103 protein-coding genes, 1 tRNA gene and 3 pseudogenes (2 of these 107 only partly in view) are annotated in these 112,564 nt (G+C 71.6%); 61 read left to right on the top strand and 46 right to left on the bottom strand.

Translation table 11 applies throughout. The features are described 5' to 3' along the window. Positions 1 to 232, top strand: partial view of a sensor histidine kinase gene (locus DEW08_RS17230; protein ID WP_245986373.1) — the end only. The gene continues 2,315 nt to the left of window position 1, outside the view; only the last 232 of its 2,547 coding nucleotides appear in the window; its start codon lies beyond the left edge, outside the window; its stop codon occupies positions 230 to 232. Continuing rightward, entirely contained in the window at positions 229 to 927 is a 699-nt protein-coding gene (locus tag DEW08_RS17235; protein WP_109329162.1) for a response regulator, read from the top strand. The genes DEW08_RS17230 and DEW08_RS17235 overlap by 4 nt, the downstream gene beginning before the upstream one ends. 97 nt (positions 928 to 1,024) lie before the next feature. On the opposite strand, the gene DEW08_RS17240 is transcribed toward DEW08_RS17235, so the two are convergent. Beyond that, positions 1,025 to 1,100 (bottom strand) — tRNA-Ala (locus tag DEW08_RS17240). 127 nt (positions 1,101 to 1,227) lie between these two features. Beyond that, complete coding sequence (locus tag DEW08_RS17245) at positions 1,228 to 1,620, bottom strand: TIGR02300 family protein (RefSeq protein ID WP_109329164.1); 393 nt, start codon at positions 1,618 to 1,620, stop codon at positions 1,228 to 1,230. 440 nt (positions 1,621 to 2,060) lie between these two features. Here DEW08_RS17245 and aroA point away from each other — a divergent pair, with 440 nt between their 5' ends. From aroA to DEW08_RS17290, 10 genes are all read left to right on the top strand, one after another. Then, on the top strand, positions 2,061 to 3,401 hold the full coding sequence (aroA, locus tag DEW08_RS17250) for a 3-phosphoshikimate 1-carboxyvinyltransferase (RefSeq protein WP_109329166.1): 1,341 nt from the start codon (positions 2,061 to 2,063) through the stop codon (positions 3,399 to 3,401). A 10-nt stretch (positions 3,402 to 3,411) separates the two neighbouring features. Continuing rightward, positions 3,412 to 4,275, top strand: coding sequence for a class I SAM-dependent methyltransferase (locus DEW08_RS17255; protein WP_109329168.1), 864 nt, complete (start codon positions 3,412 to 3,414; stop codon positions 4,273 to 4,275). Between the two features lie 63 nt (positions 4,276 to 4,338). Next, positions 4,339 to 5,265 carry a hydroxymethylbilane synthase gene (gene hemC / locus DEW08_RS17260; RefSeq protein WP_109329170.1) on the top strand — a complete coding sequence of 309 codons (927 nt, stop codon included), beginning with the start codon at positions 4,339 to 4,341 and terminating at the stop codon, positions 5,263 to 5,265. A 666-nt stretch (positions 5,266 to 5,931) separates the two neighbouring features. Continuing rightward, complete coding sequence (locus DEW08_RS17265) at positions 5,932 to 7,638, top strand: COG4223 family protein (RefSeq protein WP_146214711.1); 1,707 nt, start codon at positions 5,932 to 5,934, stop codon at positions 7,636 to 7,638. Beyond that, on the top strand, positions 7,635 to 8,984 hold the full coding sequence (locus tag DEW08_RS17270; RefSeq protein ID WP_109329174.1) for a heme biosynthesis protein HemY: 1,350 nt from the start codon (positions 7,635 to 7,637) through the stop codon (positions 8,982 to 8,984). The genes DEW08_RS17265 and DEW08_RS17270 overlap by 4 nt, the downstream gene beginning before the upstream one ends. Before the next feature lie 311 nt (positions 8,985 to 9,295). Further along, entirely contained in the window at positions 9,296 to 10,594 is a 1,299-nt protein-coding gene (locus tag DEW08_RS17275; protein ID WP_211107145.1) for a dicarboxylate/amino acid:cation symporter, read from the top strand. A 142-nt stretch (positions 10,595 to 10,736) separates the two neighbouring features. Then, on the top strand, positions 10,737 to 12,110 hold the full coding sequence (locus DEW08_RS17280) for a sensor histidine kinase (RefSeq protein WP_211107146.1): 1,374 nt from the start codon (positions 10,737 to 10,739) through the stop codon (positions 12,108 to 12,110). Further along, positions 12,107 to 12,688 (top strand): sensor histidine kinase, encoded by a 582-nt coding sequence (locus DEW08_RS31725; protein ID WP_211107147.1) that lies wholly within the window; start codon positions 12,107 to 12,109, stop codon positions 12,686 to 12,688. The genes DEW08_RS17280 and DEW08_RS31725 overlap by 4 nt, the downstream gene beginning before the upstream one ends. Beyond that, complete coding sequence (locus DEW08_RS17285) at positions 12,661 to 14,007, top strand: sigma-54-dependent transcriptional regulator (protein WP_109329178.1); 1,347 nt, start codon at positions 12,661 to 12,663, stop codon at positions 14,005 to 14,007. The genes DEW08_RS31725 and DEW08_RS17285 overlap by 28 nt, the downstream gene beginning before the upstream one ends. A 183-nt stretch (positions 14,008 to 14,190) precedes the next feature. Then, positions 14,191 to 14,460: a hypothetical protein gene (locus tag DEW08_RS17290; RefSeq protein ID WP_146214712.1), complete on the top strand. Its 270-nt coding sequence runs from the start codon at positions 14,191 to 14,193 to the stop codon at positions 14,458 to 14,460. A 28-nt stretch (positions 14,461 to 14,488) separates the two neighbouring features. On the opposite strand, the gene DEW08_RS33230 is transcribed toward DEW08_RS17290, so the two are convergent. The 6 genes from DEW08_RS33230 to DEW08_RS17315 form a co-directional block, all read right to left on the bottom strand. Beyond that, entirely contained in the window at positions 14,489 to 14,815 is a 327-nt protein-coding gene (locus DEW08_RS33230) for a substrate-binding domain-containing protein (RefSeq protein WP_281262058.1), read from the bottom strand. Beyond that, complete coding sequence (locus DEW08_RS17295; RefSeq protein WP_281262043.1) at positions 14,809 to 16,467, bottom strand: molybdopterin biosynthesis protein; 1,659 nt, start codon at positions 16,465 to 16,467, stop codon at positions 14,809 to 14,811. The genes DEW08_RS33230 and DEW08_RS17295 overlap by 7 nt, the downstream gene beginning before the upstream one ends. Positions 16,468 to 16,509: 42 nt before the next feature. Beyond that, complete coding sequence (locus DEW08_RS17300; RefSeq protein ID WP_109329182.1) at positions 16,510 to 17,781, bottom strand: molybdopterin-binding protein; 1,272 nt, start codon at positions 17,779 to 17,781, stop codon at positions 16,510 to 16,512. A 31-nt stretch (positions 17,782 to 17,812) separates the two neighbouring features. Further along, positions 17,813 to 18,730, bottom strand: a complete 918-nt coding sequence (locus tag DEW08_RS17305; protein ID WP_109329935.1) for a diguanylate cyclase — start codon at positions 18,728 to 18,730, stop codon at positions 17,813 to 17,815. 10 nt (positions 18,731 to 18,740) lie between these two features. Beyond that, the gene (locus DEW08_RS17310) at positions 18,741 to 22,526 is read right to left on the bottom strand and encodes a response regulator (protein WP_109329184.1); all 3,786 of its coding nucleotides are present in this window, start codon (positions 22,524 to 22,526) and stop codon (positions 18,741 to 18,743) included. Positions 22,527 to 22,631: 105 nt separating this feature from the next. Next, positions 22,632 to 23,690 (bottom strand): DMT family transporter, encoded by a 1,059-nt coding sequence (locus DEW08_RS17315; protein ID WP_109329186.1) that lies wholly within the window; start codon positions 23,688 to 23,690, stop codon positions 22,632 to 22,634. Between the two features lie 152 nt (positions 23,691 to 23,842). Between DEW08_RS17315 and DEW08_RS17320 the strand changes: the two genes are divergently transcribed. The 6 genes from DEW08_RS17320 to DEW08_RS17340 all read left to right on the top strand — a co-directional run bounded on the left by DEW08_RS17320 (position 23,843) and on the right by DEW08_RS17340 (position 27,736). Continuing rightward, positions 23,843 to 24,988, top strand: coding sequence for an NAD(P)/FAD-dependent oxidoreductase (locus DEW08_RS17320; RefSeq protein ID WP_109329937.1), 1,146 nt, complete (start codon positions 23,843 to 23,845; stop codon positions 24,986 to 24,988). 158 nt (positions 24,989 to 25,146) lie between these two features. Further along, a complete protein-coding gene (locus DEW08_RS17325) occupies positions 25,147 to 25,617 on the top strand; it encodes an Hsp20 family protein (protein WP_109329188.1) in 471 nt (156 codons plus the stop codon). 43 nt (positions 25,618 to 25,660) lie between these two features. Beyond that, complete coding sequence (locus DEW08_RS17330; RefSeq protein WP_109329190.1) at positions 25,661 to 25,882, top strand: DUF1150 family protein; 222 nt, start codon at positions 25,661 to 25,663, stop codon at positions 25,880 to 25,882. 173 nt (positions 25,883 to 26,055) lie between these two features. Next, the gene (locus DEW08_RS32550) at positions 26,056 to 26,391 is read left to right on the top strand and encodes a hypothetical protein (RefSeq protein ID WP_245986375.1); all 336 of its coding nucleotides are present in this window, start codon (positions 26,056 to 26,058) and stop codon (positions 26,389 to 26,391) included. Further along, positions 26,373 to 27,179 (top strand): hypothetical protein, encoded by an 807-nt coding sequence (locus DEW08_RS17335; RefSeq protein WP_245986376.1) that lies wholly within the window; start codon positions 26,373 to 26,375, stop codon positions 27,177 to 27,179. Before DEW08_RS32550 ends, DEW08_RS17335 begins: the two co-directional genes overlap by 19 nt. Positions 27,180 to 27,310: 131 nt before the next feature. Beyond that, a complete protein-coding gene (locus DEW08_RS17340) occupies positions 27,311 to 27,736 on the top strand; it encodes a tellurite resistance TerB family protein (RefSeq protein WP_181449428.1) in 426 nt (141 codons plus the stop codon). 117 nt (positions 27,737 to 27,853) lie between these two features. Here the strand turns inward: DEW08_RS17340 and DEW08_RS31260 are convergent, their stop codons facing one another. The 3 genes from DEW08_RS31260 to DEW08_RS17355 all read right to left on the bottom strand — a co-directional run bounded on the left by DEW08_RS31260 (position 27,854) and on the right by DEW08_RS17355 (position 31,141). Continuing rightward, a complete protein-coding gene (locus tag DEW08_RS31260; protein WP_168220383.1) occupies positions 27,854 to 29,179 on the bottom strand; it encodes a hypothetical protein in 1,326 nt (441 codons plus the stop codon). 185 nt (positions 29,180 to 29,364) lie between these two features. Further along, entirely contained in the window at positions 29,365 to 30,012 is a 648-nt protein-coding gene (locus tag DEW08_RS17350; RefSeq protein WP_109329192.1) for a ParA family protein, read from the bottom strand. A 277-nt stretch (positions 30,013 to 30,289) separates the two neighbouring features. Beyond that, on the bottom strand, positions 30,290 to 31,141 hold the full coding sequence (locus tag DEW08_RS17355) for a DUF1003 domain-containing protein (RefSeq protein WP_245986378.1): 852 nt from the start codon (positions 31,139 to 31,141) through the stop codon (positions 30,290 to 30,292). A 211-nt stretch (positions 31,142 to 31,352) separates the two neighbouring features. Between DEW08_RS17355 and DEW08_RS17360 the strand changes: the two genes are divergently transcribed. Both DEW08_RS17360 and DEW08_RS17365 read left to right on the top strand, forming a co-directional pair. After that, positions 31,353 to 31,895 carry a DUF4398 domain-containing protein gene (locus DEW08_RS17360; RefSeq protein WP_168220384.1) on the top strand — a complete coding sequence of 181 codons (543 nt, stop codon included), beginning with the start codon at positions 31,353 to 31,355 and terminating at the stop codon, positions 31,893 to 31,895. Continuing rightward, positions 31,892 to 32,677 (top strand): OmpA family protein, encoded by a 786-nt coding sequence (locus DEW08_RS17365; RefSeq protein ID WP_109329194.1) that lies wholly within the window; start codon positions 31,892 to 31,894, stop codon positions 32,675 to 32,677. The genes DEW08_RS17360 and DEW08_RS17365 overlap by 4 nt, the downstream gene beginning before the upstream one ends. A 36-nt stretch (positions 32,678 to 32,713) precedes the next feature. On the opposite strand, the gene DEW08_RS17370 is transcribed toward DEW08_RS17365, so the two are convergent. Further along, the gene (locus DEW08_RS17370; protein ID WP_109329196.1) at positions 32,714 to 33,241 is read right to left on the bottom strand and encodes a pyrimidine dimer DNA glycosylase/endonuclease V; all 528 of its coding nucleotides are present in this window, start codon (positions 33,239 to 33,241) and stop codon (positions 32,714 to 32,716) included. 289 nt (positions 33,242 to 33,530) lie between these two features. Between DEW08_RS17370 and DEW08_RS17375 the strand changes: the two genes are divergently transcribed. After that, positions 33,531 to 33,905: a hypothetical protein gene (locus tag DEW08_RS17375; protein ID WP_146214713.1), complete on the top strand. Its 375-nt coding sequence runs from the start codon at positions 33,531 to 33,533 to the stop codon at positions 33,903 to 33,905. A 135-nt stretch (positions 33,906 to 34,040) separates the two neighbouring features. On the opposite strand, the gene DEW08_RS33235 is transcribed toward DEW08_RS17375, so the two are convergent. Genes DEW08_RS33235 through DEW08_RS17385 form a run of 3 tightly spaced genes read right to left on the bottom strand, consistent with a single transcriptional unit; the run spans position 34,041 to position 35,775 of the window. Further along, positions 34,041 to 34,283 carry a gamma-glutamyl-gamma-aminobutyrate hydrolase family protein gene (locus tag DEW08_RS33235; RefSeq protein WP_281262044.1) on the bottom strand — a complete coding sequence of 81 codons (243 nt, stop codon included), beginning with the start codon at positions 34,281 to 34,283 and terminating at the stop codon, positions 34,041 to 34,043. Beyond that, a complete protein-coding gene (locus DEW08_RS17380) occupies positions 34,280 to 34,762 on the bottom strand; it encodes a gamma-glutamyl-gamma-aminobutyrate hydrolase family protein (protein ID WP_281262045.1) in 483 nt (160 codons plus the stop codon). The genes DEW08_RS33235 and DEW08_RS17380 overlap by 4 nt, the downstream gene beginning before the upstream one ends. 14 nt (positions 34,763 to 34,776) lie before the next feature. Further along, complete coding sequence (locus tag DEW08_RS17385) at positions 34,777 to 35,775, bottom strand: amidoligase family protein (RefSeq protein ID WP_109329201.1); 999 nt, start codon at positions 35,773 to 35,775, stop codon at positions 34,777 to 34,779. Positions 35,776 to 36,110: 335 nt separating this feature from the next. Between DEW08_RS17385 and DEW08_RS33240 the strand changes: the two genes are divergently transcribed. The 4 genes from DEW08_RS33240 (at position 36,111) to DEW08_RS17400 (ending at position 40,272) form a co-directional block, all read left to right on the top strand. Then, positions 36,111 to 37,475, top strand: a complete 1,365-nt coding sequence (locus tag DEW08_RS33240) for a HAMP domain-containing protein (RefSeq protein ID WP_211107148.1) — start codon at positions 36,111 to 36,113, stop codon at positions 37,473 to 37,475. After that, positions 37,421 to 39,235 carry a PAS domain-containing hybrid sensor histidine kinase/response regulator gene (locus DEW08_RS31735; RefSeq protein ID WP_281262059.1) on the top strand — a complete coding sequence of 605 codons (1,815 nt, stop codon included), beginning with the start codon at positions 37,421 to 37,423 and terminating at the stop codon, positions 39,233 to 39,235. The genes DEW08_RS33240 and DEW08_RS31735 overlap by 55 nt, the downstream gene beginning before the upstream one ends. Before the next feature lie 174 nt (positions 39,236 to 39,409). Continuing rightward, a complete protein-coding gene (locus DEW08_RS17395) occupies positions 39,410 to 39,661 on the top strand; it encodes a hypothetical protein (protein WP_109329203.1) in 252 nt (83 codons plus the stop codon). 77 nt (positions 39,662 to 39,738) lie between these two features. After that, on the top strand, positions 39,739 to 40,272 hold the full coding sequence (locus tag DEW08_RS17400; RefSeq protein WP_109329205.1) for a hypothetical protein: 534 nt from the start codon (positions 39,739 to 39,741) through the stop codon (positions 40,270 to 40,272). Positions 40,273 to 40,276: 4 nt separating this feature from the next. Here DEW08_RS17400 and DEW08_RS17405 read toward each other — a convergent pair whose 3' ends face one another. Together DEW08_RS17405 and DEW08_RS17410 are read right to left on the bottom strand one after the other, a co-directional pair. Continuing rightward, positions 40,277 to 40,894 carry a 3'-5' exonuclease gene (locus DEW08_RS17405; RefSeq protein WP_109329207.1) on the bottom strand — a complete coding sequence of 206 codons (618 nt, stop codon included), beginning with the start codon at positions 40,892 to 40,894 and terminating at the stop codon, positions 40,277 to 40,279. A 5-nt stretch (positions 40,895 to 40,899) separates the two neighbouring features. Further along, positions 40,900 to 41,493 (bottom strand): NUDIX domain-containing protein, encoded by a 594-nt coding sequence (locus tag DEW08_RS17410; RefSeq protein WP_245986379.1) that lies wholly within the window; start codon positions 41,491 to 41,493, stop codon positions 40,900 to 40,902. Between the two features lie 284 nt (positions 41,494 to 41,777). Here DEW08_RS17410 and DEW08_RS17415 point away from each other — a divergent pair, with 284 nt between their 5' ends. The 5 genes from DEW08_RS17415 to DEW08_RS17435 all read left to right on the top strand — a co-directional run bounded on the left by DEW08_RS17415 (position 41,778) and on the right by DEW08_RS17435 (position 47,497). Further along, a complete protein-coding gene (locus DEW08_RS17415; protein WP_109329209.1) occupies positions 41,778 to 42,794 on the top strand; it encodes an SAM-dependent methyltransferase in 1,017 nt (338 codons plus the stop codon). A 317-nt stretch (positions 42,795 to 43,111) separates the two neighbouring features. Further along, entirely contained in the window at positions 43,112 to 45,802 is a 2,691-nt protein-coding gene (gene acnA / locus DEW08_RS17420) for an aconitate hydratase AcnA (RefSeq protein ID WP_109329211.1), read from the top strand. A gap of 141 nt (positions 45,803 to 45,943) precedes the next feature. Then, positions 45,944 to 46,612, top strand: a complete 669-nt coding sequence (locus DEW08_RS17425) for an NnrU family protein (RefSeq protein WP_109329213.1) — start codon at positions 45,944 to 45,946, stop codon at positions 46,610 to 46,612. Between the two features lie 97 nt (positions 46,613 to 46,709). Next, entirely contained in the window at positions 46,710 to 47,144 is a 435-nt protein-coding gene (locus DEW08_RS17430; RefSeq protein WP_109329215.1) for a CBS domain-containing protein, read from the top strand. 11 nt (positions 47,145 to 47,155) lie between these two features. After that, a complete protein-coding gene (locus DEW08_RS17435; protein ID WP_109329217.1) occupies positions 47,156 to 47,497 on the top strand; it encodes a DUF2934 domain-containing protein in 342 nt (113 codons plus the stop codon). A 254-nt stretch (positions 47,498 to 47,751) separates the two neighbouring features. Here the strand turns inward: DEW08_RS17435 and ltrA are convergent, their stop codons facing one another. From ltrA to groES, 3 genes are all read right to left on the bottom strand, one after another. Beyond that, positions 47,752 to 48,765, bottom strand: coding sequence for a group II intron reverse transcriptase/maturase (ltrA, locus tag DEW08_RS17440; RefSeq protein WP_245986382.1), 1,014 nt, complete (start codon positions 48,763 to 48,765; stop codon positions 47,752 to 47,754). Between the two features lie 667 nt (positions 48,766 to 49,432). Next, complete coding sequence (gene groL, locus DEW08_RS17450; RefSeq protein WP_109329219.1) at positions 49,433 to 51,076, bottom strand: chaperonin GroEL; 1,644 nt, start codon at positions 51,074 to 51,076, stop codon at positions 49,433 to 49,435. Between the two features lie 49 nt (positions 51,077 to 51,125). Continuing rightward, positions 51,126 to 51,416, bottom strand: a complete 291-nt coding sequence (gene groES, locus DEW08_RS17455; RefSeq protein ID WP_109329221.1) for a co-chaperone GroES — start codon at positions 51,414 to 51,416, stop codon at positions 51,126 to 51,128. A gap of 317 nt (positions 51,417 to 51,733) precedes the next feature. Here groES and DEW08_RS17460 point away from each other — a divergent pair, with 317 nt between their 5' ends. From DEW08_RS17460 to DEW08_RS17465, 3 genes are all read left to right on the top strand, one after another. After that, positions 51,734 to 51,997, top strand: a complete 264-nt coding sequence (locus DEW08_RS17460; protein ID WP_109329223.1) for an usg protein — start codon at positions 51,734 to 51,736, stop codon at positions 51,995 to 51,997. A gap of 83 nt (positions 51,998 to 52,080) precedes the next feature. After that, positions 52,081 to 52,230, top strand: coding sequence for a hypothetical protein (locus DEW08_RS31265; protein ID WP_168220385.1), 150 nt, complete (start codon positions 52,081 to 52,083; stop codon positions 52,228 to 52,230). Between the two features lie 140 nt (positions 52,231 to 52,370). Further along, positions 52,371 to 53,444: a COX15/CtaA family protein gene (locus DEW08_RS17465; protein WP_109329225.1), complete on the top strand. Its 1,074-nt coding sequence runs from the start codon at positions 52,371 to 52,373 to the stop codon at positions 53,442 to 53,444. A gap of 90 nt (positions 53,445 to 53,534) precedes the next feature. Here the strand turns inward: DEW08_RS17465 and DEW08_RS17470 are convergent, their stop codons facing one another. The 3 genes from DEW08_RS17470 to DEW08_RS17480 form a co-directional block, all read right to left on the bottom strand. Then, positions 53,535 to 54,761 (bottom strand): polyhydroxyalkanoate depolymerase, encoded by a 1,227-nt coding sequence (locus DEW08_RS17470; RefSeq protein ID WP_109329227.1) that lies wholly within the window; start codon positions 54,759 to 54,761, stop codon positions 53,535 to 53,537. A 315-nt stretch (positions 54,762 to 55,076) separates the two neighbouring features. After that, positions 55,077 to 55,889, bottom strand: coding sequence for an endonuclease/exonuclease/phosphatase family protein (locus tag DEW08_RS17475; protein ID WP_109329229.1), 813 nt, complete (start codon positions 55,887 to 55,889; stop codon positions 55,077 to 55,079). Then, positions 55,886 to 58,087 (bottom strand): VTT domain-containing protein, encoded by a 2,202-nt coding sequence (locus tag DEW08_RS17480; protein WP_109329231.1) that lies wholly within the window; start codon positions 58,085 to 58,087, stop codon positions 55,886 to 55,888. The genes DEW08_RS17475 and DEW08_RS17480 overlap by 4 nt, the downstream gene beginning before the upstream one ends. 234 nt (positions 58,088 to 58,321) lie before the next feature. On the opposite strand from DEW08_RS17480, the gene DEW08_RS17485 reads away from it, so the two are divergent. From DEW08_RS17485 to DEW08_RS17495, 3 genes are read left to right on the top strand one after another with little or no spacing between them, the layout of a single operon-like run. After that, positions 58,322 to 59,131, top strand: a complete 810-nt coding sequence (locus DEW08_RS17485) for an ABC transporter permease subunit (RefSeq protein ID WP_168220386.1) — start codon at positions 58,322 to 58,324, stop codon at positions 59,129 to 59,131. Between the two features lie 8 nt (positions 59,132 to 59,139). Next, positions 59,140 to 59,934, top strand: coding sequence for an ABC transporter permease subunit (locus tag DEW08_RS17490; RefSeq protein WP_109329235.1), 795 nt, complete (start codon positions 59,140 to 59,142; stop codon positions 59,932 to 59,934). Continuing rightward, on the top strand, positions 59,931 to 61,595 hold the full coding sequence (locus tag DEW08_RS17495) for an ABC transporter ATP-binding protein (RefSeq protein ID WP_245986383.1): 1,665 nt from the start codon (positions 59,931 to 59,933) through the stop codon (positions 61,593 to 61,595). Before DEW08_RS17490 ends, DEW08_RS17495 begins: the two co-directional genes overlap by 4 nt. Positions 61,596 to 61,758: 163 nt before the next feature. On the opposite strand, the gene DEW08_RS17500 is transcribed toward DEW08_RS17495, so the two are convergent. Beyond that, positions 61,759 to 62,322, bottom strand: coding sequence for a DJ-1/PfpI family protein (locus DEW08_RS17500; RefSeq protein WP_109329237.1), 564 nt, complete (start codon positions 62,320 to 62,322; stop codon positions 61,759 to 61,761). Between the two features lie 563 nt (positions 62,323 to 62,885). Then, complete coding sequence (gene aceA, locus DEW08_RS17505; RefSeq protein ID WP_109329239.1) at positions 62,886 to 64,163, bottom strand: isocitrate lyase; 1,278 nt, start codon at positions 64,161 to 64,163, stop codon at positions 62,886 to 62,888. Positions 64,164 to 64,436: 273 nt separating this feature from the next. On the opposite strand from aceA, the gene DEW08_RS17510 reads away from it, so the two are divergent. The 5 genes from DEW08_RS17510 to DEW08_RS33250 all read left to right on the top strand — a co-directional run bounded on the left by DEW08_RS17510 (position 64,437) and on the right by DEW08_RS33250 (position 69,572). Beyond that, a complete protein-coding gene (locus tag DEW08_RS17510; RefSeq protein WP_109329948.1) occupies positions 64,437 to 65,879 on the top strand; it encodes a helix-turn-helix domain-containing protein in 1,443 nt (480 codons plus the stop codon). A 179-nt stretch (positions 65,880 to 66,058) separates the two neighbouring features. Next, positions 66,059 to 66,832, top strand: a complete 774-nt coding sequence (locus DEW08_RS17515; RefSeq protein ID WP_109329241.1) for a ferredoxin--NADP reductase — start codon at positions 66,059 to 66,061, stop codon at positions 66,830 to 66,832. Between the two features lie 174 nt (positions 66,833 to 67,006). Then, positions 67,007 to 68,824, top strand: a complete 1,818-nt coding sequence (locus DEW08_RS17520; RefSeq protein ID WP_109329243.1) for a glycoside hydrolase family 17 protein — start codon at positions 67,007 to 67,009, stop codon at positions 68,822 to 68,824. A 113-nt stretch (positions 68,825 to 68,937) separates the two neighbouring features. Continuing rightward, positions 68,938 to 69,279, top strand: a complete 342-nt coding sequence (locus DEW08_RS33245) for a LysE family translocator (protein WP_281262046.1) — start codon at positions 68,938 to 68,940, stop codon at positions 69,277 to 69,279. Further along, positions 69,261 to 69,572 (top strand): LysE family translocator, encoded by a 312-nt coding sequence (locus tag DEW08_RS33250; RefSeq protein WP_281262047.1) that lies wholly within the window; start codon positions 69,261 to 69,263, stop codon positions 69,570 to 69,572. The genes DEW08_RS33245 and DEW08_RS33250 overlap by 19 nt, the downstream gene beginning before the upstream one ends. On the opposite strand, the gene DEW08_RS17530 is transcribed toward DEW08_RS33250, so the two are convergent. Continuing rightward, positions 69,541 to 70,266 (bottom strand): orotate phosphoribosyltransferase, encoded by a 726-nt coding sequence (locus DEW08_RS17530; RefSeq protein WP_109329245.1) that lies wholly within the window; start codon positions 70,264 to 70,266, stop codon positions 69,541 to 69,543. The genes DEW08_RS33250 and DEW08_RS17530 overlap by 32 nt on opposite strands. 384 nt (positions 70,267 to 70,650) lie before the next feature. Here DEW08_RS17530 and DEW08_RS17535 point away from each other — a divergent pair, with 384 nt between their 5' ends. Next, entirely contained in the window at positions 70,651 to 72,237 is a 1,587-nt protein-coding gene (locus DEW08_RS17535) for a DUF3369 domain-containing protein (protein WP_109329247.1), read from the top strand. Positions 72,238 to 72,252: 15 nt separating this feature from the next. Here DEW08_RS17535 and DEW08_RS17540 read toward each other — a convergent pair whose 3' ends face one another. The 3 genes from DEW08_RS17540 to DEW08_RS17550 all read right to left on the bottom strand — a co-directional run bounded on the left by DEW08_RS17540 (position 72,253) and on the right by DEW08_RS17550 (position 76,626). Further along, positions 72,253 to 72,696: a low affinity iron permease family protein gene (locus DEW08_RS17540; RefSeq protein WP_109329249.1), complete on the bottom strand. Its 444-nt coding sequence runs from the start codon at positions 72,694 to 72,696 to the stop codon at positions 72,253 to 72,255. 86 nt (positions 72,697 to 72,782) lie between these two features. After that, the gene (locus DEW08_RS17545; protein WP_109329251.1) at positions 72,783 to 75,143 is read right to left on the bottom strand and encodes a mechanosensitive ion channel domain-containing protein; all 2,361 of its coding nucleotides are present in this window, start codon (positions 75,141 to 75,143) and stop codon (positions 72,783 to 72,785) included. Positions 75,144 to 75,279: 136 nt separating this feature from the next. Then, positions 75,280 to 76,626, bottom strand: coding sequence for a hypothetical protein (locus DEW08_RS17550; RefSeq protein WP_109329253.1), 1,347 nt, complete (start codon positions 76,624 to 76,626; stop codon positions 75,280 to 75,282). Between the two features lie 222 nt (positions 76,627 to 76,848). Here DEW08_RS17550 and DEW08_RS17555 point away from each other — a divergent pair, with 222 nt between their 5' ends. The 4 genes from DEW08_RS17555 to DEW08_RS17570 all read left to right on the top strand — a co-directional run bounded on the left by DEW08_RS17555 (position 76,849) and on the right by DEW08_RS17570 (position 80,811). Further along, the gene (locus DEW08_RS17555; RefSeq protein WP_109329950.1) at positions 76,849 to 77,565 is read left to right on the top strand and encodes a sulfite oxidase-like oxidoreductase; all 717 of its coding nucleotides are present in this window, start codon (positions 76,849 to 76,851) and stop codon (positions 77,563 to 77,565) included. Between the two features lie 120 nt (positions 77,566 to 77,685). Beyond that, positions 77,686 to 79,407 carry a 2-oxoacid:acceptor oxidoreductase subunit alpha gene (locus DEW08_RS17560; protein ID WP_109329255.1) on the top strand — a complete coding sequence of 574 codons (1,722 nt, stop codon included), beginning with the start codon at positions 77,686 to 77,688 and terminating at the stop codon, positions 79,405 to 79,407. A gap of 34 nt (positions 79,408 to 79,441) precedes the next feature. Beyond that, the gene (locus tag DEW08_RS17565; RefSeq protein ID WP_109329257.1) at positions 79,442 to 80,281 is read left to right on the top strand and encodes a 2-oxoacid:ferredoxin oxidoreductase subunit beta; all 840 of its coding nucleotides are present in this window, start codon (positions 79,442 to 79,444) and stop codon (positions 80,279 to 80,281) included. Continuing rightward, positions 80,278 to 80,811 (top strand): ferritin-like domain-containing protein, encoded by a 534-nt coding sequence (locus tag DEW08_RS17570; RefSeq protein WP_109329259.1) that lies wholly within the window; start codon positions 80,278 to 80,280, stop codon positions 80,809 to 80,811. Before DEW08_RS17565 ends, DEW08_RS17570 begins: the two co-directional genes overlap by 4 nt. A 67-nt stretch (positions 80,812 to 80,878) precedes the next feature. Here the strand turns inward: DEW08_RS17570 and DEW08_RS17575 are convergent, their stop codons facing one another. Then, positions 80,879 to 82,012, bottom strand: a complete 1,134-nt coding sequence (locus tag DEW08_RS17575; protein WP_109329261.1) for an amino acid ABC transporter substrate-binding protein — start codon at positions 82,010 to 82,012, stop codon at positions 80,879 to 80,881. Positions 82,013 to 82,227: 215 nt separating this feature from the next. On the opposite strand from DEW08_RS17575, the gene DEW08_RS17580 reads away from it, so the two are divergent. Next, positions 82,228 to 85,764 carry an ATP-binding protein gene (locus DEW08_RS17580; protein ID WP_109329952.1) on the top strand — a complete coding sequence of 1,179 codons (3,537 nt, stop codon included), beginning with the start codon at positions 82,228 to 82,230 and terminating at the stop codon, positions 85,762 to 85,764. 90 nt (positions 85,765 to 85,854) lie between these two features. After that, positions 85,855 to 88,182 carry a PAS domain-containing sensor histidine kinase gene (locus tag DEW08_RS17585; RefSeq protein WP_109329263.1) on the top strand — a complete coding sequence of 776 codons (2,328 nt, stop codon included), beginning with the start codon at positions 85,855 to 85,857 and terminating at the stop codon, positions 88,180 to 88,182. A 24-nt stretch (positions 88,183 to 88,206) separates the two neighbouring features. On the opposite strand, the gene DEW08_RS32555 is transcribed toward DEW08_RS17585, so the two are convergent. The 3 genes and pseudogenes from DEW08_RS32555 to DEW08_RS33875 form a co-directional block, all read right to left on the bottom strand. Further along, on the bottom strand, positions 88,207 to 88,491 hold the full coding sequence (locus DEW08_RS32555; RefSeq protein WP_245986665.1) for an ATP-binding protein: 285 nt from the start codon (positions 88,489 to 88,491) through the stop codon (positions 88,207 to 88,209). Beyond that, a pseudogene (locus DEW08_RS33870) lies at positions 88,413 to 89,645 on the bottom strand (histidine kinase dimerization/phospho-acceptor domain-containing protein); the annotation flags it as partial. The pseudogene DEW08_RS33870 and the gene DEW08_RS32555, both read right to left, overlap by 79 nt. A gap of 4 nt (positions 89,646 to 89,649) precedes the next feature. Further along, a pseudogene (locus DEW08_RS33875) lies at positions 89,650 to 90,380 on the bottom strand (response regulator). A 225-nt stretch (positions 90,381 to 90,605) separates the two neighbouring features. Here DEW08_RS33875 and DEW08_RS17600 point away from each other — a divergent pair. Then, a complete protein-coding gene (locus DEW08_RS17600) occupies positions 90,606 to 91,037 on the top strand; it encodes a Spy/CpxP family protein refolding chaperone (RefSeq protein ID WP_245986386.1) in 432 nt (143 codons plus the stop codon). Positions 91,038 to 91,331: 294 nt separating this feature from the next. Here DEW08_RS17600 and DEW08_RS17610 read toward each other — a convergent pair. Further along, positions 91,332 to 92,473, bottom strand: a pseudogene (locus DEW08_RS17610) (NAD(P)/FAD-dependent oxidoreductase); the annotation flags it as partial. A gap of 279 nt (positions 92,474 to 92,752) precedes the next feature. Here DEW08_RS17610 and DEW08_RS17615 point away from each other — a divergent pair. The 11 genes from DEW08_RS17615 to trxA all read left to right on the top strand — a co-directional run bounded on the left by DEW08_RS17615 (position 92,753) and on the right by trxA (position 103,499). Continuing rightward, the gene (locus DEW08_RS17615; protein WP_245986388.1) at positions 92,753 to 93,148 is read left to right on the top strand and encodes a hypothetical protein; all 396 of its coding nucleotides are present in this window, start codon (positions 92,753 to 92,755) and stop codon (positions 93,146 to 93,148) included. 68 nt (positions 93,149 to 93,216) lie between these two features. Next, entirely contained in the window at positions 93,217 to 93,708 is a 492-nt protein-coding gene (gene tsaE, locus DEW08_RS17620) for a tRNA (adenosine(37)-N6)-threonylcarbamoyltransferase complex ATPase subunit type 1 TsaE (protein ID WP_109329265.1), read from the top strand. Next, positions 93,705 to 94,718 (top strand): aminoglycoside phosphotransferase family protein, encoded by a 1,014-nt coding sequence (locus DEW08_RS17625; protein WP_109329267.1) that lies wholly within the window; start codon positions 93,705 to 93,707, stop codon positions 94,716 to 94,718. The genes tsaE and DEW08_RS17625 overlap by 4 nt, the downstream gene beginning before the upstream one ends. A 1-nt stretch (position 94,719) precedes the next feature. Continuing rightward, positions 94,720 to 95,475, top strand: a complete 756-nt coding sequence (locus DEW08_RS17630) for a nucleotidyltransferase family protein (protein ID WP_109329269.1) — start codon at positions 94,720 to 94,722, stop codon at positions 95,473 to 95,475. Position 95,476: 1 nt separating this feature from the next. Further along, positions 95,477 to 95,881, top strand: coding sequence for a hypothetical protein (locus tag DEW08_RS32565; protein ID WP_245986389.1), 405 nt, complete (start codon positions 95,477 to 95,479; stop codon positions 95,879 to 95,881). Continuing rightward, positions 95,851 to 98,460, top strand: coding sequence for a double-strand break repair protein AddB (gene addB, locus DEW08_RS17635; RefSeq protein ID WP_245986390.1), 2,610 nt, complete (start codon positions 95,851 to 95,853; stop codon positions 98,458 to 98,460). Before DEW08_RS32565 ends, addB begins: the two co-directional genes overlap by 31 nt. Positions 98,461 to 98,609: 149 nt before the next feature. Further along, positions 98,610 to 98,816, top strand: a complete 207-nt coding sequence (locus DEW08_RS17640; protein WP_109329271.1) for a hypothetical protein — start codon at positions 98,610 to 98,612, stop codon at positions 98,814 to 98,816. A 48-nt stretch (positions 98,817 to 98,864) separates the two neighbouring features. After that, positions 98,865 to 99,398, top strand: a complete 534-nt coding sequence (locus tag DEW08_RS17645; RefSeq protein ID WP_109329273.1) for a hypothetical protein — start codon at positions 98,865 to 98,867, stop codon at positions 99,396 to 99,398. A gap of 45 nt (positions 99,399 to 99,443) precedes the next feature. Then, positions 99,444 to 100,679 carry a UvrD-helicase domain-containing protein gene (locus DEW08_RS33540; RefSeq protein ID WP_342760754.1) on the top strand — a complete coding sequence of 412 codons (1,236 nt, stop codon included), beginning with the start codon at positions 99,444 to 99,446 and terminating at the stop codon, positions 100,677 to 100,679. Further along, positions 100,631 to 102,967 carry a double-strand break repair helicase AddA gene (addA, locus tag DEW08_RS17650; RefSeq protein WP_342760755.1) on the top strand — a complete coding sequence of 779 codons (2,337 nt, stop codon included), beginning with the start codon at positions 100,631 to 100,633 and terminating at the stop codon, positions 102,965 to 102,967. The genes DEW08_RS33540 and addA overlap by 49 nt, the downstream gene beginning before the upstream one ends. A gap of 205 nt (positions 102,968 to 103,172) precedes the next feature. Beyond that, positions 103,173 to 103,499: a thioredoxin TrxA gene (gene trxA / locus DEW08_RS17655; protein ID WP_109329275.1), complete on the top strand. Its 327-nt coding sequence runs from the start codon at positions 103,173 to 103,175 to the stop codon at positions 103,497 to 103,499. A 111-nt stretch (positions 103,500 to 103,610) separates the two neighbouring features. On the opposite strand, the gene ccmI is transcribed toward trxA, so the two are convergent. The 8 genes from ccmI to DEW08_RS17695 form a co-directional block, all read right to left on the bottom strand. Continuing rightward, positions 103,611 to 105,023, bottom strand: coding sequence for a c-type cytochrome biogenesis protein CcmI (ccmI, locus tag DEW08_RS17660; RefSeq protein WP_109329277.1), 1,413 nt, complete (start codon positions 105,021 to 105,023; stop codon positions 103,611 to 103,613). Next, on the bottom strand, positions 105,023 to 105,520 hold the full coding sequence (locus DEW08_RS17665) for a cytochrome c-type biogenesis protein (protein WP_109329279.1): 498 nt from the start codon (positions 105,518 to 105,520) through the stop codon (positions 105,023 to 105,025). The genes ccmI and DEW08_RS17665 overlap by 1 nt, the downstream gene beginning before the upstream one ends. Beyond that, on the bottom strand, positions 105,517 to 106,053 hold the full coding sequence (locus tag DEW08_RS17670) for a DsbE family thiol:disulfide interchange protein (protein WP_425429106.1): 537 nt from the start codon (positions 106,051 to 106,053) through the stop codon (positions 105,517 to 105,519). The genes DEW08_RS17665 and DEW08_RS17670 overlap by 4 nt, the downstream gene beginning before the upstream one ends. A gap of 10 nt (positions 106,054 to 106,063) precedes the next feature. Beyond that, positions 106,064 to 108,067 (bottom strand): heme lyase CcmF/NrfE family subunit, encoded by a 2,004-nt coding sequence (locus DEW08_RS17675; RefSeq protein ID WP_109329281.1) that lies wholly within the window; start codon positions 108,065 to 108,067, stop codon positions 106,064 to 106,066. Between the two features lie 40 nt (positions 108,068 to 108,107). Continuing rightward, positions 108,108 to 108,626, bottom strand: a complete 519-nt coding sequence (gene ccmE, locus DEW08_RS17680) for a cytochrome c maturation protein CcmE (RefSeq protein ID WP_109329283.1) — start codon at positions 108,624 to 108,626, stop codon at positions 108,108 to 108,110. After that, a complete protein-coding gene (gene ccmD / locus DEW08_RS17685; protein WP_109329285.1) occupies positions 108,623 to 108,877 on the bottom strand; it encodes a heme exporter protein CcmD in 255 nt (84 codons plus the stop codon). Before ccmD ends, ccmE begins: the two co-directional genes overlap by 4 nt. A gap of 13 nt (positions 108,878 to 108,890) precedes the next feature. Beyond that, a complete protein-coding gene (locus DEW08_RS17690) occupies positions 108,891 to 109,610 on the bottom strand; it encodes a heme ABC transporter permease (protein ID WP_109329287.1) in 720 nt (239 codons plus the stop codon). Positions 109,611 to 109,779: 169 nt separating this feature from the next. Further along, positions 109,780 to 110,190 carry a metallopeptidase family protein gene (locus tag DEW08_RS17695; RefSeq protein ID WP_168220387.1) on the bottom strand — a complete coding sequence of 137 codons (411 nt, stop codon included), beginning with the start codon at positions 110,188 to 110,190 and terminating at the stop codon, positions 109,780 to 109,782. A 17-nt stretch (positions 110,191 to 110,207) separates the two neighbouring features. Between DEW08_RS17695 and DEW08_RS17700 the strand changes: the two genes are divergently transcribed. Then, complete coding sequence (locus DEW08_RS17700) at positions 110,208 to 110,579, top strand: 4a-hydroxytetrahydrobiopterin dehydratase (RefSeq protein ID WP_281262048.1); 372 nt, start codon at positions 110,208 to 110,210, stop codon at positions 110,577 to 110,579. Between the two features lie 93 nt (positions 110,580 to 110,672). Here DEW08_RS17700 and modD read toward each other — a convergent pair whose 3' ends face one another. The 4 genes in view from modD to folD are tightly spaced (at most 23 nt apart) and all read right to left on the bottom strand, a layout consistent with a single transcriptional unit that may run on beyond the window. Beyond that, entirely contained in the window at positions 110,673 to 111,500 is an 828-nt protein-coding gene (modD, locus tag DEW08_RS17705) for a ModD protein (RefSeq protein WP_109329291.1), read from the bottom strand. A gap of 23 nt (positions 111,501 to 111,523) precedes the next feature. After that, complete coding sequence (locus DEW08_RS33255) at positions 111,524 to 112,096, bottom strand: CorA family divalent cation transporter (RefSeq protein ID WP_281262049.1); 573 nt, start codon at positions 112,094 to 112,096, stop codon at positions 111,524 to 111,526. Next, entirely contained in the window at positions 112,093 to 112,515 is a 423-nt protein-coding gene (locus DEW08_RS33260; protein WP_281262050.1) for a magnesium transporter CorA family protein, read from the bottom strand. Before DEW08_RS33260 ends, DEW08_RS33255 begins: the two co-directional genes overlap by 4 nt. Further along, on the bottom strand, positions 112,512 to 112,564 hold the final stretch of the coding sequence (gene folD, locus DEW08_RS17715; protein WP_109329293.1) for a bifunctional methylenetetrahydrofolate dehydrogenase/methenyltetrahydrofolate cyclohydrolase FolD. The gene runs 853 nt beyond the window's last position; 53 of the gene's 906 nt are visible here — the last part of the coding sequence; the start codon falls outside the window, past its right edge; it ends in the stop codon at positions 112,512 to 112,514. The genes DEW08_RS33260 and folD overlap by 4 nt, the downstream gene beginning before the upstream one ends.

Genomic DNA, 112,564 nt, shown 5'->3' on the forward strand with positions numbered 1-112,564 from the left:
CGCCGATGTGGACCGCATCTTCGACAAGTTCTACCGTGTGAACGCCCGGGACCGGCAGCGCGCCGGCACCGGGCTCGGCCTTGCCATCTGCCGCGGCTTCGTCGAGGCGATGGGCGGCACCATCACCGCCGGCAACCGCGGCGACCGCAGCGGCGCCGTCTTCACCGTGATCCTTCCGGCGGCACCCGACCCGCCGGAGATGGAGGAGGAGAAAGAGGGCCACCCGCGATGAAGTCCGACACCGTTGCGCGCCGCGTCCTGGTGGTCGACGACGAGCCGCCGATCCGCCGCTTCCTGCGGGCGACGCTGGCCTCCCAGGGCTACGAGGTGGCGGAGGCCGCGGACGGCGCCGCCGCGCTGGAGGAGGTGCGCCGCCGCCCGCCGGACCTGCTGATCCTCGACCTCGGCCTGCCGGACATGGACGGGCTGGAGGTCATCCGCCGGCTGCGCGGGTCGGGCGTCGTGCTGCCCATCATCGTGCTGTCGAGCCGGCTGGACGAGGCCGGCAAGGTGGAGGCGCTCGACCTCGGCGCCGACGACTACGTCACCAAGCCCTTCGGGATGGAGGAGCTGCTGGCCCGCCTGCGCGCCGCCCTGCGCCACCGGCTGCAGCGCCAGGGGGAGGCGCCGGTCTTCCGCAGCGGCGACCTGTCGGTGGACCTCGTCCGCCGCCTCGTCACCCTGGCGGGCGAGGAGGTGAAGCTGTCGCCGCGCGAGTACGACCTGCTGCGCCTGCTGGTCGCCCATGCCGGCAAGGTCCTGACCCACCGCTTCATCCTGAAGGAGGTTTGGGGGGCGGAGACGGACATCCAGTATCTGCGGATCTACATCCGCCAGCTCCGCCAGAAGATCGAGCCCGACCCGGAGCGCCCGCGCCACATCCTGACCGAGACCGGCGTCGGCTACCGCCTGCGCGCCCCGGACTGAGGGGGCGCTTCGCATGGCGAAGACCCTGCCCGCCTGCCGGCGGCGGACCGGAACGCAGCAAGGGCCCGGCGATCGCTCGCCGAGCCCTTGCTTGATTTGGTGGAGCCAAGGAGGATCGAACTCCTGACCTCTACAATGCCATTGTAGCGCTCTCCCAGCTGAGCTATGGCCCCGAAACCCTGGGATGCTGGCCGTTTCGGCCGGCGTCGGTGGAGCGGGATATTAGCCAGGAGAGGAGGCGATGCAAGAGAAAAATTCAGCCCCTCTCCACTTTTTTCCCGGACCGCCGGAGAGGGCGCCTCAGCGCTCCTCCTCGTCCTCGCCCTCGACGTCGACGACCTCGTCCATGTCGTCCTCGCCCAGCTCCGAGGTGTCCTCGATCAGGACGTCGTCCTCGTCCTCGGCCGTCTCGTCCGCGTCGTCGATGTCCTCCACCGCGACCTCGTCCTCGACATCCTCCAGCTCGGCAGCCTCCTCGTCCTCGGCGCCGGTCTCCGCCTCCTCGTCATCGACCAGCGGAGCCTTCTTCACGTCGTCGACCGGCACCGGGCGGGCCTTGCGCGACTTCAGCAGCGCCTCGGGGTCGAACTGCGCGCCGCAGCTCGGGCACACAGGCGGGTCCTTGCGCATGTCGTAGTAGCGGGCGCCGCAGCTCGGGCAGATGCGCTTGACGCCCCATTCGGGTTTGGCCACGACACGTCCTCCGTCAGAATCCTTGGAATTCAAGAGGCGCCCTTTGCCATGGCGGCGGGCGCTTGTCAAAAAAAAGATGTGATCCGGCTACAGCCGTGCCCTTACGACGCACGCCGCCATCGGCCGGGCGAAGGCTTATGCCATCGGGGCAGGAGTTTCTTCACCTGCTATTAACCATAATTGGTTGATGATGCTCCTGCACATCGTGCAACTCCTCCATTTGGTTTCCTCCCTCGACCTCAAGGCCGCGTCCCGCGCGGCCTTTTTTGTGCGCCCCGTCTCCGCGCTCCCCGTTTCCATGACCCCGGCCGCGCATCCCGTCCCGTGGCGAAACGGTGCATCGGCGGGGCGGGAACGGTTCGATGCAGTGGGCAAGAACGGGTCGGCTGTGCTAGGTAAACCGGCCATATTCTTTCGCTGACCATCAAGGACCTTTCCCCATGTCGCAGGCGAAGCCGCTGCGCTCTTCCTCCACCGGCGCGCTCACGGGCACCTTGCGGGTGCCGGGCGACAAGTCGATCTCGCACCGCTCCCTGATGTTCGGCGCCATCGCGGTCGGCGAGACCGTGATCCATGGCCTGCTGGAGGGCGAGGACGTCCTTCACACCGCGGCGGCCATGCGGCTGCTGGGAGCCACGGCCGAGCGCGACGCGGCCGGCGTGTGGCGCGTGCGCGGCGTCGGGCTCGGCGGGCTGGCGGAGCCGGCGCAGGTGCTCGACATGGGCAACAGCGGCACGGCGGCGCGGCTGCTGATCGGTCTGGTCGCCTCCCATCCCATCACCTGCGTGTTCACCGGCGACGCGTCGCTGAACAAGCGGCCGATGGCGCGCGTCACCACGCCGCTGGAGCAGATGGGCGCCCGCTTCGTCTCCCGCTCCGGCGGGCGGCTGCCGCTGACCGTGATCGGCAGCGACCGCACCGTGCCGGTCACCTACCGGCTGCCGGTCGCCTCGGCCCAGGTGAAGTCGGCGATCCTGCTCTGCGGCCTCAACACCGCCGGCACCACCACGGTGATCGAGGCGGAGCCGACCCGCGACCACACCGAGCTGATGCTGCGCCATTTCGGCGCCACCGTGACGACCGAGCGGCTGGAGGACGGGGCGCTCGCCGTGTCCGTCACCGGCCAGCCGGAACTGACCGGGCGGACCATCCAGGTGCCGGCCGACCCCAGCTCCGCCGCCTTCCCGGCGGTCGCCGCCCTGCTGCGGCCGGGGTCGGAACTCGTGCTGCTGGAGGTCGGGATGAACCCGCGCCGCACCGGCCTCTACGACACGCTGGTGGAGATGGGGGCCGACATCGCCTTCGAGAACCGCCGCGATCTGGCCGGCGAGCCGGTGGCCGACCTGCGGGTGAAGCACGGGCCGCTGAAGGGCGTCGTGGTCCCGGCCGACCGCGCCCCCAGCATGATCGACGAGTATCCCATCCTCGCCGCCGCCGCCGCCTGTGCCGAGGGCACCACCGTGATGCTGGGCCTCAAGGAGCTGCGGGTGAAGGAGAGCGACCGCCTCGCCATGGTGGCCGAGGGCCTGACCCGCTGCGGCGTCCGGGTCGAGGTGGGGGCCGACGACAGCCTGACCGTCCACGGCACCGGCCGGCCGCCGCAGGGCGGGGCGACGGTCGCCACCGCCATGGATCACCGCATCGCCATGAGCTTCCTGGTGCTTGGCATGGCTTCGGCCGAGCCGGTCCAGGTGGACGACGGCGCCTTCATCGACACCAGCTTCCCCGGCTTCGTGTCGCTGATGAACGGGCTGGGCGCCAAGATCGCCGACGCGGCCTGAGGCGGAGCGCGTGAACCCCGGCACGCCGGCCGGCGACGGCAGCATCCTCTACTACGACGCCGATTACCCCTCGCTGGAGCTGGGGCCGGCGCGGGCGGAGGATGTGGCGGCGCTGGCGCGCGTCGGGATGCTGGGCGACGTCGCCTTCTACCTGGAGGCGGCGGCCGGCCTGGACAGGGTGCTGGAGGTCGGCTGCGGCACCGGCCGGCTGGCCATCCCGCTGGCCCGCCAGGGGGCGGAGCTGCTGGGGGTCGACGTGTCGGGCCCCATGCTGGACCGGCTGCGCGCCCGGCTGGCGGCCGAGCCGCCGGAGGTCGTGCGGCGGGTGCGGCTGATCGAGGGCGATGCCGCCGACCTCGACCTGTCCGCCCCGGATCCGGCGTATCCGGACCTTGCCGGCTGGCGCGCCGACCTCGTCCTGCTGCCCTTCAACCTGCTGATGCTGGCGCCCGATGCCGGCCATCAGCGGCGGGTTCTCGCGGCGGCGGCACGCCATCTGCGGCCGGGCGGCCGGCTGGTGCTGGACGTGATGAACCCGCTCGCCCTGCCGCTGGAGGCCGAGCGGCGCCCATCCCCCTCGCAGCCGCGCGTGAACCCCGAGACCGGCAACCGCTATGTCCGCCATGCCCAGGCCGCCGCGATGGACGAGACGCAGGTGCAGCGGCTGAGCGGCTGGTACGACGAGCTGCTGCCCGACGGCGGCATCCGCAGCACCTCCTTCGCCTTCGCCTGGCGGATGGTCTACCGGGAGGAGCTGGAGCGGATGCTGGCCGAGACCGGCTTCGCGGTCGAGGCGGTGTCCGGCGGCTTCGACGGCACCCCATGGACGGAGCGGAGCAGCCGGATCATCGTCCGGGCCAATACAATCGTCTGAATTCCCGGCCGGAGGGCGGGCCGAGGCTTGCAAACCGCGCGGGATCCCCTAGAACACGGAACCATGACCCATCCGCTCCGCATCGGCACCCGCGGCAGTCCCCTCGCGCTGGCGCAGGCCCACGAAACCCGCGACCGGCTCATCGCCGCCCACCCGCATCTGGCTGCTCCCGGCGCCATCGAGATCGTCGTCTTCAAGACGACGGGCGACCGCATCCTGGACCGCACCCTGGCGGAGGCCGGCGGCAAGGGCCTCTTCACCAAGGAGCTGGAGGAGGCGCTGTACGACGGCCGCGCCGACCTCGCCGTCCACTCGATGAAGGACGTGCCGACCGTCCTGCCGCCGGGGCTGGAGATCGCCGCCCTGCTGCCGCGCGAGGACGTGCGCGACGCGCTGTTCACCCGCGGCGGCCATGGCCTGGACGACCTGCCGGCCGGGTCGCTGGTCGGCACCGCCGGGCTGCGCCGCCAGGCCCAGATCCTGGAGCGGCGGCCCGACCTGCGGGTGGTGCCGCTGCGCGGCAACGTCCAGACGCGGCTGTCCAAGCTCGACGCCGGGGAGGTGGACGCGACCCTGCTGGCGCTGGCCGGCCTGCGCCGGCTCGGCCTGACCGAGCGGATCACCGCGGTGCTGGAGCCGGAGGTCATGCTGCCGGCGGTGGCGCAGGGCGCCATCGGGATCGAGATCCGCAGCGACGACGCCACCACCCGCGCCCTGCTGGCGCCGCTGCACTGCGCCGGCACGGCCAGCCGCGTGATCGCGGAGCGTGCCTTCCTCGGCGCGCTGGACGGTTCCTGCCGGACGCCGATCGCCGCCATGGCGGTGCTGGACGGCGGCCGGCTGCACATGCGCGGCAAGGTGCTGTCGACGGACGGACGGCAGGTCTTCCGCATCGAGCGCAGCGGTCCCGCCGCCGACGGGCCGGCGATGGGCGCCGATGCCGGGGCGGAGATCAAGGCGGCGCTTCCGCCCGACTTCTTCCTGCCGTAACAGACCCGTACCGCCGGCCGGCCGCACCCCTGGCGTACAGGAGGTACGCCGGACGTACAGGCGCCGCCTCCCCTTCCGGCGTAGCCCATCGGCGGCCCGCATCCGGAGTCGCGGCGCCGGCCGCGCCCCGTACAGGCCCGTACGTCCTTCCAGGCGCCGGTACGCCGCCCCACCCCCGTCGCACAGGCGGGGTGCTTCGCCATGTCGCAGGGGAGTGGAGAGCTGCCGGCGCGGCGATCGTTCCGGGTCCGGCAGTCCGGACGAACCCGCAGCGGGGCTGCCGTACGACTCGCCCGGGGCAGGCCCGTGCCCCTCCGGTTCTCCGACGGGACGGGCGCCGCGATCCGTACGCATGACCTCCACGGGGTGCTGTTTTTCTCTCCCCGGACACCCCCCGGCTTTGTTAGGTTGGTGGCCCAGGCGGGGCCGGTCGATCCGTGCCGTACGATCGATGCGCTCTGCCTCAGCCCCGCGGTTGCGGATGCTGCCCGCACGTACGGCGCCCCGGGAGGCACGCCGCAACGGAACGTACGGGCCGCCGCCCGACCGGCGCAGGAGGCTCCGACCGCCCCGCTGCCGGACGACGTGCCGGCGATCGGCGCGGCCCGGGGGAGCCGCCGGGGCTGCGGCGTCAGACGAACAACAGCGACCAAGAAGGCACCCCCGATGACCTCTCGTTCAGGCTCCGACCGACCGACACCAGACCAGGAGAGCGAGCCGGGCGGCTCCGCCCAGGGTGGGGGTGCCGTTGACCGCATCGTCGAGCGTTTCGGCGGCATCCGGCCGATGGCCCACAAGCTCGACATTCCGGTGACGACGGTGCAGGGCTGGAAGAAGCGCGGCGCCATTCCGCTGGCGCGCCATGCCGACCTGCGCGCCGCCGCCGCCAGGCACAAGATCACGCTGGACGAGGCCGATCTCGAGGCCGCGACCCCGAGCGAGGACAAGCCCGCCGCCGACACCACCCCGGCCGGCGTCACGGTGGTGGACGCCCCGGTGGTCGAGTCGATCGATCCGGTGACCTCCGCCCCCGTCCCCGCCGACCCGGCTGCGGGCGAGCCCGTGGCGGCCGCCCCGGCGGAACCGCCGGCCGCCGAGGCCAAGCCGGAAGACGCAAAGCCGGAAGACGCAAAGCCGGACGCCGGGAAACCGGCGGAGACGGTCGAGACCACCGCCGGACCCGAGCCCTATGCCGCCGCCACCGCGGCGCCGGAGCCGGCCGAGCCGCGGCGCGCCGAGACCATCCGCGACGTGCCGCCGCCCTATGTCGACGAGCCGCGCTCCGGCAGCGGCTTCGCCACCGCCCTGTCGCTGGTCGCCCTGCTGGTCGGCGCCGCGGCGCTGTCCGAGCCCTGGTGGGGCCCGAAGGTTCCCGGCTGGCCGGGCCGCGACGCGGCGGTCTCCGTCCCCGCGGCGGCTCCTGCCGCCGACCCGGCCCTGCGCAGCCAGCTCCAGCAGCTCGCCGACCGCGTCGGCAAGCTGGAGCAGCGGCCCGCCGCCAATGGCGCGGCCGGCGGCGCGGCCGGCGGCGCGGCCCCGGTGGACACGGCGGCCATCGACGGCGCCCTGCGCCAGCTCGCCGGCCGGATCGACGCGCTGGAGAAGCGCCCGGCCCCCGCGGCGGCGGGCAATGCCACGGCCGCGGCGCAGCCCGACCCGCGCGTGGACGAGCTGAACACCCGCCTCGCCGGGCTGGAGCAGCGGCTGGGCGCCGTCGCCAGCACCAGCCAGGCCGCGCAGGATCTGCGCAAGGACCTGGACGCGGTGCGCCAGCAGCTCACCGGCGTGTCGAGCGCCGTCGAATCGCAGCGCAACGCCGCCACCTCGGCCCAGGCGCTGGTGCTCGCGGCCGGCCAGCTCCGCTCGGCGCTGGCCGCCGGCCAGCCCTTCCAGCAGGAGCTGCAGGCGGTGCGCGGTCTCGGCGTCGCCGACCCGTCCATCACGCAGCCGCTCGACGCGCTGGCTCCCTACGCCGCCAAGGGCGTGCCGACCCAGCCGCAGCTCACGGACCGCTTCAAGCCGCTGGCCTCCGAGATCGTGCGCGCCGCCAACCGCGGCGAGGGCAACGACTGGGTGGAGCAGGTGACCGGCAAGCTGGCGACGCTGATCACCGTCCGCCGCCAGGGCGGCGGCGTGGTCGGCAACGGGCCCGAGGCCATCGTGGCGCGGGCCGAGGCCGCGGTGGACGAGAACAACCTGCCCCGCGCGGTGGAGGAACTGTCGGCCCTGCAGGGTCCGGCCGCCGAGACCGCCGCCCCGTGGGTCGCCGACGCCAAGGCGCGGCTGGCCGCCAACCAGGCCGGGCAGCAGTTGACCACCAAGGCCATCGCGCTGCTGTCCGCCGCCTCGGGCGCGAAGGGAGCCGGCCAATGATCCGCGCGATCTGGTTCCTCATCAAGGTCGCGGTCGTCATCGCGATCGCGGTCTGGCTGGCCGACCGGCCGGGCACGGTGACCGTCACCTGGCTCGGCTACGTCATCGAGATGTCCTTCGCGGTGGCGGTGCTGATCGGTCTGGCCGCCCTGGCGCTGGCGGCGCTCGGCTACCGCTTCGTCCGCGGGCTGCTGCGCTCGCCGGGCAAGCTGCGGCGCTACGGCCGCTCGCGCCGGCGGGAGCGCGGCTACCGCGCCCTGACCCAGGGGCTGGTGGCCGTCGCCGCGGGCGATGCCCACACCGCCCGCAAGATGGCGCGCAAGGCCGACGGGCTGCTGAACGAGCCGCCGCTGACCATGCTGCTGTCGGCCCAGGCGGCCCAGCTCCAGGGCGACGACCGCGCCGCCCGGGAGTATTTCACCGCCATGCTCGACCGGCCGGAGACGGCCTTCCTCGGGCTGCGCGGCCTGCTGACCCAGTCGCTGAAGGCCGGCGACCGGGTGGAGGCCCTGCAGCTCGCCCGCCGCGCGCGGTCGCTGCAGCCGAACACGCCCTGGCTGCTCGGCACGCTCTACGACCTGGAGGCGCGGGCCGGCGACTGGGCGTCCGCCGAGGGCACCCTGCAGCAGGCCATCCAGGCCGGCGCCATCCCGGCCGAGGACGGGCGCCGGCACCGCACCGTCCTGCTGCTGGAGCGCAGCTTCGAGGCGGAGCGGCGCGGACGCGGCGACGCCGCCCTGTCGCATGCCCAGCAGGCGCACGACCTGATGCCGGGCTTCGTGCCCGCCGCGGTCCGGCTCGCCCGGCTGCAGCTCGCCGCCGGCCGCCACAAGCAGGCCTCCAAGGTGATCGAGCGGGCCTGGCGCCAGGGGCCGCATCCGGAGCTGGCCGACGTCTACCGCGAGGTGACCGACGGCTATGACCCGGTGGCGCGGGTGAAGCTGTTCGAGAAGCTGCTGACCCAGGCGCCGAACAGCGTCGAGTCGCAGATCGCCGTCGCCCGCGTGGCGATGGAGGCCAAGCTGTGGGGCGAGGCGCGCAACCGCCTGACCCGCGCGCTGGAGATCGAGCCGTCGCGCCGCCTCTACCGCCTGCTGGCCGAGCTGGAGCGCAACGAGCGCCAGGACGAGGAGGCCGCCCGCGGCTGGCTCGCCAAGGCCGCCGCCGCCCCGGCCGATCCCGCCTGGACCTGCACCGAGTGCAGCGCCGTCAGCCATGCCTGGGGCGGCCTGTGCGGCCATTGCGGCGCCTTCGACAGCCTGCAGTGGAAGGCCCCGACCCTCGCCGTGTCGCTGATGGAGCCGACCGAGGCCGCGCCGGCGCTGGCCAAGCCGTCGGCGGCGTAACGGACCGCTTCCGGTTTCCCCGCAAGCCCCCTTCCCGGCCGCCGGGAAGGGGGTTTTTCTTTGTCCCGGGCCATTCGGAAATCCGAACGGTGCTGCGGCCACTCCATCCGGAAATCCGGACGGAACCGTTGGGTCATAGAACAGGTCCTATCCGAATCAAAGGGTTATACCCCCTCGATCCCCGTCGCGATCTGGCATGGCGGTTGCTGGTCTTCGGGATCGGCCGGTGACGGCCACGGCATTCCGACCCGACCTGCCGTGGACGCCCCGGCCGGCCGTGTCCGCCCTGGGGAGGAAATCCTTCTATGAAAATGAACAAGCAGACGACCCTGATCGTCATCGCCATGATGCTGGGCATCCTGGTCGGCTATGCCTGCAACAGCCTGAGCGAAAGCCCGGCGGCGGCGAAGGAGATCGCCAGCTATTTCGCGATGGTCACGGACATCTTCCTGCGCCTGATCAAGATGATCATCGCGCCCCTGATCTTCTCGACCCTGGTGGCCGGCATGGCCGGCATGGGCGACGCCGGCACGGTCGGCCGCATCGGCGGCAAGGCGGTGGGCTGGTTCCTCATGGCCTCGCTCGGCTCGCTGTCCATCGGCCTGGTCTTCGCCAACCTCCTGCAGCCCGGCGCGCATCTGAACGTGCCGCTGCCCGATGCCGCCGCCTCGGCGGGGCTGAAGACCAGCGCGCTGAACCTGAAGGACTTCCTGACCCACGTCTTCCCGCGCAACTTCTTCGAGGCGATGGCGAACAACGAGATCCTCCAGATCCTGGTGTTCTCGGTGTTCTTCGGCCTCGCGCTGGGCAGCCTGCGCGACACCAAGGCCCGCTCGCTGGCCCACTCCATCGAGGAAGTGGTTCCGGTGATGCTGAAGGTCACCGACTATGTCATGCGCTTCGCCCCGATCGGCGTCTTCGCCGCCGTCGCCAACGTGATCACCACCCAGGGCCTGGGCGTGCTGGTGGTCTACGGCAAGTTCATGGGCAGCTTCTACATCACGCTGGCGGTGCTGTGGGCGGCGCTGATCGGCGCCGGCTTCCTGGTGCTGAAGAAGGACGTCTTCCGCTTGGTCAAGACCGTCCGCGACCCGATGCTGCTCGGCTTCTCCACCGCCTCGAGCGAGTCGGCCTATCCGCGGGTGATGGAGCAGCTCGAGAAGTTCGGCGTCAAGGACCGGGTCATCGGCTTCGTCCTGCCGCTCGGCTATTCCTTCAACCTCGACGGCTCGATGATCTACACGACCTTCGCGTCGCTGTTCATCGCCCAGGCCTACAATGTGCCGCTGAGCATCGAGCAGCAGATCATCATGCTGCTGGTTCTGATGGTCTCCAGCAAGGGCATCGCCGGCGTGCCGCGCTCCTCGCTGGTGGTGGTCGCCGCCGTGCTGCCGATGTTCAACCTGCCCGAGGCCGGCGTCCTGCTGATCATGGGCATCGACCACTTCCTCGACATGGGCCGCACCGCCACCAACGTGCTGGGCAACGCCATCGCCACCGCCGTGGTCGCCAAGTCGGAAGGCGCCATCGGTCCGGCCACCGAGGAGGAGGAGGAGGAGGACGCCCTGCCGGAGGGCGCCGTCGCCGTCTCCCCCGTCTCCGCCGAATAGCGTCCGCCTCCCCGCAAGGCCCCGCCCGCCGCAAGCCGGCAGGCGGGGCTTTTTTTGCGCCTGGGCATTCGCATCCGGGCCTTTGCATGCGGGGCCGCCGTCTCTGTTATGATGGCGTCGCGATGTTCCGGCCGCCCCGACGATGCCAGCCCCGACCACCCCGATCCTCCGCTTCATCCGCCGCTACGGGCTGCTCCTGCCGGGAGTGGCCGTGCTGGCCCTGCTGGCGGGCACCGCCGGCTTCCGCATCAGCGAGGCGATGGGGCTGACCGAGCTGCGGCAGACCGGCCACCACCGGCTCGACCTCTATGCCGCCAGCCTGGAACGCCAGATCGACAAGTACGCCTATTTCCCGGCGACGCTGGCGCTGGAGCGCGACGTGCTCGATCTGGTGACGCGCGGGCTGCCGCCGGCCCCGGCGGTCAACCGCTATCTGGAGCAGCTCAACGAGCGGGCGGGCACGCTGTCCATCTATGTGCTCGACCGGCGGGGACGGGTGGTCGCCACCAGCAACTGGAACCGGCCGGACAGCTTCCTCGGCGAGGATCTGTCCTACCGCCCCTACTTCATCGAGGCGGCGGCCGGCCGGCCCGGCCGCTTCTTCGGCGTCGGCACGACGCGGGGCGAGCCCGGCTACTACCTCTCCTCGCCGCTGACGGTGGAGGGGCAGCTCGCCGGCGTCGCCGTCGTCAAGGTCAGCCTGGAGCAGCTCGAGCTGTCCTGGTCGACGGTGGAGGTGCCGGCGCTGGTGAGCGACGAGAACGGGGTGGTCATCCTCGCCTCCGTCCCGTCCTGGAAATTCACCACCGTCCGCCCGCTCGACGCGGCGGCCCAGGAACGCTTCGACCGCAGCCTGCAATACAACGCCCGGCCGCTGCCGCCGCTCGGCCTCACGCCGCTGCGCGCGCTGGGCGGCCGGGCGGAGCTGGTGCGGCTGGCCCGGCCGAAGGACGAGGCGGCCCCCGTCTTCCCCGTCTCCGGCCGCTTCCTGGCGCAGTCGGCGCCGCTGGCCGGCACGCCCTGGCGGCTGACCGTGCTGTCGCCGGTCGAGCAGGTGACCAGCATGGCCTGGACGCGGGCGGCGCTGGCCGCGATCGGCAGCGCCTTCCTCTGCATCCTGCTGGTGATGTGGAACCAGCGCCGGCTGCATCTGCGCGACCGGCTGCGCGCCCGCGAGGCGCTGCAGCGCGCCCATGACGAGCTGGAACGCAAGGTGGAGGACCGCACCCGCACGCTGCGCGAGGCGCAGGAGGAGCTGGTGCAGGCCGGCAAGCTGGCAGTCATCGGCCAGCTCTCCGCCGGCCTCGCCCACGAGCTGAACCAGCCGCTCGCCGCCCTGCGCACCCTGTCCGGCAACGCGGTGAAGTTCATGCAGCGCGGCGACCTGGAGGCGGCCCAGGGCAACCTGGAGCGCATCGCCCGGCTGGTGGACGGCATGGGCACGCTGACCAGCCAGCTCAAGTCCTTCGCCGCAAATCCTCCGGCGATCCGCAGCCGGTCGGGGTGCGGCGGGTGATCGACAACGCGCTGTTCCTGCTCGACCCGCGGCTGCGCCGGGCCGGCGTGAGGGTCGAGCTGGAGCTGCCGCCCGACGGGACGCCCGGGGAACCGGTGGCGCTGTGCGATGCCAACCGGCTGGAGCAGGTGCTGGTCAACCTGCTGGCCAACGGACTCGATTCCGTGGAGGGGCGGGCGGAGCCCCGGCTGCGCGTCGCCGCCCGCCGGACCGGCGGCGGAAACGGCGGCGGCGCCGGGGGAGAGCGGGTGGTCGTCAGCGTCGCCGACAGCGGGCCGGGCCTGCCCGCCGACGTGCTGCCCCGGCTGTTCGAGCCCTTCTTCACCACCAAGGCGGCGGGCGGCGGGCTCGGCTTGGGGCTTGCCATTTCCGCGGGGATCGTGCGTGACTTCGGCGGGACGCTGACCGGAAGCAACGGGCCCGACGGCGGGGCCGTCTTCACGGTCGAGCTGCCTGCGGCCCCACCCCCGCCGTCATCCCCGCTTCCGCCCCCACCTTCGGCCCACCCCACGACCGCCGCCCTCGCCGATGCCGCGGCCGGAGACACCCAATGCCCGACACCGGGTCCGCAGTCCTGAAGGTCCTGATCGTCGAGGATGACGAGGATGTCGCGCTGGGCTGCCGGCAGGCCCTGCAGCTCGAAGGCATCGCGGCCGAGACGGTCGGCACGGCGGAGAAGGCCCGCCGGCTGGTCGGCGCCGGCTTCCCCGGCATCGTGGTGACCGACATCCGGCTGCCCGGCATGGACGGCATGGAGCTGCTGCGCCAGTTGCTGGCCGCCGACCCCGACCTGCCGGTGGTGCTGATGACCGGCCATGGCGACGTGTCGATGGCGGTGCAGGCGATGAAGATCGGCGCCCACGACTTCATCGAGAAGCCCTTCTCGCCGGATTACCTGGTGGAGGTGGTGCGCCGCGCGCTCGACAAGCGCCGCCTGACGCTGGAGGTGCGCGAGCTGCGCGAGCGGCTGCAGAACCGCGAGAGCATCGAGGCGCGGATCATCGGCGCCTCGCCGCAGATGGAGCGGGTGCGCCGGCTGGTCGCCGACCTCGGCGGCACTGCGGCCGACGTGCTGATCCATGGCGAGACCGGCACGGGCAAGGAGCTGGTGGCGCGCTGCCTGCACGACGCCAGCCCGCGCCGCAGCGGCAACTTCGTCGCCATCAACTGCGGCGGCCTGCCGGAAAGCCTGTTCGACAGCGAGATCTTCGGCCACGAGGCGGGGGCCTTCACCGGGGCCGGCAAGCGGCGCATCGGCAAGGTCGAGCATGCCAGCGGCGGCACGCTGTTCCTCGACGAGATCGAGAGCATGCCGATGGCGATGCAGATCAAGTTCCTGCGCGTCCTGCAGGAGCGCACGCTGGAGCGGCTGGGCTCCAACACGCCGGTCCCGGTGGATTGCCGGGTGATCGCCGCCACCAAGGTGGATCTCGGCGAGCTGGCGGAGCAGGGCCGCTTCCGCGCCGACCTCTACTACCGGCTGAACGTGGTGACCCTGCCGCTGCCGCCGCTGCGCGACCGGCGCGAGGACATCGGCCTGCTGTTCGAGCAGTTCGCGCTGCAGGCCGCCGCCCGCCACGGCCGCCCGGTGCCGGCGCCCGATCCCGAGCGGATGCGCCGCATGATGGCCTACCACTGGCCGGGCAACGTGCGCGAACTGCGCAACGTTGCCGACCGCTGCGTCCTGGGGATCGAGGGCGGCTTCCCGCCCTTCGGCACCACGGCCGTCACCGGCCCCCGCCCGCTGGCCGAGACGGTGGAGGCCTTCGAGCGCTCGCTGATCGCCGAGGCGCTGCGCCGCAACGCCCACAGCCTCGCCCGCACGGCGGAGGACCTGCAGATCCCCAAGACCACCCTGCACGACAAGATCCGCAAATACGGGCTGGGGGAGGGGTAAGGACCGGATCGCGGCCCCGGGCGCGGCCGTCAGGATGCGGCCCCGGGACGCAACCGCCGGAATGCCGCCGAGATGCCGCCGGAGACCGCGGCCGGCATCGCCATCGGGCTTGACAGCGGTCAAGGCGGCGGCTTTCCCTGCCGGACCATATCCGCCGTCCGCCCGTCCCTTCAGGAGCCCGTCATGAGCAGCCCGGCCGCCATCACCGCCGACACCGACCTCGCCACGCTGGATGCCCTCGACCCGCTGGCGCGCGGCCGGATGGCCATGCTGCATCCGGTGTTCGGGCCGGGCGTCGGGCTGCCGGACAGCGCGCGGCTGGGGGAACTCGCCAAGGCGACCGGCCTGCCGCTGGACGCCCTGCTGGCCACCGCCGCCGGGACCATCCGCGTCGTCGCCCCGGAAGGCGGCTGCGGCTGCGGCTCCTCCTGCGGCGGCGGATCGGTCCACTGAGCCGCCGGCGCGCGGCGCCGGCCGGGGTTCAGCGCTCGAAGCCCAGCCCGGCCAGCGCCTCCGCCACCTCCGGGCTGTCCAGCGCGGCCAGGAAGCGCCGGACCGCCGGACGGTCGCGGCGGGCGCGCGGGATCACGAAGTCGTAGTGCTCCTCCTGCAGCGGCAGGAACCCGAGCCCGTAGAGCCGGGCGACGCTGGCGATCGCCACCCCCCAGTCGGCCCGGTGCTGCGCCACCGCGACGGCCACCGCGTTGTGCGACTTGGCCTGGGTCCAGTAGCCGGTCGGGCGCGCCGCCCCCAGCAGCCGGTCGGTCAGGATGCGGGTGCCGCTGCCGGCGTTGCGGTTGATCAGGATGCAGTCCGGGTCGCCGGCGACCGCCGCCGCGGCCTCCTCGGCACCCCTGCCCTCGAAACGCGGATCGCCGGGCGGAAGACGATGCCCTGCAGGCGGCGGTACCCCTTCACCAGATCGAGCTCCGGCGTCAGGAAGGCCTCGTTGTAGACGCCGGTCGCGGGGTCGAGCAGGTGGATGGGCGCCACGTCGCATTCCCCGCGCCTGGCGGCGGCGAGCCCGCCCATCGAGCCGACGTTCAGCGCCTTGACCGTCACCCCCTCCCCCATCAGGCGGCCGATCAGGCTGTCGAGCCCGACGCAGTGGCTGCCGACGATGATGAGGTCGGCAGGTTCCAGGCTGCGGCCGAGGAGCTGGACGGAGACGGCGGTGCCGGCCTCCATCCCCTCGGCCTGGGCGTCGATGGCGAGAAAGCCGTCCGCCGCGCTGAAGGCGGTGACGGAGCCCGAGCCGCGCGACAGCGGATAGGCCGCCAGCCCGTCCTGCCCGCGCATCAGCGAGACCATGACGTATTCGGTGCGCCCGCGCTCCGACGCCAGCCGGACCGGCAGCGTGGCCGACACCGTCCAGGCTTCGGCCGGCGGCATCCCCGCCATGGCGCGGATGACCGGCGCCACGAAGCTGTGGAAGGTGAACATGGCGGAGGTCGGGAAGCCCGGCAGCACCACCACCGGCTTGCCACCGGTGACGGCGAGGCAGAGCGGCTTGCCCGGCTTCAGCGCCACGCCGTGCACGACGATGCCGGGATCGGTCAGCCGCGAGACGATGCGGTAGGAGACGTCGCCCGCCCCCTTCGAGGTGCCGCCCGACAGCAGCAGCCCGTCGCAGGCGAGGCCCTGCTGCACCAGCGCCTCCAGCGCCGCCTCCTCGTCCGGGGCGATGCCGAGCGGCACCGGCTCGCCGCCCAGCTCGGCCACCGCGGCGGCCAGCACGGCGCCGTTGGAATCGTAGACGGCGCCGGGCCGGATCGGGTCGCCGGGGGCGACGATCTCGTCGCCGGTGGACAGGATGGCGATGCGCGGCCGGCGCAGCACCGCGACCTCCGCCCGGCCGACGGCGGCCAGAACGCCGATCTCGCGCGAGGTCAGGCGCTGGCCCCGCCGCAGCACCGTCTCGCCCCGCCCGATGTCGGAGCCGGCGGCGGCGACGAAGCCGCCGGGCACCGCGGGCCGGGCGATGGCGACCGACAGCACGCCGTCCTGCTCGACGGCCTCCGTCTGCTCGACCATGACGACGGCGTCGGCGCCGCGCGGCAGCATGCCGCCGGTGGCGATCACCGTGGCGGTTCCCGGCTCCACCGTCAGGGCCGGTACGCGGCCGGCCGACAGCACCTCGGCGTTCAGGCGCAGCAGGACCGGGCTGTCCTCCTGCGCGCCGGTGGTGTCGGCGGCGCGCACCGCGAAGCCGTCGACGGAGGAGCGGTCGAAGCCGGGCACGTCCACCCCGGCCACCACGTCGCACGCCAGCACCCGGCCGAGGGCGGCGGAGAGCGGAACCACTTCCTCCCCCCGCGGGGCGAGGTCGAGATGGCGGCGGAACCGGGCCTCCGCCTCCTCGCGGCTGACCACCTCCAGGAACTGCTCCTGGCGGGCGGCGCGGGCGACGAAGCGGCGGATCTCCTCCGGGCTGACGGGGTGCTGGGGCTGGGCGGACACGGGCGGAGGCTCCTCAGGGTCAGGCTTCGACGGACTGTGGCACTAGACGCCGTCGAAAAGGAAGATGGTGACCGTGCTGCCGGCGGGAACGCCCTCGCTCTCCGCGGGGATCAGCACGAAGCCGTCGGCGCGCACGGCGGCGGCGAGGCCGGGCACGGCGGGCGAGGCGACCGGCTCGGCCAGCCCGTCCCCGGTCAGACGCACCCGGTAGAGGTCGGCACAGCCGATCTCCGACACCAGCTTGCGCGCCGTCACCGCCTGGACGGTGGCGTGCGGCAGGCCCGGTGCACGGCCGGCGCGGCGGCGGACCGCCCGGCCGCCCAGCAGCTCGTAGGCGGCGAGCGCCGCCATCGGTTCGCCGGGCAGCAGGACCACCGGCACCTCCCCCACCCGGCCGAGCGCGGCGCTGTCGCCCGGCCGCAGCGCCACGCCATGGAACTCCAGGCTTCCGGCTTCGGCCAGGGCGGGCGGAGCGGCGTCGTCCATGCCGACGCCGGTGCGGCCGGCGCACAGGATCAGGTCGGCCCCGGGCGCCGCCAGCGCCGCGGCGAGCGCCCCGGTCTCCGCCGGAAGCGGCTCCGCCGCCTCCACCTCGCCGCCGTCGCGGCGGACCAGCGCGGCGAGCAGGGGCGTCAGCGCGTCACCGCCCTCGCGCGGGCCGCCGGCGATCAGCAGCCTCACCCGCGGGCGCGGCACCACGCAAACCGCCGCGAGGCCGAGGCCGCCGAGCAGCCCGACATCGGCGGCGCACAGGCGGCGGCCGGGCTGCAGCACCGTCGCGCCGGTCCGCAGCGCCGCCCCCCGCCGTTCCACCCCGGCGCCCGGCGCCACGGCGTCCAGCGCCTCCACCAGCCCGGCGGCGTGCGAGACGGCCTCCACCGGCAGCACGGCGTCGCAGCCCGGCGGCAGCGGCTGGCCGGCCGACACCGGCAGGGCGGACGGCAGCGGAACGGGATTGTAGGAGCCGGCGCCCAGCGTGTCGGCCGCGGCCACCGCGAAGCCGTCGCGGGCGGCGCGGTCGCGGTCCGGCAGGTCGTCCGCCGCGGTCACCGGCGCGGCCAGCACCAGACCGGCCGCCTGTGCGGGCGGCACGAGGCAGGCGGGCAGCGCGGCGGCGGCGGCATCGATGCGGGCCTGCGCCTCGGCCAGCGGGGTCCGGCCGGAAAAGCCCCGGCCACGGACGTCCCGGTCACAGGAAGCCCGGTCATAGGAAGCTTGGCCATGGGAAGCTTGGCCATGGGAGGCTTGGTCATGAGCGCCGCCGGGCGGCGTCCGGTCCGGACGGGGGACGGCATCGCTGGACGCGGCACTCATGGGCGGGTTCCCTCTGCTGTGCCCGGAATGGTCAGAGCGCCGGCACGACCGCGCCCTCGGCCCGGTTCCGGCCGGACCGCTTGGCCTGGTAGAGAAGCTGGTCGGCAAGCTGCGACAGCGACTCCGGCGAGGTGTCGGAGGTCGGAAGGGCGGTCGCGACGCCGAGGCTGATGGTGACGTGCGGCGCCACCGGCGAGGAGGCGTGCGGGATGCCCAGGCGGGCCACCGCGTCGCGCAGCCGCTCGGCCACCAGGATGGCGCCCTCGTTCTCCGTCTCCGGCAGCAGGCAGACGAACTCCTCCCCGCCGTAGCGGGCGACGAGGTCGCTCGGCCGCTTCACCTGCTCGGCCAGCACCTCGGCGACCGCGCGCAGGCATTCGTCGCCGGCCTGATGGCCGTAATGGTCGTTGAAGGCCTTGAAATGATCGACATCCAGCATGATCAGCGACAGCGGCGCGTGCATGCGGGCGCAGCGGCGCCATTCGCGCTGCATCGTCTCGTCGAACTGGCGGCGGTTGGCGATGCCGGTCAGCCCGTCGAGGAAGGACAGGCTGCGCAGCAGGTCGGCCTGACGCTTCAGCAGCAGGTGGTTGCGCACCCGCGCCTTCACGATGGGCGGGCTGATCGGCTTGGTGATGAAGTCGATCGCGCCGACCTCCAGCCCGCGGGTCTCGTCCTCCACCTCGCTCTTGGCCGAAATGAAGATCACCGGAATGTCGCGGGTGGTGGTGTCGGCCTTGATGCGGGTGCACACCTCGAACCCGTCCATCCCCGGCATCATGATGTCGAGCAGCACGAGGTCGGGCATGCGCGACTGGACCAGCTCCAGCGCCCGCTCCCCGTCGGTGGCGAAATAGATGTCGTAGTCGTCCTTCAGGATCCGGCTGAGGACGTGGACGTTGGAGGGGATGTCGTCCACGACCAGGATCTTGGGACGCTTTTCGGCCATGGTCACCGGTTCAGACCGTCTGAAGTGAGAGGCCAAGGTCCCGCGCGATCCGTTGGACGATGCCGAGCGCCTTGACGAAGTCGAGCCCGTCGATGGCGGCGGTCAGGCTCTTCACGGTGGAAGGGTCGACGCAACCGGCCAGGGACGGTGCCAGCATAGCGAACTCTTCCGCCGCCGCGAAGTTGCTGTCTCGTAACAATATGGCGAATTGCGAAAGCCGGGACGCCAGCCGGTCGCCGGCCACCAGCGGGTCCGGCGGCGGGGGAGCGGCGGGGTCGGACCCGCCTCTTTCCAGCATTCCCGCGCCTTCCAGCACTTTCGCCAGCTCGGCGCGCAGCTCGCCGAGCTGGGTGGCGGCCGCCTCCGCCTCGCCGCGGCCCGCGGCAATCTGAAGCGCGTCGGCGGCGGCCGACAGGCGCCGGGCGCCGATGTTGCCGGCGACGCTCTTCAGCTCGTGCCCCAGCCCCTTGGCCCGCGGCAGGTCGCCGGCCGCCAGCGCCGCGGCCACCGCGTCGGCGACGCCGGCATAGCTGCGGGCGAACTCGGCGACGAATCGGCGGAACAGCGCGACGTCGCCGTCCAGCCGGCCGAGCGCGTCGTTCAGGTCGATTCCCGGAAGGGAGGCCGGCAGCCCGGCAGGACCGCCGGCGGCGGCACCGGCCGGCTGGCCGGCGGCCGCCAGCTCCGCCACGGCGGCACCGGCGGCACCGGCGGCCGGCGCACCGGCCCAGCGGCCGAGCACGGTGAAGAGCTGGGCGAGGTCGAGGGGCTTGGCGATGTGGTCGTCCATGCCGCCCTCCAGGCAGCGGCGGCGGTCGGACGGCAGGGCGCTGGCCGTCATGGCGATGATCGGCAGGCCGTCGCCGCCGGGCAGGCGGCGGATGGCGCGGGTCGCCTCGAACCCGTCCATCTGCGGCATCTGCACGTCCATCAGGACGGCGTGGAAGCCCTCCGACTGCTCGACCAGGGCGACCGCCTCGCGGCCGTTGCCGGCCAGGGCGACCTCGGCGCCCGCCCGCTCCAGGATCTCGCGCGCCACCTCCTGGCTCAGCGCATTGTCCTCGACCAGCAGGATCCGCCGGCCGGCGAGCGGGCCGGCCTCCCTCGTGCGCGGACTGTTCATGGCGCCTCCCAAGGCGGGGGCTGCGGCGGGCTGGGCCTGCCGGGGGCCGGAGGCCGCCGGCGCCGTCTCCGGCGGCTCCGCCGGGCCATGCGAATAGGCGAGCGTGACCGCGTCGAGCAGGGAGGAGGCGGTGACCGGCTTCACCAGGAAACCGCTGACCCCCGCCTCGGTCCCGGTGGAGGCGATCTTCTCCCGCCCGAAGGCGCTGACGACGATGATGATCGGCGCGCCGGCGCGGCTTCCGGCCCGGATGCGGCGGGTGGTCTCCAGCCCGTCCATGCCGGGCATCTTCCAGTCCATCAGCACGATGTCGTAGGGATGGCCGGCCGCCGCCGCCCGCTCCAGCTCGGCGATGCCCTCGGCCCCGGAGGCGCTGGCGGTGACGGTCCAGCCGAAGCCGTGGGCCATCTCGCCCAGCACCTCGCGGGCGGTCTCGTTGTCGTCCACCACCAGGACCGACAGGTCGCGCGGCACCGGCCGGGCGGCGCGCGGCCGCTCCGCCGCGGCGGCGTGGCACTGGAAGACGGCGTCGAAGTGGAAGTCGCTGCCTTTGCCCGGCTCGCTCTCCACATCCATCGAGCCGCCCATCAGCGAGACCAGCCGGGAGCAGATGGCCAGCCCCAGCCCGGTTCCGCCGTAGCGGCGGGTGGTGGAGCTGTCGCCCTGGCTGAAGGCCTGGAACAGCCGCTGCTTCTGCTCCGCCGAGATGCCGATGCCGGTGTCGCGGACCGAGAAGGTCAGCACGGCGCGGTCGTCCTCCACCGTCCGGGCGGCGACGGAGACGACCACCTCCCCCGCCTCGGTGAACTTGATGGCGTTGCCGGCGAGGTTGATCAGCACCTGCTGCAGGCGCAGCGGGTCGCCGATCAGGTCCAGCGGCACGCCGGGCGCCACGTGGAACAGCACCTCGATGTCCTTCTCCTCCGCCGAGGTGCCGACGATGACCGCGAGGTTCTGCAGAAGCTCGTCCAGGCGGAACTCCACATGCTCCAGCTCCAGCTTGCCGGCCTCCACCTTGGAGAAGTCGAGGATGTCGTTGAGGATGCCGAGCAGCGACTGCGCCGACATCCGGATCTTCTGCAGATAGTCGCGCTGGCGCGGCGAGAGCTGGGTCTGCTGGATCAGGTGGATCAGGCCGAGGATCGCGTTCATCGGCGTGCGGATCTCGTGGCTCATGTTGGCCAGGAATTCCGACTTGGCCCGGCTCGCCGCCTCGGCCGCGCGCATGGCGCGCTCCATCGCCTCCTGCGCGCGCTTGCGCTCGGCGATCTCGTGGAACACCACGACCGCGCCCTCGACCCGCCCGTCCTCCAGCATGGGGGAGGCGGTGAACTCCACCGGGATGCTGGTTCCGTCGCGCCGCCAGAAGGTGTCCTCCAGCCCGCGGTGGGTCCGGCCGGTGTGCAGCACGCGCGTGACCGCGCATTCCGCCTCCGGATAGGGGCTGCCGTCGGCGCGGGTATGGTGGATCAGCGCATGCAGGTTGCGGCCCAGCAGCTCCTCGTTGGCGAAGCCGGTCATCACCGAGGCCGCCGGGTTGGCGAAGGTGATGCGGCCGTTGCGGTCGACGCCGCAGATGCTGTCGGAGGCCGACTGCAGGATCAGGTTCATCCGCCGGTTGGCGGCGGCATAGGCGCGGTTGGCGTCCTCCAGGTGGCGGGCCGCGGCGTCGAGCTCGCCATTCGCCTCGGCGAGGCGGCGCCGGCTCACCTGCTCGCGCGACAGGCTGCGCACCGCGGCGAAGGCGAGCCCGGCGCAGGCGAACAGGGCCACCGCCACGACGATGGCGCCGCGCACCAGCCGCTCGCGCCAGGAGGCCAGCTCGTCGTCCCTGGACAGCCCGACCAGAACCACTAGCGGCAGCCCGGGAACGCGCTGGTAGGCGACGATGCGCCCGTCGTCGCCCGACGGGGCCGGCACCTCGAACACGCCGTTCGTCCCGGCGGGCAGGCGGTGCAGCATCTCCGCCGAATCCGCGCCCTCCAGCAGTTCGCTCGCGGGAAAGCGGAAGACCGGCTGCCCGTTGTCGCGGAACAGCGCGATGGTGGCCCCGGGGCCGAGGTCGAGGCTCTCGAACACCTCCTTGTAGTAGTCGAGCGCCACATTGACGTGGCCGACGCCGAGGAAGACCCCGTCCTTCTCGATCCGCCGGCTGATGGTGAAGGAGGGCTCGCCGCTCATCCGGCCGACGATCCGTTCGCCGACGTGGAAGTCCACGCCGGAGGCATGGACCTGGAAATAGGCGCGGTCGCCGACGTTTCCCTGGGGGGCGGGGTAGCGGCGGCTGGTCAGCCGGCTGACGCCGGCCGCGTCGTGGATCCAGATGGCGCTGATCTCCGGCAGGGCCTCCGCCATGGACCGCAGGAACTGCCAGAAGGCGCGGTCGCCGGCGATGCCCTCCATCCCGCGCTGATGGACCCGGTCGAGCGTGCGGGCGAGCGCCAGATCGCCGGTCGCCACGGTGCGGCGCACATGCTCCTGCAGGATGCGGGCGGCGGACTGGGCGCGGTCCTCGCCATGGCGCAGGGTTCCGGCGCGGTCGACCAGCGCCGTCATCACCCAGAATCCGACGCTGAACAGGGCGATCAGAGCCACGGTCGCCAGGATCAGGCCCTGCAGCCCGGACGGTGCGAACGCCGCCGGCTTCGCCGCGTTCGGGGATGAATGGTGCATCGGCGCGATCCGTCGGCCCTGGCTTCCGCGAGAAGGTCTTATGCCCTTTTGCCGCGAGTATGGGCTTGGCTCCGGCGGGACCGCAAGAACTTGATTGTCACGCCTTCAATGCTCGTGACGGTGGTGGAGATCGGGGTAGTGCGGATGCCGGTGGACCAGCCGCGGATGGGCGTGGCGGTGGACGTGGGGCTCCCCCGGCGGATCGTCCGGCCCATGGTCGTGCCGGTGGTGGGCATCATGGACGTGGCGGTGCGCGTGCTCCATCGGCTCATGCTCGTGCGGGTGCTCGTGACGCTCCATCAGGTGCAGCGCAAGCCCGGCGGCCATGAGGAGGGCGGCCAGGACGAAGCGCAGCGACAGCGGCTCCCCCAGGGCCGCGACGGCGAGCAGCGCCCCCACGAAGGGCGCCAGGGAGAAGTAGGCCCCGGTCCGCGCCGTCCCCAGATGGCGCAGGGCCAGCACGAAGAGGACCAGGCTGACGCCGTAGCCGAGGAACCCGACCAGACCGGCGGCCAGCATCGTCCCGGCGTCCGGCAGTTCCGCCCCCGCGGCGACGGCCAGCGCGATGTTGACCGTCCCGGCCACCGCCCCCTTCAGCATGGCGATCTGCACCGGGTCGGCGGCGGAAAGCCGGCGCGTCAGGTTGTTGTCCACCGCCCAGGCGAGGCAGGCGCCGGCCACCAGCAGCGACCCGCCGCCCAGCGAGAGGGATCCTCCCTCCCAGGACAGAAGCACCGCCCCGAGCAGGATGGCCGCCGCCCCCAGCCCGACCCGGAGGTCGACGTTCTCGCGGAAGACGACCCAGGCGATGGCCAGGGTGAAGACGCCCTCCAGGTTCAGCAGCAGCGAGGCGGCCGAGGCCGTCCCCGCCTCCAGCCCGCTCATCAGGAGCAGCGGCCCCACCACCCCGCCGCAGAGGATGGCGGCGGCGAGCCAGGGATAGTCGCCCCGCGCCAGGGGGGCCTCCGCGGCCGGCCGCAGGCGGCGCACCAGGGCGAGGCCGAGCCCGGAGCCGAGATACAGCAGCCCGGCCAGCAGCCAGGGCGACAGCCCGCCGACCAGCAGCTTCGCCAGCGGCGTGCTGGCGCCGAACAGCAGCGCCGAGCCGAGCGCCATCGCGATGCCGGCCCGTCTTTCCCGTCCATGGTCACCGTGATCGCGCATACCGGCCCCTCCGCCCACCGTCCGCGGACAGTCGGCGACGGACCGCCCGGCGTCAAGCCGGCGGCGACGCCTTCCCCTTGCCCTTCCCCTTGCGCGGGGCGCCGCTTTCCGGTCCTCTGGCGACGGTTCGCATGGACGGGGATGGCATGACGATGGACCGGGTCGAATGCGTGGTGGTCGGGGCCGGGGTGGTCGGGCTGGCGGTGGCGCGCCGGCTGGCGCAGGCCGGCCGGGAGGTGGTGATCCTGGAGGCGGCCGACGCCATCGGCACCGGCACCAGCTCGCGCAACTCCGAAGTCGTCCATGCCGGCATCTACTACCCGACCGGCAGCATCCGCGCCCGGCTGTGCGTGGCGGGGCGCGAGGCGCTCTACGCCTATTGCCGCGACCATGGGGTGGAGCATCGCCGGCTGGGCAAGCTGATCGTCGCCACCGACGAGGCGCAGTTGCCCAGGCTGGAGGCGATCCGCCGCCAGGCCGCCGCCAACGGGGTGGACGACCTCTACCGGATCGACGGGGCCGAGGCGCGGGCGCTGGAACCGAACCTCCGCTGCGTCGCGGCGCTGGTCTCCCCCTCCACCGGGATCATCGACAGCCACGGGCTGATGCTGGCCCTGCTGGGCGACGCGGAGGCGGCCGGCGCGGCGCTCGCCCTGCTGAGCCCGCTGCTGCGCGCCGAGGCGACGGAGGACGGCTTCCTGCTGGAGGTCGGCGGGGCGGAGCCGATGCGGCTCGGCTGCCGCACCCTGGTCAACGCCGCCGGGCTCGGCTCCTGGGCGGTCGCCCGCGCCATCGCCGGCTTCCCGGCGGAGCAGGTGCCGCCGCGCGTGCTGGCCAAGGGCAACTACTACGCCCTGGCGCAGGGACGCTCGCCCTTCTCCCGCCTCGTCTACCCGGTGCCGGAGGACGGCGGCCTCGGCGTCCACCTGACGCTGGATCTGGCCGGGCAGGCGCGCTTCGGTCCGGACGTCGAGTGGCTGGACGACTCCGCCCTTCCCGCGGACACCCCGGCCGACCATGCCCGGATCGACTATGCGGTGGATCCGCGGCGCGCCGACTCCTTCTACGGGTCGGTACGCGCCTACTGGCCCGGCCTGCCGGACGGGGCGCTGGTGCCCGCCTATGCCGGCGTGCGGCCCAAGCTGAGCGGGCGCGGCCAGCCGCAGGCCGATTTCCTGCTGCAGGGACGGCAAGCCCACGGCATCGCCGGGCTGGTCAACCTGTTCGGCATCGAATCGCCGGGGCTGACCTCCTGCCTCGCCATCGCCGGGGAGGTCGCCGGGCTGCTGGAGCGGTAAACGCGGCCGCGGGCGGGCCGCTTCTTCCTTGACCCGCGGTGCGGCATTGCCAATCTAATGGTCGTGGCAGCGCCGCCCCCTGGCGGGCTGCCGCTTCGCCGGGCGCCGGAAACGGGCCCACTTCGTGCAACTCGCTCGCGTCTTGAGGAGGATGCGCCGTGACGACCCGACTCTCTCTCTTCAACAGCCCGCTTCTCCTGGGCTTCGACCAGTTCGAGCGCACGCTCGACCGGATCGCCAAGAATTCGGCGGAAGGCTACCCGCCCTACAACATCGAGCAGACCAGCGAGGACGGGCTGCGGATCACGCTGGCCGTCGCGGGCTTCACCTCCGAGGACCTGTCGGTCCAGATCGAGGACAACCAGCTCGTCATCCGGGGACGCCAGACCGACGACAAGTCGCGGATCTACCTGCATCGCGGCATCGCGGCGCGGCAGTTCCAGCGCAGCTTCGTCCTGGCCGAAGGGATCGAGGTGGTCGGCGCCTCGCTCGACAACGGGCTGCTGAACATCGACCTGAAGCGCCCGATGCCGGAACCGAAGATCCGCACGATCAAGATCGAGCAGACCGCACCGTCGGCCAACCAGCCGCGCACCATCGACGTGGCGCCCGACCGCACCGAAGGGTGAATCGGACGCGCCCGCGTGTCGCCTACCGGAAAGGGACACCATCATGGACAACACGACCGTCACGACCCTCCGCCAGCTTTCCCCGCAGGACTTCGCCGCCTTCGGCGTCGACCACGTCGCCTATGTGCGCCCGGTGACGGTGAACGGCGTCACCGCCTTCTCCATCCATGCCGCCGACGGCACGCCGCTGACCGTCCTGCCGAAGCAGGACGTCGCCTTCGCCGCCGTCCGCCAGAACGACATGGAGCCGCTGAGCGTCCATTGACCGGTGCATCGGCGGGCGGTGCATCGGCGGTCCTTCGTCCGGCGGCGGCCGGCGATCGGGGTCAGCCGTCCTTGTCAGCGCCCGCAGGTGCTGTATGGTGCTGACGAGGGCCGGCGCCGCGACGGCGCGGGCGACGGCGACGATTTCCTGACAGGCTCCAGACGCTGGAAAGAATGACGGTGGACGGCGAGGCCGGCGGCGGCGAAGAGAACCCGGAAGAGGGCAAGACCCCCGCGGAGGAGGGCAAGGCGCGCGCTCCTTCCGGGCCCGATGCGGCCAAGCGCAAGGCCTGGGAGGACGAGGCCCGCGACGCCCTGCACATCCTTCCCCTGTCGGCGATCCCGCTGGAGACGCCCGGCCTGCAGCATGCCCGGCTGATCAAGAACGTCCGCCTGCAGACGGTGGTCGAGATGTTCCGCGACGCCCAGGCCGGCAGCGGGCAGGTCTCCCCCAGCACATCCCCGCCTATTTCGAATCCTACAAGGAGGAGGTGGAGCGGGATCTGGTGAAGATCGAGAAGATCGGCCGCGCCTCCAGCTTCGACGTCTATTCCTCGCGCATCGAGCTGAGGCGGCTGAACATCGACGTCAACAACGTCGAGTCACTGACCCTGTCGGACAAGAAGAAGGCCGAGCTGACGAGCTACATGCGCGTCTTCACCCGGCCGCTGATGGAATATGTCTACGGGTCGCAGGACATGCAGGTGTCCGACGTCAGCGACATCATCCAGCTTTTCGCCAACCCCAACCGGGAGGAGGCGCTGCGCAACCTGCGCACCATGGCCGACCGGCTGGACATCGGGCTGACCGAGATCCCGCAGTTCCTGGAGGAGTACGGCGACATCTTCCTGTCGCTCGCCTATTTCAAGAAGTGCCTGGACGAGATCGTTCCGGAGGTCGAGAAGTTCCTGAACTGGATGTCGGAGATCCGCGCCTCTGCCGAGATCAAGCGCGATCCGCGGCAGATCAAGACGCTGGACGAGATCAGCCGCGACCTGACCGACATCTCCACCTCGATCACCGGCCGGTTCGAAAGCTTCGACAACCGCTCCAAGGACTTCTGGAGCGACATCAACGCCGAGACCTTCCGGTCGATCCGCGAACTGATCGCCTCGCACCACATCACCATCGGCGGCGTGCTCTGCGGTCTGGCGGTGAAGATGAACCTGTGGAAGAGCCGCTTCGCCCGCGGCGGCGGAGGCCCCAACCGCCGGCTGGAGTTCGTGAAGTCGGAGATCCTGCCGGGCCTGTCGCACATCAAGGCGCTGGAGCAGTCGGCCCGCACCAGCGGCGTGTGAAACCTCCCGGCGAGCGGGCGCGGATGACGCCCGTTTCATGAAGCATTTGTCATCTGCGCGCGTCTTGAGGCGCGCAAGCCGGCACCCCCATATCCGCTGCGGTTCAACCGCACAGCATAGGGAGTGCTTCCATGGGTCTGTTCGACATGTTCAAGGGCAACGCGCCGATGGACCTGACCCCACGCCGCGTCCTGGTGATCTCGCTGATCCACTGCATGGGATCGGACGGGGAGATCGACCCGGAGGAGGTCGGCCACCTCGTGTCCGTGCTCGGCCGTTCGGCCACGCGCGAGGAGCTGGACCGCTGCCTGAAATATGCCCGCGGCACCCCGGTGGACGCCTTCCTGCAGGAGGCGGCGCCCAGGCTGTCCGAGGACCAGCGCCGCTGCATCCTGCTGAACATGATCGACAGCGCCATGGCCGACGGCGAGGCGGAGTCGGGCGAGCGTGACCTGATCGCCCGCTTCCAGCAGGCCTTCGGCTTCAGCGACGAGGCGCTGGAGCCCTTCGTCCGCGGCCTCGTCGCCAAGAACGACCGCCGCATCCTCGACGCCTGATCCACCGTCCGGCCACATCGCATCCGGCCACATCGGCGGCAAACGGATCGGCGGCAAACGGATCGCAGAAAAAAGCCCGGCCGGAGCGAGCGCCCCGGCCGGGCTTTCCCGTCGGCGTCAGGAGCGGGCGGGCAGCAGGGCGGCGCTGCGCGCGGTCATCAGCGAGACGGCCTCGTCCGCGGCCAGCCGCGCCCGCGCGTCGGCCAGCCAGGGGCCGGCAGCCTGCGCGGCCTCGCCCTCCAGCGCGATCATCAGCTCGACCGCGGCGGCCAGCTCGCCCCCGGCGACCAGCACCCCAGCCTTCTGCACGGTCCCGGCGGCGCCGCGCCCCTCGACCGCGTTGACCGCGGTGAAGCTCAGCAGGCCGGCAGCCCCGGAGACGAGGCCCCAGACCCGCTCGCCCAGCCCGGGCCCCTCGGCGACCGCGGCGCTGCCGTCGGCCGGCTGGCCCGCCGCATCGGCGGCCGGCGGCTGCGGGGTGGCCTGGGGAGCCTGGGACGCCTGACCGGCGGCTGCGGCGGCAGCGGCAGCCTCGGCGGCCTTCGCCTTGGCGGCTTCGGCGGCGCGGGCGTCGGCGGCCAGCACCTCCGGCACCGCCAGCAGGAAGCGGGCGGCAAGCTGCTCGCGGGTCGGGACGCCGGTGGTCGCGTAGGGGGTGAGCTTGTCGAGCGCCTTGGTCAGCGCCGCGTCGGCGATGCCGGAGGCGCGCACCGCCACCAGTTCCGCCGCGAAGGGGTCGGACTCCTCCAGCGCGCCGCGCAGTTCCGCCATCGCCAGCGCACCGACCGCCTTGCCGTCGGGCAGCGCCGCCACCTTGCGGTCGAGCGCGGCGAGGCTGGTCTCCAGCGCCGCGATGCGGTCGCTGAGCGAGGCGCCGGCCGCCGCGGTGCCCAGCCGGGTCTCCAGCGACGAGACGCGGTCGGTCAGGGCGAGGGTGGCGACCTTCTGGCGCTTGGCTTCCGGCAGCCAGAGCGGCTGGGTGACGAGGGCGCCGACGCCGGCGATCGACACGACCAGGGCGATCGAGGCCAGGGCGACGGCGCCCGAGGAGCGCGGTGCCGCCGGGGCGGGCGGAGGGGGCACAACCGGTTCCGAAAGCGATGAGGACACGACCGTCTCCGTGGTTGAAGGGGGTTCGACCGGCGCGGCGGCCAGGGGGACAGGATCCGGCGCGGGCTGCGGCGCGGCCGGCTCGGTGGAAGGGGTGGACGCAAGGGCGGCGGCCGGCGCCCCGGCCACGGCAGGCGCAGGGGCGGGCGGCTCGGAAGCGGGCGGCTCGGGGGCGGGCGGCTCGGGCGCCGCGGGCTGGACAGGCGCGGCCGGAGCCGGCGTATCCGTCGCCGCGGCGGCCGGTTCGGCCATGGCGGGGACCGGGTCGGGCTCGGCGCTGCCGGTCAGCGGCGTGGCCGGCGCCACCGGATCGGCCGCCACGTCGACCGTCACGTCCCCGGCCTGGGGCTCAGGGGCCGGGGACTCATGAGCCTGGGAAACCGGGGCCTGGGAAACCGGGGCCTGGAAGACGGGCTCCGGAGCGGTGTCCGGGGCCGGCGGCGCGGCAGGTTCCGCGGCGGGCGCTGCCGCGGCAGGCGCGATGTTCTCGCGCAGCGAGGGACGCTTCCTGGGGGCCATCACTTCACCCTTCTGACGATCGCCGCGAGAACCTCGATCTCCTCATGCGCCACCGAGCGCGGGGCATAGGAGCCCACCCATTCGCCGACCGTGAAGGCGTCGACATGGGCGGTGCGCTGGCCGATGGCGGGCGCCACCGGCTCGCCGAACTCGTGCAGGACCGCCTCGATCTCCTTGCCGGCGGCGGTGCGGCGGTCGACGCGCGACGGCACCAGCAGGCAGCCGGGCCGGCGGTCGCCCCGCTCCGCCCGGACGCGGGCCAGCAGGTCGATGGCCTTGGCCGTCGCCTTCAGGTCGGCGCCGCTGGCGGTCACCGGCACCACGAACAGGCTGGCCGCATGCAGGGCGTTCAGGATGGCGTCGCCGAGCTGCGGCGGCAGGTCCAACACCACGAAGTCGTGCGAGGCGGCGAGGCCGTCCACCCGGTCGCGCCAGCCGGCGCCGGCCTCCTCGAAGGGCAGCGCGGTGACCGCGACGGGAAGCCGTCCCTTCGCCCCCCAGTCGCCGGCGGTTCCCTGCCCGTCGGCATCGACGAGCGCGACCCTGGCCTTGCCGCCGTTCGCCAGCGCACACGCCACGTTGACGGCCACCGTGCTCTTGCCGGTGCCGCCCTTCAGGTTTCCGACTGCGATGATCTTCCCGGGCATGGGAAAACGGTATCGCAGATATTCTGCGAAAGAAAAGAGCGCATCCGACCGAAAGGGGTAGTCCGGGGGTTGAATTTGCTGCGAGGCAGCAAAATGCTGGTGTCTCCCCCGGTCTGGCGGCCTCCCGACCCGACGGCGTGCGTCTGCACGGAGCGGAGCCGGGGGCAAAATGGCAGGATCGGCGACGGGTGGTCCGCGGAACGGTCGGCGCGGCCGAGCGAATCGACCAGGTCACGCCGGACGGAGTCGGCGACGCGGCGTCCGCGGCCGCCTCCCTTCATTTGCGCAGCCGCTTCTCCTGCATGATTTCGAGCTGGAGCTGCTGGATCTCGGTCAGGCGCTGCCACTGGCGCTGGAGGAGATAGTCCATCTTCTCGTGCAGGTGACGGATCTCCAGCTCGGCCTTCAGGTTGACGCGGTAGTCGTTCTCCGACCGCAGCCGGTCCTTCGCCTCCTGCCGCTTCTGGCTCATCATGATGATCGGCGCCTGGATGGCGGCGAGGCAGGACAGCACCAGGTTCAGCAGGATGAAGGGATAGGGGTCGAAGGTCTCGTCGCCGCGGGCGAGGTTGAAGACCATCCACAGGCCGAGGAAGAGGGCGAAGGAGATCAGGAAGGCCCAGCTTCCGCCGAAGGTGGCGAGATGGTCGGACAGCCGCTCGCCCAGCGTCCGGCGGTCCTCGTACTGCTCGTCGACGTTCTCGGCCAGCGTGTCGTGGTTGGCGATGCTCTCGGCGACGCGGCGGTCGAGCTCCGTCAGCTCGCCATGCTCGGCCTGCAGCAGGTCGGCGACGTGGAGCGCCCGGTAGCGCGCCACCTCCGACCGGCTGACCAGCGCGTCGGGCGGCAGGTCGGGATAGTCCTGGCGGATGCGGTCGGCGAGGCTGGGACGCAGCGTGTCGAGCCCGACGAGGTCGCGCTTGGGCCGGCGCTTGCCGCTGAGCGCGCAGGGGATGCGCTTGGACCGCTGGGCGGTGCCGAGCCCGCCCTCCCCCTCGTCGTCGCCGGGGTCCAGCATGTCCCCGCCGTCGGCCTCCTCCTCCTCCCGGTCGTCGCGAGCCTGCCGGCCGGGATCGGGCGTGACGGCGTCGGACGGCGCCTGCTGGTCGCGTTCGGGATGGTCGGTCATGGTCTCGGCCGCTCCGCACCGGTTGGTCGAGCGAGGGCATAATCCAGCGGCCGGCCTTTGTGAAATGATAGTTCCATAACAAGCCCCGCCGGGGGCGGCGGCATCGGGGCCCGCCGGGGGCGACGGAACCTCCCCCGCCCGTCGCGCGTTGCAGAGGACGAACCAACCCGAAGGGTCATGTCCCTTCGGCAGAGCAGGGAACCCCGTTGCCATGAACAGCAACCGACTCAACAGGCTGGGATGGCGCGCCGGCGCCGTCCTGACGGTGTCGCTCGGCCTTGCCGCCTGCGCCGGCGACGTGCCGCCGCCCACCGCCGAACTCGGGGCCGCCTCGCAGGCCGTGCTCGCCGCCGAGCAGGCCGGCGCCCCGCGCTTCGCCCCCGTCGAGCTGCAGTCCGCCCGCGACAAGCTGGCCGCCGCCGACACCGCCATGCGCGAGGACAAGCGGACCGAGGCCCGCCGCCTGGCGGAGCAGGCCCGCGCCGACGCCGAACTGGCCGCCGCCCGCTCCCAGCGCGCGCTGACGCAGGAGGCCGCGGGCGTGGTGCGCCAGCAGGCCAACCCGCCGCAGGCCGCCGCCCCCGCCGCCCCGTCGACACCCGGCTACGGCAGTTCCGGCGGCACGGCCGGCACGCTCGGCACCCTGCCGTCGGGCTCCTCCTACGCCGCGCCCTCCACGGTGCCGCCGACCACCCTGGCCCCGGGCGGCGCCGGCTGGGGCGGCGGCTACAGCAATCCGGAGATCCGTCCATGAAGCCGATTCCGAACAAGACCTCCCTGCTGGCCGCCGGGCTGGTGGTCGCGGCGCTGGCCGGCTGCGCCGACACCCCGACCGACACCGCCGCCCTGCTGCAGGCGCGGCGGGACTACAGCGCCGCCGCCGCCAACCCCGATGTCGCGTCGAACGCGCCGCTGGAGCTGCGCCGCGCCGAGGAGGCCCTGCGCAAGGCCGAAACCCTGCGCGACAAGAATGCGGATCGCCGCGAGATCGACCAGCAGGCCTACCTCGCCAGCCGGGAAGCCCAGATCGCCCGTGAGGCCGCGGCGACCAAGAGCGCCCAGACCGTGGTCGCCAACGCCGACGCCTACCGGCAGCAGGGGCAGCTCCGCGCCCGCAACGCCGAACTGGAGCAGCAGCTTCGCGACCTGCAGGCCGAGCGGACGGAGCGCGGCCTGGTCATGACGCTGGGCGACATCCTGTTCGCCACCGGCCGGGCCGAGCTGACCCCCGGCGCCTTCGAGCGGATCGACCGGCTCGCCCAGTTCATGCAGCGCTACCCGGCCCGCACCGTGCGGATCGAGGGCCACACCGACAGCACCGGCAACGCCGACTTCAACCTGCGCCTGTCCGAGGCGCGCGCCCAGGCGGTGCGCGACGCGCTGGTGGCGCGCGGCGTGAACCCCAGCCGCGTCGTCAGCCAGGGCATGGGCGAGGCGCAGCCGGTCGCTTCCAACAGCACCGACTCCGGCCGCCAGCAGAACCGCCGCGTCGACATCGTCATCTCCGACGAGGGCGCCGTCGCCCAGACCCGGTGACGGAGACCCGGTGACGGAGCGGGCAACCGCGGCCGCTCAGGCGGAGGGAGACGACGGGACGGTGCCGGATGCCGCCGGTGCCGGCACCGCCCCGATCATGAAATCCGGCACCGGCCGCCGCGTGTAGCGGGCGAAATGCGCCTTCTCGGCCCGGTAGAAGGCGCGGTAGGACGCCACCGGGTCGCCCGGCACCTTCCAGGCATCGGGCATGCACAGCGGCGGCGGCGACGCCACCCCGGGTCCCAGCAGGGCCCGCCAGTCGGCGCCGTCGCGCAGCGGCCCCAGCACCTCCGACGTCCTGTGGACGCGGCCGAAGCGGTAGCGGAACTCCTCCGCCAGCGCATCGGCGAGCTCCAGCGTCCAGCGGTAGTTCTCCGCCCCGGCCCGCACCCACAGCGTGACCGGATGGTTGGCGTAGGCCACCCGGTAGCCGACCTCCGCCCGCCGCAGCCGCAGCGCTGTGCTCATCATCTGCGCGGCCTCCACCAGCATCTTGCCGACATGCTTGTCGCAGTGCAGCCGGGCTGCCGCCGCGGGATCGCGATCCAGGAAGAAGATGTTCATCGTCCGGCCCGGGCAATGAGAAGAACTACCGAAACAAACCACCCCGGTGTTTCGTCGTTTCGCTTCCGGAGGAATATTCCCGTCTCTTGCGGATTTACCCGTCGCCCCGCCCCACACCCCCGGAGAGTAGGGGCCGGGAATGCTGTTCCGACATCGAAACCATGTCGCTGCTTCCCTGTTGAAAGGGGCGAAAGGGAGGACGGGCTCCTCCCGGCGGGCACCGGACAAGGCGCCCGCGGCAACCGGAGTGGCGCCCGCGATGGCGCCGTCACTAGATGGAGAGACGAGGATGCGTAACCTGATGATCGGCGCCGTCGCCGCCGTGGCCCTGATGGCGGGTTCGGCGATGGCCCAGAGCACCGGCTCCACCACCACCTCGCCGTCGACCGGCCTGTCGACCACCGGCCCGGCCAACTCGGGTTCGATGAACGGCGGTTCGATGAACAGCGGCTCGACGGGCACCAGCGGCTCCTCCTCCGGCATGGGCACGACGGGTTCGGTCGGCTCCTCGGGCTCGACCGTCGCCCCGTCGGGCATGGGCAACGCCACCGGCAGCAACCCGGCCCGCGACAACCAGACCGCCACCGGCACCCACTGCCCGCCGGGCACCCCGAACTGCGGCCCGGATGCGGGCGGCGGCGCCGGCGCCAGCGGCGGCCAGTAAACCGGCAGCGACAGCCGCTCCGGATGCCGCCTGGCGACATCCGGAGCGGCGTCACCGACCATCACGGAAAGCCCTTCCCCCGGCAGCGGAGGAAGGGCTTTTCCATTGGGACTTGCCGGATGGGCCGGGACCGCCTCAGGCCAGGGCGGCGGCGCGGCCGCGCGCGGCTTCGCCGAGGCCGGCGGCGACGGAGACCAGCGTGCGGAACAGGTTCTGCTGGCGGGAGTCGGTGATCAGGTATTCCGGATGCCACTGCACCCCGACGAGGAAGGGATGGGCCGCCGCCTCGATGCCCTGGACGACGCCCGCCCGTTCGCGCGCCACCACGCGCAGCCCGTCGCCCAGCCGGTCGACCGACTGGTGGTGCAGCGCGTTCACCCGGCACTCGGCGATGCGAGGATGCGGTAGAGGTGGCTGTCCGGCTCGATCCGGATGCGCTTGCGCGGCAGCACCGTGCGCATGTGCGGCGCTTCCTCGTACACCTCGTGGATGTCGATGTGCAGCGAGCCGCCGCGGTGGACGTTGATCATCTGCGAGCCGCGGCAGATGCCGAGCACCGGCAGCCCCAGCGCGGCGGCGCAGTCCAGCGCGCGCATCTCCAGCCGGTCACGCTCCGGATCGATGCGGATGTGCGGCCTTGCGGTCTCGCCGTAGAGCGCCGCGTCGATGTCGTCGCCGCCGCCGACCACCAGCCCGTCCAGATCCTCGATGGGATAGGGCGCCTCCGCCGTGATCCGCACGGCCGAGGCCCCGGCCCGGCGCAGGGCCAGCCGGTTCGCCCACCAGGCGATGCGGCTGCCGTGGACGGAAGCGGTCACCCCGATCAGCGGCTTCGCCCTGCCCGTCAGCGCGACCATGGCGCCCTCGCCCGTCAGCCGGCGCGCGGCGCGGCGACGCGGCGGCGGGCCTCCTCGGCCCAGTCGCCCAGCGCCTTGCGGGCGGCGAAGGCACGGTAGTCCGCCCCCAGCCGGTCGAGCCGCTCGCGGTCGTCCGCCAGCTCCTCCACCGCCACCCAGCGGTTCCATTCCGTCGCCAGCGACCAGGAGGGATCGCCGAGCCTGGCGTTGGGCAGGCGGTAGTGGAAGGTCGGGCGCGACCGCACATGCGGGTCCGTGACCTTGGCGAACAGCCGGTCGGGATCGAGATGCGCGAAGAGCGGGAACAGGTCCAGCTCGCGGTTGCGCGTCGGATTGGCCGCCAGGTAATCGTCGATCAGCCCGCCCAGGTCGGGACGATAGGCCGGATCGACCACCTTCAGCGCGTAGTCGGCCGGGAAGGCGGCGATGAAGCCGGTGAGCCGCCGGGTTGGATCGATCCTGATCTCGCTGCGCAGCCAGGGCGCCAGGATCAGGAAGGCCTTGAGATGGTCGAGGATGTAGCCGGCGTCCTCGCGCGCCACCTCGGGATTGAAGTGCAGCCCGAAGGCGAAGAGCGGGCTCGCCTCCGTCCCGGCGGCGCCGCGGCGGCGCAGGCTGTGGATCAGCGCCTCCAGCTCCTCCATCTGCGCGATCGGCACCGGCGGGGCGGCGACCTCGAAGGGCATCACCAGGCTTCCGATGTTGCCCCACAGCGGACGCAGCGCGTCGAGCAGCGCATCCGCCTTGCCGGGGGCAGACCCGGGCGGCGGCGCGCCGGTCTTCGCCGGATGGGCCGAGCGCATGTCCAGCTCCACCGTGAAGTCGCCGAGCCTCGTCCCGCGGACCGCGCAGCGGTGCGGGTCGATCACGTCGATGACTCCGCCATACAGGTCGCGCACCGCGGTCGCCGCGGACGGTGCGTCGAGGTCGGCGAATTCCAGTTCGACGCCCACCCGGCGGGGCGTGCCGCCGGCGGTGTCGGGATGCGGGGGGAGGAGGAAGGGTGTGGTCATGGCGCCGGTTCAACAGCGCACCGCGCTCGCATGTTCCCGCGGTAGAGATCGTTTCGCCTACGCTCCGGTTCCGGAAGTCTCCGCCTCCTATCGAAAGGAGTAATCCCTTCTTTCCAGGCATCCCGGCGTCTGAATGTCGGAATTTGTGACGAAGTATTTCAGGTGTGATTTCAAAGTCGAAAAGCCGTTCCACGAAAGCGCCGTCTGATTTCTTTGTTGTCGCGACTCTATCGGGTCAAATTAACAGTGATTTAACCATGACGGGGCTATCCACAGGAGGGCGGCACGGGCAGGGGAAGGGTTTCCCGCCGGGCCGCGCCCTGGGGAGCACGCTCATGACGCTTCTGACCCGCCTCTTCCTGCTGGTGCTGCTGGCCGTGGTCCCGGCGCTCGGCATGCAGCTCCACAGCGTCCTGCAGCTCCGCTCCGAACGCGCCGGCGAGATCGTCGCCCAGGCCGAGCGCATCCTCCACATGGTCGAAGGCGAACAGTCCCACATCGTCGAAAGCGCGCGGCTGATGCTGGCCGCGGTCGCCGAAGCCTCGTTCCTGCGCACCAACGACGTTCCCCGCTGCCAGACCTATCTGAACCGGCTGGTCCGCTCCTCCGAAGGCTATCGCGCCATCTCCGTCGCCGACCGCGACGGGCGCATCCTGTGCAGCGGCGACCCGTCGCGCATCGGCGCGACGATGGCCGACCTGCCGCATTTCCGCCGCGCGCTGATGGAGGAGCGATTCGTGGTCGGCGAGTGGCAGCCGGGATCGTCCGCCGCCGGATCGTCCGCCGCCGGATCGTCTGCCGCCGGATCGCCGGACGATGGCGGCGAGCTGCCGGTCGCCGTCCCCTTCCGCGGCGAGGACGGTACGCTCGGCGGCGTGGTCACCGCAGCCCTCGATGCACCCTGGCTGACCCGCAACTTCGCCGCCCGGCCGCTGCCGGGGAATGCCTCGCTGATCGTCGCCGACCGCTCCGGCACGGTGCTGGTGAAGCTGCCGGCCGGCACCGCCGGGATCGGCGAGAAGCTGCCCGCCTCGCATCTCGCCCTCCTCGGGGCGGAGCGGATGGGCGTCGCGGCGCTGCCCGGGCTGGACGGGGTGCCGCGGGTGATGGCCTTCTCCCCCGCCACCGCCGGGGTGCGCGACCTGTTCATCGGCGTCGGCATCGATCAGGCGGCGGCGATGGGCGCCATCGACCGCGCCACGCGCGACGGCGTGCTGATGACGCTGGCCGGCCTGGTCGTCGCCATCGCCGCCGCCTGGATCGGCGGGACCTGGTTCATCCGCCGGCCGGTCGAGGCGCTGGTCCATGCCGCGCAGTGCTGGCGGACCGGCGACAGCGCCGCCCGCGCCAACCTTGCCGACCGCAGCTCCGAGATCGGCCGGCTCGGCCAGGCCTTCGACGCGATGGCGGAGACGCTGGAGACGCGCGAGGCGGCGCTGCGGGCATCCGAGCGCCACACCCGCGCCGTGCTGGATGCGCTGCCGGTGCTGATCGGCGTGCTGACCACCGACGGGGTGGTGGTGCAGGTCAACCATGCCGCCGCCCAGGCGCTCGGCCTGCCGGCGAAACGCATCGTCGGCAATCCCTTCGGCCAGGTCTGCTGCCTGTCGCAGGGCGAGGACGGGGCGGGCGGCTGCGCGAGGCGCTGGCCGAGGCGGCGGCCGGCCGGCAGACCCGGTTCGACGCCGCGCTGCGGATGAACGGCGGCCGCACGGTGATGGTCGACATCGGCCTGACGCCGATGCGCGACGAGACCGGCCGCGTGACGCACGTCATCGCGTCGGGCCTCGACATCACCGAACGCAAGCAGGCCGAGGAGGCCCTGCGCGTCGCCGGCGAGCGGTTCCGCACCGCGCTGCGCAACTCGGGCGTCACGGTGTTCAACCAGGATCTCTCCCTGCGCTACACCTGGGCGCACAAGCCGATCCTCAGCTTCGGCCCCGAGGACCTGATCGGCCGGACCGACCATGAGGTGCTGGAGAGCCGGGAGGACGCCGACCGGCTGACCGCCATCAAGCGCCGGGTGCTGGAGACCGGCGAGGGTTGCCGCCAGGAGGTCAGCATCCGCGAGAAGGGCACCACCTGGTTCTTCGACCTGACCGTCGACCCGCTGCACGACGACGACGGCCGCCTGACCGGCATCACCTGCGCCGCCGTCAACGTCACCGACCGCAAGCAGGCCGAGGCCGACCTGAAGCGCGCGCGGGAGGAGGCCGACCGCGCCAACATCGCCAAGTCCAAGTTCCTGGCCGCCGCCAGCCACGACCTGCGCCAGCCGGTGCAGTCGCTCTACCTGTTCGCCGCGGCGCTGGGCGACCGGCTGCAGGGCCATCCCGGCCAGGGGCTGCTGGACAACATGCGCCAGGGGCTCGACACGCTGAAGGGGCTGCTCGACGGGCTGCTCGACATCTCGCGCCTGGAGTCCGGCAAGATCACCGCCGCCCCGGTCGACATCCGGCTGAACCTCCTGCTCGGCCGGCTGGTCGCCGAATACGCCCCGCGCGCCCAACAGAAGGGGCTGGAGCTGCGGGCGATCCCGACCCGCGCCTGGGTGCGCAGCGATCCGGCCCATCTGGAGCGCATCCTGCGCAACCTGCTGGAGAACGCCCTGCGCTACACGCCCAGGGGTCGCATCCTGATCGGCTGCCGGCGGCGCGGCGACGCGGTGCGGGTGGAGGTGTGGGACAGCGGCCTCGGCATCCCGGCCGACCGGCTGTGCGACATCTTCGAGGAGTTCACGCAGCTCGGCGACCGCAACGGGCGCGGCCTGGGGCTGGGACTCGCCATCGTCCGGCGCCTGTCGCGCCTGCTCGACCATCCCATCGGCGTCCACTCGCAGGAGGGCAAGGGCTCGGTCTTCTCCGTCACGCTGCCGCGCGTGACCGCCGCATCCCCGGCCGCCGCCACCTCCACCCGGCCGGCCGCCGCCATGCTGGCCGCCAGCGCCTTCGCCGAACCGCCCTGCCGTCCGGTCCCCGGCGCCATCACACCGCCGGGGCCGGGCTCGCCCGCCGTCGCCCGGGGCATCGCGCCGCGCGCGGCGGTCAACGGCGCGGCGGTCACCGGCGCGGTCGCCAACGACGGGGCGGCCAAGGATCTGGTGCTGGTGATCGACGACGAGGCGATCATCCTGCTCGGCCTCAAGGCGATGCTGGAGGGATGGGGCTATGACGTGCTGACCGCCCGGTCCGGCGACCAGGCGCTGGAGCGGCTGCGCGCCGACGGCCGCCGCCCGCGGCTGGTGCTGGCCGACTACCAGCTCCAGCAGGGCCGCACGGGGCCGGAGGCGCTGGTGGCGGTGCAGGGGCTGGTCGGCACCGACGTGCCCGGCATTATCCTGACCGGCGACACCGCGCCCGAGCGGCTGGCCGAGGCGGAGCGCAACGGCTTCCGCATCCTGCACAAGCCGGTCTTCCCGAACGAGCTGCGCCGGATGATGGCGCTCGCCGGGGCGGCGTGACGCGGGTCAGGGTCCGCCCGGAGGCCGCCCGGCGAAAGGCCTAGTTCCCGCCACGGGGAATCATGGCATACTCAAGTACTACGGAGGCGCGTTTTCGGCGCATCGCCTCCGGCAGGCACGCCGTGACGGTTGCAGACCCTTTGACTCGATATACTCCGAAGAGGTAGTGTGGTCATGACCGAAGCCGGACAGAAGAAGGCCGCGATGACCGCGCACACCGATTCCGATCATGCAGATGCGGTCGACGGCTTGTTCCGGCCCGAACCGAAGCGCGGGCTCGCCGCGCTCATAGGATCGGTGCTCGGGCGCCGGACCACGCAGTTCGACGACGACGCGGCGGTCGCCTTCGCCCGCAAGACCTGGAAGAGCGGCGACGCGACCCATGCCAGGGTTGCCCGCGACCTGCTGAAGCACTGGCCGCAATAGGCTGCCGTTCCCTGATCCCGCAGTTCCTCCTGATCCCATAGAAGACCCATGCCGTTCAACGAGGGCTGGCTGCTGCGATGATGAGACATCGTAAGCGGGTCGAGGCTCTTCACGCCCTTTTCGAGGAGTGGAAGAGGAAGACCGGACCGACCCTCGCCGGTTTCGGGATCATTCTCGAAGAACCGCTCGAACTGGACGAGCTGTCGGTCGAGCAGGCCGCCGTCGATATCGCGGAACTGCGGAAAGCCCTGTCCGGCAGCCCGGCGGACCATGGCCCGGCGGCGCAGACGCTGTACGTCATCACGACGGCCATCATGGGCCAGCGCCCGGTACGGTGCGCCGCCTTCGACAGCGACGCGCAGGCCCGCGAGTTGAAGGTCATCAACGCCCTCTACGCCATCGCCGTGGCACTGGCCTATCTGCGGGTCGACGACGAGAATGCCGATGCCATCCTGCGGCGCCTGCTGATCCACCTGCTGGCGGGGGGTGTGCCCGGAAGGCCGGATGCCGGCCTTGCCGCGCTCCGCTGGTTCAGCGACGCCTATATACGCCGCCGCTGGCTCATCGCCGGCCCGATCTGCCTGCGCGAAGGCTGCTTCGCGATCTCCTGAACGCTCAGACCACCGCGGCGCGGCGGCGGGCCGGGGCGCGGCCGCCCTTGCATGGGGTGTAGCCGTCGGCGGTCACCTGGCCCAACAGGATGCCCGTCGCGCCCTCGATCTCGTCGAACCGCTCCAGCCCCAGCCTGCGGGTGGCGGCCAGCGCGATGCGGCCGCAGGCCTCCGCGTCGCTGCCCGCCCGGTGATGGTCGAGCGTCAGGCCGAGAAAGCCCGCCAGATGATTCAGCTTGTGCGCCGTCAGGTCCGGCCAGGCCCGCCGCGCGAGGATCACCGTGCAGAGATAGGAGCAGGCCGGCCACGCCATGCCGTAGTCGCTCAGCGTATGGCGCAGGACGCTGAGGTCGAAGGCGGCATTGTGCGCCAGGACGAGCCGGTCCCGGAAGCGGTCGCGGATGCGGTCCCACACCGCGGGAAATTCCGGGGCGTCGGCCACATCCTCCGCCCGGATGCCGTGGATCGCCGAGTTGAAGGCGTTGAAGCGCAGCTCCCGCGGGCGGATCAGATGCTCCTCGGTGGCGACGACCCGCCCGTCCTCGATCCAGGCGACGCCGATGGAACAGGCGCTGGTCCGCGTCTCGTTGGCGGTCTCGAAATCGATGGCGACGGCGTGCATCGGGCTCAGCGACCCAGGATCAGACGGGTCACGTCCTCCGGCAGCCGCCCGGCCGTCGCCAGAACCTGCACCTTCAGCAGGGCCGTGACCGCGATGGCGTCGGTGATGCGGCCGTCGAGCGCCATCTCCAGCGCCTCGGCGAAGGGCACGCGCCGCACCTCGATCATCTCGGTATCGTCGGGCTGCGCCTCGCCCTGCTCCAGCCCCCAGGCGAGGAAGCCATAGGCGACCTCGTCGGTCAGGCTGTTGGACAGGTGCAGCGTCATCAGCGGCAGCCAGTGGCGGGCGGTCTGGCCCGTCTCCTCCAGAAGCTCGCGCTGGACGCTGACCAGCGGCTCGACGTTCTTCTCGCCGCCGCCTTCCGGGATCTCCCAGCTGTACTGGTCGAGAGCGAAGCGGAACTGGCCGACCAGCGTCACCCTGCCCTCGTCGTCGATCGGCACCACGCCGGTGGCGATGCAATGGGGCCGCACGACACCATAGATGCCGGGGTTGCCCTGCGGCGTCAGCACGCGGTGCTCGACCACCTCCATCCAGGCATTGGCGTATTTGGTGGTGGCGGACAGGACGGTCCAGGGATTCTCGTGCTCTTCGGACACGGGCAGCTCTTCCGGCACAGGACAGGCTCGCTTCAGCAATGTGGTGCCGAACTATAGGATCTGCCGCCGGGTGCTGCAACGGCTCCTCCCCGGCCAAGTTACGCAAAATTTTGCGATAACTCGTTTTCTTTCCAAAGTCATAGTAAAGCTTTGGTTTCTTGACAGACCATCGCTGCATTCTTACTTCTAATTTGCAACATAAAAAGAGATATCGCTGCATATTTGTAACGCTTTGTCTCAAATCCGAGGCATCGCATAAGGATCAGAGGAAAGAGGACGGGACGGTGCAGCGGGAGATCGAGCGGTGGCGCAACCCCGACTGGCGGGCCAGACTGGAGGCCTGGTGGGAGGGGTATGACCTGGCCGACCTGCAGCGCCGGATCGACCGGATGGCGAGCGGCCCGCGCTCCGCCCTGCGCCCGGTCGAGTCGGTGGGCACCGCCGCCCATCCGCATCCCGCCGGCACCGCCGCGGCCGTGGAGGCGTCCGCCGTCGATTACGAGCGGCTCAGCCTGCAGCAGCTCGACCGCCAGGGCGAGCCGGTGTGGTCGCCGGCGCGGGCGGAGGGGGCGCAGCTCCTGTGGGGCGACGATCAGGTCGGCCCGTCGGATGCCCAATGGATGGTGGATTCGGTCCGCTCCTTCGGGCTGAACCCGGCCAAGAGCGTGCTGGACCTCTCGGCCGGCCTGGGCGGCACCGCGAGGGCGCTGGTCAACAGCTACGACACCTGGGTCACCGGGCTCGAGGCGTCGCCGGTGCTGGCGAAGATGGCGATGGAACGGTCGAAGGCGCTCGGCCTCGCCAAGAAGGCGCCGGTCGCCCATTACGATCCGGAGCAGTTCAACCAGGCCGGCAGCTTCGACCTCGTGATGGCGGACCGCGTGGTGCACGGGGTGCGCGACAAGGACGGCCTGCTCGACCGCATCGCCGATTGCGTCAAGCCGCGCGGCGGCATCCTGCTGTTCGACTACGTGATCGAGGGCACGCCGGGGTCCTGGGACAACTGGAACGGCTGGCGGTCGGAAGAGCCGCTGGAGGTCTATCCCTGGACCGGCACGAGGCTGGCGGACGAGCTGTCGCAGCGGAACCTGGACCTGCGCGTCTGCGAGGATCTGACCCGGCTGCACCGCCGCCAGATCATCGAGCGGGTCCGCCGCCTGGGCGAGACGCTGCAGCAGGCCGTCCCCGGCGCCCGCGTGCTGTCGGCGCTGGCGCGCGAGCTGTCCTTGTGGTGGATGCGGCTGAAGGTGCTGGGCAGCGGACTGCGCTTCTTCCGCTATGTGGCGGTGAAGCCGGCCTGAGCCGCCAGCAGAGCGCGGTCGCGCCGGGTCCGGCGCAGGCGTCGCCGCCGGGCCGGCAAGTGGTCATACCAGGAAACGGCAAATCAAGACGGCCGGCGATTGCCCGGCCCCGCGGTCCGCCAAGGGCGGGATACCCGGGCTCGTCTCTTGCATTCTTACGGCGCAGCCCCAGATCCGGACTGTGATTTGCCCTGGACATGGCCCGAGGACGCCGTGCCCGGAACATATGCCCGAATCCCATGGTTTCCGACGAACGCCGGACAATCGTCGCCGTCTGACGCAAGCCGCCATCCGACGCGAAAAAAGGAGGCACAGCCGTGACCACGTTCACCGGTCAGGACACGATGAAGACCCGCCGCTCTCTCCAGGTGGGCGGCAGGAGCTATGACTATTTCAGCCTGAAGGCCGCCGGGGAGGCCGGGCTGGGCGACCTGTCCCGCCTGCCCTATTCGATGAAGGTCCTGCTGGAGAACCTGCTGCGCTTCGAGGACGGGCGCACGGTGACGGTGGACGACATCAAGGCGGTCGCCCAGTGGCTGAAGGACAAGCGGTCCGACCGGGAGATCGCCTACCGCCCGGCCCGCGTGCTGATGCAGGACTTCACCGGCGTGCCGGCGGTCTGCGACCTCGCCGCGATGCGCGAGGCGATGGCGGCGCTGGGCGGCGACCCCAGGAAGATCAATCCGCTGGTTCCGGTAGACCTCGTCATCGACCATTCGGTGATGGTCGACTATTACGGCTCGGGCGACGCCTTCCAGCGCAACGTCGAACTGGAGTTCGAGCGCAACCTGGAGCGCTACGCCTTCCTGCGCTGGGGCCAGAAGGCGTTCGACAATTTCCGCGTCGTGCCGCCGGGCACCGGCATCTGCCATCAGGTCAACATCGAGTATCTCGCCCAGACCGTCTGGACCGACAGCGACCCGGCCGGCAAGCTTGTGGCCTATCCCGACACGCTGGTCGGCACCGACAGCCACACCACCATGGTGAACGGCCTCGGCGTGCTGGGCTGGGGCGTCGGCGGCATCGAGGCCGAGGCGGCCATGCTGGGCCAGCCCATCTCCATGCTGATCCCCGAGGTCGTCGGCTTCAAGCTGACCGGCCGGCTGAAGGAGGGCACCACCGCCACCGACCTCGTGCTGACCGTCACGCAGATGCTGCGCAGGAAGGGCGTGGTCGGCAAGTTCGTGGAGTTCTTCGGCCCCGGCCTCGACAGCCTGACGCTGGCCGACCGGGCGACCATCGGCAACATGGCCCCGGAATACGGCGCCACCTGCGGCATCTTCCCGGTGGATGCGGAGACGCTGAAGTACCTGGCCTTCTCCGGCCGCGACGCCGAGCGCGTCGCGCTGGTCGAGGCCTACGCCAAGGCGCAGGGCATGTGGCGCGACGCCGGCACGCCGGACCCGGTCTTCACCGACACGCTGGAGCTGGACATGGACACGGTCGAGCCGTCGCTGGCCGGCCCGAAGCGTCCGCAGGACCGCGTGCCGCTGTCGGCCCTGGCGCAGGGCTTCGCCAGGGACATGGTGGAGTCGTTCAAGGCCGACGACCCGAAGAAGGCGGTCGCGGTCGCCGGCGCGGACTACAAGCTGGAGCAGGGCGCCGTGGTGATCGCCGCCATCACCTCCTGCACCAACACCTCCAACCCGGCCGTGCTGGTGGCCGCCGGCCTCGTCGCCAAGAAGGCGGTCGAGAAGGGGCTGACGCAGAAGCCCTGGGTCAAGACCTCGCTCGCCCCCGGCTCGCAGGTGGTGACCGACTATCTGGCGAAGGCGGGGCTGCAGCCCTACCTCGACCAGCTCGGCTTCAACATCGTCGGCTACGGCTGCACCACCTGCATCGGCAACTCCGGCCCGCTGCCCGACCCGATCGCCGCGGCGGTCGAGGAGGGCAATCTGGTGGTCGGCGCCGTGCTGTCGGGAAACCGCAACTTCGAAGGCCGCGTCAACCCGCACACCCGCGCCAACTACCTCGCCTCGCCGCCGCTCTGCGTCGCCTATGCGCTGGCCGGCAACCTGCTGGTCGACCTGACCCGGGACCCCATCGGCACCGGGGCGGACGGCCAGCCCGTCCATCTGAAGGACATCTGGCCGACCAACCAGGAGGTGCAGGACGCCATCAACGCCTCGCTGACGCCGGAGATGTTCCGCAGCCGCTATTCGGACGTCTTCAAGGGGCCGCAGCAGTGGCAGGCGATCGCCACGGCGGAGGGCCAGACCTACCAGTGGCAGGCGAGCTCCACCTACGTGAAGCTGCCGCCCTTCTTCGACGGCCTGCCCAGGACGCCGGAGCCGGTGTCGGACGTCCGGGGGGCGCGGGCTCTCGCGGTGCTGGGCGATTCCATCACCACCGACCACATCTCGCCCGCCGGCTCGATCAAGAAGACCAGCCCGGCCGGCGAGTATCTGCTGAGTCATCAGGTCCGCCCGCAGGACTTCAACTCGTACGGCGCCCGCCGCGGCAACCACGAGGTGATGATGCGCGGCACCTTCGCCAACATCCGCATCAAGAACGAGTTGCTGCCGGGCGTCGAGGGCGGCGAGACCAGGCACTATCCCTCGGGCGAGCGGCTGCCGATCTACACCGCCGCCATGCGCTATGCCGACGAGGGGGTTCCGCTGGTCGTGGTGGCCGGCAAGGAGTACGGCACCGGCTCGTCGCGCGACTGGGCGGCGAAGGGCACCAGGCTGCTGGGCATCAAGGCGGTGATCGCCGAGAGCTTCGAGCGCATCCACCGCTCCAACCTCGTCGGCATGGGCATCCTGCCGCTGCAGTTCAAGGACGGCGTCACCCGCCAGACCCTGAAGCTGGACGGGTCGGAGCGCTTCGACATCGCCGGGATCGAGCAGGACCTGCGGCCGCGCAAGGACGTCACCCTGACGCTGACCCGCGCCGACGGCAGCAAGGAGGAGCACACGCTGCTGCTGCGCATCGATACGCTGGACGAGGTCGAGTATTACCGGAACGGCGGCGTGCTGAACTACGTGCTGCGGCACCTCGCGGCCTGACCGCCGCGGCAGGATCCGGGTCTTCGCCCGCGGGTGGCCGGCCGGCCGCCCGCGGGTTTTTCCTGCGGCCATGGAGCGGGCAGGCCCTGAGAATTGATCGCAATCAAGGCGCCCCTCCCGGCCGCGGCGTTTGATCCCGTCATGACCACCGCTCTCCTCGCCTCCGCCCTTCTGCTGTTCGCCAGCCATGCCGTTCCCTCCTGGCCGGGGGTGCGGCCCGCGCTGGTGGCGCGGCTGGGGCGGCCGGGCTTCGCCGCCCTGCATTCGGTCGGCTCGCTCGTCACCCTCGCGCTGTTCGTCTTCGCCTATGCCGAGGCGGGCGGCGGCATGCCGCTGTTCGTGCCGGCGGACTGGGCGCCGCCGCTGGTGGCGGCGCTGATGCCGCTGGTCTTCCTGCTGCTGGCCGCCCGCGTGACGACCAGGTTCGGCGAGCCGGCGGCGCCCAACCCGCCGCGCGGCATCTACCGGATCACCCGCTTCCCCGGCAGCGTCGGGCTGCTGCTGTGGGCGCTGCTGCATCTGCAGGCGACGGGTGACGGCCGCCGGGTCGTGCTGTTCGTCACCATGGCGGCGATCGCCCTGTTCGCCATGGCCAAGAACGACTGGCTGCTGCGCCGCTCGGCCGAGGGACGCGCCTTCCGGGCCGAGACCTCCATCCTGCCCTTCGCCGCCATCCTGGCGGGGCGGCAGCGGCTGGCCCTGGCGGAAATCGGCTGGGCACGGCCGTTCGGCGGGCTGGCGGCCTATGCGGCGATGCTGGCGGTGCATCCCCTGCTGTTCGGGGTCGATCCGCTCTGGTGGCTCGGCTGACGCCCGCCCTCTTCGGCTGACGCCCGGCCGGCGTACGGGCGCGACGTCGCGGCTCCCGCGCTGTTGCTTCAGACAAGCGACAGAAGAGGGCGAGCCCATGAAGATCCGAGACATCATGACCCGGCAGGTCGAGGTGGTGCGGCCCGACGACACGATCCGCAGCGCCGCCCGGAAGATGGACCAGTTCAACGTCGGCATGCTGCCGGTGTGCGACGGGCAGACGCTGGTCGGCGTGCTGACCGACCGCGACATCACCGTGCGCGCCACCTCCGCCGGCCTGGCGCCCGACCAGTGCAAGGTGTCCGAGGTGATGACCGCCGAGCCCCGCTATTGCTACGAGGACGACGCGGTGATCGAGGTGACGCGGCTGATGGGCGACCTGCAGATCCGCCGCGTGCCGGTGGTGGATGCCAACGACCGGCTGACCGGCATCGTCGCGCTGGGCGATCTGGCGACGGATGCCAAGGACGACGCGGCGGTCGGCGACGCGCTGGACCGCATCTCCACCCCGTCCGAACCCGACAGGACCTGAGGAGGCCGGCCATGGAACACATCCTCGGCCCCAACGACCCGCGGGTGCGCGCCCGCGCCTACGACATCTGGGAACGGGAAGGCCGGCCGGAGGGCCGCCACCTCGACCATTGGGCCCGGGCGGCCCGGGAGATCTCCGCCGGGGAGGGCGACGGCTACGGCCCCGACGACGGCATCCAGGTCCCGGACAACGCCAGCAGCCGCAGCCTGCGCGAGGCCGCCGAAGCGCTGAGCGCCGCCGACCGCGACGCTTCCGAAGCGCCTGCCTCCGAAGCGCCGGCCCCGGAAACCCCGGCCCCGGAAACCCCGGAGGAGAAGAGCACCGCCCGGCGCCTGGAGGAGCGCCTGTGGTAGCGGGCGCACGGGGACGGCCGCCATGAATCGGCATAGGGTGCGACCCGAGAAGGTCGCACCCCTGCCACACCACCCGGCATGCGGGTCCGCACCGGGCGGTTCGGGGGATTGAGGTCATGCGAGCCTGGGCAGTCCGAGTTGGTCTGCCCATTTGATCGTGAGGACTGCATTGAGAAGCTTGCCGCTGTTGCCCCACCAGGGTCGGCCATTGGCCGCGATTTGTTGGGCGACGGCGGGCTTGGCCCCTCTGGCCGTCAGTTCCCGGAAGATGGTCTTCCCCGCTTCCACTGCTTGAGCTGAATGGCCCGCAGCCGGTGGCGTATCCATTCGTCCAGCGTTCGCCGGACCTTTGGAGTTTGCGCCAGTCGGAAGTAGGCTTTCCAGCCCAGCAGGAAATCGCGCAGCCTCGCCACCACCGCGGCCATCGACCGTCCCGTCAGCCGGGGCGTCAGGTCGCGGATGTGGTCCTTGAACGCCGTGATCGCCTTGTCGGCGACCCTCCGCCTGACCTCTCCCTTCGGTCCGGCCCAGAAGGCATAGCCGAGGAATTTGCGGCCGAAGACGGGGGCCACGGCGCTCTTGGCTTCGTTCACCGTCAGGTGCAACCGGCCATGGAGGCGCCGCAGCAGGGCCATCACCCGCTCTCCCGCCCGACGCGACCGCACATGGACGTTGCAGTCGTCGGCGTAGCGGCAGAAGGCATGGCCCCGGCGTTCCAGTTCCTTGTCCACCTCGTCCAGGATCAGATTGGCCAGCAGCGGCGACAGCGGTCCCCCTTGCGGGGAACCCGTCCGACGCCGTGCGACCGCCCCATCGTCCTCCATGACGCCGGCATCCAGGTAGGCCCGCACCAGCCGGATGATGGCCGGGTCCGGGACCCTCTTGGACAGACGGTCGATCGGAAGGTCATGGTCGATCCGGTCGAAGAACTTCTCCAGGTCCACATCCACGACGATCCGCCGGCCGGACTGCACGAAGCTTTGCGCCGCAAGGACGGCGTCGTGCGCACTCCGGCCGGGACGGAAGCCGTAACTGTGGTCGCTGAAGCCGGGATCGAGGATCGGCTGGAGAACTTGCAGCATCGCCTGTTGGATCAGGCGGTCCGTCACCGGGGGAATGCCGAGTTCGCGCTCGCCACCCCCAGGTTTCGGGATCATCACGCGACGCACCGGCTGCGGCCGGTACGTCCCCTCCCGCAGGCTGTCGCGGATCGCCGGCCAGCGGCTCTTCAGCAGTGCGGCGGTCTGGTCGATGTCCAGGCCGTCCACTCCCGCTGCACCCCCGTTGGCCCGCACCTTCCTCAACGCTCGCAGAAGGTTCTCTCGCGCCAGGACCGCATCCAGCAGCCCCGGCCCCATGGCGTCCGTGTCCCGGCGCGGGCGCTCGGCTTCGTCAAGACGGGCCTCCGGACGGGCTTCACCCGTCCTCCTCTCCCGCCTCCCGGATCGCTCCGGCATCTGACGCATGGCCTCACGCATCGTCGGGTGGACTCCATTCTCCCTCGTTCGGCCCTTCGGTCCGGCTCGCGCCTCGCCTACTATGGCCTCTGCTGACTTCCCGCTCCGGCTCGACGCCGTCGCCCTTTCAGGCGCAAGGCGGGATCTCCCCAGGTAAGAACGCGTTCCTTCGCTGCACGACCGCCGGATTTACGCCACCGACCCTTGGTCACAAGAGCTTCGCGGTTCCATGCCCGCTCGCCCTGGTCGGCACCGCCTCATATCCGGTTCTTGTTCATCGGCCCGCAGCTGCGATCCACGCTTCCTTCCCACGGTCGGTTGCCCTTCCGCAGTTGCGCTTCTCTTCGTTCGCCGTGACCAGCTTACGGAGGGACTTACACCCTCAAGAACGCGCTAATGCTGGGCGCACATGGAAAAGGGGCGCCCCCTTGCGGAGGCGCCCCTTCCCGTTCGACAGATGGTGACCGTGGGCCGGTGATCAGAAGCCCATGTCGTCCATGCCGCCCATGCCGCCCGGCATGCCGGCCGGAGCAGCCTTCTTCTCCGGCTTCTCGGCGATCATGGCCTCGGTGGTGATCAGCAGGCCGGCGATCGAGGCGGCGTCCTGCAGGGCGGTGCGCACGACCTTGACCGGGTCGATGATGCCGGACTTCACCAGATCGGTGAACTCGCCCTTCTGGGCGTCGTAACCGAAGTTGGCGTCGTTCTGCTCCAGCAGCTTGCCGACCACGATCGAGCCGTCGGTGCCCGCGTTGTAGGCGATCTGACGGACCGGGGCCTGCAGGGCGCGGCGGATGATGTCGATGCCGACGCGCTGCTCGTCGTTGGCCGGCTTCAGGGCGTCGAGGGCCTTGGTGGCGTACAGCAGGGCCGAGCCGCCGCCGGCGACGATGCCCTCTTCCACCGCGGCGCGGGTGGCGTGCATCGCGTCGTCAACGCGGTCCTTGCGCTCCTTCACCTCGACCTCGGTCGCACCGCCGACGCGGATGACGGCGACGCCGCCAGCCAGCTTCGCCAGACGCTCCTGCAGCTTCTCGCGGTCGTAGTCCGAGGTGGTCTCCTCGACCTGGGCGCGGATCTGGGCGCAACGGGCCTCGATGTCGGCCTTGGAGCCGGCGCCGTCGACGATGGTGGTGTTCTCCTTGGAGATCACGACCTTCTTGGCGGTGCCCAGCATGTCGAGGGTGACGTTCTCGAGCTTGATGCCGAGATCCTCGCTGATGACCTGGCCGCCGGTCAGGATGGCCATGTCCTCCAGCATCGCCTTGCGGCGGTCGCCGAAGCCCGGGGCCTTCACGGCGGCGATCTTCAGGCCGCCGCGCAGCTTGTTGACGACCAGGGTCGCCAGGGCCTCGCCCTCGACGTCCTCGGCGACGATCAGCAGCGGACGGCCGGACTGCACGACGGCCTCGAGGACCGGCAGCAGGGCCTGCAGGCCCGACAGCTTCTTCTCGTGCAGCAGGATGTACGGATTCTCGAGATCCGCGATCATCTTGTCGGCGTTGGTGATGAAGTACGGCGACAGGTAGCCGCGGTCGAACTGCATGCCCTCGACGACGTCCAGCTCGGTCTCGAGGCTCTTGGCCTCCTCGACCGTGATGACGCCCTCGTTGCCGACCTTCTCCATCGCCTGGGCGATCATCTTGCCGATCTCGGCCTCGCCGTTGGCGGAGATGGTGCCGACCTGGGCGATCTCGTCGTTGGTGGTGACCTTCTTGGCGCGGCCGCGGATGTCGTTCACCACGGTCTCGACGGCGATGTCGATGCCGCGCTTCAGGTCCATCGGGTTCATGCCGGCGGCGACGGCCTTCACGCCCTCACGGACGATGGCCTGGGCCAGCACGGTGGCGGTGGTGGTGCCGTCGCCCGCCAGGTCGTTGGTCTTCGAGGCGACCTCGCGGACCATCTGGGCGCCCATGTTCTCGAACTTGTCGGCCAGCTCGATTTCCTTGGCGACCGACACGCCGTCCTTGGTGATGCGCGGAGCACCGAACGACTTCTCGATCACGACATTGCGGCCCTTCGGGCCCAGCGTGACCTTCACAGCGTCGGCCAGGATGTCCACGCCACGCAGCATCTTTTCACGCGCGGAGGCGGAGAACTTCACTTCCTTGGCAGCCATCTCTCGATTCCTCTGAGTATCGTTTCAACGAGCGCGATTGGGCGGAGACTTAAGCCTCGATGACGCCCATGATGTCGGATTCCTTCATGATCAGGAAATCCTCGCCCTCGATCTTCACTTCCGTGCCCGACCACTTGCCGAACAGGATCCGGTCGCCGGCCTTGACGTCGAGCGCCACGACCTTGCCGCTCTCGTCACGGGCGCCCGGGCCCACCGCGATGACCTGACCCTCCTGGGGCTTCTCCTTCGCGGTGTCGGGGATGATGATCCCGCCCTTGGTCTTGGTGTCGGACTCCAGACGCTTGACGACGACGCGGTCGTGCAGCGGACGGAACTTCATGGGAATGCCTCCTCGAAAGGCTTGCTGCGTTGAATGTGCATGCCGGGTGCGGGTGGTGTTAGCACTCTTCCCCGGTGAGTGCCAGACAGCTAGTCGAACGGCTTTTGGGATTCAAGAGCCCAGACGCGCATTTCGCGCGTCCTTGTGGCAGCACTCGGGCCGTTATGCTGCTAACATGCTGATATGGAACGATATTTACCGTTGCGCGTTATCCGGCGGACGGCAAGATTTCTTCAAACGGTCATGACCGAAACCGGTTCAGGGAGCACCGGACACCACCAGCCGATCCCCCACCCGACCATCCTGGGAGACAGCGCATGGCCAATCTGGGACTTCAACTGCGCAACTACCGCCTGACGACGGCGGAGATCCTCTATCACATGCCGGACCACCCGACCCTGCTGCAGAGCTTCCTCTGGCAGGACCTCGACCTGGCCCCCGACTACCCGGTGCTGCGCAGGTTCCTGGACTATTGGCAGGCCAACCTGGACGGCAAGCTGCACTCGGTCAAGCTGGCGACGCAGACGCTGATCACGCCGGGCGAGCTGCGGTACGCCGCGGCGGACTTCCGCCTGCAGTGAACCGCATACCCCTGTGATCCCCGTCACAGCGGCCCCCTGCGGAATTTGCGAAAATTTTAGCGGATTCCGGAGGGGAGGCTGCGATGGACGAATGGAACGACGATGAAGGGCATCCTTGGGACCGCCTGTGGGTGACCGAGACGGTGGTCGAGATCACCACCATCCTCGGCCTGTTCGCCATGCTCTTCGCCCTGTTCTTCCTCGCCGGCGCGCTGCAGGAGTTCGGGGTGTGACGCGGACGGGCGGCGGGCCCCGGCCTTCCCGCGGACTGCGCGCCCCTCCCGGTCCTCCGTCCCGCCCCGCGGCGGTTTGACGCGGAGCGGATTCCGCCCCACATTGCGGGACGACCGCTCCCATCACCGGACCGCCGCCCGTGACAGCCTTTACGACCGACGCCGCCCCCGCCTCCGCCGGCCCTTCGACCCGTCCGGTGGCGTGGTGGCTCGTCCTGTGTGCCGCGATGGTGCTTGCCATGGCGGTGATCGGCGCCATCACCCGCCTGACCGAGAGCGGGCTGTCCATGGTGGAGTGGAAGCCGCTGATCGGCATCCTGCCGCCGCTGTCGGAGACGGAATGGACCCGCGTCTTCGGCCTCTACCAGCAGACGCCGGAGTTCCGCGTCTACAATTCCTGGATGGGGCTGGAGGACTTCAAGCGGATCTTCTGGTGGGAGTGGTTCCACCGGCTGTGGGGCCAGCTCATCGGCTTCGTCTTCCTGATCCCCTTCCTGCGCTTCTGGATCGCCGGCCGGATCCCGCAGGACCTGTGGCCGAAGCTGGCCGGGCTGTTCCTGCTGGGCGGGCTGCAGGGCGGCATCGGCTGGTTCATGGTGAAGAGCGGGCTGGTCGACCATCCCGAGGTCAGCCACTACCGGCTGGCGCTGCACCTGTCGATGGCGATCCTGATCTATGCGCTGCTGCTGCGCACGGCGCTCGGCCTGTTCGACCCGATGCCGCTCGCCGGCTGGCGGCCCGAGGCGGCCGGGCTGCGGCGCCACGCGCGCCGGGCCCTGGGGCTGGTCGCGCTGACCATCGTCTGGGGCGCCTTCGTCGCCGGCACCCGCGCCGGCTACGCCTACAATACGTTCCCGCTGATGGCGGGCCACTGGATCCCGCCGGAGGTCGGCACCCTCGTGCCCTGGTGGCTCAACCCGGTGGAGAACACCGCCGCCATCCAGCTGATCCACCGCGCGCTGGCCCTGCTGACCGGCTTGGCGGTGCTGGCGCTCGGCCTGCGGGTGGTGCTGGCCCGGCTGCCCGGCCGCGCCACGCAGGCCGGGCTCGCCGCCGCGGCCATGGTGCTGGTGCAGATCGGGCTGGGGATCGCCACGCTGCTGACGGTGGTCTGGATCCCGGTCGCCGCCGCCCATCAGGCGGGGGCCATCCTGGTGGTCTCGACGCTCGTCTGGCTGCTGCACGAGCTGCAGCCGGTGGGGCGGCGGCGCTGAGCGCAGCCTCCGGCCGCTTGAGCGCGGCCGGTCCGGCACGAGAGGGGGAGCGGGGGCGCCGGCCGGGGCGCCCCGCCGCCGCCCGTCCGGTCAGGCCGCGTCGTGCTTGCGGATGAACTCCCGCAGCTGCGGCATGATGGCCTCGCGCCACTTGCGGCCGTTGAAGATGCCGTAGTGGCCGACGCCCTTCTGGAAGTGCCGCCCGCGCATCTCCTCCGGCAGCGAGGAGCACAGCCGGTGCGCCGCGATGGTCTGGCCGGGGGCGGAGATGTCGTCCAGCTCGCCCTCGACGGTCATCAGCGCGGTCCTGCGGATGGCCGACGGCTCGATCCGGCGGCCGCGCGACTGCATGGTGCCGTTGGCCAGCGCATGCTTCTGGAACACCGTCTCGATGGTCTGCAGGTAGAATTCCGCCGACAGGTCCATCACCGACAGATACTCGTCGTAGAAGCGGCGGTGCTGCTCGGCGGAATCGCCGTCGCCGCGGACGAGGTGGCGGAACAGGCCGAGATGCTCGCCGATATGCCGGTCGAGATGCATCGACATGAAGCCGGAGAGCTGGATGAAGCCCGGATAGACCCGCCGGAAGGCGCCGGGATAATAGACCGGGACGGTGGTGATCACCGACCGCTCGAACCACTTCAGCGGCCGTTCGGCGGCCAGCTTCACCGGCACGGTCGGGTTCGCCATCGGATCGATCGGGCCGCCCATCAGCGTCATGCTGCGCGGCTGCACCGGATCGTCCGCCGCCGCCATCAGCGACACCGCGGCCAGCACCGGCACCGCCGGCTGGCACACCGCGATGACGTGGGTCTGCGGGCCGAGGAAGCGGATCAGGTCGGCGACCGTGTCGATGTAGTCGTCGAGGTCGAAGGGGCCTTTCGCCAGCGGCACCAGCCGGGCGTCGATCCAGTCGGTGATGAACACGTCATGGTCGGCCAGCAGAGCCTCCACCGTGCCGCGCAGCAGCGTGGCGTGGTGCCCGGACATCGGGGCGACCAGCAGGACCCGCGGCTGGGCCGGCGTCCCCTCCGGCTTGGCGAAGTGCAGCAGGTGGCAGAACGGCGTCTCGGCGACGATCCTCTCGGTGATGGCGACCGTCTGCCCCTGGACGGTCGTCTCCTTCAGCCCGAAATCCGGCTTGGCGAAGCGCCGGGTCGTCCGTTCGACCAGCTCCGCCCCGGCGGCGACCGCGCGGCCGAGCTTGGTGTAGGACAGCGGAACGAAGGGGTTCTGGAATGCGTGCTGGGCGGCCTCCGCCCACAGGCGCATCGGCCGCATCGCCGCGTGATGCATGTCATACAGGTGGTAAAGCAACGTCCGTCCTCATATCCCGTGTTTCCGGCCCTGCCCGCCCGGGCCGCCCCATTGATCGTATGACCAACCATAACCTTCGTTGGCCTCTTTGGGATAGGTCAATCTATCGCACCCCCGGCGCAAGACTCTGTTGTTCCTGTAACAATCCGCGGCCCCAACTCTCCCCGGAGAAAACGCAGCGCTCTCGGGTAACGCATAGACCGGACGGACAGGGGACGGCGGCCGGACCGGCTCCGGCCGGTGCCGCCCTGGGGATTCCGGATGACCGCCGCCGGTCCGGGGAACCGGCGGAGTCACGCCCAAACTATTGATATATCAGGGAACCGCGATGGTGGCGCGGACCGGCAGATGGTCCGAGGCGCGGCGGGTCAGCACGGTCCGGATGACCTCGTAGGAGGGGATCGCCGCCCCGCCCGACACATAGATGCGGTCGAGCCGCAGGGTCGGCATGCGGGCGTGGAAGCTGCGCGGATTGGCCACGTCGGCGAAGGAATCCGCCAGCCGCTTCAGCCGCGGCGAGGTCGGCGTCCATTCGTTGAGGTCGCCCATGAAGACGGTGGGCAGGTCCGGCTGCCGGGCCACCCGCGACAGAATGTCGCCGACCTGCTTCGCCCGCTCCCACGGATCGAGGCCGAGATGGGCGACGATCACGCGCAGCGGCCGTCCCTGCACCTCCACCACCGCGTCGATGGCGCCGCGCGGTTCCCGCCGGCCGACGCTGAGGTCGATGGGGGTGACGGAGCGCACCGGCAGGCGGGTCAGCAGCGCGTTGCCGTAATGCGCCCGCTCGCTGTGCTTGGTCGGGCCGGCGAGCGCCGTCAGACCGGTCGCCCTCTCCAGGAAGGCGAACTGGTCGAGCCCGGCCTCGCCGCGGTGATGCCAGCCGACCTCCTGCAGGCCGATCAGGTCGACGTCCAGGTCGCGGATCACCTGGGCGATGCGGTCCGGCGCGAAGCGGGCGTCGAGCCCGACGCAGCTGTGGATGTTCCAGGTCGCCAGCCGCAGCGACGCCATCCCGTCCGGCACCGCCCCCTGGCGGACATCGACGCGGCTGCGGCGGCGCCTTGCGCGGGCACTGCGCAACGCGGCGGCGATGCGCTCGACACGGTCCCGGCTGAAACGGATCACGATTCCTCCTGCCCCCTGCCCTCGCCAGAGAGCCGGCCCATCAGCCGGCCGGCGAGCCATCCCAACCCTACCGCCGCCGCGGCGACCAGCACCAGCAGCCCGATGTCGCTCCACCCCGGCGAGGTCAGCGTACGCTCAAGCTGGTGCCCGAGGATGCTGAAGGCAAGCGTTCCCGGTGCAAGTCCGACCAGCGTGCCGAGCACGAAGTCGCCGAACCGCACATGCGAGGCGCCGGCCACCATGTTCACCACGGTGAAGGGCGCCACCGGCACGGCGCGGACGCTGGCGACCGCGAAGACACCGCGGCGCGCCAGCCGGCGGCTCAGCCGGTCGATCAGGACGCCGCCCTGCCGCTCGATCGTCCGCCGGCCGGCCAGCCGGCCGATCCAGAAGCCGGCCACCGCCGAGGCCAGCGCCCCCGCCATGGCGGTGGAGAAGCCCCACACCGGCCCCAGCGCGATGGCGGTGGCCGCCACCATCAGCGTCAGCGGGAACATCAGCAGCCCGCCCGCCACATAGGCGAGGATCAGCCACAGCGGGCCGAGCGGTGTTTCGCGCAGGCCGTGGACGGCGTCGAGCGCGCCGTCCAGCGTCGCCCAGCCGCTGAGCCCGGTGTGCCGCCACACCGCCCACAGCCCGGCGAGCAGCAGCAGGGCGCCGGCCGCCGCGAACCAGACGCGCATGCGCGGAATGCGCGAGGGCAGCACCCGCCGCACGATCCCCACCGCGTCGACCGGCCGTTCGGGATCGAACACGCCGGCCTCGGCCACGGCGGAGGCGAGCAGCCCCGGCTCCGGCTCGACATGCAGCTCCAGCGTGCGCCCCTCGGGCGTGTTCAGGTTCTCGATGCAGCGGATCAGCGAACCGGTGCGGCGGATCTCGGCGGTCACCCGTTCCCGCGGGACGCCCAGATGCTCGGCGATCAGGTCGTCGCGGGTGCGGGCGATGGCCTTGCGGACCTCCGCCCCCTCCGGCCCCGGCGGCGCCTCCAGCGCCAGGTCGCACTCGGTGTCGAGCCCCATCGAGCGGTTGTTGAGGTTCGCGGAGCCGATGCGCAGCAGCCGGTCGTCCACCACCATGACCTTCGAATGGACGGTGATGCAGGCGCCGTCGTCGGTCCTGGCGACATAGAGGCCGAAGCGGCCGTGGCGGTCGGCCTCGCGCAGTTCCCGGGTGATGCGGGCGCGGGCGCCCAGCATGACGGTGTTCTCCAGCCAGCTCGTGGTGCGCACCGGGTTGACCACCACCACCTCCGGCCCGTCCTCCTCGGCGAGGCGGGCCTTCAGCGCCCCGGCCACCGCGTCGGAGGCGAAATACTGGCTTTCCATGTAGATGGAGCGCCTCGCCCGGGCGATGGCCTCCAGGTAGAGGGCCTCGACCTCGCGCACCTCGTCCCGGCCGCTGCAGGCGGGATCGGTGCGGGAGATGCCGATGCGCACGTCACGCAGCAGCGGCTCCAGCCCCGGCGGCCAGGGATCGTCCGGCACCGGGTGCGGCGAGGCCAGCGCCTCGCCGGTCGCGCGGGCCCAGCGGGCGCGGAACAGGTCGCCCAGCGCCCGCGCCGCCTCGCCGTCCACCGCCATCATCACGTCGTGGAAGGGCTCGTAGCGCTTGCCGTCGGGCTGGCGGCGCAGCCGCTCGTGCGCGCGGTGGGCGCGGGTGTCCCAGCGGTTGGCCGTGATGTCCAGCCCGCCGCAGAAGGCCAGCGCGTCGTCGATCACCACGATCTTCTGGTGATGGCAGGCCCCGGTCGGATGGTCGCCGTCCAGCCGGTAATGCACCCGGCGGTGGGACAGCCAGTTGCGCAGCATGAAGGGGTGCGACCAGCGGGCCAGGTCGAACAGCTCCGCATAGTCCCACTTCAGCACATGGACCGACAGCTCCGGCCGGGTCGTCGCCACCCAGTTCAGCAGGTTGCCCAGCCGGTCGGGCCGGCGCGGCCGGCGGCTCTGCGGCATCAGCCGGACGCGGGCGTCGAAATCCCAGGCGGCGATGTAGATGCTGCGCCGCGCCCGCCGCATCGCCGCCTTCACCGTCGCGAAGTAATTCTCGGCATCGACGATCACGCCCATCCGCCGGGCGCCCTCGATCCGCCAGCAGGTCCGGCCGGGCTCCAGGATCGGCGGCAGGACGGAGGCCGGCCCCGGCTCCGGGTCGGAGGGGACGAAACGCAGCGGATCGGGCGACGGTACGAGCATGGGGTCCCGGATCGTTGAGGCCAGTCTCGGCAACGGCCAGTCTTAGCAACAGATGGTGTCGGTTCTGCCGTCCGGCTGCCTCGACTTCCGGCGAAATATCGTTGCCCTGCGGGTCCCGGAATGCGTACCGTCGAACTCATACGCCCGGTGGCACCCGATCGGTCGCGGCCATCATCCTGCCGCACCATCCTGCCAGCTTCGTCGAGAGTTTCCGTCGCAGGTCCCCGCTTCGCCATGCCGCGCCCGGTCCTTACCAGCCTGATCCCCGTTGCCGCCACGGCCCTGCTGCCCGTCGCGGCGGCGGTCGCGGTCGCGCTGGCGATCGACCCGGACTGGGCGGAGACGGCGGTGCGCACCGCCTCCGGGCTGCTGGTGACGGCGGTGCTGGCCGTGCCCGCCCTGGTGATGGGGACGGTGCTGGGCACGCTGGTCGGGCTGCATGCCGGGCTGCGCCGCCCCTCGGCCGCCGGCTTCACCGGCCTTCTGCTGGGCTGGCTGGCCCCGGCCCTGCCGGGCTTCCTGATCGCCGCGGCGGCGCTGGCGCTGGTCAATGAACTGGGGGGCGAACCGGGGGGCGGACTGGCGGGCGGGGCGCTCGGCGGCGGAACCGCGCTGGCGCTCGGCTGGCTGGTACTGGCCCTGCCGGCGGCCTGCCAGGCGGCCCGGCTGGCCGGCCCGGCGATGGACGCGGCGCTGGACAGCGGGCCGGTGCGCATGGCCGAAGGCTTCGGCTATGGACCGCGCGAAATCCTGTGGCACCACGCGGCCCCGCTGGCGCTCGCCCCGGTGGCGGGCGGGCTCGGCACCGCCATCCTCGCCCTGCTGGCGGGGGCCGCCGCGGTGGAGAGCCTGTTCGGCCTGCCCGGTGCCGGCGCGCTGCTGGTCGAGGCGTCGCGCCAGGGGGAGACGGCGGCCGGGCTGCTGGCCTTCGCCATGCTGTCGGGCCTGTCGGCCCTGCTGCGCGCCGGGGCGCGGGGCCTGCAGCGCCGGCTCGATCCACGGCCCGCCGATCCCCGCCCGGCCGACCTGCGGGCAGGAGGCTGAGGCGCGTCATGCCGGTCCCCGCCCTCTCCCCCGAACCGCCGCAGAGCGCCCTGCACCGGCTGGCGACCAACCGCCGGGCATCGGCCGGGCTGGTGCTGCTCGCCGCCATGGCGCTGGCCGCGCTGGCCGCCCCGCTGCTGCCGAGCGGCCTGCCGAACTGGGCAGCCGAGCAGCCGGCCAACGACCCGGTGGTCGCCACGCTGGTGGAGGCGCGCGGCAGCCTGTCCTTCGCCCTGCTGGCCGGACTGCTGGGGGCGGCTGTCGGCATCGGCTGGGCGGTGCTGGCGGTCTTCCTCGGCCGTCAGGCCGAGCGGTCGATGATGCGGCTGGCGGAACGGCTGGCCGGCACGCCGCTGGTCCTCGCCGTGCTGCTGCTGTCCGGCCTGTCGGACCGCAGCGCGGTCGTGCTGTCCCTGGCCGTGGCGCTCAGCACCGCCCCGGTCGTCGCCGGCATGGCGCAGGCCGAACTGCGCGCGCTGATGCGCCGCGAGTTCCTGGTGGCGGCCCGCGCCAACGGGCTGGACGAGCAGACGGTCTTCCGCCGCCACCTGCTGCCCAACGCGCTGTGGTCGCTGGCCGCGGCAGGCTGGCTTGCCCTGCCCCGCGCGCTGGCGGCCGAGTGTTTCGCCAGCCTGCTCGGCCTCGGCCTGCAGCAGGGGGGAAGCTGGGGCGGCGCCGTCGCCGCGGCGCTGGAACGCGGCGATGCCGTGGCCGCGCTGCTGCCGGTGGTCCTGCTGGCCGCCACCCTGTGGGCGCTGGGGGCGGTCGGCGACGGGCTGCGCGCCGCGGGGAAGGTGCCGTGACCATCCCTGCGGTGAAGGGCCTGTCGGTGGAGGGACTGACGCTGAGCGATGGCGACCGCATGCTGGTCGACCGCGCCGGCCTGACGCTGCGGCCGGGCGAGGTCGTGGCGGTGACCGGCGGCCCCGGCGCCGGCAAGAGCCTGCTGCTGCGCGCGCTGGCCGGGCTGCCGCTTGGCGGGCTGCGGATCTCCGGCACCGTGGAGGGGCACGGGCGGCGCATCCTGGTGGCGCAGGACGGATTGCTGGCGCCCAACCGGACGCTGGCGGCGCAGGCGGCGACGCTGCTGCGCCATCATCTGCGGCTGCCCCCGCAGCAGGCGGTACAGCGGCTGTCCGACGCGCTCGACCGGCTGGGCGCGCCGGCGGCCGGCCGGCGGTTCGATGCCTTTCCCCACGAGCTGAGCGACCTGCGGCGCTGGCGCGCCGTGCTGGCGCTCGCCCTGGCGGCGGAGCCGGCCGTCCTGCTCGCCGACGCGCCGGGGGCCGGGCTCGACGGCACGGTGCGGGCGCGGCTGCTGGGACTGCTGGCGGAGCGGGCGCGGGCGGCGGGGATCGCGCTGGTCCTCACCGCGCGGCCGGAGGACGGGCTGGACGGGCTGGCCGACCGGCATCTGGCATTCGAGCGCGGGCGGCTGGTGCCCGCCGCGAAACCGGAGGCGGGGCCGGACGCGGCCGGGGAGACGGCGGAGCGGAATGCGGAGCAGGACGCCGGAAGGCCTGGGACGGGTCCCGGCCTGCTGTCGGTGCGCGGGCTCGGCCTCTCCTTCCCGCTGGTTCCGGGGCGGTCGCTGACCGTGCTGCGGGACGTCTCCTTCACGCTGGCCGCGGGGGAGACGGTGGCCCTGCTCGGCGAGAGCGGCAGCGGCAAGTCCATGGTGACCCGCACCGTCCTGGCCCTGATCCCGCCGGACGCCGGGCAGGTGACCTGGCGGGGCCGCGACATCGCCGCCGCCGATGCCGACGGGCTGCGCCGCATCCGCCGCGACGTCACCGTCCTGTTCCCCCACCCGGCCGCCGCCCTCGACCCGGCGATGAGCGTGGGGGCGCAGATGGCCGAGACGCTGGAGCAGCTCCGTCCCGACATCCCGGAGGAGCGGCACGGGCGCCGCATCGCCGACGCGCTCGGCCTGGCCGGGCTGCCGGGCGACGTCGCCGCCCGCCTGCCCGCCACGCTGGACGCCGAGGAGGCGGCCCGCGTCGGGCTGGCCCGCGCCCTGCTGCCGGAGCCGCGCGCCCTGGTCTGCGACGAGCCGGCCGCCAGCCTGTCCGGGGAGGTGCGGCGGCGCTTCGTCGCCGATCTGCTGCGCCTGCGCGACGAGCGGCGGCTCGCCCTGCTGCTGGCGGCGCAGGACGCCGGCGAGGCGCTGCGCATCGCCGACCGGGCTCTGGTGCTGATGATGGGCCGCGTGATCGAGGAGGGCGGCTCCGCCGCGCTGCTGCGCGACGCCCGCCATCCCTACACCCGCGCGCTGATCGCCGCCTCAGCCGGCCGCAAGCCGGACCTCGACGGCGAGGCCCCCGCCCCGCTGCGTCCGCCGAGCGGCTGCCCCCTGCGCCTGCGCTGCCCGAAGGCGCGGGGCTTCTGCGGCCAGGAGGTGCCGGCGCTGGAGGAGGTCGCGCCGGGGCACCGGGTGGCCTGCCATTACTGGGACGTCGCGTAGCGGCGCCCGTGGCACCGCCCCGGCGTGGGACCATGGCCGCCCCGGAAGCGGGACTCCCCGGAAGAGAAACGATCCCGAAACGCAGAACGGCCGCATCCGGATCCGCGGAAGGCGGGATCCGGATGCGGCCGCAGACCGGCTCGCAGGACCGCTCGGAAAAGCCTCAGGCGGCCTTGCGCATCTGGGCGGCGTCGGTGAACAGCTTGACGACCTGCTCGACGAAGGCCGGCAGCTCGTCATGGCCGAGCGCCGTGACGGTGATCGGATCGACCACCAGCGGATCGTCGCTGATGATGGCGCCGGCGGCGGTCAGCGCCTCGCGGTAGGCTTCCGGCGCGGCCAGGGTGCGCTTGCGCAGCTTGCCCGGGATGGCCAGGAGCTGGATGCCGTGGTCGATCGCGGCGATCGGCTTGCGGGCGTCCAGGAAGTGGCCGACGATGCGGCGGGTGTGGGCGGACTGCTGCAGCTTGGCAATGCTGCGCTCGCCACCCGGCAGGATCAGCATGTCGTAGTCGGCGCCGAGAACTTCGCCGAGCAGCTTGTCCACCGGGAAGTAATGGCCCCAGGACTTGCCGTGCCAGCCGTTGACCAGACCGGTTTCGGTCGAAATCGTGTGCAGCTTGGCACCGGTCTTGAGGAGGGCACGCTGCGGCTCGGTCATCTCCAGCTCTTCGAAGCCGTTGGAGACGAGAATGGCAATCGACTTTCCTGCGAGCGGTTGATCCATACGTTTTCTTCCTTTCGTCCTGGCGATCAGCAGGCGCGGCATGTCCAAGCGACGACGGTCGATCGACGACACCGGGCAAGACTCGAACGGCAACGGCCGCGCAGGGGATGCGCGGCGGCCGGACCCGCCACCGGTCCCCGGAATGGGGAAGCCGGCGCGTGGAGCCGTCAGGCCCCTGATCGTTTTGTTGTGAGCATGGAACACAAGTGGCCTTGATCCGATCCCAAGTCAATGACGGATTCCGCGGCGCGGCGTAGGCCGGACGCCGGATCCGCCGGGGCGGGTGCCGCCCGGACCGGACGGTTTTCCCGCTCCGCTCAAGACTTTTGGGCCAATTTCCCGCGTCCGGGGGACAACCACGGCTAGGTGCGGCGCAAGGCAGCCATACCATTAGGGCGTGGCTGGCCGCCGCCCTTTCACGGCCGGGATACGTCTTCTGCACCCGGACCGCCGCCCGTCGCGGCGAAAAAAAGCGGCCGGGGTGGAGGCCCCGGCCGTTTCGAGTCAAAGCATCAGCCGTTCAGAGAGATCCGGCTCGCACACCGGATCCCATGCGGACCAGATCAATGGAACTGGTCGGCCTCGGTGCTGTCCTTGTACGCGGTGGTCGACGAGGTGCCGCCGGAAACCGCCGTGGCGACCGCGTCGAAGTAGCCGGTGCCGACCTCGCGCTGGTGCTTGGTCGCGGTGTAGCCCAGCTTCTCGGCCGCGAACTCGGCCTGCTGCAGCTCGGAGTAGGCCGCCATGCCGCGCTCGGCGTAGCCCTTCGCCAGCATGAAGGCCGAGTAGTTCAGCGAGTGGAAGCCCGCCAGGGTGACGAACTGGAACTTGTAGCCCATGGCGCCCAGCTCGCGCTGGTACTTGGCGATGGTGTCGTCGTCCAGGTTGGCCTTCCAGTTGAAGGACGGCGAGCAGTTGTAGGCCAGCAGCTTGTTCGGGAACTCCTTGCGGATGGCCTCGGCGAACTTGCGGGCGTCGTCGAGGTTCGGCTTGGAGGTCTCCCACCACAGCAGGTCGGAGTAGGGCGCGTAGGCCAGGCCGCGGGCGATGCAGTGGTCGACGCCCATGCCCTTCTTCAGGCGGTAGAAGCCCTCGGTGGTGCGGCCGCTGTCGAAGTCGATGAAGGGATGGTCGCGCTCGTCGATGTCCGAGGTGATGAGCTGCGCCGACTCGGCGTCGGTGCGGGCGATCACCAGGGTCGAGGTGCCGCAGACGTCCGCGCCCATGCGGGCGGCGTTCAGCGTGCGGATGTGCTGCTGGGTCGGGATCAGCACCTTGCCGCCGAGGTGGCCGCACTTCTTCTCCGACGCGAGCTGGTCCTCGAAGTGGACGCCCGCCGCGCCGGCCTTGATCATGGCCTTCATCAGCTCGAAGGCGTTCAGCGGACCGCCGAAGCCGGCCTCGGCGTCGGCGACGATCGGGGCGAACCAGTAGGTGCTGTCGTCACCCTCGGCGTGGTGGATCTCGTCGGCGCGCTTGAAGGCGTTGTTGATGCGCTCGACCACCGCCGGGACCGAGTTGGCCGGGTACAGGCTCTGGTCCGGATACATCTGGCCGGCCAGGTTGGCGTCGCCGGCGACCTGCCAGCCCGACAGGTAGATGGCCTTCAGGCCGGCCTTCACCGCCTGCATCGCCTGGTTGCCGGTCAGGGCACCCAGCGTGTTGATGTAGGGCTCGGTGTTCAGCAGCTCCCACAGGCGCTGGGCGCCCATCTCGGCCAGCGTGTACTCGATCTTGACCGAGCCGCTCAGGCGCTTGACATCATCCATGGTGTAGTCGCGCTTGATGCCCTCGTAACGGGCGGCGCGGAGGGCGGCCTTGGTCTTCTCGTCGAGCGCCATGTGATGTTCCTTCTCGTCCGTATCGCGTCCGCCGGGTCCGATGTGCCTGCCCGGACCGGCGTTGCGGGGGTCTTGGTCGGTTCGCAGCCCTTTACAGCGCTGCCTTGTCACGAGAGTTACTTGCGGCCTGGACGCGTTGCAATAAGTCGTTGTTTGTAAAAAGGTCATCTTGTAAACTGCCGTCAGAAAACTCCTGTAAATCCGTAAAGCTTGTAAATCCCGGACCCTGCCCCCGGGCTCTCTGCAGAAGGCGCGCGACCGATGGCGACGGCGATGGACAAGAAGGCGATGCTGGGCCCCAAGGTCCGGCGCCTGCGCCGCGACCAGGGGCTGACCCAGGCCCAGATGGCCGAGCAGCTCGGCATCTCGCCCAGCTACCTGAACCTGATCGAGCACAACCAGCGGCCGGTGACCGTCCCGCTCCTGCTGAAGCTGGGCCAGCAGTTCGGCGTCGACCTCCAGTCCTTCGCCGAGGATGACGAGAGCCGGCTGGTCGCCGGCCTGCGCGAGGTGTTCGCCGACCAGATCTTCGACGGCTCCGACATCAAGAACCAGGACTTCCGCGAGCTGGCGGCGGTCGCCCCGACGCTGGGGCAGGCGGTGGTGGCGCTCTACCGCGCCTATCGCGGATCGCGCGACGACCTGCAGGCGCTGGCCGAGCGGGTGGCCGACCGCGAGAAGCTGCATCTGGTGCAGAGCAGCGGCTTTCCGCAGGACGAGGTGCGCGACCTGTTCCAGGCCCACTCCAACCACTTCCCCGAGTTGGAGGCGGCGGCGGAGGCGCTGTGGCAGGACGGCAGGCTGGAGAAGGGCGACCTCTACCGCGGGCTGGCCGACTATCTGCTGAACAACCACTCGGTCCGCGTCCGGCTGCTGCCGTCGGAGGTGATGGGCTATGCCGTGCGCCGCTTCGACCGGCACAGCCGCCGCATCCTGCTGTCGGAGATGCTGGCCCCGTCCGGACGCAACTTCCAGCTCGCCTGCCAGATCGCCCTGCTGCGCCATCGCGAGCTGCTGAACCGGATCGTCGACGACGCCAACCTGTCGGGGGACGAGGCGCGGCGGCTCGCCCGCATCGGGCTCGCCAACTATTTCGCCGCCGCCGTCCTGATGCCCTACGACCGGTTCTGGGAGGCGGCGAACCAAGTTCGTTACGACATCGAAATCCTGCGGCGACGCTTCGACGCCTCCTTCGAGCAGGTGTGCCAGCGGCTGACCACGCTGAACCGGCCGGGGGCGAAGGGCGTGCCCTTCTTCTTCATGAGGGTCGACAGCGCCGGCAATGTGTCCAAGCGCTTTTCCGGCGCCGGCTTCCACTTCGCCCGCTTCGGCGGCGGCTGCCCGCGCTGGATCGTCTACGAGGCCTTCCGCACCCCCGGCAAGGTCCACAGCCAGGTGGCCCGGATGCCGGACGGCACCACCTACTTCTCCATCGCCCGCACCGTCGCCAAGGCCGGCGGCGGCCACCGCAGCCCGCCCCAGCTCTTCGCCATCGCGCTGGGCTGCGACGCACAGCACGCGGCGCAGGTCACCTATGCGGACGGCTTCGACCTCGACAACAACGACGCCGCGACGCCGATCGGGGTGAACTGCCGGCTGTGCCCGCGGCTCGACTGCTCCCAGCGTGCCTTTCCGCCGCTGAATCATCGGCTTATCGTGGACGAGAACCTGCGCGGCCTCTCCCCCTACCTGTTCGCGCCGCCCAGCGCGGAGTGAGGCGGCAATTCCCCTATTTTGCATGATGGGATTGTGATTACCGGCCGACACGCCATTTCATTCGGTAGAAATTCGTGGCCTTCCGTCCGATTCGTTGTTAGGAAAGCGTGCCGCGCCGCAGCACGTCCGGCGGCAGGGCGCTTTCCGCTACCAGGCTCAGCAAGGGTTCCGGGATCTCCATGAGCAACCTCATCAACGAGCGCGTCCTGCGCGTCCACCACTGGACCGACACGCTGTTCAGCTTCACCACCACCCGCGACCCGTCCTTCCGCTTCGAGCCGGGGCAGTTCACCATGATCGGCCTGATGGTCGAGGGGCGCCCGCTGCTGCGCGCCTACAGCCTGGTCAGCGCCCATTACGAGGAGACGCTGGAGTTCTTCAGCATCAAGGTGCAGGACGGCCCGCTGACCTCGCGGCTGCAGTATCTGAAGGAAGGCGACACGCTGCTGGTCAACCGCAAGGCGACCGGCACGCTGGTGGCCAGCAACCTGCTGCCGGGCCGCAACCTGTATCTTCTGTCCACCGGCACCGGCCTCGCCCCCTTCCTGTCGATCATCAAGGATCCGGAGCTGTACGAGAAGTTCGACCGGGTGATCCTGACCCACGGCACCCGCACGGTGGCCGAGCTGGCCTATGACGAGCTGATCCGCACCGCCCTGCCGGAGAACGAGTTCTTCGGCGAGCAGGTGAAGGAAAAGCTGCTCTACTACCCCACCGTCACGCGCGAGCCCTTCCGCAACCAGGGCCGCCTGACCGACCTGATCGAGAACGGCAAGCTGTTCGCCGACCTCGGCCTGCCGGATCTCGATCCGGAGAAGGACCGCGTGATGATCTGCGGCAGCCCGGCCATGCTGGCCGACACCAGCGCGATCATGGACCGCCGCGGCTTCGCCATGGGCCACAACGGCGTCCCCGGCGCCTACGTGATCGAGAAGGCCTTCGTGGAGCGGTAAGTCCATCGGGATGGAATAACCGCCGCCGGGGCGGGTTAACTCCTCGTGACGAAGGCACGTCACTCGATCCTTGACCGACCTTGACGGGCGCGCCTCTGTTGACCGGGGGCGCGCCCTTTTCCGTTTCCGCCCCCTCCTTCCTGCCGGCCCGGCTTTGGTGTAGACATCCCGCCCATGCGACTGCTGACGATCCTCGCCGCGCTCCTGATAGCCGGCCTCGCGAACCTCGCCGTCTGGTCCCTGCCCAACCGGCCGGTGCCGCTGGAGCCGCCGCCCGGCGGCAAGCTGAAGAGCGTGTCCTTCGCGCCCTTCCGCGACGGGCAGAGCCCGCTGACCCAGACCTTCCCCACCACCGCGCAGATCGAGGAGGATCTGGCGGCGCTCGCCCCGCAGGTGGCGGGCATCCGCACCTACACCTCGCTGGAGGGGCTGGAGGCGGTGCCGGAGCTGGCGCGCAGGCACGGGCTGCAGGTCACCATGGGGGCCTGGCTGTCCTCCAAGCCCGACAAGAACGAGAAGGAGATCGCCTCCCTCATCGATCTGGCCAACCGCTATCCGGAAACCATCACCCGCGTCATCGTCGGCAACGAGGTGCTGCTGCGCCGCGAGCTGACGCCGGAGCAGGTCGCCGGCTACATCGACCGGGTCAAGGCGGCGGTCAAGCAGCCGGTCTCCTACGCCGACGTGTGGGAATGGTGGCTGAAATACCCGCAAATCGCCGACCATGTCGACTATCTGACCATCCACCTGCTGCCCTACTGGGAGGATGTGCCGGCCGGCGTCGAGGGGGCGACGGAGCGCATCCGCAACTCCTACCGCATCATCGCCAAGCGCTTCCCGGGCAAGCCGATCCTGGTCGGCGAGACCGGCTGGCCGACCGAGGGCCGGTCGCGCGGCGCCGCCGTTCCGGGACTGGTCAACAAGGCGAAGTTCGTCAACGGCTTCGTCCGGCTCGCCCGACAGGAGGGCTTCGACTACAACGTGATCGAGGCCTTCGACCAGGGCTGGAAGGCCAAGCTGGAGGGAACCGTCGGCGGCCATTGGGGCCTCTACGGCGCCGACCGCGAGGCGAAATTCTCGCTGGCCGGCCCGGTGGTGGAGACGAAGCGCTGGCCGGTGCTGGCCGCGGTGTCGGGCGGGGTCGCCGTCCTGCTGGTGCTGGGCCTGGCGCTGCTGCGGCCGCGGCCGACGGCGCGCGGCTGGTTCGTCCTGATCCTGCTGGCGCAGGCGCTGTCCACCCTCTTCGTCCGCGCCGTCCATGCGGCGATGCACGGCAAGCACTATTGGCAGGACGTGACGCTGTCGGCCGGCATGCTGGGGCTGACCGGCGTGCTGTCGCTCGCCGTTCTGGTGACGGCGCACCGCACGCTCGCCACCGGCGGCCTGGCGCGCGAGCCGCTGGCCGGACTGCGCCGCCCGCGCCCCGCCCTGTCGCTCGTCGAGAAGGCCGGCCGGGTCTGCATGGTCGCGCTGGGGGCGGTGGCGCTGGTCTGGTCGCTGCTGATCGTCTTCGACGGCCGCTACCGCGACTTCCCCAACGTCTATCTGCTGGTCCCGGCGGTCGGGCTGCTGGCGCTCGGCGCCATCCGCGCCGCCCGCCGCCCGCCGGGTGCCGAACCGCGCGACGCGCTGGCCGCCAGCGGCCTGTTCCGCCCGGCCGTGCCGGTCGCCGACCCGCCCGCCGGCAACCTGTGGCAGGCCGCCCGCCGCCTGCCGGTCGAGGCGGTGCTGGGCTTCGGTCTCCTGCTCGGCGCGGTGCTGACGGTGGTCGCCGAGGGCTTCGTCCCGCTGGAGTCGCTGATCTACGGCCAGCTCCCCTTCCTGGAGGCGCTGCACGAGGTCGACTGGACGCTGCCCAACTGGGAGGCGCTGGCCTGGGCCGTCCTGCAGGTCCTGCTCGCCAAGCCCTTCGTCGCCGCCCTGCTGACCGCCCGCGGCCGGGCGCACGCCGGCGCCGGCAGCGGCGCCTGGGTGCGGATGCCGGGAGAGTAGGCCGGCGGGCGGCGGCGTCCGAACAAGAGCATCTGGACAGGACGGGGGCGCTGTGGATTGATTTCCGCAGCGCCCTTTTTCCTGGGCAGCGCCCTTTTCCACGGAGCCCCGCCATGTCGCCCGATCTCTGGCTTGCCTTCGCCGCGGCGTCCGCCGTCATGCTGGCGATCCCCGGCCCGACGGTTCTGCTCGTCGTGTCCTATGCGCTGGGCCACGGGCGCCGGTCGGCGATGGCGACGGTGGCCGGCGTGGCACTGGGCGACTTCACCGCGATGACCGCCTCGATGCTCGGGCTCGGCATGCTGCTCGCCACCTCGGCGGCGCTGTTCACCCTGCTGAAATGGCTGGGAGCGGCCTACCTCGTCTATCTCGGCCTGAAGCTGTGGCGGGCGCCGGTCGCCGCCTCCCCGCCGACGGGGCGCAGGAGGACACCGGGGTGCGGCCGCTGCGCATGATGCTGCACACCTATGCCGTGACCGCCCTCAACCCCAAGAGCATCGTCTTCTTCGTCGCCTTCCTGCCGCAGTTCCTCGACCAGTCGCGGCCGCTGGCCGGACAGATGATGGTGATGGAGGCGACCTTCCTGACGCTGGCGACGCTGAACGCGGCGCTCTACGCCCTGCTTGCCTCGGCGGCGCGGCGGGCGGTGCGGACCCCGGCGGTGCAGCGGACCGTCAACCGGGTCGGCGGTTCGCTGCTGATCGGCGCCGGCGCGCTCACCGTCGCGTGGAAGCGCGCTGCGGCGTAGCCGCCGCATCGGCAGCCGCGTCGGACTTCCAGCGGCGCGGGTCGGCGAGGAAGGCGTGGATTTCCCCCTGCGCCTCGCCGTCGAGATAGTGGCCGCGGTTGACCACCTCCAGCACGTCCCACCAGTTCGCCAGCGCATGCATGGTGATGCCGAGCGGGGCGAGATGCTGGTGGATCTCGTCGAAGATGCCGTACTGGAACAGCACGAAGACGTCGTGCAGCTCGCAGCCCGCCTCCGTCAGGGGCTGGGCGAAGCGGGCCTTGCGATGGCCGTCGGCGGCAAGCTGCTCGACCAGCAGCACGCGCCAGCCGCGCTCCACCCGCCCTTCGATCCGGTGCTTGAAGGACTGCTCCTGCCCCGGCGCTTCCTTGCGGACGAAGATGAAGGGCAGTTCCAGCCGGTCGGCCACCAGCGTCGCCCAGGGCACCCCGGCCCCCTCGCCGGCGGCGACGGCGTCCAGGTTGCCGATGCCGATCTCCTGGTCGATCATCCGCACCGCCATGTCCACCACCTCGCCGCGCACCGCGGGATAGGACAGCAGCCGCCGCCCCTCCAGATGCAGCGGGCTCGTCAGGCCGGAGCCGTGGCGGCAGGGATGCTGCGGGTCGTAGCGCAGCGCCCCCGTTTCGATCAGGTGCCGCGCCAGCCTCAGCGCGTTCTCCCGCGATTCGATGTCCCAGGCGTCAGGTATCATGGCAGGTCCCCCATGCGCGCGCGGACGGCCGAGGCCGGGCACCCGGTCCCGCCGTCCCGGACCGACTGCTCCCACCGGTTGATTGACCGCCTTCCCGCTGCACGCCGCAAGCGGACAGCCGGCCGTCCCCGGGCTCATCGGGGGTAACCCGGCGACCGGCCGGAGGTTCCCCGCCCCGACGCGCCCGGCCGCATCCGCGGCGGATGGCCGCCACCGCCGCCCGCCATCGACGGCCGCGGTTGACAAGGGGGCGGGCCGCGGGAAAAGTTGTGCTGCCGGATGTCCGGAGGGTCTTTCCGGCGGCTCCGCGGAGCGGGGAACCACCGGAAGGCGCGGACCCCGCGCCATGAACCAGGGCGCGGGATCGGGCGCGGGAACACAGGCATGTCGGGCGATCTGGGCGACGATCTGGAGGACGATCCGGGCGGGGGCGACGAGCTCCGGTTCCTGGAGGAGCCGGCCGAGGAGCCGGCGGCGGCCCGCTGCGCCGCGGAGCCGTGGAAGATCCTGATCGCCGACGACGACCACGAGGTGCACGCGATCACCCGCGTCGTGCTGTCCGACGTCCGCTTCCAGGACCGGCCCATCCTGTTCCTCTCCGCCTACTCCGCCGCGGAGGCCCGCGCCATCCTGGCGGCCGAACGCGACCTCGCCGCCGTCCTGCTCGACGTGGTGATGGAGACCGACGACGCCGGGCTGCGGCTGGTCCGCCACATCCGCGAGGAGCTGGGCAATCACGCCATCCGCATCATCCTGCGCACCGGCCAGCCGGGACAGGCGCCGGAACGGCAGGTCATCGCCAACTACGACATCAACGACTACAAGGCGAAGAGCGAGCTGACCTCGCAGAAGCTGTTCACCACCACGGTGGCGGCGCTGCGCTCCTACCAGCACATCGCGGCGATCGAGCGGAACCGCCAGGGGCTGGAGACCATCGTCGATTCGATCGCCGAACTGCTGGAGCAGCGCTCCCGCGACCGGTTCGTGGACGGGGTGGTGACGCAGGTGCGCGCGCTGCTGCCGGCGGCGGACGGGGCGGCGCTGTTCAGCCTGACCCCGGAGGGGGAGACGGCGCTGGTCGCCGGCTCCGGCAGCCTGACCGGGGCGGGCGGGCCGGGGTCGCTTGCCGGGGAGGTTCTTGCCGACCTCGCGTCGGCGCTGGCCGGGCGGCACAGCCTCCACCGCGACGGCCACAGCGTGCTGTCGCTGCGCACCCGGCACCATCCGCCGGCCGCCATCGTCCTGACGGCCGGCCGGCCGCCGGGCGAGATCGAGCAGCGGCTGCTGGACATCTTCTGCGGCAAGCTCGCCGTCGGCTTCGACAACCTCCACCTCCACGAGGAGGTGCAGCGGGCGCAGGTGGCGACGGTCCATGCGCTCGGCAAGCTGGCGGAATACAAGGACGAGGTCACCGGCGACCATGTCAGGCGGCTCGGCCGCTGGGCCACCGCCGTCGCCCGGCAGCTCCAGGCCGAGGGCCGCTTCCCGGAGGAGGTGGACGACCGCTTCTGCGAGCTGATCGGGCTGGCCAGCGTGCTGCACGACGTCGGCAAGGTCGGCATTCCGGACCATATCCTGCGCAAGCCGGGCAAGCTGGCGCCGGATGAGATGGCGACGATGCGCGAGCATGCCGCGATCGGCGGCCGCATCCTGCGCGACGCCGCCGGCCGGGCATCGGCGCCGACCTACCTGTCGATGGGGGCGGACATCGCCGAAAGCCACCACGAGAAGTTCGACGGCTCCGGCTATCCCCGCGGCCTGGCCGGCGACGCCATCCCGCTGGCCGGCCGCATCGTGGCGGTCGCCGACGTGTTCGACGCCCTGCTGCACCGCCGCCCCTACAAGGAGGCCTGGGAACTCGCCGACGTGATCGCCCTGCTGCGCACCGAGTCCGGCCGCCATTTCGACCCGCGGGTGGTGGAGGCCTTCATCGCCGTGCTGACCCGAGACGGGGTGCTCAAGGCGGCCTGAGGCGGGGCTCCGGCCCTAGCGCAGCCCCCGCTCGGCCAGTTCCTCGTCCACCTCGCGCTCGACGGTGCGCTCGACCTTTTCCTCCAGCTCCTGCTCCAGGCAGTCGGCGGTCCTGGCGAGCCGCTCGAAGTGTCCCTTCACCTTCGCCAGATCCTCCTCCGACCGCTCTTCCAGGTCGATCAGGCCGTTGCGGGCGGACTTGGTGGCGCGGATCAGTTCGTCCAGCTTCAGGTGAAGCGCCTGGGTATCGCGGTTCTGCGCGTTCTGGATCACGAAGACCATCAGGAAGGTGATGATCGTCGTGCCGGTGTTGATCACCAGTTGCCACGTGTCGGAGAAGCCGAACAGCGGGCCGGTGACCGCCCAGACGACGATCAGCCCGACCGCCACCACGAAGGTGACGGGCCGGCCCGAAATCCGCTCCGTCCAGCGGGCGAAGCGCGCGAAGAAGGCGTTCATGGTGGGGAGCCGCTCCGGTGATCGCTCACCGGAGGACAACACCCCCGACCATGCCCGGTTCCTCCTTCGACCGGTGCCCGGGGTGGTTACGACCCCTGGCTCAGCGCCTCGGCCAGGGCGCGGTCCTGCGACGAGCTGCCGACGACGAGCTGCATGGACGGCTTCGGAATGCTGATGCCCAGCTCGTCGAACCGCTTCTTCATGCGGCGGTTGAACTCGCGCGTCACGCCCCACTGGCGGGTCGGACGGGTGCGGAACTGCGCCAGGATGCTGAAGCCGCTGTCCGCCAGCTTGTCGACGCCCAGCACCTCCAGCGGGGCCAGGATGTCGGCGGCATACTGCGCCTCCTTCTGGATCTCCGCCCCGATCTCCTTCAGCACCGCGATCACCCGGTCCGGATCCTCGCTGTAGGACACCGTCACGTTGAAGGTGGTGTTAGAGAAGTCCTTGCTCATGTTCTTGACGGTGGTGACGGCGCTGAAGGGGATGGAATGCACCGCCCCCGCCCCGTCGCGCAGCCGGATCGAGCGGATGGAGATCGCCTCGACCGTGCCGGAATGGCCGCCGCCGACATCGACCACGTCGCCGACCGACACCGTGTCCTCGAACAGGATGAACAGGCCGGTGATGATGTCCTTGACCAGCGTCTGCGATCCGAAACCGATGGCGAGGCCGACCACGCCGGCGCCGGCCAGCAGCGGCGCGATGTTCACCCCCAGCTCGGACAAGGTGATCAGCGACACCATGGTGACCAGCAGGATCAGGAAGGCGTTGCGCAGCAGCGGCAGCAGGGTGCGGACGCGGGCACTGCGCTCGATGCGCGTGCCGTTGCGGTCGGTGGTGGCGAGGAAGCGCTCGATCAGCGCGCTGACCACCTCCCAGGCGATAACCGCGCCGGCCAGCAGCAGCGAGATGGACACCACGCTGCCCAGGATGCGGCGGCCGATCGCCGACTCCACCCAGACGGTGGTGTTGATGCCCCAGCCATGCAGGATGACCATCAGCGCGATCACCCAGATCGCCACCTTGGAGACCCGCTGGACGATCGGGACGTAGAGCGAGGCGCGCTCGTGGAGCTGCGGCAGGTTGCGCCGCAGTCCCTGGTTCATGTGCAGGCCGCGCCGCAGCAGGCGGTTGATCAGCGTGACGGCATAGCGGGCGACGAGCGCCGTCACGATGGTGATGGCGGTGGCGCGGGCCAGATACTCGAACCCGCCATAGACGTTCAGCACCCACACGCCGAAGGTCACGACCACGTAGAGGATCGCCAGGATGTGCCAGATGTCGGCGAAGCGCCGGCGGGCGGAGCGCAGGACGGCCCCCTGCCCCTCGGACTCGCGCTCCGCGGTGGCGGCCGGGTCGCCGTCGCCGGACAGCGGGTTGCCGCGCATCCAGTCGGCGACCAGCGTCCGGTTCTGCAGGATCAGCACGATCAGCATGCCGGCGATGACGAGGCCCAGCAGCTTCAGGAAGGCCCCGTAGGCGCCGAGCGGCAGGCCCAGCACATAGGCGGCCTCGGCGATGAAATAGCCGTAGACGGCGGCGGCGGCCATGCGCCGCGCCCAGATGTAGGCCCGCCACGCCCCGGCGTCGCTGGTATGGATCAGCCGCAGGTTGGGCGCGTCGGGCGCGATGGTCATGCGCACCAGGATCAGCAGGAGCTGGGTGATGACCGTGGCGTTGATCACCGCCAGCGCCACCAGCCGGACGCGCGGCGGCGGCTCGCTGACCGACAGCACGCCGTAGCCGACCACGACGAAGGCGGCGAGCGGCGCCAGCTCAAGCAGCGCGCGGCCCAGCAGCAGCGGGATGCGCACCAGCGTGGAGGGCACCTTGCGCGCCGCCAGCGCCCGCCGCGGCCGGCCGAGCAGCCAGGCGACGAAGCGCTCGATGATGCCGCCGGCGCCGAGGATGATCAGGAGCTGCACGCCGATCTGCGCCCAGCGGTCGCGGGCCGACGGGTCCTCCATCTGGCGCCGCGCCCAGTCCGCGGTGGCCGGCAGGTCGGCGAAGACGTTGCCGACCTGGACGAGCTGGCGGCTCAGCACGTCCATCCGCTGCGCCACGAAGGACAGCGCCTGCGCCCCGATCGTCTCGGGCAGGGCGGCGCTTCCCTCCGCCGCCTTGGCCTGCTCCGTCCCCTTCTGGGCGACGACCAGCACGCGGAGCTGCTCGACCAGCCGGGCGCGGGTGTCGGGATTCTCCAGCGTGGCGATCATCGCGTCGAGCTGCTGCGGCGTCAGGTCGCCGGCCACCGAAGCCGCCGCGGCCGTGCCGGCCGGCGCGCCGGCAGCAGGGGCCGCGGGAGCGGCGGGTGCGGGGGCCGGCCCCTGGGCGAAGCCGGTCGACGGCAGGGCGAGGACCAGCGCCGCCAGCAGCAGGGCGACAAGCGCCGGCCTCCGGCAGGCGGTCAGGCGGTCAAACAGAGAAGGGCGCGCGCAGTGCATCCCGGAACGATCCATCCATAGGCTTGGTCAAGCTCCGGGAAGTTAGTCCCCAAGGTCCCGCTTGCCAACCCGCGCGGTCTGACCTTTTTGAGGCGCAGCGATGCCGGGAGCGTCCGCAGGCTGGATTCGGCGGGCGCTACGGCTGCTTGCGCAGCGGACTGCCGTTCTGCTTCAGGAGCTGCGCCTCGGAGCAGCGGCGCATGTGCTCGGGAAACTCCGCGTCGGGCCCGATGACCGGCCCGGCGACATAGGAGACGCCCGCCTCCTCGGCCGCATGGAGCATCACCGCGTTGCGCACCCCCTCGACATAGGTGAAGAGCCCGGACTTGCGGGCGGACTGGCAGAGCAGCCGCATGCGGTCGGTCGCCTGGTGGTCGGTGACGCGCGGGTCGAAGCACAGCCCCGCGCCCCGTATCCCCGCCTGGGCGCAGGTGTGGAGGTCCATGGCCTCGTCGGCGATCTGCACCATCACCGCCCGGGCGAACGGGCGCAGCAGGGCCGCGAGCTCCGCCAGCCGGCCATAGGGCACGCCACCCGGCAGGTCCAGCAGCTCGAACGCCAGAAAGCTGCGCAGATGCTCGGGAATGGCCTGGCACTGCTCGATGTAGAGGCGCCGGTTGCGCTGGACGGCGAGGGTGTCGAAATGGACCGGAATGGTCTGGGCGTAGCGGAACTTGTTGGCGTAGAGGTCGACGTAGATCTCCACGGCCGAGGCCAGCGCCTCATGGTCGAAGGCGACGGCCGCCCGTTCCCGGTCGAGGCCGCCGGCGCTGCGCAGGGCCAGATACCGTGCCGTCTCGGCGTCCGGGCGGCAGGCGTAGGTGGAGATGACCTTCTTGTGCGTATCGAAATAGGGCCGGAAGAGGACCGAAGGCGCCGGGAGCTTCGTCCGGGCGACGGACAGGCGGCGCACCGCCGGCTCATCCCCGGTGGCCTCCCCACCCACTCCGCCGCCCTCTGCGCCGTCTTCGAGGCCGCGGGCGGCCAGCACCGCGCGGTCCAGCAGCTCGTCAAGGTGCGCCTTCTCGACCATCACGCCGCCGTCGATCTGCAGGACCGCGGTCCGCACGGTCACCCGATGAAGATCGCTGTTGCCGAGCAGCGCGCTGTGCAGGTTGGCGACAATCTTGCCGCAGACGAGCTGCGCCGCCGGCTTGTCCAGTACCGCGAAGACGACGACATAGTCGGAATCGTTGAGCCGGAACCACAGGTCGTTGGGCGACAGCACGCGCTGAAGCGCCCGGCAGGTGTAGTCGTGGACACGGTCCTTGACCGCCTCCCAGCGGGAGCCGAGTTCCTCGCGGATGTCCGCAAGGCCGATGAGGTGGATGCAGCCGGCGGTGACGCGGCGTCCTCCCGACAGGAGCTCCCTCGCCTTGTTGCGGAAGCTGTCGTCGATCGGGACCGGTTCGGCGGCGGTCGCCTGCTGCGGCAACGGCTCGCCATGGGGACGCCCCTGCTCCGATGGCATCGTCGTCATCATGGTCACCCTCCGCGCATGGCCTCCGGCGGACCATCGTCCCGCACCGGAAGGCCGCGGGCTTTTTCGGAGATCTGCTTATACTGCTGATTGATGGTGTATCCGCGGAAGTTGCGGAACCGTTAAGTGAGCGCCTAGGATTTCCCCTGATTGCCGCCGTCCCCCGGGGCCGGGACTGCAACGGCCGCATCGAGGACGGGCGGACCATGAGGAAGGAGCGGGATGATGACCGGGGACAGGGACCGGCCAGGAACGGGCCGGCATGAGGAGGCTCCGGACGACGCTGTCAGGACCGACGGCGCGGTGCGCGACAAGCTGGTTGCGGCCAAGGAGCGCTGGGCGCGCGACGGCCGGGCGCTGACCGGCACGACGGCCGATCCGGCGCGCGACCGGCTGCCGCCCGGACAGCGGCTGGTGGAGGACTGGCCGGTGCTCGACCTCGGCGTGCAGCCGCGGGTGACGACCGGCAACTGGAGCCTGACCGTGGACGGGCTGGTGGAGAACCCGCTGCGCTGGAGCTGGGACGATTTCCAGGCGCAGCCGCAGGAGCGCTTCCTGTCGGACATCCATTGCGTCACCACCTGGTCGCGCTACGACAACACCTGGCAGGGGGTGAGCGCCCGCCACCTGCTGTCGGTCGTCCGCCCGAAGCCGGAGGCGCGCTTCGTCCTGTTCCACGCCTATGACGGCTACACGACCAACGTGGCGCTGGAGGATTTCGCGGCGGACGATGTGCTGCTGGCGACGAGTTGGGAGGGGCAGCCGATCAGCCGCGACCATGGCGGGCCGGTGCGGGTGGTGGTGCCGAAGCTCTATTTCTGGAAGAGCGCCAAATGGGTGAAGCGGATCGAGCTGCTGGCCGAGGACCGCAAGGGCTACTGGGAGGTCCGCGGCTACCACAACCACGCCGATCCCTGGACGGAGGAGCGCTACTCGGACTGAGGCCGGCCCCTGCGGCAAAATGCAGCGTTTTGCGTCATGTCATTTCACTTTTTGCCGCAGGGCCGCACTCTCCCTCGCCGTTCGGGCGCTTCTAACGGGACGCAGAGGGGACAAGAGCTCATGGCAGTGGATTCGGTCACGATCGCCCTGGTGGGCAGCGGCGGGGCCGGCGTCATGACCGCCGGTCAGATGCTGCTGGATGCCGCGGCCGCCGTGGGGTGGTACGGGTTGATGTCGCGGTCCTCCGGTCCGCAGATCCGCGGCGGCGAGGCGGCGGCGATGGTGCGGCTCTCCCCCTCTCCGGTCCATGGCCCGGGCGACCGGTTCGACCTGATCGTCGCGTTCGACTGGCAGAATGTCGAGCGCTTCGCCGCCGAGCTGCCGCTGTCGGCCGACAGCGTGATCGTCACCGACCCGGCGCAGGGTGCCGTGCCGGCGGTGCTGGCGGCCAGCGGCGCCCGCATCATCGAGATGCCGATCAAGGAACTCGCCGCCCGCATCGCCGGCGGGCGCGTCAACATGGTCGGGCTCGGCGCCGTCGCCCAAACCGTCGGGCTGCCGCGCGCCGGCATCGACGCGGTGATCGCCAAGGCGCTGGGCAAGAAGGGCGAGGCCGCGATCCAGGCCTCCAACGCCGGCTACGACGCCGGGGCGAAGGAGGCCGCGGGCTGGGGCCTCGGGCTGGAGCTGGCGGCGCCGCAGGGAACGGGCGCGGTGCGCTGGAACATCTCCGGCAACGAGGCGGCCGGGCTCGGCGCGCTGAAGGGCGGCGTGCGCTTCTGCGCGGCCTATCCCATCACCCCGGCGACCGAGATCCTGGAATGGCTCGCCCCCAACCTGGCGCGGACCGGCGGCACGCTGGTCCAGGCGGAGGACGAGCTGGCCTCCATCACCATGTGCCTCGGCGCCTCCTTCGGCGGGGTGCCGTCGCTGACCGCCACCGCCGGGCCGGGGCTGTCGCTGATGACCGAGGCCATCGGGCTGGGGGTCGCGTCGGAAACGCCGGTGGTGATCATCGACGTGCAGCGCGGCGGCCCGTCCACCGGCATCCCGACCAAGTCGGAGCAGTCCGACCTCAACATCGCGGTCTACGGCCTGCACGGCGACGCGCCGCATCTGGTGGTCGGCCCGACCTCCATCGGCGACTGCCTGTTCACCGCCCAATGGGCGGTGCATCTGGCCGAGGCGCTGCAGACCCCCTGCATCATGCTGTCCGACCAGTCGCTGGGCCAGGCCCGCGCGGTGATCGACCGTCCGGCCGACGCTCCCTTCACGGCCGGGCGGTTGCTGGCCGAGGGGCTGGACGGCGAGGCGAGGTACAAGCGCTATGCCGACACCCCGTCGGGCATCTCGCCGGTCGCCATTCCGGGCATGCCCGGCGGCGAGCACACCGCCGACGGGCTGGAGCATGCGGAGAGCGCCCTGCCCTCCTCCCAGGCGGCCGACCACCAGACGCAGCTCGACAAGCGGCTGCGCAAGCTGACGGCCTTCGACTTCGGCCCGCACTGGGCGGAGATCGAGGGCGAGGGCGAGGTCGCCGTGGTCACCTGGGGCTCGGCCACCGGCCCGGCGCGCGAGGCGGTGAAGCGGCTGGAGGCGGCGGGCGGCAAGGCCCGGCTGGTCGCCATCCGCCTGCTGGCGCCCGTCCAGCCGGCGAAGCTGGCGCAGGCGCTGGAGGGCGTCACCAGGGTCCTGGTGGTGGAACAGACGCACGGCGCGCAGTTCCACAAGTTCCTGCGGGCGCATTACGACCTGCCGGGCTCCGTGACGGTGTTCAGCCGGCCCGGACCGCTGCCCATCCGTGCCCGCGAGGTGCACGAGGCGCTTCTTTCCCTGATTTGACCCGGCCCTCATCCGATCCGGCGGAGCAGACTCCATGGATACGCATCTGAAAGACGGCGCCGCCCCCGTCCCGGGCGACTACAAGTCGGACGTCAAGCCCATCTGGTGCCCGGGCTGCGGCGACTATTCCGTGCTGGCCGGCATCACCCGCGCCATGGCGGCGATGGGGCTGGAGCGCCACAACACCGCGGTGGTGTCCGGCATCGGCTGCTCGTCGCGCATTCCGGCCTACACCAGCGTCTACGGCTTCCACGGCGTGCACGGCCGGGCGCTGGCGGTGGCGTCGGGGCTGAAGCTGGCCCGGCCCGACCTGACGGTGCTGGTGTTCGGCGGCGACGGCGACGGCTTCTCCATCGGCGGCAACCACTTCCTGCACGCCTGCCGCCGCAACGTCGACCTGACCTACATCGTCATGGACAACCAGGTCTACGGCATGACCAAGGGACAGGCCTCGCCCACCACCGAGGCCGACTGGTGCGAGAGCAAGCTGACGCCGGAGGGGCCGGGGGTGAACCCGATCCAGCCGGTGGCGCTCGCCCTGTCCTGCGGCGCCAACTTCGTCGCCCGCGGCTATTCCGGCGATCCCAACGAGGTGGCGCGGCTGATCGTGGAGGGGGTGAGGCATCCCGGCTTCGCGGTCATCCATGTCCTGAGCCCCTGCGTCACCTTCCGGCCGGAGCAGCGGAGCTGGAAGGGCGCCGTCCACCCCTACGGCCGCGAGCCGACGGACGATCCGGCGCAGGCGATGCGCGCGGTGCTGGAGGATGACGGCTTCGGGCTCGGCATCTTCCTGGCCGGCAACCGCCGCCCCTTCCACCCTGCCGTCGCCGCCACCGCCGGCATCGCCGAGATCGAGGAGGGCTTCGCCGTATGAAGACCAAGATTCAGGGCGGCGCCACCGGCGTCGGACTCTTCCTCGCCCACGCCATGGAGCTGGAGCGCGAGGCCGCCGAGCGCTATGACGAGCTGGCCGACAGCATGGAGGCGCACAACAACCCCGAGGTCGCGAAGCTGTTCCGCGACCTGGGCGGCTATTCCCGCAAGCATGCCGAGGAGGTGCGGCAGATCGCGGAGGAGTACGGCCCGCTGCCCAAGGTCGCGCCCTGGGAGTTCGACTGGGGCAATGCCACGGAGTCGCCGGAGGCCGCGAGCTTCGAGCATGCCCATTACCTGATGCGCCCGCACCATGCGCTGAAGATGGCGCTGATGAGCGAGCAGCAGGGGGCGCATTACTACGCCTCCGTCGCCGCCGAGACGGAGGATCCCGACGTCGCCCGCCTCGCCCGCGAGTTTGCCGGCGAGGAGGAGGGCCACGTCACCCTCGTCCGCAAATGGCTGGAGCGCTATCCCGCCCCCAGGGACGACTGGGACGAGGATCCGGATCCGCCGAACGTGGCGGAGTGACCAGGCACGGCGGCTGGATCAGGCAGTCCCTGCCAGGCGCAGGTGTGATGAGGGTGGCGCCGCCCCCTCACCACCCCAGCGGCGGCGCGTAGAGCAGGCCGCCGGCCGACCACAGGCTGTTGATGCCGCGGTCGATCTTCAGCGGCGAGGACTGGCCCAGGTTGCGGTCGTAGATCTCGGCATAGCTGCCGACCTGCGTCACCACCCGCCAGCCCCATTCGTCGTCCAGCCCCAATCCCTGGCCCAGGCCGGGGACCCCGCCCAGCAGGCGCTGCGTCTCCATGTCGCCGTCCAGCCGGCGCTGGGCCGCGGTGGCGGCGGTGACGCCCTTCTCCTCGGCCAGGATGGTCGACAGGATCACCCAGCGCACGATGTTGAACCAGACATGGTCGTCGTTGCGCACCATCGGCGCCAGCGGTTCGCGCGAGATGACCTCCGGCAGGATGCGGTAGTCGTCGCTGTTGGGCGCCGCCTGCGCCCGCTGGGCGTAGAGGCCGACGCGGTCGCCGGTGTAGAGGTCGCAATGATGATTGAAGAAGGCACCGAGCGCGCCCTCGGTCGAGCGGGCGCGCTTGAGCGTCAGGCGGGCGCCGGTTCGGGCGACCCAGTCCTCGATGTTGCGGACGGTGGTGGTGCCTTCCACCACGCAGACGCTGGCCGGCTGGGACGAACGGACGATCGCCGCCAGGGTGGGCGGCTCGACCGAGCGGTGGGCCATGAAGCCCTGCGCGTCGAACATGTAGACGAGGGGAAAGGCGACGGCGAGCGAGGCCTCGCGCTGCAGGGTCCAGGTGGTTCCCTCCATCACCACGTCGACGCTGCCCTCGCGCAGGACGGAGAAGCGGTTCTCCGTGCCGATCTCGACGATGGACGCCCCCTCGGTGCTGCCGACCACCGCGGCGGCCAGCGCGCGGCACATGTCGGCGAAGAAGCCGCGCCAGTGGCCCGCCTCGTCCATCGCGGCCAGCCCGGCGCCGCTGGGGGTGATGCCGCAGCGTACCGCCCCCGCCTCGCGCACCCGCTCCAGCGTGCCGGCACTGTGGCCGCCGGCCGGCGCGGCCGGCGCGGCCGGAAGGCCGGCGATCTGGAGGCCGGCGATCTGGCCGGCGATCCGCGAGGAGGCCGCCGCGCCGGCCGCGCCTAAGGTGGCGCCGATCCACAGACAGACCGCCCCCAGCGCCATCCTCGTCGACCGCCGCATGTGCCGTCCCCATCTGCCGTGGCGGAAGCCCTTCCGACCTCCGGCTTATAGCTTCCGTAGCCAACCGCGCCGCGTCAACTGCGGTTAGGGGAAGGAGGGCGGCAAAGCCGGCGGGCAGCCGGAATTGCACCTGGAAGCCGGCCCATGCTATTCGGTAAGGGAAGAGGAACCGCGGCCCGCCATCTTCGGCCGCTTCCGGGATGGGGCGAGGCGGCATGCGGGTTCCCCGGCAGAGCGTGGCGTTCCGCATCCTGGCGGGACTGACGGTGATCGGCGGCCTCGCCGCCGCCACCAGCGTCGTCGCCGTGTCGCTGTTCACCCGCTTCCACGAAGGCTTCGAGCAGATCGCCACCGCCAAGGTGCCGGGGCTGGTCAGCGCCTCGCAGCTCGCCCAGCAGAGCGGCACCATCGCCGCCCTGGCCCCGGCGCTGGTCGCCGTGCAGGACCAGCCGGCCCGCGAGGCCGTGATGGCACGGCTGGGCGACCAGATCATCCTGCTGGAGGAGCTGATGGGCCGGCTGGCGGCCCGCGGCGAACCCCTGACCGACCTGTCGGAGCTGGAGCGCCACAAGAACGAGCTGGTCGCCAACCTGCTGAGCCTGAACGCCCAGGTGAAGGAGCAGCTCGCCCAGACCGCCGCCACCAACGCCCGCGTCGCCTCGCTGGTCGATCTGTCGGGCCGGCTGCGCCGGGCGGAGGAGGAGCAGGCGGAGGGCGAGCGGGCGGAGGCCGTCCGCCGCTGGGGCCGGGCCGGCGTCGAAACCGCGACCATCCTGATGGCCGCCACCCGCGCCGACCAGGAGATCCGGCTGGAGCGGCTGCGCCGCGACGCGCTGGCGGCGCTCGGCCGGGCGGCGCGCGCGCTGGAGTCCCTGCCGCCGCAGGCCGCCGCGGCGCTCGCCCCGCTGCAGATGGAACTGGCGGAGCATGTGGCGTCCGGCAGTCCCGACGACCGCACGCTGTTCGACGACCGGCTGGCCGAACTGTCGCTCGCCCGCGCCGTCAAGGGCGGCGTGACGCGCAACCAGATCGTCGCCGACCGGCTGGTCGCCGCCGTCTCCGACTATTTCCTGGCCGCGGAGCAGGACATCACCCGCCGTTCCGCCGATTACGAGCACGTCATCGGCAACGGGCAGAAGGCGGTCATCGCCATGGCGGTGCTGTCGATCCTGGGGGCCGCCGCGATCTTCGCCTACATCCACCGCAACGTGGTGCGGCGGCTCAGCGCGCTGCAGGGCGCCATGGCGGCCTACGAGCGCGGCCAGCCGGTCGCCATCCCGACCGACGGACGGGACGAGATCGGGGCGATGGCCCGCGCGCTCAGCTATTTCGTCGCCACCATCCGGGCGCGAGAGACCGCCCTGTCCGACAGCGAGCGCCGCCTGCGCGCGATTCTGGAACAGAGCCCGGTCGGCGTCTCCATCCGGCGGATCGACGGCACGGTGGTCTTCGCCAACGCCCGCGCGGCGGAGCTGGCCGGCCGCGCCCCGGCCGATTTCGTCGGGCAGCGGCTGGCGGTGGCGGCCCCCGGCACCGCCGCCCCCCTGCGGCGCACCGCACCGCCCCGCGACGAGTCCGGCGTGGTGGCGCGCGACGTCGAGGTGGCGCTGGACCGGCCGGACGGCAGCCGGGTCTGGGCGCTGCAGACCCTCCAGCGCACGGAGTTCGAGGGCCATCCGGCGGTGCTGGTGTGGAGCTACGACATCACCGGCCGCAAGCGGGCCGAGGAGGATCTGCGCACCGCCAAGGAGCAGGCGGAGATCGCCGCCCGCTCCAAGTCGGAGTTCCTGGCGACGATGAGCCACGAGATCCGCACGCCGATGAACGGGGTGCTGGGCATGCTGGAGCTGATCGCCCTGACGCCGCTCGACGCGGAGCAGACCTCGCTGATCGCCACCGTGCGCGACAGCGCCACCACCCTGCTGCGAATCATCGACGACATCCTCGACCTGTCGAAGATCGAGGCCGGCAAGCTCGACCTGGAGGAGCTGGAGATGCGCCCGGCCGATCTGGTGGAAGGCGTGGCGGACCTGCTGGCGCCCCAGGCGCATCAGAAGCGGCTGGCGCTGGTCTGCGACATCGACGCCACGGTGCCGGCCGCCCTGCGCGGCGACCCCGGGCGGCTGCGCCAGATCCTGTTCAACCTGACCGGCAACGCCATCAAGTTCACCGACAAGGGCCGGGTGATCCTGCGCATGCACGCCGCCGGGCCCGCCGCCCCCGGCCATGCCCGGCTGCATGTGGCGGTGGAGGACACCGGCATCGGCATCCCGCTGGAAGCCCAGTCCCGCCTGTTCCAGCCCTTCAGCCAGGCCGACAGCTCCACCACCCGCCGGTTCGGCGGCACCGGGCTGGGGCTGGCCATCTGCCACCGGCTGGTCGAGATGATGGGCGGCCGGATCGGCATCGACTCGGTCCCCGGCCGCGGCTCGACCTTCTGGTTCACCGTGGAGCTTCCGCTGGCCGACCCCCAGGAGCCGCCGGAGGAGCCCCTGCTGGAGGGGCTGGCCATCCTGGTCGCCGACGGCGATCCGGTGCGGCGCGCCGTGCTGGCCCGCTATCTCGCGCGGGCCGGCGCCAGGGTGGCGGAGGCGGCGAGCGGCAGCGAGGCGGCGAACCGGATCGCCCTGGCGGGGGCGGACCTTCTGGTGCTCGCCTCGGGCCTGACCGACGGCACCGCCGCCCAAGCGCTGGAGCGCATCGCGGCGACCGGCCGCAGGCCACCCTGCCTGCTGCTGGAGAACGGGCACGAGGGCGGGCGCGACGGCGTCCGGGGCCGCGACCCCGCCGCCCCGCGGGACACGGCGGGAGCGGCGGCCGAGGCGCCCACGGAAATCCTGGTCCAGCCGGTCCACCGCGACTCCCTGCTGCTGGCGGCCTCCCGGCTGACCGGACGCACCGCCCCGGCCCCGCCGCCCGCCATGCCGCCCGCCGACAGCGCCTCGCCCCCGCCGCTGCCCGCCCGCGTCCTGGAGGCCGGACCGATCCTGGTGGCGGAGGACAACCCGACCAACCAGCAGGTCGTGCTGCGCCAGCTCCGCCGGCTCGGCTTCGACGCCGACCTCGCCGGCGACGGGGTGGAGGCGCTGGCGGCCTGGCGCGCCCGCCGCTACCAGGCGCTGATCACCGACTGCCACATGCCGCGGATGGACGGCTACGAGCTGGCCCGCCGCGTCCGCGCCGCCGAGGAGTGGGCCGGCGGCCGGCACATCCCGATCATCGCCATGACCGCCAACGCCCTGACCGGCGAGATGGAGCGCTGCGTCGCCGCCGGCATGGACGACTATCTCGCCAAGCCCGTGACCCTGGTCCAGCTCGCCACCGTGCTGGGCCGCCGCCTCGCCGACCCCGCCCCCCAGCCGGACAAGCCGATGACCGTCCCCGCCCCCGCGCCGGAGCTGCCGGTGCTCGACCTCGACCATCTGCGGGCGACCTTCGGGGCGCTCGACGCCGGCACGGCGGAGATGATGGACCTGTTCCTGGACAGCACCCGCCCGACCATCGAACGTGCCGCCGAGGCGCTCGCCGAGGGCAGGGACGAGGAGGCGCGCGCCGCCGCCCATTCCGCCGCCGGGGCCGCCCGCACCGCCGGGGCGAAGCTGCTGGCCGCCGCCCTGTCGGCGATGGAGGTGGCGATCGTCGAGGAGCGCGGGGCGGATGCCGCCGCCCATGCGGGCGAGGCGCTGCGCGCCTTTCCCCAGGTGGAGGAGGCCATCCGCCGCCTGCGCCGGGACCTCAGCGTCGATGCGTGAACCAGGCAACCGTCACTTTACAACGAATAATAGCAGAGCGGCCATGTCCGTTGCTTGTCCACCCCGCATTCGTGAACTAAACTCCGGCATGTGGACTCCATCACGAAGACATATCTGCCGGCGGCGCTTGCGCTCGGGCTGGGAGCGGGGCTCGGTCTCTCGGACGGGACGGGCTCTCCGGCCGGCCTTTTGCTCGCCGGGGTGCTGAGCGTGACCGGTTTCGGCAGCCTGTTCTGGGGCCTGAAGACCGGCCGGCGGCGGGCCGAGCAGCTTGCCGCCGACCGCGACCGGCTGGAGGCCCTGCTGGCCGCCGCGCCCTTCCCCTGGTGCGCCTGGCATGCCGACGGCAGCAGCAGCCTGTCGGAGGAGTGCCGCAGCGCGCTCGGCGTCGCCACGGCGGACGAGTTGATGACCCTCGTCGACGGTGGGGAGACGGTCGCCGCGGCGGTGGAGCGGCTGCGCCGCTCGGGCGAGCCCTTCCGGCTGGAGACCACGGCGCGCGACGGGCGGCGCTTCGTCCTGACCGGCCGGCGCGGCGCCGCCGACGGCCACGCCGCCTGCTCGGTCGTCTGGATCGAGGACATCAGCGACCGCGTCCATGCCGACGACGAACTGCGCGCCGCCCGGCAGAACGCCGATTCGGCCCTGGCCGAGCTGCGCGCCGCCGCCGACGCCCTGCCGGTCCCGCTGTGGGTGCGCGGGGCCGACCTGTCGCTCGTCTGGTGCAACAGCGCCTATGCCCGCGCCGTCGACAGCGACCCCGCGACCGCCATCGCCGAGCAGCGGGAGCTTGCCGGCGGCACCGGCGGCGACGGCCGGGCGCTGGCCGGGCGGGCCCGCTCCGCCGGCTTCGCCCAATCGGAGCGGATGCCCGTCGTGATCGGCACCGAGCGGCGCCTGCTGGAGGTGACGGAGGCGCCGCTGCCCTCCCCCCGCGGCAGCGGCACGCTGGTGGTCGGCTACGCCCTCGACCTGACCGAGATGGAAGGGCTGCAGGGCGAGCTGAAGCGCCATCTCGCCGCCCATGCCGAGGTGCTGGAGCGGCTGGGCACCGCCATCGCCATCTTCGGTCCCGACACCCGGCTGAGGTTCTTCAACCAGGCCTATGCCCGGCTGTGGGACCTGGACGAGGCCTGGCTGCGCACCGAGCCGACCAATGCCGAACTGCTGGAGGAGCTGCGCGCCCGCCGCCGGCTGCCGGAATATGCCGACTACCAGACCTTCAAGCGCGAGCGGCTGACCCGCTACACCCACCTGATGGAGCCGATGGAGGAGCTGATGCACCTGCCGGACGGCACCACGCTGCGCCATCTGGCGGCCCCGCATCCGCTGGGCGGGCTGATCACCATCCTGGAGGACGTGACCAACACGCTGGCGCTGGAGTCCTCCTACAACACGCTGATCGCGGTCCAGCAGGAGACGCTGGACAATCTGGCGGAAGGCATCGCCGTGTTCGGCGGCGACGGCCGGCTGAAGCTGTCCAACCCCGCCTTCGCCCGCGTCTGGGACCTGGGCGACGAGGACCTGCAGGGCGAGCCGCACATCGCCGAGGTGATCGAGCTGATGCGGCCGCTGCTGGAGAATGGCGGCGACTGGGACACGCTGAAGGAGGAGATGATCGGCGCGACGCTGGAGCGCACCGTGCGCTCCGGCCGGCTGGAACGCGGCGACGGCTCGGTCGTCGAGTTCTCCACCCTGCCGCTGCCCGACGGGGCGGTGCTGAACAGCTACCTCGACGTCACCGACAGCGCCCGGCTGGAGCATGCGCTGCGCGCCTCCAACGCCGCGCTGGAGGCCGCCGACCAGTTGAAGAGCGAGTTCATCGCCAACGTCTCGCACCATCTGCGCACGCCGCTGAACGGCATCATCGGCTTCGCCGAGGTGCTGGCGAACGAGTATTTCGGGACGCTCAACGCCCGGCAGATGGAGTACGTCAAGGGCGTGCTGAACGCCGGCGAGCGGCTGCTGGAGCTGATCGACGACGTGGTGGACCTGACCAGCCTGGGGGCCGGCGTCGCCACGCTGGAGCGCGGGACGGTCGACGTGTCGGACCTGCTGGGCTCGGTGGCCGGCCTGACCCGCGAGTGGGCGCGGCGCGAGGGGCTGAAACTGGAGATCGCCGCCCCCGCCGGCCTCGGCGCCATCGAGGGCGACGGCAAGCGGCTGAAGCAGGCGCTGTTCACGCTGGTGGTCGGCGCCATCCGCAACCCGCCGCGCTCCGGCCGCATCCAGCTCGGCGGGTCGCGCAGCGAGGACGAGCTCGTGCTGACCGTCGACGGCGCCGCGACCACCGCCGACCGCCCCGGCACCCACGAATCCGCCGCCCTCGGCCTGTCGCTCGCCCGCAACGTCATCGAACTCCACGGCGGCCGGCTGGAAGCCGAGGACGGGCTGGTGCGCTGCGTGCTGCCGGTCTGAGCGCAACCCGTTCCGCGGCCCCGTCTATCGCGGCAGGGTCACGGTCACCCTCAGCCCGCCCCCCGGCCGGTTGGCGAGGGTGATGTCCCCGCCATGGCCGCGGATGATGGTGCGGGCGGTCGACAGGCCGAGCCCGACCCCGCCGGTGTCGCGGGACCGCGAGCGCTCCAGCCGGTAGAAGGGGCGAAGACCTTCTCGAACTCCTCCTCCGGGATGCCCGGCCCCTCGTCCTCGACGTCGATCAGGATGGGGGCCGGGATGGAGGAGTCGGGATGCCCGTCCGGCGGCAGGGTCAGGCGGACCGAGCAGCCGCCGCCATAGGCGATGGCGTTGTCCATCAGGTTGGCCAGCGCCCGGCGCAGCGCCACCGGCCGCCCCTCCGCCACCGCGTGGGACGGGCCTTCGTACTGCGCCCTGTTGCCGGCATCGACACGGTCGTCGCACAGGCTCTGCAGCAGGTCGGCGATGTCCAGCCGGCCGCGCGGCTCGCGCTTGGCGTCCTCGCGGGCGAAGGCGAGGGTGGCCGAGATCATCGCCTCCATCTCGTCGAGGTCGGCCAGCATCTTGCGCTGCATCTCCGGATCCTCGACCAGCTCGGCCCGCAGCCTGAGCCGGGTGATCGGCGTGCGCAGGTCGTGGCTGATGGCGGCCAGCATCTGGGTGCGGTCGGCGACGAAGCGGGCGAGCCGCGCCTGCATCCGGTTGAAGGCGCGGGTGGCGGCGCGCAGTTCCAGCGGGCCGGTCTCGGGCAGCGGCGGCGCCTCGCCGTCCACCCCCAGCCGCTCGGCCGCCGCGGCGAAGCGGGCGAGCGGGGCGGTGAAGCGGCGCGAGGCCCAGAGCGACACCGCCAGGATCACCGCCACCACCGCGCCCATCCAGAAGACGAAGCGCAGGATGCGGAACGGCCCGGCCAGCGGGTCGCCGCCGGTGAAGGTCAGCCAGGAGCCGTCGCGCAGTTGCACCGACAGCCGCACATGCGGCCCCCAGCGCCGGTCCTCCTCCGGCGGCGGGCCGGGCGGGCGGATGGCGGGGGCGCGGTCGAAGACGACCATCACCGCGCGGTTCGGGTCGCCCAGCGACTCGCGCAGCCGCCAGCGCAGCGAGTCGAAGCGGCGGCTGGCGGGATCGCCCGGCGGTGGCGGCTCGGGCTGCCACAGGACGCGCAGCACCGGGTCGTCGATGGCGCCCACCAGCCGGGCGCGGCCGGCCACCGGCGTGCTCTCGACAAGCTGAACGATGGCGGTGATGCGCTGGATCAGCACCCCCGGCCCATGGACCGGCGGGCCGGGATTGCGGTCGGTCATGTAGACCAGCGCGCTGATCGCCTGCGTCAGCAGCAGCGCCAGCACGACGGTGACCGCCATGCGCGCGGCGATGCTGTCGGGGATCAGCCGCCGTCGCCGCCGGCGGGTGCGGGGCTCCGGAGCCGTTTCCGCCGGGGTGCCGGTCGTCGTGTCGGCCATGGCGTCAGCCCCGCGCGGTGACGGCGGGGGTGAACAGATAGCGCCGCCGCGCACCGTCTTGATCAGGGCGGGCTCGGCCGGGTCCGGCTCGATCTTGCGGCGCAGCCGGCTGACCTGCACGTCGACGGAGCGGTCGAACGGCACCGCCGACCGGCCGCGGGCGAGGTCGAGCAGCTGGTCGCGGGTCAGCACCCGCTGCGGATGCTCCACGAAGGCGACCAGCAGGTCGTATTCCCCGGCGGAGAGCTGGACCAGCACCCCGTCGGCCGAGCGCAGCTCCCGCTTGGCGAGGTCGAGCGACCAGCCCTCGAACTCCAGCACCTTGCCGGGGGCCGCGGTCCCCGGGGCCGGAGGTGCCGCGGCGCGGCGCAGCACCGCCTTGATGCGGGCCAGCAGCTCGCGAGGGCTGAAGGGCTTCGCGAGATAGTCGTCGGCCCCCATCTCCAGCCCGACGATGCGGTCGGTCTCCTCCCCCATGGCGGTCAGCATGATGATCGGCGTCTGGGCGGTGGCGGGCGAGGCGCGCAGCCGGCGGCAGAGCGACAGCCCGTCCTCCCCCGGCAGCATGAGGTCGAGCACGATCAGGTCGACGCGCGATCCGTCGAGCGTGCGCGACATCTCCGCCCCGTCCTTCACGCCGGTGACGCGGAAGCCGTGGCGGGTGAGGAACTGGGCGACGAGCGAGCGGATCTCGCGGTCGTCGTCGACGACGAGGAGATGGGGCGTGCGGTCCATGCCCCCATGATCGGACAGGCGGCCGGTGCCGGTGAAGAAGAATTGTGTAACCGCCCGTTACGGGAGCGGCGGCCGTTACACACTGTTACCAAGTGACCGGTTGGGGGACATCAACCGGCAAACTCGACGGCCCATCATCCGGGTCATCGGGAGCGCTTCGGGCCGCGGCGGCGATCCGCCGGGAGGGCCCGGCTCCCAACGGGATCACACACAGGAGTTCCTGCCATGAAACGCGTTCTGCTGACCGCCGCCGCCGTCGCCCTGGGGTTCGGCATCGCCGCCCCGGTGCTGGCGCAGAACGGTCCCGGCGGCCCCGGCCCCGGCCCCGGCCGCCATTTCGCGATGATGTGCGAGGACCAGGACGCCCGCCTCGCCGGCATGCTGGCCTTCGCCGAGAAGAAGCTGGCCATCACCGACCAGCAGCGTCCGGCCTGGACCAGGTTCGCCGACACCGCCCGCAACAGCCACAAGCCGATGCAGGACCTCTGCGCCAAGCTGAAGGACCAGCCGATGCCGACGGCCCTGCCGCAGCGGATGGAGCGGATGGAGGCGATGATGCAGGCCCGCCTGGCCCAGATCCAGCAGGTCCGCCCCGCCCTGACCGAGCTTTACGCCCAGCTCACCCCGAGCAGCAGAAGACCGCCGACCAGTTCATGAACCGCGGCATGGGCGGGTACGGCATGGGCGGCCGCATGGGCGGCCATCACGGCCCGCATCACGGCGGCTGGGGTCCGAATGGCGGGCCGGGCAACTGGGGTCCCGGCCAGGGTCCCGGTCCGGGCCAGGGTCCTGGTCAGGGTCCTGCCCAGCGCGGCTGATCCGCTCATCATGTGAACGGCAAAGCGGCGGCTCGCCCCCAATCCCCCAAGAGAGCCGCCGCCTGACGCGGGCCGCCGGATGCTTCCCTCCGGCGGCCCGTTCCTCTTTTCGGTTCCAGCCGATCAGGCGCGCCGGGACGCCCTTCGAGGTCGAATACTCGAAGTGCAGCGCCTCGCCCGGATGGACCAGCGGGTGGATGGCGTGGGCCGCCTGCGCCGCCTCCGAGAAGCCGCAGAGGATCAGCTTCAGCTTGCCGGGATAGGTCGCGATGTCGCCGATGGCGTGGATGCCGGGCGCGCTGGTGGCGCAGCCGGGCAGCGACACCTGGATGTGGCTGGCCTGCGCCGCCTCCGAGAAGCCGCAGAGGATCAGCTTCAGCTTGCCGGGATAGGTCGCGATGTCGCCGATGGCGTGGATGCCGGGCGCGCTGGTGGCGCAGCCGGGCAGCGACACCTGGATGTGGCTGCGGTCGAGGTTCAGCCCCCAGTCGGCGATCGGCCCGAGATTCATCGACAGGCCGAAGAAGGCGAGCAGCGCGTCGGCCGGCAGCGTCTTCTCCTCCCCCTCCAGCGTGGCGACCCGCACGCCGGTGAGCCGGCCGTCAGGCCCTCCAGGCCGGCGAGCTGGTAGGGCACCACCAGATCGATCTTGCCGTCGCGGGCCAGCGCCTCCATCCGCGCGACGCTCTCGGGCGCGGCGCGGAACTTCGGGCGGCGGTGGACGACATGGACCTTCTCCGCCACGTCCGACAGCGACAGCGCCCAGTCCACCGCGGAATCGCCGCCGCCGGCGATCACCACCCGCTTGCCGGCGAAGTCCTGGCGGCGGCGCACCATGTAGTGGACGCCGCTGCCCTCGTACTTCTCCAGGCCCTCCAGCGGCGGCCGGTTGGGGCCGAAGGCGCCGCAGCCGGCGGCGATGATCACCGCCTGGGCGTCGATCCGCGTGCCGAGGTTCGTCTCGACCAGCCAGCGCCCCTCGTCGGTGCGGGTCAGCCGGGTGACCTGCTGGCCGAGGTGATAGGTGGGCGAGAAGGGGGCGGCCTGCTCGGCCAGCTTGTCGATCAGGTCGGCGGCCTCGATCGCCGGATGGGCCGGGATGTCGTAGATCGGCTTTTCCGGATAGAGCGCGCTGCACTGGCCGCCCACCATGTCCAGCGCATCCACCACATGGCAGCGCATCTTCAGCATGCCGCATTCGAAGATGGCGAAGAGGCCAACGGGACCGGCCCCGATGATGACGACATCGGTGCGGTGGGCGGTCTGGGTGACGATCGGCGACATGGCGAACAGCTTCCCTAAAGGTCAGGCACGGGCAGGAGGAACGGCCCGCTTCAATTGTCCGGATTCCGGCACGGGGTCAACCCCAAGCGGCCGGGAGCATGGCCGTCAGCGGTGTTTTGCAACGGCCCGTCCCGCCGGCGGACGGGCCGTGGCAAAGGCGGGTGCGGCAAATTTGTCTGAATTTGTCGTTTGTGCGCTCTCACCGCTTCGCGGATGATGCGGCCACGACCATCCCGCCTATGACCACGCTTTGAAGGAACTGCGCTGCCTGTGTTTACCGACCAGGAAGTGGTCCATGCGGTGATCGACCGCCGCCGGCGCATGCGCGAGAAGCTTCCCCAGGGGACCGTCGGCAAGGTCACCTACCAGATCGACGGCGGGGTAAGAACGACGATCCAGGTCACCAACGACGACGGCACCGACGAGAGCATGGCGCTGGGCGAGGCCGAGGTGGCCGCCGCGCTGGTCTCCTACTGCATGAACCGCAAGATCCCCCTGCCGGTGGACTCGGACAAGCAGCTGCACGTCATCAACGAGAACCTGACGCTGCTGATCACCATGAACTTCAACAAGGCGCCGCGCCTCGTGGTGGATCACGAGCACGGCGACGGCACCGCCGATCCCGACCCGTCCCCGGCGCCGCAGCGGCGGCGCGCCGGGCGCTGAGCCCGCGGGCCGCCGCGCCCGGCTTTCCGGCTTGCGGTGGCGGCGCCGGTTCGACCACAATCCCGCCCATGCCGACCGAGCCCCTGTCCCGCACCCTGTCCCTGCCCGACGAGGCCGCCACCGCGCGGCTGGCCGGGCGACTGGCGACCGTCCTGCAGCCCGGCGACCTCGTGGCGCTGCGCGGCGACCTGGGCGCCGGTAAGACGGCGCTGTGCCGCGCCCTGATCCGCTCGGTCACCGGGCCGGAGGCCGAGGTGCCCTCCCCGACCTTCACGCTGGTGCAGATGTACGACACCGACATCGGCCCGCTCTGGCACTTCGACCTCTACCGCCTGTCCGGCCCGGACGAGGTGATCGAGCTGGGCTGGGACGAGGCGCGGGCTGAGGCCGCCAGCCTCGTCGAGTGGCCGGACCGGCTGGGGCCGCTGCTGCCCGCCGACCGGCTGGAGATCGCCCTGACCCACGAGGGGCCGGCCGCACGGCGCGCCGTCCTGACCGGCCATGGCGCCTGGGCCGCCCGGCTGGACGCGCTGGACCTGCCGGCACCGGATCGCGAATGACCCCGAAAGAGACCGCCATCCAATCGTTCCTGGACCGTAATGGTCTTGGATTTGCAAAGCGCGTTCCGCTGGCCGGCGATGCCTCGGCCCGGCGGTACGAGCGGATCGTCCGGCCGGACGGCTCGACCGTCATCCTGGTGGACACGCCGAATCCGGCGGAGGATCTGCTGCCCTTCGTCGCGATCGGCGCGGTGCTCGACCGCATCGGCCTGTCGGTCCCCGCCATCCTCGCCGCCAACCCCGAGTCTGGCCTTGCACTGCAAGAGGATTTCGGTACCGAAACCTTCTCCCGCCTGCTTGCCGAGGGGGCCGACCCGCAGCCGCTCTACGCGCTGGCGACCGATGCGGTGATCGAGCTGCACCGGCGCTGGCCGGCCGGCGAGGCGGAGCGGCTGGGGCTGCCGGTCTATGACGCCGCCCTGTTCATTGAGCAGGTCATGCTGTTCGCCGACGTCTATCTGCCGGTCGCGACGGGGCAGCCTTTGTCGGACAGAGATCGTTCCGATTTCGAAACAGCATGGCGGGCGGTGGTGCCGGGCGCCTGCGCCGGACCGCAGTCGCTGCTGCTGCGCGACTACCATGTCGACAATCTGATGCGGCTGCCGCGCGACGGGGTGCGGGCCGCCGGGCTGATCGACTTTCAGAGCGCCGGGCGCGGTCCCGTCGCCTATGACCTGATCTCGCTGCTGGAGGATGCCCGGCGCGACGTGCCGGCCGCGCTGGCGGAGGCGATGGTCGCCCGCTACCTCGCTGCCTTCCCGGACCTCGACGCGGCGGCCTTCCGCCGGTCCTGCGCCGTGCTGGGGGCGGTGCGCCACACGCGCATCCTCGGCATCTTCGTCCGGCTGGCCCTGAGCGGGCGGCGCGGCTACCTCTCCCACCTGCCGCGGGTCTGGCGCCTGCTGGAGGGGCAACTGGCGAAGCCGGCGCTCGGCCCCGTCGCCGATTGGTTCGCCCGTCACCTGCCGCCCCACGCTCGCGCCGACCTCATCGTTCCGGAGCCGGTCTAAGATGGACACCGCCGCCATTCCCTCCGTCGCGATGGTGCTGGCCGCCGGGCTCGGCAAGCGCATGCGCCCGCTGACCAACGGCCGGCCGAAGCCGCTGATCCCCGTGCGCGGCCGCGCCATGCTCGACCATGCGCTCGACCGGCTGGCGGAGGCCGGAGTGCCGACCGCCGTGGTGAACAGCCATTACCTTGGCGGAATGATCGAGCGACATCTGGCGGACCGTCTGAGGGAGCGCCCGGCCCCGGCGATCCTCCATTCGCCCGAGGCGGAGCCGCTGGAGACCGGCGGCGGGGTGAAGCACGCCCTGCCCCTGCTGGGTACCGCGCCGGTCTACACCATCAACGCCGACATCTTCTGGCTGGACGGTCCCGTTCCGGCCCTGAAACGGCTTGCCGGGCATTGGGATGCCGAGCGGATGGACGCGCTGCTGCTGCTGATGGCGACGACTCGGGCGGTCGGCTATGACGGGCCGGGCGATTTCCACATGGACCCGCTCGGCGGGCTGAGCCGGCGCCGGCAGGGGGAGGTGGCGCCCTTCGTCTTCGCCGGCCTGCAGATCGTGAAGCCGGAGCTGTTCGCCGCCGATACGCCGGACGGCGCCTTCTCCACCAACCTGATCTGGGACCGCGCCGCGGCGGCCGGGCGGCTGCACGGCCTCGCCCATGACGGGGACTGGTTCCACATCGGTACGCCCGACGGGCTGGCGGAGGCCGAGGCGCTGCTGGCCCGCGACGGGTTCCAACCGGAAGATCGCTGACATGGCCGACGTCCTTCCCAAGGTCTTCACCATCCCGTCCGGCGCGCCCTTCGTCGACATGCTGGCGGGGGGCATCGTGGAGCGGGTGGGCGAGGATCCCCTGGCGCTGGCCGGCGTCACCGTCCTGCTGCCGACCCGCCGCGCCTGCAAGTCGCTGCGCGAGGCCTTCCTGCGCCGCTCGCGCGGCCAGCCGATGCTGCTGCCGCGGATGAGCCCGCTCGGCGAGCTGGACGCAGACAGCCTGAGCCTGACAGGGGAAGAGCTGCCGGGCGTCCCGCTGGAGTTGCCGACCGCCATCGCGCCGCTGAAGCGGCAGATGACGCTCGCCCGGCTGATCCTGCGGCGGAGGGGCTGTCGGCCACCACCGCGCAGGCGGTGCGGCTGGGTGGCGACCTCGGCCGGCTGATCGACGCGGTATGGACCGAGCGGGTGGACTTCGCCCGGCTGGAAGCCCTGGTGCCGGAGGACTATGCCAGCCACTGGCAGGAAACCCTGAAGTTCCTGAAGATCATCACCGAGTTCTGGCCCGCCATCCTGGCCGACAGCGGCGAGACCGATCCGGCGCAGCGCCGCAACCTGGTGCTGGAGACGCAGGCCAGGCTGTGGCAGGCGCAGCCGCCGCAGGGGCCGGTGATCGCCGCCGGCTCCACCGGCTCCATCGCCGCGACCACCGACCTGCTGAACGTCATCGCCCGGCTTCCGCAGGGGGCGGTGGTGCTGCCGGGGCTCGACCAGAGCTCCGACGAGGAGACCTGGCAGGCGATCCGCGCCGACGAATCCCATCCGCAGCACGGGCTGGCCCACCTGATCGACCTGCTGGGCGTGGAGCGCGGCGCCGTCGCCGCCTGGACCGACGCACCGGAGCCGCGCGGCGTCCGCGCCGGCCTGATCGCCGAGGCGATGCGGCCGGCCGCCACCACGGAGGGCTGGCGGGAACTGGACGGGATCGACGGCTCGGCCCTCGACGGGCTGATGCGGATCGACGCCGCCACCGCCGAGGAGGAGGCGACGGTCATCGCGCTGCTGATGCGCCATGCGCTGGAGACGCCGGAAAAGCGGGCGGCGCTGATCACCCCCGACCGCAACCTCGCCCGCCGGGTGGCGATGGCCCTGGCGCGCTGGGGGATCGAGGTCAACGACTCCGCCGGCCGGCCGCTCGCCCACACCGCCGCCGGCACCTATCTGCGCATGACGGCGGAGCTGGCGGCCAGCCGCGTCCACCCGCTGGCCCTGCTGGCGCTGGCCAAGCATCCGCTGGCCGCCGGCGCCCGCGATTCCTCCGACTTCCGCGGCGCCGCCCGCGCGCTGGAGCGCCTCGTGCTGCGCGGCCCCCGCCCCGCCGAGGGGTTCGAGGGCGTGCTGGCGGCGCTGGAGGCGACCGAGCGCTTCGACTCCGACCGGCAGAAGGCCTTCCTGACGGACTGGCTGACCGGCCTGCAGCGTCTGGCCGCCCCCTTCCTGGAGGCGATGCGCGGCGAGGCCGACCGGGGACAGGCGCCGCTCGGCGACCTGCTGCGCACCCACATCGCCTTCTGCGAGGCGCTGGCCGCCGACGACGAGGAGGACGGCCCCGGCCGCCTGTGGCGCCAGGACGACGGCGAGGAGGCCGCCGCCTTCGTCCACGACCTGCTGGAGGCGGCGGACGGCTTCCCGCCGATGCCGACAAAGGATTATCCGGCGCTGCTCGACGCGCTGATGAGCGCCCGGCCGGTGCGCCCGCGCTTCGGCATGCACCCGCGCCTGTTCATCCTCGGCCCGATGGAGGCGCGGCTCCAGCATCTCGACCTCACCATCCTCGGCGGGCTGAACGAGGGGACCTGGCCGCCAGACGCCGCGGCCGATCCCTGGATGTCGCGTCCGATGCGCCGCGACTTCGGCCTGCCCAGCCCGGAGCGGCTGATCGGCCTGTCCGCCCACGACTTCGCCCATGCCTGCGGCGCGCCCGAGGTGGTGCTGACCCGGGCCGAGCGGGTGGAGGGCACCCCGACCGTGCCGTCGCGCTGGCTGCTGCGGCTGGAAACGGTGCTGCGCGCGCTGGGGCTCGACGGGCGGATCGACGCGGCGGGGGACTGCTGGCTCGCCTGGGCCCGGCGGATCGACGAGCCCGAGGCCGTGCGGCCGGTGGCTCCGCCCGAACCGCGGCCGCCGGTCGCCGCCCGCCCGCGCAAGCTGTCGGTCACGCAGGTCGAGACCTGGATGCGCGACCCCTATGCGGTCTATGCCCGCCATGTGCTGCGGCTGAGCAGGCTCGATCCCATCGCCGCCGATCCCGGCGCCGCCGACCGCGGCCAGTTCATCCACGCCGCCCTCGACGCCTTCGTGCGCGAGTATCCCGACGCCCTGCCGCCCGACGCCCTGCCCCGCCTGATCGAGCTTGGCCGGGAGTCCTTCGGCACGCTGCTGCACAGCCATCCCGACGTCTGGGCCTTCTGGTGGCCGCGCTTCCAGCGCGTCGCCGAGTGGTTCGTGTCGGTGGAGCGCGAGCGGCGGCGCGCCGTCCGCCCGCTGGCGACCGAGGTGTCGGGCCAGCTCGAGCTTCATGGCCCGGCCGGACCCTTCCTGCTGACCGCCAAGGCCGACCGCATCGACCGGTCGCCCGACGGGCTGGTGCTGATCGACTACAAGACCGGCACGCCACCCTCGACCCGCGAGATCGAGCTGGGCTTCGCGCCGCAGCTCCCGCTGGAGGCGGCCATCGCCGCGGCCGGCGGCTTCTCCGGCATCGATGCCGCCCCGGTGGCCGAGCTGTCCTTCTGGCGGCTCGCCGGCGGCGACCCGGCCGGCGAGGAGAAGCCCGTCAAGGGCGACCCGGCCGACCTGGCGACCGCCGCCCGCATCGGGCTGGAGGATCTGATCCGCCACTTCGACGCCGAGTCGACGCCTTACCGCTCCTGTCCGCGCCCGGCCATGGCGCCGCGCTACACAGACTACGCCCACCTCGCGCGAGTCCAGGAATGGTCGGCGGGAGGGGGTGAGGGGGAATGATATGCGCAGATCTTGTATTTCCGCCCGCAAGAGGTATTCTAGTTTTTGAGTTTGAGGTCGGGGTCTGTCCGTGACTGGCGAACAAAGGTTCGATCCAGAAGCGGAACGACTCACGGCCTCTCGCGATTCTTTGAATCCTCGGGTGTACCATGAAGCCTCTTCACGAGGGCACGAACCGGAGTCCGATTCCTGACGCTTCCGTTCTCAAGAACTGGAAGGTCAAGAACAGCAGCGAACCGTTCGATGAAGAGGCGGCCATCCGGTATCTGGAGCGAACCGAGGCGCAGTTCGCGGAGCGGATCGGACGGATCGTCGACAGCCTGCTGACCGGAACCGGCGCGCCGGGAAAGAAGTGAAGACGGATACTGCGGGCCTCCATGTCTACGGCCGATGACTTACGCCGCTTGCGGCGCCGCGCCCTGCTCATCCGGGTGGGCGAGACGACCGCGCGGTTGCTGACCCTGGTCGCGGCCCAGCGTCACGGGCAGTTGCCCGCTTTCGGGTTCGACAGAAACCTGCCCATCCTCGACCAGATCGTCCTGGAGTATTTCTCGCAGGTCGACAGCTTTAAGGAAGAGAACGGGTTCAAGAACGGCGACCTCATCAACTTCTCGAAGGTCGCGGGCCTGTTCACGACGATCCTCCTCGACAAGGACCTGCCGGGTCTGTTCATCGTCCCGAAGGACCTCACCGGGTCCCTCTATGCCGGGCTGCTGAAGCCGGTCTTCATCTATCTGCTGATTGGCGCCTGCCTGAGGCTGGACCTCCGCCGCATCGATGGCGAGGTCGAAGCCGACCTGCTGCGCTGCCTGACCCTGCACCCGGAGATCCGCATCGATCGGGATTGGCTGTTCTGGAGCCTGCGGGTCCTGCAGATCGCCTTCGACGACCCCCTCCCCACCACCTCCGGCGACTCGTCGCTGACCGTGCCAGCCTGACCTTTGCCCCTTGCGTCCGCCGGGCCGGCCGACCAGCATAGGGCCATGAGCCTCGTCGAATTTCCCTCCCGCTCGCTTCCCCTCGATCCGAACGTCGCGCAGCGGCGGGCGTCGGACCCCATGGCGTCCGTCTGGGTGGGGGCGTCGGCCGGATCGGGCAAGACCAAGGTGCTGACCGACCGCGTGCTGCGGCTGATGCTGTCCGGCACGCCGCCGGCGCGCATCCTCTGCCTGACCTTCACCAAGGCGGCGGCGGCGGAGATGTCGATCCGCATCAACCGGACGCTCGGCATCTGGGCGACCCTGTCCGACGCGGCGCTGGAGGACCGGCTGGCCGACCTGACCGGCGAGCGGCCGTCGCCGGAGATGCGGACCAACGCCCGGCGCCTGTTCGCCCAGGTGGTCGACTGTCCCGGCGGCATGAAGATCCAGACGATCCACGCCTTCTGCCAGTCGCTGCTGCGCCGCTTCCCGCTGGAGGCCGGGCTGGCCCCGCATTTCGAGGTGATGGACGACCGCACCGCCGCCGGGCTGCTGACCGAGGCGCGGGATGCCGTTCTGCATGCCGGCCGCGCCGCGCCCGACACCCCGCTCGGCACCGCCATGGGGCGGCTGACCGCCGACCTCAACGCCGAGGAGTTCACCGCGCTGCTCAACGGCCTGACGGCGGAGCGCGGGCGCATCCAGCGCATCTTCGAACGGTTCGGCGGGCTGGACGGCGCCGTGGAGGCGGTGCACCGCAAGCTGCAGGTCCCGCCCGGCACGACCGAGGCCGACATCCTGGGCGAGGCCTGCCACGACGACTGCATCGACGCCCCCACCCTGCGCGAGGCCTGCCGGGCGCTCGGCACCGCAGCGCGGCGACCAGGAGCGCGGCATCGGCATCCAGCAATGGCTGGACGCCGCCGACAGCCGGGTGAAGGCCTTCCAGGCCTATGCCCGCCTCTACCTGACCGCCGAGGGCAGCCCGCGCAAGACCCTGATCACCAGGAAGCCGGCGACCGCCTTCCCCGCCGCCCTGACCGCGCTGGAGCGCGAGGCCGCCCGGCTGGTCGAGCTGATGGCGCGGTCAAGGCGGCCGGCGTCGCCGCCTCCACCGGCGCGCTGCTGACCCTGGCCGAGGCGCTGCTGGGCGAGTATGACCGGCGCAAGAAGGCGCGCGCGCTGCTCGACTACGACGACCTGATCCTGGCGGCCAACGCGCTGCTGAAGGGCACGCCGGAGCGGCGGCGGTGCCCTGGGTGCTGTTCAAGCTCGACGGCGGCCTCGACCACATCCTGATCGACGAGGCGCAGGATACCAATCCGGAGCAGTGGCAGATCGTCGCCGCCATCGCCGAGGAGTTCTTCGCCGGGCTCGACAGCCGGCCCGCCGACGGCACCGTCCGCACCGTCTTCGCGGTGGGCGACGAGAAGCAGTCGATCTTCAGCTTCCAGCGCGCCGATCCGGCGGAATTCGCCCGCATGCGCCGCCACTTCCAGAGCCGGGCGGAGGCGGCCGAGCGGTTCTGGGCGGCGGTGGAGCTCGACATCTCCTTCCGCTCCACCGCCGCCGTGCTGCAGGCGGTGGACGCCGTCTTCACGCGGGAGGCGGCGCGCGACGGCGTCGCCTCCGACACCAGCCCGGTGATCCGCCACCGCGCCTTCCGCCGCGGCCATGGCGGGCTGGTCGAGCTGTGGCCGCCGGTCAGGCCGGCCGAGCCCGCGGAGCCGGAGCCCTGGGCGCCGCCGCTCGACCGCGAGTCGGCCGATTCGCCCTCCGCCCGCCTCGCCGCGGTCATCGCCCACACCATCCACCGCTGGATCGCCGGCGGCGAGATGCTGGAGGCGCGCGGCCGCCCGGTGCAGCCGGGCGACGTCATGGTCCTGGTCCGCCGCCGCACCGGCTTCGTGACGGAGCTGGTGCGCGCGCTGAAGGACCGCGACGTGCCGGTGGCCGGCGTCGACCGCATGGTGCTGACCGAGCAGCTTGCCGTCATGGACCTGATGGCGCTGGCGGAGTTCCTGCTGCTGCCGGAAGACGACCTGACGCTCGCCACCGTGCTGAAGGGGCCGCTGATCGGCCTGACGGAGGACCAGCTCTTCCAGCTCGCCCACGGCCGGCGCGGCACGCTGTGGCGCTCGCTGGTGGCGCGGGCGGAGGAGGAGGACGCCTTCCGCCCGGCCCGCCGCTACCTGGGCGCGCTGCTGGCCCGCACCGACTTCTCCGCCCCCTACGAGCTGTTCGCCGCCCTGCTGAACACCCCCTGCCCGGCCGACGACCGCTCCGGCCGGCGGGCGATCCTGAGGCGACTCGGGCCGGACGCGCAGGACCCGCTCGACGAGTTCCTCGCCGTCTGCCTCGCCTTCGAGAAGACCGAGCCGCCTTCGCTGCAGAACTTCCTCGCCTGGCTTGCCGCCAGCGACGCCGAGATCAAGCGCGAGCTGGAACAGGGCGGCGGCACCGTGCGCATCATGACGGTGCATGGGTCCAAGGGCCTCCAGGCCCCCATCGTCTTCCTGCCTGACACGCTGAGCAGCCCGACGCAGAGCCCGCCGGTCCTGTGGCCCGACGAGGGCTGCGAGGTGCCGCTCTTCGCCCCCCGCCGCGGTCAGGAGGACGCGCTGTGCGCCGAGGCGCGCGTACGCGCCAACCGGCGCCGCGACCAGGAGTATAGGCGCCTGCTGTACGTCGCCCTCACCCGGGCGGAGGACAGGCTGTACGTCTGCGGCTGGCAGGGCAGGAAGGATCCCGCCGAAGGCTGCTGGTACCGACTGGTCGAGGAGGCGATGCGCGAGGTCGGCGTGCCGCACGCCTACGACTTCTCCGGCCTCTGCCCCGACGGCTGGGCCGGCGACGGCTGGCGCCTCTACGAGCCGCAGACCGCCGTCGTGCCGCGCGCGGACGCGGAGGACGCCGCCAGCGCCCCGGACCACGCCATGCCGCCCTGGCTGGCCGACCCGGCGCCGATGGAGCCGGAGCCGTCGCGCCCCCTGACCCCGTCGCGCCCGGATGCCGACGAGCCGGCCGTACGCTCGCCGCTCGGTTCCGACAACGGGCTGAAGTACAAGCGCGGCCTGCTGGTCCACCGCATGCTGCAATCCCTGCCGGACCTGCCCGACGCCGAGCGCGACGCCGCCTGCCGCCGCTTCCTCGCCCGCCCGGCCCACGACCTGCCGCCGGACCAGCAGGAGGAGCTGGCGGCCGAGACGCTGGCGGTGCTGCGCCATCCCGACTTCGCCCATCTCTTCGGCCCGAACTCGCGGGCGGAGGTTCCGGTGGTCGGCGTGGTGGGCGACCGTGCGCTGTCCGGCCAGATCGACCGGCTGGCGATGGTCGGGGATACGGTCTGGGTGGTGGACTACAAGACCAACCGCCCGCCGCCGCGCATCCTGTCGGAGGTGCCGACCCTCTACCGGCGCCAGATGGCGGCCTACCGGGCGGCGCTGACGCGCATCTATCCCGGGAAGACGGTGCGCTGCGTGCTGCTGTGGACCGACGGCCCCTTCCTGATGGAACTGCCGGCGGAACTTCTGGAGGCGGACGCCGTTTTGCCTCCGGGCATGACGGCGCCGGGTGCAAGGAGATGAGGCCTGTCCCGCCGCCCGGGCTGACCCGAAATTCGGCGGCTTGACCACAGCGGCGGCTCCGCCCTACAGTTCGGGCAATTTAGCATCTGTTCAACTTCGTTAAGCAGGGCCCTATCCCCGGGACCCGGTTTCTTCCGGGATCGGCATGTAGGTGAAACCCGTTCCAGGACAGGACGGACGGCCCTGAACCCAGGCAAGAGGTCACATGAGCGCCACCAACAAGGTCACCGACGACAGCTTCGAGACGGACGTTCTCAAGTCGGCCGAGCCGGTTCTGGTCGATTTCTGGGCGGAGTGGTGCGGTCCCTGCAAGATGATCGCCCCCGCCCTGGAAGAGCTGGCCGGCAAGTTCGAGTCCAAGCTGAAGATCGTCAAGCTGAACATCGACGAGAACCCGCAGACCCCCAGCAAGTACGGCGTGCGCGGGATCCCGACCCTGATGCTGTTCAAGAACGGCGCCGTCACCGCCACCAAGATCGGTGCCCTGCCGAAGAGCTCGCTGGAGCAGTGGATCGAAGGCAGCCTGGCCTGAGCCTCGCAGGCATCGTTCCAGGACAGGACATCGTCCAAAGGAAAAACCCCGTCGCGGTTGCGGCGGGGTTTTTTCGTTCCGGCGTCATGCCCGGCGACCGGAGGGCCGCGGTCAGCCCCCGGCCTTCAACTGGTCGATGCGGGCGCGCAGCAGGTTGTATTCCGGATCGGAGGGCTTGAACTGCGCCAGCAGCCGGCCCCACAGATCCGCCGCCTCGTCCTTGCGGCCGGTGCCGGCGGCATCCAGGCCGAGCAGCCACAGCGCGTCGCGGTTGGCCGGCTCCACCGTCAGGGCCTTGCGCAGGTCGGCGACCACGTCCTGCGGCATCGCCCTGTTGTCGGCCACCGCCTCCTTCGGCAGGGCCGACAGGCGGGCCGAGGCATAGGCGATCAGCACGTCCGGCCGCTCCGGGGCCTGCTCGCGGGCACGGCGGGCGGCCTCCAGGGCCTTCTCCCTGTCGCCCAGCACGTCGTAGGAACGGGCGAGCTTCAGCCAGCCATCCACGTCGGAGGGATTCTCCTCCAGCTTGGCGGCGAGGCTGGCGACCATGCCGCGGATCATCTGGTCGCGGTCCTGCGGGCTCATCCCTTCCGGCGCGCCGGTCGGAGCGCCCGCCGAAGACTGGGCGGCGGGCTTCTCGGCGGGGAGCGGCTGCGGCGTCACCTTCGCCGGGTCGAGGTTGAGGGCGACCGCCACCTCGCGGATCTGGTCCTGGACGAGCGGCACCCAGGGCGCGTCGGCCGGCGAGTCGGCCAGCAGGGCCTGCAGCCGCTCCAGCGCCCCCTTCTGGTCGCCGGCCTGCGTCCGGCCGAGCGCCAGATAGAAGCGGGCCCGGGCATCCTTGGGGTCGGCGGCAACCACCGCCTCGAAGGCCCTCAGCGACTCTTCCGTGATGGTGCCGCCATTGGTGGAGGCGAGGATCTCGCCGAGATAGCCCTGCACCTCCGGATCGTCCTTGGCGAGCGATCCGGCCTTGCGCGCGGCCTCCACCGCCTCGTCCTGGCGGCCCATCTTGGCATAGGCCTGGGACAGGATGTACCAGCCCTGCGGGTCGTTCGGCTGTTCGGCGAGCTGGGCGCGCAGCTTCTCCACCGCGGCGACGACGCTCTGCGGCGGGCCGCCCCGCTCCTGGTGCAGGTTGCGCTCGGCCAGCGGCTGGGCCGGCAGCGCCGGCCGCCCCAGCGAGCCGTAGACCGCCACCGCCCCGACCGGGACCGCCAGCACCAGCAGCACGGCGAGCAGCCTGGCCGACCGGCTCGCCGCAGCAGGCGCCCGGGGGGCCGTCTCCGCCGTCGCCAGCATGCGGCGGCCGATCTCCGCCTTGGCGGCCCTGGCCTGCGCCTCGCTGATCAGCCCGCGGGCACGGTCGCGGTCGACCTCCTGGAGCTGGTCGCGGTAGACTTCCAGGTTGTAGTCGGCGGCCTCGTGCGGGGCGGAGGCGGCACGGGGCGCGGCCACCAGCGGGCGCACGATCAGCAGCAGCACGGCCACCGTCAGGGCGGCGGCGACGATCCAGAACAGCATCAGGCTTGGTCCTTCCGCAGGAGCGCCTCCAGGCGCCGCTGCTCATCCTCGCTCAGGGGCGGCGTGTCGGCACCGGCGGCGACGCCGCGGCGGCCGCGCAGGTAGATGACCGTCCCGATGGCGCCGAACACCAGCAGGGCGAAGGGGGCGCCCCACAGCAGCAGGGTGGTCGTCTTGAAAGGCGGCTTCAGCAGCACATAGTCGCCGTAGCGGTCGGTGACGAAGCCCAGCACCTGGGTGTCGCTGTCGCCGGCCTTCAGCCGCTCGCGCACCAGCAGGCGCAGGTCGCGGGCGAGCGGCGCGTTGGAATCGTCGATCGACTGGTTCTGGCAGACGAGGCAGCGCAGCTCCTTGCTGATCTCCCGCGCGCGGGTCTCCATCGCCGGATCGGGCAGCACCTCGTCGGGCTGGACGGCCTGGACGGCCGGCGCGGCGAGCGCCAGGACGGCCGCCAGCAGCAGGCCGGTCAGCCCCGGAACGATCTTGCGGGCGGTCATCCCTTCCTCAGCTCCTTCACCAGGGGGAGGATCTGCTGCTCCACGACCTGCGGGGTCAGCGGGCCGACATGCTTGAAGCGGATGCGGCCCTGGCGGTCCACCAGGAAGCTCTCCGGCACGCCGTAGACGCCCCAGTCGATGGAAACGCGACCGTCGAGGTCGGCGCCGATGCTGGCGTAGGGATCGCCGTTGCGCTGCAGCCAGGCCAGCGCGTCCTCCGCCTTGTCCTTGTGGTTGATGGCACGGACGGTCACCCCCTGCTCGCGCGCCAGCCGGGTGATCACCGGATGCTCGGCTTTGCAGGGAATGCACCAGGAGGCGAAGACGTTGACCAGCGTCACGTCGCCCTTCAGCCCCTCGCTCGACAGTCCCTCCTTGCGGCCGGGCAGCGGCGGCAGGGTGAAGGCGGGCACCGGCTTGTCGATCAGGGCCGACGGGATATCCCGCGGGTCACGCTCGAACCCCCGGAGGAAGGCGATGCCGACGCCGGCGAACAGCAGCAGCGGCAGCAGGTAGATCAGGCGGCGCAGCATCGAAATCCTCTCATTCGGCCGGCTGCGGCGTGCCGGGCCGTGCGCCGGCCGCCGCACGGCGGCGCTCCGGCACGCCGACGCGGAAACGCCGGTCGGTCAGGCTGACCAGTCCGCCCAGCATCATCCCGACACCGCCGATCCAGATCCAGGGAACCAGCGGGTGGTGGTAGAGCCGCACCGTCCAGGCCGTGCCGTTCTGCACCGGATCGCCGAGCGCGATGTAGATGTCGGACAGCCAGGTGGTGTGGATCGCCGCCTCCGTCGTCGTCATGCGGGTGACGGGATAGCTGCGCCGCTGCGGCGTGAGGACGGCCACCGTCCGGCCGCCGCGGGCCACGGTGAACACACCCTCGTCCGCACGGAAATTCTGGCCGGCGACCTCGCCGATGCGGTCGAAACTGACGCTGTAGCCGGCGATCTCGGTCCGGTCGCCCGGCTTCATCGCCTGGATCGCCTCCGACTGCCAGGCGGAGGTGCCGGTCATGCCGACGATGGCGATGCCGAGCGAGGCGTGGGCGATGGTCATGCCCCAGGCGCTGCGCGGCAGGTTGACGGCGCGGATCCAGCTGTCCTTCAGCGGGATGCGGAACAGGCGGATGCGCTCGGCCAGCTCGGCCAGCGCCCCGAAGAAGGCCCAGGCGGCCAGCGCCATGCCGACCAGCGCCATCAGCGGGCCGCCGCCGGCCGTCATGTAGGCGGTGACGGCGACCACGGCCACCACGGCGACCCCGGCCGACCACAGCCGGACCAGCGCCGCCCCCAGGTCGCCGCGCTTCCAGGCGAGGAAGGGGCCGACCGACATGGCGACGACCAGCGGGATCGCCAGCGGCACGAAGGTGGCGTTGAAGAAGGGGGCGCCGACCGACACCTTGCCGAGGTTCAGGATGTCGAGGAACAGCGGGTAGAGCGTGCCGATGAACACCGTCGCCGTCGCGGTGGACAGCAGCAGGTTGTTCAGCACCAGCCCGCCCTCGCGGCTGATCGGGGCGAACAGGCCGCCGGCCTTCAGGCTGGGCGCCCGCAGGCTGTAGAGCAGGAGCGAACCGCCGGTGGCGATGCCCAGCAGGATCAGGATGAAGACGCCGCGCGCCGGGTCCACCGCGAAGGCATGGACCGAGGTCAGGATGCCGGAGCGCACCAGGAAGGTGCCCATCAGCGACAGCGAGAAGGTGACGATGGCCAGCAGGATCGTCCAGGTCTTCAGCGCGTCGCGCTTCTCCACCACGATGGCGGAGTGCAGCAGCGCGGTGCCGGCCAGCCAGGGCATGAAGGAGGCGTTCTCGACCGGGTCCCAGTACCACCAGCCGCCCCAGCCCAGCTCGTAATAGGCCCACCAGGAGCCCATGGCGATGCCCATGGTCAGGGTCGACCAGGCGGCCAGCGTCCAGGGCCGCACCCAGCGCGCCCAGGCGGGATCGACCCGCCCTTCGATCAGCGCCGCCACGGCGAAGGAGAAGGCCATGGAGAAGCCGACATAGCCCGCATAGAGGAAGGGCGGGTGGAAGGCGAGGCCGGGATCCTGCAGCAGCGGGTTCAGGTCGTTGCCGTCGAGCGGCGCCGGCACCACGCGGGTGAAGGGGTTGGAGGTCGCCAGGATGAACAGCAGGAAGCCGACGCCGATCATGCCCTGGACCGACAGCACCCGCGCCTTCAGCGTCGGCGGCAGGTTGCGCCCGAAGACCGCCACCGCCGCCCCGAACAGGGTCAGCATGACGATCCACAGCATCATCGAGCCCTCGTGGTTCCCCCAGACGCCCGACACCTTGTAGAGCATCGGCTTCATCGAGTGGCTGTTCTGCACCACGTTCAGCACGCTGAAGTCCGAGACCACATGGGCCCAGGTCAGGGCGGCGTAGGACAGCAGCACCAGAAGCATCTGCGCGATGGCCGCCGGGCGGGCGACCGCCATCCAGGCGGCGTTGCCGGTGGCGGCGCCGACCAGCGGCAGGCCGGACTGGACCAGCGCCACGAACAGCGCCAGCACCAGCGCATAATGGCCGAGTTCGGGGATCACGGGGCCTCGCTCCTCAGGAGATCGCGCTGCGGGTCGGGGGTCAGGAGCCGGCCTTCGGCGCCGGCTGCGGACCGGCGGAAGATGGGCCGGAAGACGGGGCGGCGCCCGCCTCCTTGCCGGCCTCCTTGCCGGCCTCCTTGTAGACGCCGGCGCGCTTCAGCGCGTCCGTCACCTCGGGCGGCATGTAGTTCTCGTCGTGCTTGGCCAGCACCTCGCGCGCCACGAAGACGCCGCCGCCCATCCTGCCCTCGGCCACCACGCCCTGCCCTTCGCGGAACAGGTCGGGAAGCTGGCCGCGGTAGGAAACCGGCACCGTGTTGACCGTGTCGGTGACGCGGAACTCCGTGGTGACGCCGTCCGGCAGCTTCTTCACGCTGCCTTCCTCCACCAGCCCGCCCAGGCGGAAGCTGCGCTCGCCCACCTGCTTGGTCTGCAGGTCGCTGGGGCTGTAGAAGAAGACGATGTTGTCCTGGAACGCGGTCAGCGTCAGGGCGGTCGCGGTGCCGAGCCCCAGCAGGGCCAGCGCCAGCATGTAGAGGCGCCGTTTCTTCCTGGTCATCCTTCACTCACCCCCGCCGGCGTTCCGGCGGCCTTGTTCGATGCGGTCGCTTCGGACGCGATGGCGGCCCCGCGCGGGGCGCGCTCGCGACGGCGGGCCGGGCGGGTGGCCTCAAGCGCCCTGGCCGTGGCCTCGACGCTGCGCAGCCCCTTCACGGTGGCGACGAGCAGCCCGAGCAGCACGGCCGCCGTCAGCCCGTAGGCCGGCCAGATGTAGGCGGCATAGCCGCCCATGGCGAGGAAGTCCGACATCTCCGATCCTCCTTCAGCCCTGCGCGCCGCCGAGGCGCAGGGTCTGGACGCGGCGCTGCGCGATCTCGGCCCGCACCCGCAGGATGACGACCGACACGAAATAGGTGGTGAAGGCCGCCGCCATCACGAAGAGGGGGGCCAGCATCGACGGATCGATGGTCGGGCCGCCCATCCGCACCACGCTGGCGGGCTGGTGCAGCGTGTTCCACCAGTCGACCGAGAACTTGATGATCGGCACGTTGACGATGCCCACCAGCAGCAGCACGTTGCCGGCGCGCAGGCCGCGCTGCGGGTCGTCGAAGGCGTTCACCAGCGCCATGTAGCCGAGATAGAGGAAGAACAGGATCAGCACGCTGGTCAGCCGGGCGTCCCATACCCACCAAGTGCCCCACATCGGCGCGCCCCACAGGCTGCCGGTGACGAGGCAGATGAAGGTGAAGCCGGCGCCGATCGGGGCCGCCGCCTTGGCGAACAGGTCGGCCAGCGGATGCTTCCACACCAGCCCGACCGCCGCGGCGACCGCCATGTTGGTATAGACGAACAGGCTCATCCAGGCGGCCGGCACATGGATGTACATGATCCGCACCGTGTCGCCCTGCTGATAGTCCGGCGGCGAGCCGAACAGGCTGAGCCAGATCCCGACGATCATGAGGATCACGGTCGCCCCGGCGCTCCACGGCAGGATGGCCGCGGACAGTCGCAGGAAACGGGCAGGGTTGGCGAAACGATGCATGGTGCGGAAGCCTCGGGCAGCTCGTGCCGACGATATAAGCGCAGGTATGCCCCGGAGCGAGGGGTTTCGCCTTGATCTTGGTCAGGTCCGGCGGCGGATTTTAGACACGCTCCAAACTCACGGTCGGGTTCGGGATGGCATCGGGGATGGGACGGCGACCGCCCCGGACTTATTCCATCGCCTCGATACGCTCCATATCCTCGTCGGAAAAGCCGAAATGATGGCCGATCTCATGGATCAGGACGTGACGGACGATGGCGGGCAGCTCCTCCCCCGTCTCGCACCAGTAATCCAGGATCGGCCTGCGGTAGAGAAAGATCATGTCGGGGCCGGAACGGACATCCGCGACGCTCTGCCGCGTCATGTCCACCCCCCGGTAGAGGCCGAGGAGGTCGAAGGGGCTTTCCAACTCCATCTCCTTCTCCGTATCCTCGTCGGGGAAATCCTCGACATGGACCACGAGGTTCCGGACAGGGGCCAGCAGTTCCCCCGGGATGGTGTCGAGCGCAAGCTCCGCCATCCGCTCCAGGTCGGCGACGGAGGGGGGAACGGTGAAGGTCGATGCGGGTTTCCCAATCATGGGCGGGAGAGTAAGCGATGCTTGCCCCGCCCGCCAAGCGTCCGCTGGCCGGGGCGGATGAGACGTTAGTGGGAGAAACGAACAAGATGTCGGACAGGCTGGTGGGGATCAAGCGGCAGACCGCGCTGAAGGAACTGCATGGCTGGGCCGAGGTGCTGGAGCGCGACGCGATCCGCAAGACCTACCATTTTCCCGACTTCGCCGCGGCCTGGGGGTTCATGAACCAGGTCGCCCTGCTGGCGGAGCGGCAGCAGCACCATCCCGAATGGTTCAACGACCTGGGCCGGGTGGAGGTCATCCTCTACACCCGCTCCGCCGACGGCGTGACCCAGGCCGACGTCGACTTCGCCCACCGGCTCGACCAGATGGCGCCCCCGGACAATCGCTAGGCGGACAATCGCCAGGCGGGTAATCCTTAGGCGGGTAATCCTTAGGCGGGCAATCCTTAGGCGGGCGGCCGCTGAACGGCCCCCCGTCCGCCCTCAACGCGGCACCAGCGTCACCTGGACGTCGGCCGGCGCGCCGAAGAAGGGGGCGGAGGTGACCAGCAGCCGGCAGCCCGCGGCGGCATAGGCGGCGGCGTTCGCCTCGGTCACGCCGCCGGCCGGCGCCACCACCGGCGGCGGCACGAGACCGCGCGTCGCCTCGATCACCGCGCGCGCCGCCTCGGGCGGCAGCTTCTCCAACTGCAGCACGTCGGCCCCGGCATGGGCGAGCGCCACCGCCTCCTCCACCGAGCCGACCTCGACGACGATCTTCTTCTCCGGCGCCCGGCGGCGCAGGGCGGCGATCCACTCCTGCGGCGCACCGTCGAGGAAGGCGCGATGCTCGGCGAAGACCAGCAGCGTCTCCGACAGGCCGAGCCGGTGCATCACCGCCCCGCCGGCCAGCACGGCCTTGACGCTGATCTCCTTGGCGCCGGGAAAGTTCTTGCGCGTGCAGGCGACGGTGACGCCGGGGGCCGCCTCGACGATGCGGCGGGCGCGGGTCGCGATGCCGGAGGCGTACTCGACCAGGGTCTGCGCCGCCTTCCACGACCGGTGCAGGGCGCCGGCCGTGCCCTCCGCCTCCAGGAAGACGGTGCCGGCTTCGAGCACCGTTCCGCTGGCAACCACCGCCGCGACGCCGCCGCCGGCCAGTTCGACCAGCCGCGCCGCCTCCTCCGACGCCGCCAGCACCATGGCGCCGCGCGCGGCGAATCGCATGCGGGCGGGCCGGGCGCCGATTCCCAGGCTGTCGGTGGTGAGATCGCCGTAGGGCGCGTCCTGGGCCAGCAGTGCCGAAAGGGCGGCGTCGGGCAGGACGGTCATCGGCGGTCTCCTTCAGGAGAGGGTCAGAGCCACCCGCGGCGGCGGAAGTACCAGAGCGGCACCACGGCGGACAGCACCATCAGCATCAGCGCCATGGGATAGCCGAACTCCCAGTCGAGTTCGGGCATGTGCTTGAAGTTCATGCCGTAGGCGGACGCGATCAGGGTCGGCGGCATCAGCGCCACCGCCACCACCGAGAAGATCTTGATGATGGCGTTCTGCTCGATGTTGATCAGCCCGAGCGTGGCGTCGAGCAGGAAGTTCGCCTCGTGCGCCAGGAATCCGGCATGCTCGTTCAGCGAGCGCAGGTCGCGCGTCATGGTCTTCAGCGCGGTCTTCTGCTCCTTGCTGAGCCGCCCGGCGGAGACCGAGGTCAGGAAGGCCACCAGCCGGTCGAGGCCGGCGAGGCAGTCGCGCACCTTGTGCGTCAGGTCGCCGGCGCGGCCGATGCCGCGCAGCACGTCCTGCAGCTCGTCCGGCTTCTTGGCGGCGCTGCCGAAGCCCTTGCTGTCGAGCGAATCGTCGAAGACGCGGGCGGACAGCCCGTCGATCCGGCCGCCGACCAGCTCCAGCACGTCGGCCACCCGGTCGATCACCGCGTCGAGCAGGCCGAGCAGCGCGCTCTCCGCCCCGCCAGCAGCTCGGGCTGGCGCATGGTGCGGGCGGCGAAGGTGGTGACGGAGCGCGGCTCGTTGAAGCGCACCGTGATCATGTGGCGCGGCGTCAGGACGAAGGTCAGCTCGCCCTGCTCCGGGTGCGGGCTGTCGGCGCGCGCGATGATCGGGGAGGTCATGTAGATCGCCTCCCCCTCGGTGTAGAGCTGGCTGGAGGCCTCGATCTCCTTCATCTCCTCCCGCGTCGGCAGGTCGCAGCCGGTCAGCGCGCCGACATGGGCGCGCTCCGACTCGTCCGGACGCAGCAGGTCGATCCATACGGTGCCCGGCGGCAGCGGGTCGCCGAGTCCGAGCGGCTGCTCGACCACGCGGCCGTCGATCCGGGCGTGGACCGTGATCACAGGGCGGCCTCGGCCGGGACCGGCGCGCCGGCGGCGCGGCAGGCTGCGG

Origin of the sequence: Azospirillum thermophilum, from assembly GCF_003130795.1 — a bacterium.
GTDB classification, from domain to species: domain Bacteria; phylum Pseudomonadota; class Alphaproteobacteria; order Azospirillales; family Azospirillaceae; genus Azospirillum; species Azospirillum thermophilum.

Excerpts from the sequence above, each read along its gene's own strand:
- DEW08_RS17365 (WP_109329194.1), top strand. The coding sequence starts at position 31,892 with ATGAAGCCGATTCCGAACAAGACCTCCCTGCTGGCCGCCGGGCTGGTG.
- DEW08_RS17460 (WP_109329223.1), top strand. The coding sequence starts at position 51,734 with ATGGCCAATCTGGGACTTCAACTGCGCAACTACCGCCTGACGACGGCG.
- ccmD (WP_109329285.1), bottom strand. The coding sequence starts at position 108,877 with ATGTCGGACTTCCTCGCCATGGGCGGCTATGCCGCCTACATCTGGCCG.
- aceA (WP_109329239.1), bottom strand. The coding sequence starts at position 64,163 with ATGGCGCTCGACGAGAAGACCAAGGCCGCCCTCCGCGCCGCCCGTTAC.
- DEW08_RS17640 (WP_109329271.1), top strand. The coding sequence starts at position 98,610 with ATGAAGCCTCTTCACGAGGGCACGAACCGGAGTCCGATTCCTGACGCT.
- DEW08_RS17550 (WP_109329253.1), bottom strand. The coding sequence starts at position 76,626 with ATGATGACGACGATGCCATCGGAGCAGGGGCGTCCCCATGGCGAGCCG.
- DEW08_RS17625 (WP_109329267.1), top strand. The coding sequence starts at position 93,705 with ATGACCCCGAAAGAGACCGCCATCCAATCGTTCCTGGACCGTAATGGT.
- DEW08_RS17235 (WP_109329162.1), top strand. The coding sequence starts at position 229 with ATGAAGTCCGACACCGTTGCGCGCCGCGTCCTGGTGGTCGACGACGAG.
- tsaE (WP_109329265.1), top strand. The coding sequence starts at position 93,217 with ATGCCGACCGAGCCCCTGTCCCGCACCCTGTCCCTGCCCGACGAGGCC.
- DEW08_RS17695 (WP_168220387.1), bottom strand. The coding sequence starts at position 110,190 with ATGATTGGGAAACCCGCATCGACCTTCACCGTTCCCCCCTCCGTCGCC.
- DEW08_RS32565 (WP_245986389.1), top strand. The coding sequence starts at position 95,477 with ATGGCCGACGTCCTTCCCAAGGTCTTCACCATCCCGTCCGGCGCGCCC.
- DEW08_RS17300 (WP_109329182.1), bottom strand. The coding sequence starts at position 17,781 with ATGAGTGCCGCGTCCAGCGATGCCGTCCCCCGTCCGGACCGGACGCCG.
- ccmI (WP_109329277.1), bottom strand. The coding sequence starts at position 105,023 with ATGCTGTTCTGGATCGTCGCCGCCGCCCTGACGGTGGCCGTGCTGCTG.
- DEW08_RS17275 (WP_211107145.1), top strand. The coding sequence starts at position 9,296 with ATGAACAAGCAGACGACCCTGATCGTCATCGCCATGATGCTGGGCATC.
- DEW08_RS17630 (WP_109329269.1), top strand. The coding sequence starts at position 94,720 with ATGGACACCGCCGCCATTCCCTCCGTCGCGATGGTGCTGGCCGCCGGG.
- DEW08_RS17435 (WP_109329217.1), top strand. The coding sequence starts at position 47,156 with ATGGAACACATCCTCGGCCCCAACGACCCGCGGGTGCGCGCCCGCGCC.
- DEW08_RS17490 (WP_109329235.1), top strand. The coding sequence starts at position 59,140 with ATGCCGGTCCCCGCCCTCTCCCCCGAACCGCCGCAGAGCGCCCTGCAC.
- DEW08_RS17330 (WP_109329190.1), top strand. The coding sequence starts at position 25,661 with ATGGACAACACGACCGTCACGACCCTCCGCCAGCTTTCCCCGCAGGAC.
- DEW08_RS17500 (WP_109329237.1), bottom strand. The coding sequence starts at position 62,322 with ATGGATCAACCGCTCGCAGGAAAGTCGATTGCCATTCTCGTCTCCAAC.
- DEW08_RS17370 (WP_109329196.1), bottom strand. The coding sequence starts at position 33,241 with ATGAACATCTTCTTCCTGGATCGCGATCCCGCGGCGGCAGCCCGGCTG.
- DEW08_RS17580 (WP_109329952.1), top strand. The coding sequence starts at position 82,228 with ATGCGGGTTCCCCGGCAGAGCGTGGCGTTCCGCATCCTGGCGGGACTG.
- DEW08_RS17570 (WP_109329259.1), top strand. The coding sequence starts at position 80,278 with ATGAAGACCAAGATTCAGGGCGGCGCCACCGGCGTCGGACTCTTCCTC.
- DEW08_RS17280 (WP_211107146.1), top strand. The coding sequence starts at position 10,737 with ATGCCAGCCCCGACCACCCCGATCCTCCGCTTCATCCGCCGCTACGGG.
- DEW08_RS17670 (WP_425429106.1), bottom strand. The coding sequence starts at position 106,053 with ATGCTGCGCCGCCTGATCTACCTGCTGCCGCTGCTGCTGTTCGCCGGC.
- DEW08_RS17395 (WP_109329203.1), top strand. The coding sequence starts at position 39,410 with ATGACCGAAGCCGGACAGAAGAAGGCCGCGATGACCGCGCACACCGAT.
- DEW08_RS33540 (WP_342760754.1), top strand. The coding sequence starts at position 99,444 with ATGAGCCTCGTCGAATTTCCCTCCCGCTCGCTTCCCCTCGATCCGAAC.
- hemC (WP_109329170.1), top strand. The coding sequence starts at position 4,339 with ATGACCCATCCGCTCCGCATCGGCACCCGCGGCAGTCCCCTCGCGCTG.
- DEW08_RS17285 (WP_109329178.1), top strand. The coding sequence starts at position 12,661 with ATGCCCGACACCGGGTCCGCAGTCCTGAAGGTCCTGATCGTCGAGGAT.
- ccmE (WP_109329283.1), bottom strand. The coding sequence starts at position 108,626 with ATGACCAGGAAGAAACGGCGCCTCTACATGCTGGCGCTGGCCCTGCTG.
- DEW08_RS17380 (WP_281262045.1), bottom strand. The coding sequence starts at position 34,762 with ATGGTCGCGCTGACGGGCAGGGCGAAGCCGCTGATCGGGGTGACCGCT.
- DEW08_RS17400 (WP_109329205.1), top strand. The coding sequence starts at position 39,739 with ATGATGAGACATCGTAAGCGGGTCGAGGCTCTTCACGCCCTTTTCGAG.
- DEW08_RS17425 (WP_109329213.1), top strand. The coding sequence starts at position 45,944 with ATGACCACCGCTCTCCTCGCCTCCGCCCTTCTGCTGTTCGCCAGCCAT.
- trxA (WP_109329275.1), top strand. The coding sequence starts at position 103,173 with ATGAGCGCCACCAACAAGGTCACCGACGACAGCTTCGAGACGGACGTT.
- DEW08_RS31265 (WP_168220385.1), top strand. The coding sequence starts at position 52,081 with ATGGACGAATGGAACGACGATGAAGGGCATCCTTGGGACCGCCTGTGG.
- DEW08_RS17340 (WP_181449428.1), top strand. The coding sequence starts at position 27,311 with ATGGGTCTGTTCGACATGTTCAAGGGCAACGCGCCGATGGACCTGACC.
- DEW08_RS17375 (WP_146214713.1), top strand. The coding sequence starts at position 33,531 with ATGCGTAACCTGATGATCGGCGCCGTCGCCGCCGTGGCCCTGATGGCG.
- DEW08_RS17560 (WP_109329255.1), top strand. The coding sequence starts at position 77,686 with ATGGCAGTGGATTCGGTCACGATCGCCCTGGTGGGCAGCGGCGGGGCC.
- aroA (WP_109329166.1), top strand. The coding sequence starts at position 2,061 with ATGTCGCAGGCGAAGCCGCTGCGCTCTTCCTCCACCGGCGCGCTCACG.
- DEW08_RS17360 (WP_168220384.1), top strand. The coding sequence starts at position 31,353 with ATGAACAGCAACCGACTCAACAGGCTGGGATGGCGCGCCGGCGCCGTC.
- DEW08_RS17320 (WP_109329937.1), top strand. The coding sequence starts at position 23,843 with ATGGACCGGGTCGAATGCGTGGTGGTCGGGGCCGGGGTGGTCGGGCTG.
- DEW08_RS17265 (WP_146214711.1), top strand. The coding sequence starts at position 5,932 with ATGACCTCTCGTTCAGGCTCCGACCGACCGACACCAGACCAGGAGAGC.
- DEW08_RS17305 (WP_109329935.1), bottom strand. The coding sequence starts at position 18,730 with ATGGCCGAAAAGCGTCCCAAGATCCTGGTCGTGGACGACATCCCCTCC.
- DEW08_RS17535 (WP_109329247.1), top strand. The coding sequence starts at position 70,651 with ATGTCGGGCGATCTGGGCGACGATCTGGAGGACGATCCGGGCGGGGGC.
- DEW08_RS17540 (WP_109329249.1), bottom strand. The coding sequence starts at position 72,696 with ATGAACGCCTTCTTCGCGCGCTTCGCCCGCTGGACGGAGCGGATTTCG.
- DEW08_RS17290 (WP_146214712.1), top strand. The coding sequence starts at position 14,191 with ATGAGCAGCCCGGCCGCCATCACCGCCGACACCGACCTCGCCACGCTG.
- DEW08_RS17530 (WP_109329245.1), bottom strand. The coding sequence starts at position 70,266 with ATGATACCTGACGCCTGGGACATCGAATCGCGGGAGAACGCGCTGAGG.
- DEW08_RS17555 (WP_109329950.1), top strand. The coding sequence starts at position 76,849 with ATGACCGGGGACAGGGACCGGCCAGGAACGGGCCGGCATGAGGAGGCT.
- DEW08_RS17310 (WP_109329184.1), bottom strand. The coding sequence starts at position 22,526 with ATGCACCATTCATCCCCGAACGCGGCGAAGCCGGCGGCGTTCGCACCG.
- DEW08_RS17480 (WP_109329231.1), bottom strand. The coding sequence starts at position 58,087 with ATGCTCGTACCGTCGCCCGATCCGCTGCGTTTCGTCCCCTCCGACCCG.
- DEW08_RS33240 (WP_211107148.1), top strand. The coding sequence starts at position 36,111 with ATGACGCTTCTGACCCGCCTCTTCCTGCTGGTGCTGCTGGCCGTGGTC.
- DEW08_RS17600 (WP_245986386.1), top strand. The coding sequence starts at position 90,606 with ATGAAACGCGTTCTGCTGACCGCCGCCGCCGTCGCCCTGGGGTTCGGC.
- DEW08_RS17270 (WP_109329174.1), top strand. The coding sequence starts at position 7,635 with ATGATCCGCGCGATCTGGTTCCTCATCAAGGTCGCGGTCGTCATCGCG.
- modD (WP_109329291.1), bottom strand. The coding sequence starts at position 111,500 with ATGACCGTCCTGCCCGACGCCGCCCTTTCGGCACTGCTGGCCCAGGAC.
- DEW08_RS17565 (WP_109329257.1), top strand. The coding sequence starts at position 79,442 with ATGGATACGCATCTGAAAGACGGCGCCGCCCCCGTCCCGGGCGACTAC.
- DEW08_RS33245 (WP_281262046.1), top strand. The coding sequence starts at position 68,938 with ATGTCGCCCGATCTCTGGCTTGCCTTCGCCGCGGCGTCCGCCGTCATG.
- DEW08_RS17515 (WP_109329241.1), top strand. The coding sequence starts at position 66,059 with ATGAGCAACCTCATCAACGAGCGCGTCCTGCGCGTCCACCACTGGACC.
- DEW08_RS32550 (WP_245986375.1), top strand. The coding sequence starts at position 26,056 with ATGACGGTGGACGGCGAGGCCGGCGGCGGCGAAGAGAACCCGGAAGAG.
- DEW08_RS17350 (WP_109329192.1), bottom strand. The coding sequence starts at position 30,012 with ATGCCCGGGAAGATCATCGCAGTCGGAAACCTGAAGGGCGGCACCGGC.
- DEW08_RS17485 (WP_168220386.1), top strand. The coding sequence starts at position 58,322 with ATGCCGCGCCCGGTCCTTACCAGCCTGATCCCCGTTGCCGCCACGGCC.
- groES (WP_109329221.1), bottom strand. The coding sequence starts at position 51,416 with ATGAAGTTCCGTCCGCTGCACGACCGCGTCGTCGTCAAGCGTCTGGAG.
- DEW08_RS17405 (WP_109329207.1), bottom strand. The coding sequence starts at position 40,894 with ATGCACGCCGTCGCCATCGATTTCGAGACCGCCAACGAGACGCGGACC.
- DEW08_RS17355 (WP_245986378.1), bottom strand. The coding sequence starts at position 31,141 with ATGACCGACCATCCCGAACGCGACCAGCAGGCGCCGTCCGACGCCGTC.
- DEW08_RS17575 (WP_109329261.1), bottom strand. The coding sequence starts at position 82,012 with ATGCGGCGGTCGACGAGGATGGCGCTGGGGGCGGTCTGTCTGTGGATC.
- DEW08_RS17510 (WP_109329948.1), top strand. The coding sequence starts at position 64,437 with ATGGACAAGAAGGCGATGCTGGGCCCCAAGGTCCGGCGCCTGCGCCGC.
- DEW08_RS17520 (WP_109329243.1), top strand. The coding sequence starts at position 67,007 with ATGCGACTGCTGACGATCCTCGCCGCGCTCCTGATAGCCGGCCTCGCG.
- DEW08_RS17700 (WP_281262048.1), top strand. The coding sequence starts at position 110,208 with ATGCTTGCCCCGCCCGCCAAGCGTCCGCTGGCCGGGGCGGATGAGACG.
- DEW08_RS17545 (WP_109329251.1), bottom strand. The coding sequence starts at position 75,143 with ATGCACTGCGCGCGCCCTTCTCTGTTTGACCGCCTGACCGCCTGCCGG.
- groL (WP_109329219.1), bottom strand. The coding sequence starts at position 51,076 with ATGGCTGCCAAGGAAGTGAAGTTCTCCGCCTCCGCGCGTGAAAAGATG.
- DEW08_RS17385 (WP_109329201.1), bottom strand. The coding sequence starts at position 35,775 with ATGACCACACCCTTCCTCCTCCCCCCGCATCCCGACACCGCCGGCGGC.
- DEW08_RS17430 (WP_109329215.1), top strand. The coding sequence starts at position 46,710 with ATGAAGATCCGAGACATCATGACCCGGCAGGTCGAGGTGGTGCGGCCC.
- DEW08_RS17315 (WP_109329186.1), bottom strand. The coding sequence starts at position 23,690 with ATGCGCGATCACGGTGACCATGGACGGGAAAGACGGGCCGGCATCGCG.
- DEW08_RS17665 (WP_109329279.1), bottom strand. The coding sequence starts at position 105,520 with ATGACCGCCCGCAAGATCGTTCCGGGGCTGACCGGCCTGCTGCTGGCG.
- DEW08_RS17690 (WP_109329287.1), bottom strand. The coding sequence starts at position 109,610 with ATGCATCGTTTCGCCAACCCTGCCCGTTTCCTGCGACTGTCCGCGGCC.